104 protein-coding genes and 1 pseudogene (1 of these 105 cut by a window edge) are annotated in these 115343 nt (G+C 49.4%); 49 read left to right on the top strand and 56 right to left on the bottom strand.

Going from position 1 to position 115343, the window contains the following annotated elements:
• Positions 1–165: 165 nt before the first annotated feature.
• Positions 166–456, top strand: a complete 291-nt coding sequence (locus ACXAGR_RS05690) for a hypothetical protein (RefSeq protein ID WP_474842154.1) — start codon at positions 166–168, stop codon at positions 454–456.
• Between the two features lie 167 nt (positions 457–623).
• A complete protein-coding gene (locus ACXAGR_RS05685; protein WP_474848622.1) occupies positions 624–1706 on the top strand; it encodes an alkene reductase in 1083 nt (360 codons plus the stop codon).
• Between the two features lie 63 nt (positions 1707–1769).
• Here ACXAGR_RS05685 and fkpA read toward each other — a convergent pair whose 3' ends face one another.
• Complete coding sequence (gene fkpA, locus ACXAGR_RS05680; RefSeq protein WP_303572435.1) at positions 1770–2552, bottom strand: FKBP-type peptidyl-prolyl cis-trans isomerase; 783 nt, start codon at positions 2550–2552, stop codon at positions 1770–1772.
• Between the two features lie 221 nt (positions 2553–2773).
• On the opposite strand from fkpA, the gene ACXAGR_RS05675 reads away from it, so the two are divergent.
• The 3 genes from ACXAGR_RS05675 to ACXAGR_RS05665 all read left to right on the top strand — a co-directional run bounded on the left by ACXAGR_RS05675 (position 2774) and on the right by ACXAGR_RS05665 (position 4783).
• Positions 2774–3739 (top strand): WD40 repeat domain-containing protein, encoded by a 966-nt coding sequence (locus tag ACXAGR_RS05675; RefSeq protein WP_474842400.1) that lies wholly within the window; start codon positions 2774–2776, stop codon positions 3737–3739.
• Positions 3736–3966, top strand: a complete 231-nt coding sequence (locus ACXAGR_RS05670; RefSeq protein WP_303572434.1) for a SlyX family protein — start codon at positions 3736–3738, stop codon at positions 3964–3966. The genes ACXAGR_RS05675 and ACXAGR_RS05670 overlap by 4 nt, the downstream gene beginning before the upstream one ends.
• 121 nt (positions 3967–4087) lie before the next feature.
• Entirely contained in the window at positions 4088–4783 is a 696-nt protein-coding gene (locus tag ACXAGR_RS05665; protein WP_474842149.1) for a transposase, read from the top strand.
• Between the two features lie 41 nt (positions 4784–4824).
• Here ACXAGR_RS05665 and ACXAGR_RS05660 read toward each other — a convergent pair whose 3' ends face one another.
• Together ACXAGR_RS05660 and ACXAGR_RS05655 are read right to left on the bottom strand one after the other, a co-directional pair.
• A complete protein-coding gene (locus tag ACXAGR_RS05660) occupies positions 4825–5967 on the bottom strand; it encodes a DUF748 domain-containing protein (protein ID WP_474848620.1) in 1143 nt (380 codons plus the stop codon).
• A 214-nt stretch (positions 5968–6181) separates the two neighbouring features.
• Entirely contained in the window at positions 6182–6388 is a 207-nt protein-coding gene (locus tag ACXAGR_RS05655) for a YheV family putative zinc ribbon protein (RefSeq protein ID WP_119503119.1), read from the bottom strand.
• A gap of 125 nt (positions 6389–6513) precedes the next feature.
• Between ACXAGR_RS05655 and ACXAGR_RS05650 the strand changes: the two genes are divergently transcribed.
• Genes ACXAGR_RS05650 through ACXAGR_RS05635 form a run of 4 tightly spaced genes read left to right on the top strand, consistent with a single transcriptional unit; the run spans position 6514 to position 10157 of the window.
• Complete coding sequence (locus tag ACXAGR_RS05650; RefSeq protein WP_474842144.1) at positions 6514–8421, top strand: ATP-binding cassette domain-containing protein; 1908 nt, start codon at positions 6514–6516, stop codon at positions 8419–8421.
• Positions 8405–8893: a TIGR02444 family protein gene (locus ACXAGR_RS05645; protein ID WP_474848618.1), complete on the top strand. Its 489-nt coding sequence runs from the start codon at positions 8405–8407 to the stop codon at positions 8891–8893. The genes ACXAGR_RS05650 and ACXAGR_RS05645 overlap by 17 nt, the downstream gene beginning before the upstream one ends.
• A 3-nt stretch (positions 8894–8896) precedes the next feature.
• Positions 8897–9916: a hydrolase gene (locus ACXAGR_RS05640; RefSeq protein ID WP_474848616.1), complete on the top strand. Its 1020-nt coding sequence runs from the start codon at positions 8897–8899 to the stop codon at positions 9914–9916.
• 7 nt (positions 9917–9923) lie between these two features.
• A complete protein-coding gene (locus ACXAGR_RS05635; protein ID WP_303572428.1) occupies positions 9924–10157 on the top strand; it encodes a YheU family protein in 234 nt (77 codons plus the stop codon).
• Positions 10158–10335: 178 nt separating this feature from the next.
• Here the strand turns inward: ACXAGR_RS05635 and ACXAGR_RS05630 are convergent, their stop codons facing one another.
• Complete coding sequence (locus tag ACXAGR_RS05630; protein ID WP_474848614.1) at positions 10336–10878, bottom strand: porin; 543 nt, start codon at positions 10876–10878, stop codon at positions 10336–10338.
• A gap of 436 nt (positions 10879–11314) precedes the next feature.
• On the opposite strand from ACXAGR_RS05630, the gene ACXAGR_RS05625 reads away from it, so the two are divergent.
• The 3 genes from ACXAGR_RS05625 (at position 11315) to ACXAGR_RS05615 (ending at position 16338) form a co-directional block, all read left to right on the top strand.
• On the top strand, positions 11315–12961 hold the full coding sequence (locus tag ACXAGR_RS05625) for an OpgD/OpgG family glucan biosynthesis protein (RefSeq protein ID WP_474848612.1): 1647 nt from the start codon (positions 11315–11317) through the stop codon (positions 12959–12961).
• The gene (gene mdoH / locus ACXAGR_RS05620) at positions 12948–14954 is read left to right on the top strand and encodes a glucans biosynthesis glucosyltransferase MdoH (RefSeq protein WP_474842137.1); all 2007 of its coding nucleotides are present in this window, start codon (positions 12948–12950) and stop codon (positions 14952–14954) included. The genes ACXAGR_RS05625 and mdoH overlap by 14 nt, the downstream gene beginning before the upstream one ends.
• A 160-nt stretch (positions 14955–15114) precedes the next feature.
• Positions 15115–16338 carry an NHL repeat-containing protein gene (locus ACXAGR_RS05615; RefSeq protein ID WP_474848610.1) on the top strand — a complete coding sequence of 408 codons (1224 nt, stop codon included), beginning with the start codon at positions 15115–15117 and terminating at the stop codon, positions 16336–16338.
• A gap of 62 nt (positions 16339–16400) precedes the next feature.
• Here the strand turns inward: ACXAGR_RS05615 and ACXAGR_RS05610 are convergent, their stop codons facing one another.
• The 3 genes from ACXAGR_RS05610 to nudE are packed head-to-tail and all read right to left on the bottom strand — an operon-like array spanning position 16401 to position 18371.
• Positions 16401–16970: a YceI family protein gene (locus tag ACXAGR_RS05610; RefSeq protein WP_474848608.1), complete on the bottom strand. Its 570-nt coding sequence runs from the start codon at positions 16968–16970 to the stop codon at positions 16401–16403.
• The gene (gene cysQ / locus ACXAGR_RS05605; RefSeq protein ID WP_303572421.1) at positions 16967–17803 is read right to left on the bottom strand and encodes a 3'(2'),5'-bisphosphate nucleotidase CysQ; all 837 of its coding nucleotides are present in this window, start codon (positions 17801–17803) and stop codon (positions 16967–16969) included. Before cysQ ends, ACXAGR_RS05610 begins: the two co-directional genes overlap by 4 nt.
• A 4-nt stretch (positions 17804–17807) precedes the next feature.
• The gene (gene nudE / locus ACXAGR_RS05600) at positions 17808–18371 is read right to left on the bottom strand and encodes an ADP compounds hydrolase NudE (RefSeq protein ID WP_119503108.1); all 564 of its coding nucleotides are present in this window, start codon (positions 18369–18371) and stop codon (positions 17808–17810) included.
• Positions 18372–18441: 70 nt separating this feature from the next.
• On the opposite strand from nudE, the gene yrfG reads away from it, so the two are divergent.
• Together yrfG and yjjX are read left to right on the top strand one after the other, a co-directional pair.
• Positions 18442–19125, top strand: a complete 684-nt coding sequence (gene yrfG / locus ACXAGR_RS05595) for a GMP/IMP nucleotidase (RefSeq protein WP_474848606.1) — start codon at positions 18442–18444, stop codon at positions 19123–19125.
• Between the two features lies 1 nt (position 19126).
• Positions 19127–19666: an inosine/xanthosine triphosphatase gene (gene yjjX / locus ACXAGR_RS05590; protein WP_474848604.1), complete on the top strand. Its 540-nt coding sequence runs from the start codon at positions 19127–19129 to the stop codon at positions 19664–19666.
• Here yjjX and ACXAGR_RS05585 read toward each other — a convergent pair.
• The 5 genes from ACXAGR_RS05585 to ACXAGR_RS05565 all read right to left on the bottom strand — a co-directional run bounded on the left by ACXAGR_RS05585 (position 19644) and on the right by ACXAGR_RS05565 (position 27750).
• Positions 19644–20621 carry a FecR family protein gene (locus ACXAGR_RS05585; protein WP_474848602.1) on the bottom strand — a complete coding sequence of 326 codons (978 nt, stop codon included), beginning with the start codon at positions 20619–20621 and terminating at the stop codon, positions 19644–19646. The genes yjjX and ACXAGR_RS05585 overlap by 23 nt on opposite strands.
• Positions 20605–21150: an RNA polymerase sigma factor gene (locus ACXAGR_RS05580; RefSeq protein WP_474848600.1), complete on the bottom strand. Its 546-nt coding sequence runs from the start codon at positions 21148–21150 to the stop codon at positions 20605–20607. The genes ACXAGR_RS05585 and ACXAGR_RS05580 overlap by 17 nt, the downstream gene beginning before the upstream one ends.
• Positions 21143–22462: an aminotransferase class V-fold PLP-dependent enzyme gene (locus ACXAGR_RS05575; protein ID WP_474848598.1), complete on the bottom strand. Its 1320-nt coding sequence runs from the start codon at positions 22460–22462 to the stop codon at positions 21143–21145. The genes ACXAGR_RS05580 and ACXAGR_RS05575 overlap by 8 nt, the downstream gene beginning before the upstream one ends.
• Before the next feature lie 92 nt (positions 22463–22554).
• On the bottom strand, positions 22555–24963 hold the full coding sequence (locus ACXAGR_RS05570) for a TonB-dependent receptor plug domain-containing protein (protein ID WP_474848596.1): 2409 nt from the start codon (positions 24961–24963) through the stop codon (positions 22555–22557).
• A gap of 171 nt (positions 24964–25134) precedes the next feature.
• Positions 25135–27750, bottom strand: a complete 2616-nt coding sequence (locus tag ACXAGR_RS05565; RefSeq protein WP_474848594.1) for a TonB-dependent receptor plug domain-containing protein — start codon at positions 27748–27750, stop codon at positions 25135–25137.
• 279 nt (positions 27751–28029) lie between these two features.
• Here ACXAGR_RS05565 and ACXAGR_RS05560 point away from each other — a divergent pair, with 279 nt between their 5' ends.
• On the top strand, positions 28030–29406 hold the full coding sequence (locus ACXAGR_RS05560; protein ID WP_474842121.1) for an NAD-dependent succinate-semialdehyde dehydrogenase: 1377 nt from the start codon (positions 28030–28032) through the stop codon (positions 29404–29406).
• 84 nt (positions 29407–29490) lie between these two features.
• Here the strand turns inward: ACXAGR_RS05560 and ACXAGR_RS05555 are convergent, their stop codons facing one another.
• From ACXAGR_RS05555 to gspC, 12 genes and pseudogenes are all read right to left on the bottom strand, one after another.
• Positions 29491–30246, bottom strand: a complete 756-nt coding sequence (locus ACXAGR_RS05555; RefSeq protein ID WP_474842119.1) for a type II secretion system protein N — start codon at positions 30244–30246, stop codon at positions 29491–29493.
• Positions 30246–30719 carry a type II secretion system protein GspM gene (gene gspM / locus ACXAGR_RS05550; RefSeq protein WP_474848832.1) on the bottom strand — a complete coding sequence of 158 codons (474 nt, stop codon included), beginning with the start codon at positions 30717–30719 and terminating at the stop codon, positions 30246–30248. Before gspM ends, ACXAGR_RS05555 begins: the two co-directional genes overlap by 1 nt.
• A complete protein-coding gene (gspL, locus tag ACXAGR_RS05545) occupies positions 30719–31912 on the bottom strand; it encodes a type II secretion system protein GspL (protein WP_119503104.1) in 1194 nt (397 codons plus the stop codon). The genes gspM and gspL overlap by 1 nt, the downstream gene beginning before the upstream one ends.
• Positions 31912–32904, bottom strand: coding sequence for a type II secretion system minor pseudopilin GspK (gene gspK, locus ACXAGR_RS05540; RefSeq protein WP_474842117.1), 993 nt, complete (start codon positions 32902–32904; stop codon positions 31912–31914). The genes gspL and gspK overlap by 1 nt, the downstream gene beginning before the upstream one ends.
• Positions 32901–33530, bottom strand: a complete 630-nt coding sequence (gene gspJ, locus ACXAGR_RS05535) for a type II secretion system minor pseudopilin GspJ (RefSeq protein ID WP_474848830.1) — start codon at positions 33528–33530, stop codon at positions 32901–32903. The genes gspK and gspJ overlap by 4 nt, the downstream gene beginning before the upstream one ends.
• Positions 33531–33625: 95 nt before the next feature.
• A pseudogene (gene gspI, locus ACXAGR_RS05530) lies at positions 33626–33997 on the bottom strand (type II secretion system minor pseudopilin GspI); the annotation flags it as partial.
• Complete coding sequence (gspH, locus tag ACXAGR_RS05525) at positions 33994–34632, bottom strand: type II secretion system minor pseudopilin GspH (RefSeq protein WP_474848591.1); 639 nt, start codon at positions 34630–34632, stop codon at positions 33994–33996. The gene gspH and the pseudogene gspI, both read right to left, overlap by 4 nt.
• An 11-nt stretch (positions 34633–34643) precedes the next feature.
• Positions 34644–35069 (bottom strand): type II secretion system major pseudopilin GspG, encoded by a 426-nt coding sequence (gene gspG / locus ACXAGR_RS05520; protein WP_442858472.1) that lies wholly within the window; start codon positions 35067–35069, stop codon positions 34644–34646.
• Between the two features lie 8 nt (positions 35070–35077).
• Positions 35078–36298: a type II secretion system inner membrane protein GspF gene (gspF, locus tag ACXAGR_RS05515; RefSeq protein ID WP_474842111.1), complete on the bottom strand. Its 1221-nt coding sequence runs from the start codon at positions 36296–36298 to the stop codon at positions 35078–35080.
• Between the two features lie 3 nt (positions 36299–36301).
• Complete coding sequence (gene gspE, locus ACXAGR_RS05510) at positions 36302–37864, bottom strand: type II secretion system ATPase GspE (protein WP_474842109.1); 1563 nt, start codon at positions 37862–37864, stop codon at positions 36302–36304.
• A gap of 2 nt (positions 37865–37866) precedes the next feature.
• Positions 37867–39903, bottom strand: a complete 2037-nt coding sequence (gene gspD / locus ACXAGR_RS05505) for a type II secretion system secretin GspD (RefSeq protein WP_474842107.1) — start codon at positions 39901–39903, stop codon at positions 37867–37869.
• Positions 39904–39924: 21 nt separating this feature from the next.
• Positions 39925–40872: a type II secretion system protein GspC gene (gspC, locus tag ACXAGR_RS05500; RefSeq protein WP_474842105.1), complete on the bottom strand. Its 948-nt coding sequence runs from the start codon at positions 40870–40872 to the stop codon at positions 39925–39927.
• Between the two features lie 113 nt (positions 40873–40985).
• Between gspC and hslR the strand changes: the two genes are divergently transcribed.
• From hslR to ACXAGR_RS05485, 3 genes are all read left to right on the top strand, one after another.
• The gene (gene hslR / locus ACXAGR_RS05495; RefSeq protein ID WP_474842103.1) at positions 40986–41390 is read left to right on the top strand and encodes a ribosome-associated heat shock protein Hsp15; all 405 of its coding nucleotides are present in this window, start codon (positions 40986–40988) and stop codon (positions 41388–41390) included.
• Between the two features lie 23 nt (positions 41391–41413).
• Positions 41414–42313 (top strand): Hsp33 family molecular chaperone HslO, encoded by a 900-nt coding sequence (gene hslO, locus ACXAGR_RS05490; RefSeq protein ID WP_303572402.1) that lies wholly within the window; start codon positions 41414–41416, stop codon positions 42311–42313.
• Between the two features lie 416 nt (positions 42314–42729).
• Positions 42730–44292: a phosphoenolpyruvate carboxykinase gene (locus ACXAGR_RS05485; RefSeq protein ID WP_474848589.1), complete on the top strand. Its 1563-nt coding sequence runs from the start codon at positions 42730–42732 to the stop codon at positions 44290–44292.
• A gap of 82 nt (positions 44293–44374) precedes the next feature.
• On the opposite strand, the gene ACXAGR_RS05480 is transcribed toward ACXAGR_RS05485, so the two are convergent.
• Positions 44375–44812 (bottom strand): hypothetical protein, encoded by a 438-nt coding sequence (locus tag ACXAGR_RS05480; protein ID WP_474842099.1) that lies wholly within the window; start codon positions 44810–44812, stop codon positions 44375–44377.
• Positions 44813–45017: 205 nt separating this feature from the next.
• Here ACXAGR_RS05480 and ACXAGR_RS05475 point away from each other — a divergent pair, with 205 nt between their 5' ends.
• Together ACXAGR_RS05475 and ACXAGR_RS05470 are read left to right on the top strand one after the other, a co-directional pair.
• On the top strand, positions 45018–46355 hold the full coding sequence (locus tag ACXAGR_RS05475; protein WP_474848829.1) for a Na+/H+ antiporter NhaC family protein: 1338 nt from the start codon (positions 45018–45020) through the stop codon (positions 46353–46355).
• A gap of 15 nt (positions 46356–46370) precedes the next feature.
• Complete coding sequence (locus tag ACXAGR_RS05470; protein ID WP_303572398.1) at positions 46371–47537, top strand: MFS transporter; 1167 nt, start codon at positions 46371–46373, stop codon at positions 47535–47537.
• A gap of 20 nt (positions 47538–47557) precedes the next feature.
• Here ACXAGR_RS05470 and envZ read toward each other — a convergent pair whose 3' ends face one another.
• The 11 genes from envZ to prmA all read right to left on the bottom strand — a co-directional run bounded on the left by envZ (position 47558) and on the right by prmA (position 59239).
• A complete protein-coding gene (envZ, locus tag ACXAGR_RS05465) occupies positions 47558–48874 on the bottom strand; it encodes a two-component system sensor histidine kinase EnvZ (RefSeq protein WP_474842096.1) in 1317 nt (438 codons plus the stop codon).
• A 15-nt stretch (positions 48875–48889) separates the two neighbouring features.
• Positions 48890–49612 carry an osmolarity response regulator transcription factor OmpR gene (ompR, locus tag ACXAGR_RS05460; RefSeq protein WP_119503088.1) on the bottom strand — a complete coding sequence of 241 codons (723 nt, stop codon included), beginning with the start codon at positions 49610–49612 and terminating at the stop codon, positions 48890–48892.
• Positions 49613–49795: 183 nt separating this feature from the next.
• Entirely contained in the window at positions 49796–51043 is a 1248-nt protein-coding gene (locus tag ACXAGR_RS05455) for an ArsB/NhaD family transporter (protein ID WP_474842094.1), read from the bottom strand.
• Positions 51044–51204: 161 nt separating this feature from the next.
• Entirely contained in the window at positions 51205–52107 is a 903-nt protein-coding gene (locus ACXAGR_RS05450; RefSeq protein ID WP_119503087.1) for a phosphoribulokinase, read from the bottom strand.
• 148 nt (positions 52108–52255) lie between these two features.
• A complete protein-coding gene (locus ACXAGR_RS05445; protein WP_119503086.1) occupies positions 52256–52648 on the bottom strand; it encodes a phosphate-starvation-inducible PsiE family protein in 393 nt (130 codons plus the stop codon).
• A gap of 194 nt (positions 52649–52842) precedes the next feature.
• A complete protein-coding gene (gene purD / locus ACXAGR_RS05440) occupies positions 52843–54138 on the bottom strand; it encodes a phosphoribosylamine--glycine ligase (protein ID WP_474842091.1) in 1296 nt (431 codons plus the stop codon).
• 19 nt (positions 54139–54157) lie between these two features.
• The gene (locus ACXAGR_RS05435; protein ID WP_474848827.1) at positions 54158–54970 is read right to left on the bottom strand and encodes a class I SAM-dependent methyltransferase; all 813 of its coding nucleotides are present in this window, start codon (positions 54968–54970) and stop codon (positions 54158–54160) included.
• Between the two features lie 154 nt (positions 54971–55124).
• A complete protein-coding gene (gene purH / locus ACXAGR_RS05430; protein WP_474848587.1) occupies positions 55125–56720 on the bottom strand; it encodes a bifunctional phosphoribosylaminoimidazolecarboxamide formyltransferase/IMP cyclohydrolase in 1596 nt (531 codons plus the stop codon).
• 89 nt (positions 56721–56809) lie between these two features.
• Positions 56810–57103: a DNA-binding transcriptional regulator Fis gene (gene fis / locus ACXAGR_RS05425; RefSeq protein WP_018982332.1), complete on the bottom strand. Its 294-nt coding sequence runs from the start codon at positions 57101–57103 to the stop codon at positions 56810–56812.
• A 31-nt stretch (positions 57104–57134) separates the two neighbouring features.
• Entirely contained in the window at positions 57135–58133 is a 999-nt protein-coding gene (gene dusB, locus ACXAGR_RS05420; protein WP_474842087.1) for a tRNA dihydrouridine synthase DusB, read from the bottom strand.
• A 224-nt stretch (positions 58134–58357) separates the two neighbouring features.
• A complete protein-coding gene (gene prmA, locus ACXAGR_RS05415; RefSeq protein WP_474842086.1) occupies positions 58358–59239 on the bottom strand; it encodes a 50S ribosomal protein L11 methyltransferase in 882 nt (293 codons plus the stop codon).
• Between the two features lie 183 nt (positions 59240–59422).
• Between prmA and ACXAGR_RS05410 the strand changes: the two genes are divergently transcribed.
• From ACXAGR_RS05410 to ACXAGR_RS05360, 11 genes are all read left to right on the top strand, one after another.
• Complete coding sequence (locus ACXAGR_RS05410) at positions 59423–60217, top strand: substrate-binding periplasmic protein (protein ID WP_474842084.1); 795 nt, start codon at positions 59423–59425, stop codon at positions 60215–60217.
• Between the two features lie 194 nt (positions 60218–60411).
• Positions 60412–62628, top strand: a complete 2217-nt coding sequence (locus tag ACXAGR_RS05405) for a FepA family TonB-dependent siderophore receptor (protein WP_474842082.1) — start codon at positions 60412–60414, stop codon at positions 62626–62628.
• A gap of 60 nt (positions 62629–62688) precedes the next feature.
• Positions 62689–63501, top strand: coding sequence for a DUF3450 family protein (locus ACXAGR_RS05400; RefSeq protein WP_474842080.1), 813 nt, complete (start codon positions 62689–62691; stop codon positions 63499–63501).
• 1 nt (position 63502) lies between these two features.
• The gene (locus tag ACXAGR_RS05395; RefSeq protein ID WP_474842078.1) at positions 63503–64831 is read left to right on the top strand and encodes a MotA/TolQ/ExbB proton channel family protein; all 1329 of its coding nucleotides are present in this window, start codon (positions 63503–63505) and stop codon (positions 64829–64831) included.
• Entirely contained in the window at positions 64831–65214 is a 384-nt protein-coding gene (locus tag ACXAGR_RS05390; RefSeq protein WP_474842076.1) for a MotA/TolQ/ExbB proton channel family protein, read from the top strand. The genes ACXAGR_RS05395 and ACXAGR_RS05390 overlap by 1 nt, the downstream gene beginning before the upstream one ends.
• Positions 65207–65614 carry an ExbD/TolR family protein gene (locus tag ACXAGR_RS05385; RefSeq protein ID WP_119503075.1) on the top strand — a complete coding sequence of 136 codons (408 nt, stop codon included), beginning with the start codon at positions 65207–65209 and terminating at the stop codon, positions 65612–65614. The genes ACXAGR_RS05390 and ACXAGR_RS05385 overlap by 8 nt, the downstream gene beginning before the upstream one ends.
• A 9-nt stretch (positions 65615–65623) precedes the next feature.
• Positions 65624–66247, top strand: coding sequence for an energy transducer TonB (locus ACXAGR_RS05380; protein WP_474848585.1), 624 nt, complete (start codon positions 65624–65626; stop codon positions 66245–66247).
• Positions 66247–67617, top strand: coding sequence for a tetratricopeptide repeat protein (locus ACXAGR_RS05375; RefSeq protein WP_474848583.1), 1371 nt, complete (start codon positions 66247–66249; stop codon positions 67615–67617). Before ACXAGR_RS05380 ends, ACXAGR_RS05375 begins: the two co-directional genes overlap by 1 nt.
• The gene (locus ACXAGR_RS05370; RefSeq protein WP_474848581.1) at positions 67617–67913 is read left to right on the top strand and encodes a hypothetical protein; all 297 of its coding nucleotides are present in this window, start codon (positions 67617–67619) and stop codon (positions 67911–67913) included. Before ACXAGR_RS05375 ends, ACXAGR_RS05370 begins: the two co-directional genes overlap by 1 nt.
• Before the next feature lie 13 nt (positions 67914–67926).
• Positions 67927–69549 carry a PepSY-associated TM helix domain-containing protein gene (locus ACXAGR_RS05365; protein ID WP_474848579.1) on the top strand — a complete coding sequence of 541 codons (1623 nt, stop codon included), beginning with the start codon at positions 67927–67929 and terminating at the stop codon, positions 69547–69549.
• The gene (locus tag ACXAGR_RS05360; protein ID WP_474848577.1) at positions 69546–69884 is read left to right on the top strand and encodes a DUF3325 domain-containing protein; all 339 of its coding nucleotides are present in this window, start codon (positions 69546–69548) and stop codon (positions 69882–69884) included. The genes ACXAGR_RS05365 and ACXAGR_RS05360 overlap by 4 nt, the downstream gene beginning before the upstream one ends.
• A gap of 21 nt (positions 69885–69905) precedes the next feature.
• On the opposite strand, the gene ACXAGR_RS05355 is transcribed toward ACXAGR_RS05360, so the two are convergent.
• From ACXAGR_RS05355 to ACXAGR_RS05345, 3 genes are all read right to left on the bottom strand, one after another.
• Complete coding sequence (locus ACXAGR_RS05355) at positions 69906–70199, bottom strand: high-potential iron-sulfur protein (RefSeq protein ID WP_119503070.1); 294 nt, start codon at positions 70197–70199, stop codon at positions 69906–69908.
• A gap of 183 nt (positions 70200–70382) precedes the next feature.
• Complete coding sequence (locus ACXAGR_RS05350; RefSeq protein WP_474842065.1) at positions 70383–71039, bottom strand: flavin reductase family protein; 657 nt, start codon at positions 71037–71039, stop codon at positions 70383–70385.
• 1 nt (position 71040) lies between these two features.
• On the bottom strand, positions 71041–71232 hold the full coding sequence (locus ACXAGR_RS05345; RefSeq protein ID WP_119503069.1) for a zinc ribbon domain-containing protein: 192 nt from the start codon (positions 71230–71232) through the stop codon (positions 71041–71043).
• 154 nt (positions 71233–71386) lie between these two features.
• Here ACXAGR_RS05345 and ACXAGR_RS05340 point away from each other — a divergent pair, with 154 nt between their 5' ends.
• A complete protein-coding gene (locus tag ACXAGR_RS05340; protein WP_474848825.1) occupies positions 71387–73507 on the top strand; it encodes an exonuclease domain-containing protein in 2121 nt (706 codons plus the stop codon).
• 116 nt (positions 73508–73623) lie between these two features.
• On the opposite strand, the gene ACXAGR_RS05335 is transcribed toward ACXAGR_RS05340, so the two are convergent.
• The 5 genes from ACXAGR_RS05335 to ACXAGR_RS05315 form a co-directional block, all read right to left on the bottom strand.
• Positions 73624–74544 (bottom strand): hypothetical protein, encoded by a 921-nt coding sequence (locus tag ACXAGR_RS05335; RefSeq protein ID WP_474848575.1) that lies wholly within the window; start codon positions 74542–74544, stop codon positions 73624–73626.
• 330 nt (positions 74545–74874) lie between these two features.
• Positions 74875–75429, bottom strand: a complete 555-nt coding sequence (locus ACXAGR_RS05330; RefSeq protein WP_474848573.1) for an outer membrane beta-barrel protein — start codon at positions 75427–75429, stop codon at positions 74875–74877.
• 129 nt (positions 75430–75558) lie between these two features.
• Positions 75559–76056, bottom strand: a complete 498-nt coding sequence (locus ACXAGR_RS05325) for a DUF3750 domain-containing protein (protein ID WP_474848823.1) — start codon at positions 76054–76056, stop codon at positions 75559–75561.
• A 186-nt stretch (positions 76057–76242) separates the two neighbouring features.
• Positions 76243–76806, bottom strand: a complete 564-nt coding sequence (locus tag ACXAGR_RS05320) for a porin family protein (RefSeq protein ID WP_474848571.1) — start codon at positions 76804–76806, stop codon at positions 76243–76245.
• A 128-nt stretch (positions 76807–76934) separates the two neighbouring features.
• A complete protein-coding gene (locus ACXAGR_RS05315; RefSeq protein WP_474848569.1) occupies positions 76935–77666 on the bottom strand; it encodes a hypothetical protein in 732 nt (243 codons plus the stop codon).
• A gap of 286 nt (positions 77667–77952) precedes the next feature.
• Between ACXAGR_RS05315 and ACXAGR_RS05310 the strand changes: the two genes are divergently transcribed.
• Positions 77953–79848, top strand: a complete 1896-nt coding sequence (locus ACXAGR_RS05310) for a winged helix-turn-helix domain-containing protein (protein WP_474848567.1) — start codon at positions 77953–77955, stop codon at positions 79846–79848.
• A gap of 67 nt (positions 79849–79915) precedes the next feature.
• On the opposite strand, the gene accC is transcribed toward ACXAGR_RS05310, so the two are convergent.
• From accC to aroQ, 3 genes are read right to left on the bottom strand one after another with little or no spacing between them, the layout of a single operon-like run.
• Entirely contained in the window at positions 79916–81259 is a 1344-nt protein-coding gene (gene accC, locus ACXAGR_RS05305) for an acetyl-CoA carboxylase biotin carboxylase subunit (protein WP_474842057.1), read from the bottom strand.
• 13 nt (positions 81260–81272) lie between these two features.
• Positions 81273–81746 (bottom strand): acetyl-CoA carboxylase biotin carboxyl carrier protein, encoded by a 474-nt coding sequence (gene accB / locus ACXAGR_RS05300; protein ID WP_474848565.1) that lies wholly within the window; start codon positions 81744–81746, stop codon positions 81273–81275.
• Positions 81747–81766: 20 nt separating this feature from the next.
• The gene (gene aroQ, locus ACXAGR_RS05295; RefSeq protein WP_303572374.1) at positions 81767–82198 is read right to left on the bottom strand and encodes a type II 3-dehydroquinate dehydratase; all 432 of its coding nucleotides are present in this window, start codon (positions 82196–82198) and stop codon (positions 81767–81769) included.
• A gap of 261 nt (positions 82199–82459) precedes the next feature.
• Between aroQ and ACXAGR_RS05290 the strand changes: the two genes are divergently transcribed.
• Positions 82460–83092 (top strand): hypothetical protein, encoded by a 633-nt coding sequence (locus tag ACXAGR_RS05290; protein WP_474848563.1) that lies wholly within the window; start codon positions 82460–82462, stop codon positions 83090–83092.
• Positions 83093–83169: 77 nt separating this feature from the next.
• Here the strand turns inward: ACXAGR_RS05290 and ACXAGR_RS05285 are convergent, their stop codons facing one another.
• Positions 83170–84987, bottom strand: coding sequence for a protein-disulfide reductase DsbD (locus tag ACXAGR_RS05285; protein ID WP_474842052.1), 1818 nt, complete (start codon positions 84985–84987; stop codon positions 83170–83172).
• 296 nt (positions 84988–85283) lie between these two features.
• On the opposite strand from ACXAGR_RS05285, the gene ACXAGR_RS05280 reads away from it, so the two are divergent.
• The 4 genes from ACXAGR_RS05280 (at position 85284) to ACXAGR_RS05265 (ending at position 91318) form a co-directional block, all read left to right on the top strand.
• Positions 85284–85799, top strand: a complete 516-nt coding sequence (locus ACXAGR_RS05280; RefSeq protein ID WP_474842050.1) for an FxsA family protein — start codon at positions 85284–85286, stop codon at positions 85797–85799.
• 262 nt (positions 85800–86061) lie between these two features.
• Positions 86062–86352 (top strand): co-chaperone GroES, encoded by a 291-nt coding sequence (locus ACXAGR_RS05275; protein ID WP_349590566.1) that lies wholly within the window; start codon positions 86062–86064, stop codon positions 86350–86352.
• Between the two features lie 41 nt (positions 86353–86393).
• Positions 86394–88040, top strand: a complete 1647-nt coding sequence (groL, locus tag ACXAGR_RS05270) for a chaperonin GroEL (protein WP_474842047.1) — start codon at positions 86394–86396, stop codon at positions 88038–88040.
• A gap of 545 nt (positions 88041–88585) precedes the next feature.
• Positions 88586–91318, top strand: coding sequence for a TonB-dependent receptor domain-containing protein (locus tag ACXAGR_RS05265; protein WP_474848561.1), 2733 nt, complete (start codon positions 88586–88588; stop codon positions 91316–91318).
• A 21-nt stretch (positions 91319–91339) separates the two neighbouring features.
• On the opposite strand, the gene ACXAGR_RS05260 is transcribed toward ACXAGR_RS05265, so the two are convergent.
• Positions 91340–92650 (bottom strand): DUF5690 family protein, encoded by a 1311-nt coding sequence (locus ACXAGR_RS05260; protein WP_474848559.1) that lies wholly within the window; start codon positions 92648–92650, stop codon positions 91340–91342.
• 72 nt (positions 92651–92722) lie between these two features.
• The gene (locus ACXAGR_RS05255) at positions 92723–93478 is read right to left on the bottom strand and encodes a DeoR/GlpR family DNA-binding transcription regulator (protein ID WP_474842035.1); all 756 of its coding nucleotides are present in this window, start codon (positions 93476–93478) and stop codon (positions 92723–92725) included.
• A 200-nt stretch (positions 93479–93678) separates the two neighbouring features.
• Between ACXAGR_RS05255 and ACXAGR_RS05250 the strand changes: the two genes are divergently transcribed.
• From ACXAGR_RS05250 to ACXAGR_RS05235, 4 genes are all read left to right on the top strand, one after another.
• Complete coding sequence (locus tag ACXAGR_RS05250) at positions 93679–96015, top strand: TonB-dependent receptor (protein ID WP_474848557.1); 2337 nt, start codon at positions 93679–93681, stop codon at positions 96013–96015.
• Between the two features lie 92 nt (positions 96016–96107).
• Positions 96108–98135: a phosphocholine-specific phospholipase C gene (locus ACXAGR_RS05245; RefSeq protein WP_474842031.1), complete on the top strand. Its 2028-nt coding sequence runs from the start codon at positions 96108–96110 to the stop codon at positions 98133–98135.
• Positions 98136–98150: 15 nt separating this feature from the next.
• Positions 98151–98831, top strand: coding sequence for an HAD family hydrolase (locus ACXAGR_RS05240; protein ID WP_474848555.1), 681 nt, complete (start codon positions 98151–98153; stop codon positions 98829–98831).
• Positions 98832–98995: 164 nt separating this feature from the next.
• Positions 98996–102568: an FG-GAP-like repeat-containing protein gene (locus ACXAGR_RS05235; protein WP_474848553.1), complete on the top strand. Its 3573-nt coding sequence runs from the start codon at positions 98996–98998 to the stop codon at positions 102566–102568.
• A 114-nt stretch (positions 102569–102682) separates the two neighbouring features.
• Here the strand turns inward: ACXAGR_RS05235 and ACXAGR_RS05230 are convergent, their stop codons facing one another.
• Together ACXAGR_RS05230 and ACXAGR_RS05225 are read right to left on the bottom strand one after the other, a co-directional pair.
• On the bottom strand, positions 102683–104329 hold the full coding sequence (locus ACXAGR_RS05230) for a sensor histidine kinase (RefSeq protein WP_474848551.1): 1647 nt from the start codon (positions 104327–104329) through the stop codon (positions 102683–102685).
• A 5-nt stretch (positions 104330–104334) separates the two neighbouring features.
• On the bottom strand, positions 104335–105159 hold the full coding sequence (locus ACXAGR_RS05225; protein ID WP_474848549.1) for a phosphate/phosphite/phosphonate ABC transporter substrate-binding protein: 825 nt from the start codon (positions 105157–105159) through the stop codon (positions 104335–104337).
• Between the two features lie 164 nt (positions 105160–105323).
• Between ACXAGR_RS05225 and ppiC the strand changes: the two genes are divergently transcribed.
• The 6 genes from ppiC to ACXAGR_RS05195 all read left to right on the top strand — a co-directional run bounded on the left by ppiC (position 105324) and on the right by ACXAGR_RS05195 (position 111520).
• Positions 105324–105602, top strand: a complete 279-nt coding sequence (gene ppiC, locus ACXAGR_RS05220) for a peptidylprolyl isomerase PpiC (protein WP_070123477.1) — start codon at positions 105324–105326, stop codon at positions 105600–105602.
• Between the two features lie 578 nt (positions 105603–106180).
• Positions 106181–107332, top strand: a complete 1152-nt coding sequence (locus ACXAGR_RS05215; protein ID WP_474848547.1) for an NAD(P) transhydrogenase subunit alpha — start codon at positions 106181–106183, stop codon at positions 107330–107332.
• A 2-nt stretch (positions 107333–107334) separates the two neighbouring features.
• On the top strand, positions 107335–107619 hold the full coding sequence (locus ACXAGR_RS05210; protein ID WP_119503053.1) for an NAD(P) transhydrogenase subunit alpha part 2: 285 nt from the start codon (positions 107335–107337) through the stop codon (positions 107617–107619).
• Positions 107620–107631: 12 nt separating this feature from the next.
• Entirely contained in the window at positions 107632–109020 is a 1389-nt protein-coding gene (locus ACXAGR_RS05205) for an NAD(P)(+) transhydrogenase (Re/Si-specific) subunit beta (RefSeq protein ID WP_119503052.1), read from the top strand.
• Positions 109021–109416: 396 nt separating this feature from the next.
• Positions 109417–110103 carry a hypothetical protein gene (locus ACXAGR_RS05200; RefSeq protein ID WP_474848545.1) on the top strand — a complete coding sequence of 229 codons (687 nt, stop codon included), beginning with the start codon at positions 109417–109419 and terminating at the stop codon, positions 110101–110103.
• Positions 110104–110335: 232 nt separating this feature from the next.
• On the top strand, positions 110336–111520 hold the full coding sequence (locus ACXAGR_RS05195; RefSeq protein ID WP_474848543.1) for an FAD-dependent oxidoreductase: 1185 nt from the start codon (positions 110336–110338) through the stop codon (positions 111518–111520).
• 74 nt (positions 111521–111594) lie between these two features.
• Here ACXAGR_RS05195 and ACXAGR_RS05190 read toward each other — a convergent pair whose 3' ends face one another.
• Genes ACXAGR_RS05190 through ACXAGR_RS05180 form a run of 3 tightly spaced genes read right to left on the bottom strand, consistent with a single transcriptional unit; the run spans position 111595 to position 113931 of the window.
• The gene (locus tag ACXAGR_RS05190) at positions 111595–112203 is read right to left on the bottom strand and encodes a Crp/Fnr family transcriptional regulator (RefSeq protein ID WP_474842014.1); all 609 of its coding nucleotides are present in this window, start codon (positions 112201–112203) and stop codon (positions 111595–111597) included.
• The gene (locus ACXAGR_RS05185; RefSeq protein ID WP_474848541.1) at positions 112172–113095 is read right to left on the bottom strand and encodes a DMT family transporter; all 924 of its coding nucleotides are present in this window, start codon (positions 113093–113095) and stop codon (positions 112172–112174) included. The genes ACXAGR_RS05190 and ACXAGR_RS05185 overlap by 32 nt, the downstream gene beginning before the upstream one ends.
• A complete protein-coding gene (locus ACXAGR_RS05180) occupies positions 113095–113931 on the bottom strand; it encodes an arylamine N-acetyltransferase family protein (RefSeq protein ID WP_474848539.1) in 837 nt (278 codons plus the stop codon). Before ACXAGR_RS05180 ends, ACXAGR_RS05185 begins: the two co-directional genes overlap by 1 nt.
• A 196-nt stretch (positions 113932–114127) precedes the next feature.
• Between ACXAGR_RS05180 and ACXAGR_RS05175 the strand changes: the two genes are divergently transcribed.
• Positions 114128–114760 (top strand): nitroreductase family protein, encoded by a 633-nt coding sequence (locus ACXAGR_RS05175; RefSeq protein WP_474848537.1) that lies wholly within the window; start codon positions 114128–114130, stop codon positions 114758–114760.
• 61 nt (positions 114761–114821) lie between these two features.
• Here ACXAGR_RS05175 and ACXAGR_RS05170 read toward each other — a convergent pair whose 3' ends face one another.
• On the bottom strand, positions 114822–115343 hold the 3' end of the coding sequence (locus tag ACXAGR_RS05170; RefSeq protein WP_474848535.1) for a TonB-dependent receptor domain-containing protein. The gene runs 1878 nt beyond the window's last position; 522 of the gene's 2400 nt are visible here — the last part of the coding sequence; its start codon lies beyond the right edge, outside the window; its stop codon occupies positions 114822–114824.

Here is a 115343-nt window from a genome sequence, read left to right as displayed (position 1 = left end):
TTGTTTTTTCAGCTAATCAAAACTAAAATTACGTCGATAACTAGTTTGCAATGTGGTAATTGTGCATAACTTTTACAAGCTTATGCAGATTGTTTGCATGAATATTGAACAAATTTGTAAATAAAATGTCGTAGTAATATCCATTATTAACATGGAATAAATCGAGTGAATAACATTATGCAGCATGAGCAAACTCAGACAGAAGTAAAACGTGGTGGTCAGTCCTTCACGTCAAACGGTATTACTATTGCCGGCTTTCTGCTGTTTCTCACCGGCGTTATTCTGTTCTCCATCGGGATGATAGATATTTTAGTTCACATTAACAGTGTGAAAACCGCAGCGTTGCTGGTGGGTGGTATCGCCGCTTATAAAGTTGGTCATATGATGATCCGCCACTGCGCTACGTTAAGGAAGAGACCGGAGCGTCGCAGACACTTATTGTCAGGTAACAGCTGATACAGGGCTGACAGATATAACTTTTGATACAACAACCCCCTCCTTCGTGAGGGGGTTGTTTCGTTCTGGCCACCGGCAGATTTAATGTTTGTAACTAAACTTCCCGATGATCAGGTGCGTAGGGAAATTACCTGCTATCCATCACAGTTAATTTCAGGGAAGCTAATATGAAATCACTATTTGAATCTGCCCGTATGGGCAATGTGGATGTGAATAACCGCATCTTTATGGCGCCGCTCACCCGTAGTCGCGCTGACGATACCACCGATGTGCCTGCAGACATGGCCCTGACTTATTATCAGCAGCGTGCAACGGCAGGACTCATCATTTGCGAAGCCACCCAAATCAATCCGCAGGGTAAGGGATATATCCGGACTCCCGGCATTTACAGCGCTGACCAGGTATCGAAATGGCGGGAAATCACAGAAGCTGTGCATGCTGAGGGAGGAAAAGTGTTTCTTCAGCTGTGGCATGTAGGCCGTATCAGTCACAGCCACTTTCAGCCTGATAATCAGAAGCCGCTGGCTCCGTCAGCGGTGAAACCAGATGTTGATGTGTTTTTTGATGGCGAAAAGCGTCCGGCGTCTGAACCGGAGGCGATGACTGTCAGCGACATTCAGTTAACCATTGCTGATTATCAGAAAGCTGCTGAGAATGCCCGTGAGGCCGGTTTCGACGGTGTGGAAATACATGCTGCCAACGGCTATCTGATTGACCAGTTCATCCGTGATAAAACGAATTTGCGGGACGACGAATATGGTGGCAGTATCGAAAACAGACTGCGCTTTCTAAAAGAAGTCACCCGTGCGGTACTCAAAGTCTGGGATGCGTCGCAGGTGGGTATCCGGCTGTCGCCGGTTGGTAATCAGAATGATATCGCTGACAGCGATCCGCTGGCGACGTTCAGAGAGGTGATAAACTTCTTAAATCCGTTGAATCTGGCTTACCTGCATATGGTTGAGCGCTTCCCGGGTATGCCCGCCAGTAACGAAGATCTTGCGACGCTTGTCACATTGCGGGAACACTGGCAGGGATTTTATATCGCTAACGGGGACTATGATTACCTGTCAGCCAAACAGGCTGTGGAATCTGGTTACGCTGATGCCGTCGCTTTTGGCCGGCCTTACATTGCTAACCCCGATTTGGCATTGCGTCTTGAAAAAGGCGTTGCGTTGAACGAGCCGGATCCGGATACATTCTACGCAGGTGAAGAGAAGGGATATATCGATTACCCGTTTTACAGTGAATAACAAAACGGCCCGTTAAGGGCCGTTTTCAATTCTGTTTCCGGCGCGGCCGGAGAGAGAAACAAATTACTCTGTTTCGCCTTCTTCAGTGTCCACTACTTCAATCAACTCAACATCGAAGATAAGCGTTGAGTTAGGTGTGATCAGACCGGTAGAACGTTCGCCGTAAGCCAGCTCCGCTGGAATAACGAAACGGAATTTTGAACCTTCTTTCATTAACTGAACACCTTCGGTCCAGCCGGGGATAACGCGGTTAAGCGGGAAAGTAACCGGCTCATTACGCTCGTATGAAGAATCGAACACAGTACCGTCAATCAACGTACCGTGGTAGTGAACTTTAACTGTGTCAGTGGCTTCAGGGCTCTTACCGGTGCCTTCTTCAATCACTTCGTACTGAAGACCTGAATCAGTCACAGTCACGCCTTCTTTCTTAGCGTTTTCTGCCAGGTAATCAGCGCCCAGCTGAATATTCTCTTCCGCTGCTTTTGCTGCCATTTCCTGCTGCTTTGCACGCATGGCTTCTTCACCGGCCTGAGCAAATTGCTGAATTTCAGCACGGCTGAACTTCATGTTTTCGCCCAGAGCGTCAGTGAAACCCTGTTTCAGCGTTTCAATATCCAGCGGTAAACCAACCTGTTCCTGCTGCTTTGCGCGGGTCGTGATGAATACGCCCATGCTTGCACCCATTGCGTAGGCGTGCTTCTGTTCGTCTGTCATGTCCGCAGCGGCTGTACCTTGTGCAGGTGCTTCTTTTGCCGCAGCTTCTTTAGACTGCTCATTTGTATTTGGCTGACAGGCAAAAAGACCTAAAGCAGCAACGGTTGATAAGGCGACAAGCGACTTACGCATAAACTTCTCCATTCTAATATTATGTTCGTCGCACCGCACGGGGACGACTGGCTTGTGTTATAAGGTATAAACTAATCAATTTAGCAAACCGATCAAAGTAAAATCATTTTGCTAAATTGATATTAAGGTCATCCGACCCTAACTGTTCCATGCTATGGTAAACACGGCTGCATATAAAGCGAAACCTGTAAGACATGATTCATCGACGATTGTTCCAAACAATGCCATTACTGGCGTTTTTACTTTTTTCAGTAACCGGATGTACTGTGCCTGATACCACCCCGGTTAACCAGTGGTGGCATGCAGAAGACGGCGCCTACGCCGCTGACATATCGCCGAACGGTGAGTACAGCGTGGTATCCGGTGTCGATAACGGTATCAACGTTTGGCACAATTTAGATGACAATGTGCTGTTTCACTGGCAGCACCAGAGCGAGGGCAACAATCTGGTCCTGGCTATTCATATTTCCGCTGACAATAAATTTGTGGTGACATCAGACCGCGAAGCTTTTGCGTTATGGAGCATTGAAAGTGGTGAGCCGGTAGGGTTCTGGCGCATTGATGAATCGACAATCCGCGATGTGGCGGTAACCAATAATGGAAAAGGGATCCTCGTTGGCCGCTCCAGCGGTAAAGTCATGTACTTTGAGCCGGAAACCGGACGGCGACTTGAGTTTCTGGGTCACCAGGAACGCATCAACTCTGTGGATATTTCACCCAACGGTGAATATGCCCTTACCGGTGGTAACGACTATGTGGCGTATCTATGGAGTACGCAGACAGGACAAATTATCCATACCTTTACTCACAGCAGCCGTATTTCTAAAGTGGCGCTGGATGATGCCGGACGCTACGTATTTACTGCAGACAGTAAACAGGGCTCTAAGGTGTGGGATGCACAAACAGGTGCGCAGATCAGCAACCTGAAGTATATTGCGCGCCAGAAAATATTTACTGATGCCGTCTTCTCTGAAGATGGTAAGCATTTACTTACCGGTTCACCCTCACGCAGTATCTACATGTGGGATGTTAAAACCGGTGAGCAGACCGGCGAATGGAAAGTGGCGGCGAAAGAAGGCACGAGGCCGGCAACTGCCGTGGTGTATGCCGTCGGGTTTATGGGTAACAACACACTGCTCTCTGAAAGCAGCAGTGGTTTAGCTGAATTATGGGCAATTGAAGAATGAGCGACACACTTACGCTGGAACACGCCATGCAGGAAATTGAAGAACTGCAGACCAAGGTAGCGTTCCAGGAACACACAATTGATACGTTGAATGAAGCACTGACGTCTCAACAATATCAAATCGAAAAAATGCAGGTACAGTTGCGTTTTATGATGGAGAAAGTCAAAGGCTTTGAACCGTCTAATATTGCTAAGCTGTCAGACGAAACTCCGCCTCCTCACTATTAATCTGTCTGCAACACCTGTCAGTGCAGGCAGTGAAATAATCTGTTGATTGTTTTAGATAATTGCATGAATCTTGTCTAAGCTAAGAAAACGACCCGTTAAATGACATAACGAAGCACTTTTCATGGCCAGAAAGTTAAGAACGTCTCCGGCAGGTATTCCGCAACTCGTCCAGCGAACAGGACGAAAAGGTGTGTCCCCGTTTCGGGATGACACTGACAGGCTGACCTATCTCGATTATCTCGGCCGTTATGCACAGCGTTATAATGTGGCAATGCATGCCTGGTCGGCAGGTAAAGACAGCATTCTTTTTCTGTGCACTCCCGCGGCCGGTGACGGTATCTCGTTAATGTTGCAGGCAACCGGACGACTTTATGCGCAGTACTTTCACCAGCGGTATGGCACCAGCGGAGCAATCTGGCGTGATCGTTATAAATCAGCACTGGTTTTAGATGATGAGCTGCTTTTGGAAGTGTACCGCTTCATAGAGCAGAAGCCGGTAAATGAAGCGTTGTGCAGTACGCCTGAACAATACGCCTGGTCAAGTGTCAGTGCCAATGCACTGGGGTTACCCAACACCATGGTGACGCCTCACAGTGCCTACGAACGGACAGCAAAACAACCGGAACAACGAAGAGCACTGCATTTGCAGCACTTGCAGCACCAGAATAACGATCTGGATGCAGATATTGCCAAGTCACTGAAAATGGGACTGGCTATGGGAGATCCCGGTTTCATCAAGCGCATTGAACAGGTTACCGGTCGTCGTTTGACGGAAGGTAAGCGCGGTCGTCCGCGCAAGAAGGCTGTGACGTCCTGAGCAGCTGAGCGGGTGATGGTAAACTGATTCACCCCTGCCGGTTACTGTGGATCAGGGCGCGGGTTTTCTTCACCGGCGGCTTCCTGTTCTTTCTCTTCTTTTGCCTCTTCGGCGTCGCTCCATTGCACACTATCTTCAAGATTACCGTTGATAGCCTGAATAAATGCATTTTTTAGAATGCCACCTATGGTCGCGAGAACCGGTGTGTCTACATTATTCAGTGAGCCGGAAATGGGAATGCGTGTGGCTATCTGATCTTCACTCTGGTTTTCGAACAATTCCGCAATAAAAGCTGACAGTGCTTCGGCAAGTCCGCGAAAGAAGCCATCATCATCCTCTTCGATGTCTCCTTTCCATGAAAAAACCTCAACCTGATGCAGAATAGGCTTGGCGTAGCCTGAAATTTCTCCGTCGTCGCTGGCCAGTTCCAGCGCCAGTTCTAATGTACCGGCTTCTAAATCGAAGGGTGCGTAGGTATCGAGGAAGTTTTTAAAATTCACCAGCGCCACATCATTGGCCTGCAGATTGACATCGAAGGTCGGATTCTTAGTAGCCGGATTCAGTGAGCCCGACAGCGCAATGGTCCCTTGTTGCTCTGTATTTCCGCTGGCTTCAATGGTGGCAATGAGATCTTTTGACAAAGAGCGGCTGTTAACCAAATTTCTTGCTACGGCATGAATATCGTGCAGTTCAATGTTAACGGCGGGCTCTGAATCCGGGTTGATGAACCGGACAATACCCCGGCGGATTTCAAAGCGGTCAACCTTAAGTGGCACTAGCTGGTCCGCCAGATAAAGCCAGTTCTCATTTTCACCTGACTGACTTTCAGCATCACTTTTACCGTCTACGAAGTTTAGCTCCGGTGCGGTAAGGTCGACCTGCGCTACCAGGGCTTTATCCAGCAGGGCATTCCACAACAGGCTGAACTCTACCTGCTTTGCTTCAAAGAACGGTTGTTCTACCTCACCGGTCCGTTTCAGAATAACCACATCATCCAGACTGTAGGCGCCGCGCCACAGCATAATGTCCACATCGCCAACACTACCGGTAAATTCTTCCCCTTCATCCAGTACGTCGTTGATGTACCACTGAGCTGCAAAAGGCAAACTGATGCGGACAATTATCAGCAGCCCGGCGAGGATCGCGAGTGCTTTTAATGTGGTTCTGGTTTTATGTCTGGCCATGGTCAGTCCGCGCTTAAATGAAAAATAAATAATCCGGAGGTATTTATTAACAATTCAAGTGGCGTGCCAGTGAATGTAAAGAGGAAAATGCTGCAGGGCTATAGGGTTAACGGTTTGTTTTAGCAGGAAAAACTAATGTGAGGCAGGCACCCGGGCAGGTCCGTGCGGCATAAACGCACACCCTTTTCCTGCTCCGGCGGGTAACTTTAACAAATCAGTGTGGCTTAAATACACCAATCACATTTTCATCCGATCGGGTTTTTGCTTCTACTTTGTCGTCGGTTTGCGATTGCGAATATCCGCACTTAACGCATTCCAGTTTTTCCACATTGTTCTCAAAAAACAACATGATGGAATCTAATGCCTGACACTTGGGACAGGTTGCGCCGGCGATAAAACGTTTTCTTTTGCGTTCAGCCATGATTACTCCGCAGATTACAACAATTTCTTCATGCTGGATTATGGCGACTAATGAGTGAAATACAAGCCATTGCCGGGTGAGTTTGCTATCATACGCAGCTTAAATAACAGGACAACTGTGCAGGCATGATCACCTTATCTGACGTTACATTGATGCGTGGTAGCAAAGTGCTACTTGAAAACGCCAGTACACAAATATTCCCCGGACACAAAACCGCTCTGATCGGCAGCAATGGCTGTGGTAAGTCGAGTTTGTTCGCTTTACTTCGCGGAGAATTACAGGTTGATGCCGGCGATTGTCAGGTACCTGCACACTGGCGTATCGTCAGCGTGGCACAGGAAACACCGGCCACCGATCGCTGTGCGATTGATTACGTGATTGACGGTGACAAATTACTGCGCGGATTACAGGCTAAACTGGCTGAAGCCGAAGCGAAGCAGGATGGCGAAGCTATGGGACAGCTGCATGGTCAGCTGGAACATGCAGGCGCTTACGACGTAGAGGCGCGGGCGGCTACCATTCTGGCTGGTCTGGGCTTCTCAACCGCTCAGCTGTCAGCACCGGTGACTGATTTTTCAGGTGGGTGGCGCATGCGGCTCAACCTGGCGCAGGCACTGCTTTGTCCTTCTGATCTGCTGTTGCTGGACGAACCGACCAACCACCTCGATTTAGATGCAGTCATCTGGTTGGAAAAATGGCTGCAACGCTATTCAGGAACGCTGATTCTTATCTCTCACGATAAGGCATTTATTGATAACACTGTGGCGCAAATCGTCAGTGTTGAACAGCAACAACTTATTGCCTACACAGGCAATTACTCTTCCTACGAAAAGCAGCGTGCAGAACGACTCCGCTTACAGAATATCGAATTTCAGAAACAGCAGGATAAAATCGCTCATCTTGAGTCTTTCATTACACGCTTCAAAGCCAAAGCCAGTAAAGCTAAACAGGCGCAAAGCCGGATTAAGCAACTCGAGCGGATGGAGCAGATTTTGCCGGCCCATGCTGCCAGTGCCTTTAATTTCGAATTCGCTGAGCCAACCGGTCTGCCTAACCCGCTTATTCAGATGCGGGATATTCAACTGGGCTATGGTGACAAGGTTATTCTTAATAACGTTAAACTTAACCTGGTGCCGGGCAGCCGCATCGGGTTACTGGGACGCAATGGTCAGGGTAAGTCGACACTGATCAAACTGCTCGCTTGTGTGCACGATCCTATGCAGGGCACGTTTACTACTGCCAAAGGGCTTAACGTGGGCTACTTTGCCCAGCATCAGTTGGAAACCCTGGATCCCAAAGCTTCTGCCATTTTGCATCTTCAGCGGTTAGATAAGCAGGCTACCGAACAACAGTTACGGGATTATCTGGGAGGCTTCGGTTTTCATGGTGATCAGGCCCTGGAACCTGTTGCACCTATGTCCGGCGGCGAGAAAGCACGTCTGGTACTGGCGTTGATCGTTTATCAGAAGCCCAATTTATTGTTACTCGATGAGCCGACCAACCACCTCGATCTGGAAATGCGTCATGCACTGAACATGGCCTTGCAGGGGTTCGAAGGCGCGATGGTACTGGTATCACACGACCGCTTCCTGCTGACCTCTGTTTGTGAAGACTTTTATCTGGTCGACAGCGGTCAGGTTGAGCCTTTTAACGGTGATTTGGAAGATTACCGCAGTTGGATTTTATCCCAACAAAATGAAGAGAAAGCGGCGAAGCAGCAAACCGATAAACCGAAGGTAGATCGCAAAGCGGAAAAACGTCGTGAAGCTGAGTTTCGTCAGTCAGTCGCACCGCTGAAAAAGGCGATTGAAAAGCATGAAAAAGCCATGGAAGCCACGTCAGCCAAACTCTCTGAAGTGGAAACGTCGTTAAGCGATACCACGTTATACGAAGAGCAAAACAAGGCCAGGCTGATGGCACTGCTTGATGAACAGACAACGTTGAAACAGGCGATGGAAGAGCATGAAATGGCATGGCTCGACGCCCAGGAAGCAATGGAGGCGGCAAAAGCTACTTATGAATCTGAATACTGACACCTTCTGGCAATACAGTTTAGATGTTTACGGACGTGATAATGTCGCTGCCACAGCGATTGCGTTGCAGGATGACTTCGGCATAAACGTGAATATGTTGCTGCTGTTATGCTGGTGTATGGATAACGGCGGTATTGTTACATTAAACCAGTGGCAGGTGCTGCATGCGGCTATTGCTGAAACTGAGAGTTTACTTGTGGCTCACCGTGAAAAACGCCGTGCAGCAAGGCAGACCAGTCCGTTTAATGAAAAAGCCTATGACGCCCTGAAGCGGGAAGAACTGGATCTTGAAATGCAGCAGCAGGAAGCACTTACTACCATGTACAACCGGCTGTCTATAGAATATGTGCCGGTTCAGGGAGTGAACGGCAGCATTGCCAGTTTCGTGAATTTATTTAAGTTGCGCCAGCAACCTCAGGCGGTTAAATACCTTACGTCAGTGATTCAGTCTCTGCACAGCACCGCGAAGTAATTCATGCATACACCTGAACATGGTCATGGCGTTGTTCGCCGCAGTCATTTCGAACCGTCATGGTGGGCCCGTAACCGTCATATTCAAACTATCTGGCCGCGATTTTTTCAGAAACGCAGACCGGTTTCTTACACCTGGCAGCGTATAAACACGCCCGACGACGACTTTCTTGATCTCGCCTGGGGACCAGAACCACAAGATATGCAGGGCATGGTTGTGATGTTTCATGGACTTGAAGGCAGTATCCGTTCTCACTATGCCAACGACATGATGGCCGCGCTCAGCGAGCAGGGCTGGCAGGTGGTTATGATGCACTTCAGAAGTTGTAGTGGTGAAATTAACCGCCAGCCCCGCGCTTATCACTCCGGCGAAACAGAAGACCCGGCGTTCTTTTTAGACTGGCTGGACAAACGTTTCCCGGACGTGCCGAAAGTCGCCATCGGCTTTTCGCTGGGCGGCAACATGTTACTTAAATTGCTGGGTGAAAACCCCGGTCAGAAATGGCTGCAGGCCGCCATGGCTGTGTCGGCGCCGGTAAAGCTGGATGCGTGCAGTGACAGCATTGGCGAGGGTTTTTCGAAGGTTTATCAGAACTACCTGTTAAAGAGTATGAAGGCCACGCTGACAAGTAAAATGCGTAAGCTGGACTACAAAGATTTGTTATCGCTGACGGTTGAGCAGGCAGGCAAGCTGTCGTCGTTCCGGGAGTTCGATGAAAAAGTGACGGCACCCTTACACGGCTTTAAGGATGCGCAGGATTACTACGAGAAATGCAGTGCGTATCCTTTCCTGAGTGCCATTCATTGTCCCACGTTAATTGTCCACAGTCTGGACGATCCTTTTATGAGTCCGTCGATTGTGCCGGATGCAACTGCACTGTCCCGCAATGTTACCCTTGAACTCAGTGAGTTTGGTGGTCATGTAGGCTTTATGCAAGGCGGCTTTCTGCGACCGGTGGTCTGGCTGCAGCAGCGTGCCGTAGACTATTTTTCTGAGTTTCTGCCAGTCCGGCCAGCAAAGTGAGGCAAGCATGATTATCCCCATTGACGCATTAGAGAAAGACACGCTGCGTAACATTGTCGAATCCTTTGTACTTCGTGAAGGTACTGATTACGGCGAAGTTGAAGCGAGCTTTGAAGACAAAGTGGAACAGGTACTGGCAGCACTGAAGCAGGGTGACGTTGTGCTGGTTTATTCAGAGCTCCACGACTCGGTAAATATCCGCGAAAAAGGTGATTACCGGGAAAGTGAAGAAGACGCCTGAAGCTGTCCGTCCTCACGCATCTTTCAGACTCGCAAACAGGGTTGTAAATCTCGCCGGTGAGTTGCGCTGATGCTGCCAAATCCAGTCATTCGCGTACCTGAACGATCTGGACATTTCCTACAGCACATAATAAAAAAGGACGTGAATACACGTCCTTCCGGTCAAACTGCGTTCATACTCAGAACGTATAACGGGCGTTCAGTTGCGTAATGTCCAAATCATCAATTTTTTCATAGCTTGCACCCACAGCCCAGCGGGGTGAGAAGTAGTAATTGGCACCGACTTTTACCGTGACATCACCGTCATCGATATCGTAGTAACCCAGTTCACCCTGCAGCTCTACCTGTTCAGTTACCAAGGATCTCACGCCGGCATTCAGGGAATAACCGCTGTCTTCGTTGTTTTCCACCTCTGCACGTTCATAGTTCAGACCGAAATAGGCATCGGTGAAACTGTTCAGAGGCAGCCGGTAACCAGCACCCAATGTCAGTAAGTCCAGATCGGTACCACTTTCATCCAGCATGCTGTAATCGCCGGTAACATAAATATTGTTTTCCAGTAAATATGTGGCACCCAGGTCAAGTCCGTCAAAATCTGCCCGGCCAATTTCGGCATTTGTATACCCGCCCTCAGCGAAGCGCCAGTTCGGTGATGCAGCCATTGCCGCAGAAGATAGTGTGGTTGCAGCAACAAAAGCAGTAAAAGTTTTAGTGAAGCGCATAGAAAACTCCTTAAATATGCAAAAAGAAAATCCACTGTCAGTGGCTTGTTCAGCAATCTTTTTGCCAATCCGGTCATTGTTGGCGCTATTTTCTACTTGTATAATTCCGTAAGGCTATGTTTTATATGTCAATATTAATTGCCGGGAGGCTGGTGTTTTAACGTGAGGTTAGGAGGGATCGTCTAAGTCTGAAGCATGGTGTTCAATGTTCATACTACCTTAGTGTCTGTCTGAGCAGACAGATTCCCCTGTTTTACCCGGTGGTCTGTAATACTTGCTGTGCACTCTCTACATACTTTTACGGACGGATTCGGTAAGGTCATGAAAAATATCGTAAATATGTGATCCAAACGACTTGGATCACCTTTTGCACTCATCCGGTCAATAAGAAACGGAATATTCCCGTTAGGAAAATTTGAACCGGAGTCAGTCAACCATGCTGCCGCAATTACAGTTAGCGAATAACACGGAAATTACGACACCATCTTTTACTTCATTCGTCGCATCCTTTTGCGCTTTTTTCTCAATCAGCCCGGCGGTAATGCGCGCCTTTGTATATTGCATTTGCGTGGGCTTCAGCACATTGAGTCTGGCGGATGAAACGGCTACCGGAAACCTGCCGGAAGGCAAACCTATCTTGAATCGCGTTATTGAATCGGCGCAAAAAAATGCTACACGTGATTATGTGGTTAATGATCACAATCTGGCAGACGAATTGAAAAACATCGGTTACGAAACCTATCGTCAAATTCGCTTTAACCCTGAGAAATCCTTGTGGCACGGTGAGCATGATTATGAAATGCAATTTTTTCACCCGGGCTTTCTCTATCAGCAACCTGTCACAGTGGTCACCATTGCTCCGGACAACAGTGAACATACCGTACCCTTTGACAGCAATAATTTCATCTATGAAAAGAATGCAGAGCCGCTGGCCGGTCTGACCGATGCAAAATCCGGCTATGCCGGATTTCGTTTGCATTACCCTATTAAAAACAAAGAATACAAAGACGAATTCGCCGTTTTTCTCGGCGCTTCGTATTTTCGTTTAGTAGGCAAAAATCAGGTTTATGGCATTTCAGCCCGCGGCCTTGCCATCGATACGGCGATGCCGGATGGTGAGGAATTTCCCCACTTTACCAAGTTCTGGGTGGTTGAGCCCCGTGAAGGCCAGCCCATTAAAATTTATGCCCGTTTAGAAAGCCCGTCTGTTGCGGGTGCTTACAGTTTTGAAATCATGCCGGGTAAAGATACCACCATGCAGGTAAAAAGCTGGATATTTGCCCGGGAGAATGTGGGTAAGCTTGGCGTCGCACCATTCACCAGCATGTTCCTTTACGGCGAAAACTCGCAAATCCGCCGCGATGACTATCGCCCTGAAGTGCATGACAGTGACGGGGTGATGATGCTCAACAATAGCGGGGAAATTATCTGGCGTCCTCTGACTAACCCGACCAAATTACAAATCACTTCGCTAAGCGATGTGGCTCCCAAAGGCTTTGGTGTGCTGCAGCGGGATACAGACTTTGCTAATTATCTCGATGCCGAGGCGAACTATCATCTGCGCCCGAGCTTGTGGGTAACCCCGAAAAAAGGGTTCGGCAAAGGTAAGCTGGAAATCGTGGAAATTCCTACTGACTCAGAAGTGAACGACAATATCGTGGCTTACTGGGTGCCTGAGAAGCCGTTCAATGCCGGTGAAAACCGCTACTTTGAATATGAATTGAAGACTGTTGAAAAGCAGCCTATGCCTTATGGTCTGGCGACAGTGGAAAGAACCCGTCAGGGGATCAGTCAACTGCCCGGCTTTGAAACAACGGAAGAGCGAAATGTGCGCCGGTTTGTTGTTGATTTCACTTTACCGGAAGGCATGAAGCTGAATCCTGATGAGGTAGATCTGATTTTAGACGCCACTAACGGCAAGGTCGAGCAGGCCAGAGTGTATAAGGTAGATGGTGATAAAAGCGTTCGCGTGACATTTCTGGTCATTCCTGACGGCGAAGCGGTTGTCGATATGCGCATGTTTTTAAATCAGAACGAAACGCAAATGAGCGAAATTTGGAGCTATGTGTATGAGCCACAATGATCCCGGGGAAAGCACCGTGGCACCGGACAACATAGCCACGAAAGATAAAATTTTAAAAGTAAACGGCCGCCGGTGGCGGCTGGTGCTGATGGGGCTGTTGACCATAGTGTCTACGGCCCTTGCCGGTTACAGCCTGTTTGAAATTTTCAGGCCCAACCGGTTTACGCCGCTGGAAATGATACAGCTGGCACTGAGCATGGTGCTGTTCATCTGGCTGACCTGGTCATTCTGGACCTCTGTTATCGGCTTTCTGCTGAAGCTTTTTCATATCGACCCGTTATCACTTCGCCGGGAATTGAAGGCCTCTGATGAGCAGGCGCCCGTCACCCAACGCCACGCTATCGTCATGCCGGTGTACAACGAGGATACTGACCGCATTATCGTCGGGTTCGAAGCCTGCGTTAAAGCCATTCTTGATACCCCGTACGCTGACAAATACGATTTTTATATGTTGAGCGATACCCAGGATAAGGCGAAAGCCGAAGCAGAGCTTAAAGCCTGGCAGCGTCTTATTTCCCGTCTTGGCGAACAAAGCCAGCAGATTTTTTATCGACGCCGCGAGGATAACTGGGGCCGCAAGGTAGGTAACATCACCGATTTTTGCGAGCGCTGGGGCAATCAGTACGAATCAATGTTGGTGCTGGATGCGGACAGTGTCATGTCTGCACATCGCGTGCTGGATATGACCCGCCGCATTGAAGCTAATCCTGAAGCGGCAATGATTCAGACTATTCCCATGCCTGTCCGTCAGGACACTTTTTTCGGGCGTTTTGTGCAGTTTGCGGCGCACCTTTACAGCCCGATGCTGGCCACCGGCTTGTCGTTCTGGCAGACAGACAGCGCAAATTATTGGGGTCATAATGCCATCATCCGTGTGCAACCTTTTATGCAGCACTGTGGCTTACCCACCCTAAAAGGCCGGGCACCGTTTGGCGGCGATGTACTGAGTCACGATTTTGTGGAAGCGGCACTATTGCGCCGGGCCGGCTGGGAGTGTTATCTCATCACCGACACTGACGGCTCATACGAAGAAGTTCCGGGTAACATGGTAGATTACGCTATCCGCGACCGTCGCTGGGTGCAGGGGAATATTCAGCACTTAGGATTGTTAAGCACAAAGGGGCTTAAAGCTACAAACCGGTTGCACTTTGCTTTCGGTGCCTTTGCTTACATGTCGTCGCTGCTGTTGTTTATGATGCTCATGGCGGGGACTGCCGATGCGCTGGTTAAAGCGCTTATCGACCCGGTTTATTTTACATCTGCCCACCAGTTATTCCCCGAATGGCAAATTGTCCACGAGGGGTTAATGATAGCCACGCTTTACGGCACCATTGCCTTGCTGTTCATGCCGAAAATGCTGGGCGTTATTCTGGCGCTTATACAGCGCAGAAAAGATTTTGGTGGTGCTTTCAGGCTCATGTCCGGTGCGCTTATCGAGCTGTTTATGGCCGTACTTATCGCACCTATGATGATGTTCTTCCACAGTTACTTCGTGATCAGTGTATTCATTGGTCACCAGGTAAAGTGGGAAGCGCAAACCCGTGAAGGACGTATGGTGCCATGGAAAGTCGCTATTTCTAAAGCCGCAACAATGACCACTTTGGGGTTAATCTGGGCCGGTGTGACTTTCTACTTCACGCCTTCGCTGTTCCTGTGGTTGCTGCCGGTATTAACCGGTATGGTGTTCGCAGCGCCCATTATCCGTTTAACCAGCAGCTTGTCGTTTGGCAAAACCTGCCGGAGGTTGGGGATCTTTGTGATTCAGGAAGAGATAAACGAAGCTCCGGTACTGGTGGAAGTGCGTGAGCACATGGCGACTATTTCAGCAGAAGAAATTGCAGGTTTTCCTGCATTGCAACCGGTTTTACCCGACGAAACCCATCAGACCATGTTCGTGCAGGATCTCAAAGCCCCTCCTTTACCAAAACGCTTAACAGACGGCCAGATTGCGGAATTTGCTCAAAGCCGGCCGAAGGCGAAACACGCAGCCTGATATCCTTTCTGACGGGGGTTACTGCCTGGTAACCCTTCCGTCATCAAATACAGTAAACTCATAAAATAGCAGAAGAAACCGGCTACTCGTCGAATTCTTGTACACAATAGCAGACTGAACCCTTAGGCTAAAAATTCGTCAACCTCGGGGGAGTGTGCTTATGAGAGCTGTTTCAATTTCATCACCTGCAAAGCTGCGTCCTGCAGCTATGCTATGGGCCATCAGTGGCGCGTGGCTGAGTGTTCAGGCTCAGCCGTTACAAAGCGAAAGTACGACGACAATTCCCGTTGTCAGTCACTCAAATAATGTTTCTCCCGGTTATGCCATTCCTCAATTTGCAGTGGATCCCGCATGGCCTGCATTACCGGAAACCTGGTTAACGGGCCAGGTGCCGGGGCTGGCTGTGGATAAACATGATAATACCGTTTGGGTATTGCACCGCCCGGCATCTATTCCAAATCTGTCACTGGGTCTGACAAATGGTTCTGCCAGTTGTTGTGAGCCGGCACCTTTCGTCATGCAGTTTTCTGTTGAAGGTAAGTTACTTAATTCATGGGGAGGGCCGGAAGGCGACCGTCCATGGCCTGAGAATGTGCATGGTTTATATGTCGATGCTGAGGGCAAAGTGTGGATAGGCGGCAATGGGAAAAGCGATCATCAAATTTTCAGCTATACCCGCGACGGTGAATTTGTAAAGGCGTTCGGGGAAGCAGGAAAAACGGATGGTAATACGTCTGAACACTATCTTGGCAACCCGGCAGACATTGTGGTTGATGACACGGATGTGATGATTGCTGATGGTTATATTAACAAGCGTGTAGTCAGGCTAGGTAAACAGGATCTGGACTTTGTACAGGCCTGGGGGGCATGGGGTAACGCGCCCGGCGGCGGTACCCGTGAAGGAAGTTTTGATACTTCTCAGGCAGCATCCGGAAACGGAGATTTGTCCACGGGGGCTAAGCATTTTGGTGATATTGTCCACTGTGTTGATAAATCTCAGGATGGCAGAATTTATGTGTGCGACCGGCGAAACAACCGCCTTCAGATCTTCAGAAAAAATGAAGAAGGACAGGTTCTGTTCGAAAAAAATCTGGAAATTGCCGCTGAAACGGGCGGTCTGGGCACCGCCACAGATGTCGCTTTCTCTCCCGACAATAAGTATCTCTACGTGGCAGATATGATGAACGGGCGTATCTGGATCCTCTGGCACGACACTTACGAGGTATTGGGAAGTATTGGCAGAAACGGTCGTTATGCCGGTGAGTTTACCTGGTTACACAGCATTGAGACGGATAAGGACGGCAATCTGTACACGTCTGAAGTGTCTACCGGACAGCGGGTTCAGAAGTTCGTTCTGACAGGGCTCAGTAAGCCGGATGCGTAAATAATGGTAACGGACAAAGCGTGTTGCCGGCTTTGTCCGTTATAAATGGCAAAAAGAGAATGTTACTCTTCAAACGTGACCGAGAATGTCACCGGGACAGCCAGTGTGATGCTGCTTAACTTGGCGACATCCTGAAGTGCCTGAATGCCGCCTTCCAGTTTAAAAGAAGAAGCGTTAATCACAGTCGGGGCTGTTGTGGATACCGTTAACTTGTCATTCGCCAGCTTGCTGACAATCACCTGAAAGGTAGCGGGCGCTTTTACGCCGTGTAAATCCAGTTCACCGGTTACAGAGCCAGTCTTGCTGCTACCTTTTTTCAGCTTCATCAGTTCAGCAGGAACATCTGCAGTGAAGGTGGCATTAGCAAAGTTCGGGGTATCAAACAGCATTTCCTGCATGCGGGTATCACGCAATTCAATGCTGGTGTTCACACTGGTTAGCGGAACGGTAACAGATAACTTACCACCATCGCTGAGCGTGCCGGATAATTCATCGAAGCTGTGAACTTCCGTTATCTGGGCATTCTTGGTAGACAAAAAATGCAGGCTGGACGTATCGCTGTCTAAAGTCCATGCCGCTGAGGCCGGTATAGCAATACACGCCGATAATGCCAGTAACGTTCGTTTCATCATTCCTTCGCTCCTTTTTCATATTGGACAATGTCCTGCCAGGGGACCCGTTGATCACCAAGCACCACAAAGTCCGGGTTTTCCAGCGTATGACGCTGGTTATAAGTCAGTGGCTCAAAATTCGCTGCCAGGATGCTACCACCGGCTTCCGACACGATGCATTGCGATGCACCTGTATCCCATTCGCCGGTAATGCCTATACGCATGAATACATCAGCTTTACCTTCGGCAATAAAGCATGATTTCAACGAGCAGCTACCCAGAGGTAACGTTTGATAAACCCGTTTTGCACACATGCGGGAAAATACTTTGTCCCGTGACTGACGGCGGCTGATGGCAATCATCACCACACTCTCATGGGGATCATCCAGCTTCCTGACGTGGATCTGTTTGTGCTCATCCGGACTTTCCTTGAATGCGCCGGCATCTTTACTGGCGTAATAAAGCGACTGTCCGGGAGGCCAGAATATGACACCTATAGTAGGTTCATTGTTCTCGATAAGGGCAATATTCACGGCGAAGTCACCGCTTCGGGCGATAAACTCCTGCGTGCCGTCAATGGGATCGATAAGCCAATAACGCTCCCATGTTTCGCGCTCAGCGAGGCTGGCGTGTTTGTTTTCTTCAGACAGGATCGGAATGTCAGGGGTAGCTTCAATCAGGCGCTTGTTGATGATGTCGTTGGCGAGGTAGTCGGCACTGGTTACCGGTGACTCATCATCTTTGGTGTAGGCGTCGAAATCGCCTTTGTCGTAAACTTTAAGTACCGCTTCGCCGGCTTCAACAGCAATACGTTTGGCTATCTCCAGTAAGGAGGCGCGGGTGTCGTCTGGCATAATGTTATTGCTCCTTTAACCACTTCTGAGCCAAGAACAAGGCGGCGACGCAGCGGGCTTCTTTGAAATCTTCCCGGCCGAGAAGTTCATCTGCCTGGCTGAGAGGCCAGTTGACCACCTCCAGCGGCTCCGGTTCATCACCTTCAAGTGTTTGCGGATATAAATCCCTGGCGAGAACAATGGTCATTTCTGCATTGAAAAATGTGGGGGCCATGCTGACGGTATGAATTACGTTCAGGTCGCGGGCGGCGTAACCTGCTTCTTCCTGGAGCTCACGGTTTGCTGCCTCAACGGGCGTTTCACCCGGATCAATCAAACCCTTCGGAAAACCAAGCTCGTAGGTATGCGTGCCCGCCGCATATTCGCGGATAAGCACCATAGTATTGTCATCTAACATCGGCACAATCATTACAGCGCCACGGCCGCTACCAGCCATGCGCTCGAACTGACGTTCGGCACCGTTTGAGAAAGTAAGATCCAGCCTTTCGACTTTAAATAAACGACTGCGGGCAACAATTTCCCGGTGTTTGATTTGCGGCAATGTTTTGGCGGGATCGATTTTACTCATGTTTATCCGTTACAACTTTCGTTATGATGACAACCAATGCTTAAGCTTAATGTATTTGAAGGAAAATCGCTTGCCATTTCTACCCTGGAGTGAAATCGACACAGTTCTGCTCGACATGGACGGAACCTTACTGGATTTACACTTCGATAATCACTTTTGGATCGAACATTTACCAAAGAAAATCGCTGAACGGAGCGGAAAGCCCGTTGAAGAGTGCAAAGCCACAATGATGGCGCATTACCAGCGGGTGATGGGGCAGATCCAATGGTATTGTCTGGATTACTGGGCTGAGCAGTTAAATATGGACATTATGGCGGCTAAGCGGGAAGTTGAGCACTTAATTTCCATGCGCGATGATACGCTGCCTTTCCTTGATGCTCTTCATGAAACCGGCCGGAATGTGGTGCTGGTAACCAATGCTCATCCGGACAGCCTTTCACTAAAGGTGGAACATACGCGGCTGGATGCTCACATTGATACGTTGATCAGTACCCATGAGTTTGGTGTGACGAAAGAGTCTCAGAACTTATGGAAGCAGCTTCAGGCGAAACTGCAATTTGATCCCGCCCGCACATTATTTGTCGATGACAGCATCACTATTTTACAGGCGGCGAAAAAGTTCGGGATCGGCCACCTTCTGGCCGTAAGTAACCCGGACAGTCAGCAACCAATCCGGGACATTGATGCATTCCCTTCCGTAACCGATTACCGCACCTTGCTGGACGAAATTCGCCAGTTTCCGGTGGAGAAATAACATGACGGTTTGCATTGTGGGTTCGAAAAATCCGGTAAAGCTGAATGCAGCCCGTAATGCGTTAAGTTTATCCCTGCAATTGCCTGCCCTTGAAGCCATTGGCGTGAATGTGCCAAGTGGTGTGCCGGACCAGCCCATGAATACCGCGCAAACCCGCGACGGAGCTGTAAACAGGGTCAAAGCCTGTCTTGCTGAAGCGGACGAGCGCTCTAAATCACAGGACTGGTTCATCGCCATTGAAGGCGGTGTCGATATGTTTGATGACGGTCCGGCCACGTTTGCGTTTGTTGCCATTTATCATCAGGGCATCTGGTCTGTGGGACGCAGTGCAAACCTGCCTTTGCCTCCATCAGTCTTCACCGCACTAGAGGCCGGTGAAGAATTGGGCCCGTTGATGGATAAGCTGTTCGATACGGACAACATTAAACAGAAAGGCGGGGCAATCGGCCTGCTGACCAACCACCTCGCCACACGCCAGAGTGTTTACGAACTCGCCATCACACTGGCCATGGCGAAGTTTAATTATCCGGATTTTTACTGACTTCACCAATCTCAAAGCCTTCATCACTATCACGGATATTTGCGCCGGTTAATTGAGCAACGCTGGCTAAAAATGCCTTACTATCACTTAAATCGAACGTGCCGGACAGCGATAGCGAAGCCAGTTCTGGATCGTTAATGGTTATTGGTCTGGTCAGGTAGCGGTTGAATTCGGCGATGGCGTTCCGTAGTGATGTGTCGTTGAAGACGATCCGGTGTTGCTGCCAGTCCGGTTTTGCTTCAACCAGTGGTTCAGGAAGCTGATAGCGGTGAATGCGGCGTTCTTCGTAACGCAGTCCCCAGCCTGCTTTTACCGGCGCATGGGTAATTAAAGTACTGGCGATACCAACGGTGCCTTCATAAACTTCCAGCGTCCAGTCCCTTCCTTCTTTTTCAACTGAATAGGCGGTGCCGAGTGCCGTAAAGGCAAAGGTGTCATCAATGGCTACAGAGAACTGTCTTGTCTTATCGTGAGCAACATCGACAAATATACGGCCCTTTTTAAGATGCACATCGCGTGTTTTCGCGGTTATCACCGTATCAACCCGCGAATTGGTATCAAGCACCAGTGTCGAGTCGTCCGGCAGTGTAAACGGAGATATTTCACCTGTCACGGTAGCAAACTCATGTCGTTCAGGTTGCTTGTCTGGAGGGGACTGAGTGAACAACAATACGCAACACAGTGCGATAGATGCCGCCAGCGCAAAATAAACTGCGGATAAAGAACCGGAGACAGCGCGCCCGCGCTTGTTCCGGATCGTTTCAGGTAGTTTAGCGGCAAGGCCGTATATGACAGCGACCTCATTAAATGCAGTAAGATTGCTCTCGTGCCGGCTCAACCAGCGGGCAAATTCTGCGTTCTGTGCGATATCAGGGTTCTCAGACATAATGAGTACCCAATCGGTAGCTTGCGCAATGTGCTCTTCAGATATTGGTGGGTTATGCTTCGCTGTCACGCTCAACTCGCTTTGTTGTTAAAATTATCAGGGCATCGCGTAAATGTTTTCGTACCGCTGCCACGGTGATGTTGTTGTTTTTAGCAATTAGATCGTAGGAAAGGTGGTCAATTCTGTGTGAAAGAAACACGTTGCGGGCAACGGAAGTCAGGGATTGAAGATCTTGCATAAGCAATTTTACTTCATTGTCTTCCTGATATTTCGACTCCGGTTCGTGGGCCTCTGAAGTTTGTACCGGCTCAATGCTTTCGATATCAACAAGTTGCGGCGTTCGCTGTGCTTTTCTGAAACGATCGGTAATTAAATTAGATAGCATGGTGCGCAGAAAGGCTTCTTCGTTTTCTAACGCCGACAAGTAATCATAGCGCTGCAATTTAATAAAAAGCTCCTGCACGATTTCTTCTGCATCATCAATGTTTGCGCCCTTTAAAATGGCAACCCGCCTGAGCGTAACGGCATATTTTCGATACCATGAAGCAAGGCACGGCCCAACGCTCTGTGTGCCTTGCTCTGGCTTAATGTTAACCACGGAAAGCAACGACGGTATCCTTTAGCGCAGCAGACACGGTTTGCATGTCCTGCAAGCTGTTGTAATAACCGGGTGTAATGCGTACGCAACTGCCTGCGGCGATCCCTTCTCTGTGAACAGTAAAAATGCCATGCTTTTTGAATAAATAGTCTGCTATGGCTTTGTTTTCCTGCGTGCTTACTTTGCCTGCCAGGCGAAAGGACGTTATCCCCGCATGACTTTCATCTTCATTGGGCGTGAGGACATTGATTTCTTCTATATCTGATACGGCATCAACCCAGATCTTGCGTAAATATTTGAGCCTTGCAGTCTTTGCGTCCGCGCCAATGAGATCGTGGAAACGAAAAGCATCAGGCAGGGTTAAAAACGCTGCAAAATTGCTGGTGCCACTGTGCACACGTCCCCAGATTGAATCTTGTTGTTCAGGCTCTGATGACATGTTTAAGCCAATATCCTGCAGGCGGGCATGACGAATAAACATGGCACCGGCGCCGATAGGCGCACCCATCCATTTATGCATATTGAAGCCAATGAAATCTGCTTTCAGCTCATCAGCAGTAAAGTTGAGTTGTCCCCAGGAGTGGGCCGCATCAACAATGACATCGACGCCTCTGGATTTTGCGATATCTGTGATTTCTGCAACCGGAATAACCAGCCCGGTACGGTGACTGATATGGGTCAGCAGTAATAACTTGCAGTGCGGATGCTTTTCCAGTGCAGTCCGGTAAAACTGAATCAGCGATGCTTTATCAGCAGGTTCCGGGATCGATAATTCAACAATGTCAGCGCCTGTTGTGCCGGCTTTATGCCGCATCGCAGCCTGCATGGCATCATAATCGAGATCAGCGAACATTACGCCGTCACCGGCTTTTAAAAGCTGATAGTTGCCAATCAGATTCTGCAGTGCTTCGGTTGCGCCTCTTGTCAGACAAACTTCTTCCGGCAGAACGTTCAGCCGTTTCGCAACATCGTGCCAGACGGGTTTCATCACCGGCCAGTATTCTTTGCGTGAGAAGTAGGAGTTGTCACGGTTAACCCGTTGTGTGTGCGCAAAGTAAGCCTGCATCACGGGGCGGGACATGATTCCCCAGTTACCGTTCTCCACATTGATGATACCCGGCTTAACATCGTAGTAGCTGGCAACCTGACTCCAGAACGCTTCATCTGAAGCGATATCGCTGTGGCCGGGTTGTCTTGTAAAGTGCTCCGGGAAAGGAAGGCCCTTGTCGTCAGCGAAAGCCTCTGAGGCGGATATCATGGCGGTGGAAGCCAGCGCGCCGGTCACAAAATGGCGTCTTGTTATATGTGGCATAGCATACCTGCGAAAAACAAAAAGAGAGAAAGACATTGGCATGTGAAAACCAAACTACATGCACAATGTCTCAAAATAATGACGAGCCGCTGTTAGAAGCTTGCGTCAATGCGCAGCGAGTAGCTCCCCCCGTCAGTGTCATAAGGGGCGTTTCTGGAGTAAATCAGGCCCCGGCTTGCCTGATAAGTGGCTTCATCAGGATAAGCGTCGAACAGGTTTTCTATATTGGCGCTCAGCTTAATTGTGTCGGATACCTGCCATGTAACGCCGACATCAACAAACGCCTCAGCACCGAACTCCTGAAAAATGTCACCATCGCTGTTGCCGGAACTGTCTGTCCAGGTGCCGTAGTAACGGACACGGCCATTGTAGCTCCAGTCGTCGGTGCTGTAAGTTGCGCTGATATTGGCACTGTTGGTGGGAAGACGATCTTCAAAGAGTGTGCGCAGGGTTTCGTTTTGCGCAACATTTCCACCCACTACTTCTGTTTTGTTGTAGTTATAGGCAAGCACAACATTCAGTGAGCCGCTATCCAGTTTCCACAACTGACTGACAATCGCGTCCAGACCCGTGGTGCGGGTATCAAAATCATTCTGGTAGAAGTTCACGCCGGTAATACTTTCTGCGCCGGTGACATCTAAATCAATCAGAGACTGACGCTCTTCATCTGTCAGCGTAAAGGTGGATGACGTACCGAAGCGGTCTTCAATTTCCACGCGATAAAAATCCAGTGACGCAGACAGACCGTTATTACCCTGATAGGTAATACCAAGGCTGATGTTGTCGGATTTTTCAGGCTCAAGAGAAGCAATATCTACATCATCACGTAAATTGATAATATCCGCGATGGCACCTTCAGGGCTGTAGCGGCCGCGGGTAAACACTTCCAGCGTGTTCGTATCTAAGCCCTGGGACACGCGCTCACTGAACAGCTGACCGGGTGTAGGGGCACGAAAGCCGGTTGAATATGTGGAACGCAGCGCCAGATTTTCTGACAAAGCATAACGTGCAGATATTTTACCGTTGGTGCTGTCACCAAATACTGAATAGTCTTCGTAACGGCCAGCCACACCTAACGTGAGTGCGTCAGTGATCTCGCTTTCAACATCCAGATATACAGCGTAACTGTCCTGGCTGAATTCACCGGACTGAGAAGGACTGAATCCGAAGAACCCGTTTGAACCGGATGCCAGACCTTCACTGGCAGCCGGACCCACTGCATACGATGCTTCGTCACCGGGAGATACAGTATAGGTTTCTTCCCTGTATTCGGTGCCAAATGCTACGTTGATATCGCCATAAACACTGTCTGATTCGATAATGTAAACACCGTCGGCATTGATTGTGACTTCATCCTGTTCTAACGAACCCGCGTAAAAGTCAGTAGGGCTGTCTGAGCCCAGAGACGCGTTGATGGTGTTCGACATAAAGTAATCGATAGCATTGCCGCCCACGCTGGCAGATACATCCCAGCTCAGGTTGCCATGGTCACCTTTTAGACCACCATACACAGCGTAATCTGAGTCTTCCTGACCAAAGTGCGGGGCAAAGCCTCCGGGATAAATATCGTTCAGATCAAAGTCAGGATAAACAGTGCTTTGGTTATATACCGCGGAAGTCGGGTTTCGCCAGTTAAAGTCAGATAGCCCTTCGCCTTCATTGTATGTGCCGAACAGATACACAGCAGCGTTCTCTGAAATATCGTACTGGCTGTTAAACGCAAAGCGCATTGCTTCTCTGTCTGGCTGTCCCCAATCCTGTACCGGATTTCTCAATGTAACTTCAGGGTTTGCTTCCTGGTAGGCAATGGCATCTGCGCGCTGGCGTGAGCGGCTGGTTCTGTCGGAATCGTAATATTCAGCAGTGAAAGACAGGTAGCCTTTGTCATTAAGCGACCAGCCTGCCTTGCCGCCTGCACGCCATGCGGCACCGTCGCCTTCATAGTACTGAGAGAACTGGCTGTAAGCTTTATAGCCTTCTTTGTCGTCCAGAATGATATTGATCACCCCGGCAATGGCATCTGAACCGTATTGTGCAGATGCACCATCGCGCAGGACTTCAATACGCTTAATTGCATAAGTCGGGATGGTGGCAAGATCTGCAGACTGAGCGCCATTGGAACCGAGCAACGCAGAGCGGTGTAACCGTTTGCCATTTACCAGAACCAGCGTGTGGTCTGAAGAGAGGCCCCGTAAGCTCGCCGGGCGAACAAATACCTGGCCGTCGGCCATGGGCAAACGCTGTACTTTAAAAGACGGCACAAGTTGCGCCACGCTGTCTGACAGATCTTCCGATGTTGTGCTGTTAATGGCGTCGCCGGAAATAAGGTCGATGGGGGCCATTGAATCAAACACGGTACGGTTGGATTGGCGTGTGCCGGTGACAATGACGTTTTCAACGTCCTTTTCCGCTGAGGCGTCTTGAGTTTGTGCCATAGCGTGTGGCTGCATAACGGTAGCGAGTGCAATGGCACAGGCTGAGAGAGTAAATTTAGCGTTCATTTGGTTTCCAGGTTGAGTTGTCCTTAAAATTACTCCCAAACCGTGCATGCATTTTTCCGGATCCGGTCGGGACTAATTAACAAGACGAACCTGAATTGAAGATCTGCGCGTTTCGTTGCTTAATTCACGAAAGCTTCATAAAACACGCCGGATCTCCGGCGCTACGAAACATTAAAAGTGGTATTCAGTCCGGAGGTAGTATGAACCGCCGTCAGTATCGTAAGGGGCATTTCTTGAATACATTAATCCGCGGTTTGCCTGAAGTGCCGCGCGGTCGGGGTAGGTATTGAAGAGATTTTCTATGGACAACCTTAATGACCAGGCTGACGATATGAACCACGTGGAGGAAACATCAAACATTGTCATAGGTGAAAAGCGTTGAAACACTTCTTCTCCGGTTTCCCGTTGATCTGTCCAGCTGCCGGTATACCGCAGGGTGAACTGGTGTTGCCAGTCTCCTTTTTGCCAGTTAAATGACACCCTGCCTTGCCATTCCGGCGTGCCTTTTTCCTGCAGTATCTTTTGTGCAATGTTTGTTGCATCGCCCAGTCGGGTGACGTCTGTTTTGTTGTAATTGGCTGCCGCGGTGATATTAAGTTGTCCGTCAGCCAGTATGGTTTGTCTGGTCAGTACGATGTCAAAACCTGTAGTGGTTGTATCAAACAGGTTTTGAAAAAACGTTGCGGTATCGATGGGATAGTTAAGGCCGGAGTGTATGGCTGCTACGGCGCTTTGCTCCCGTACCGTTAATTCAAAAGCAGGGGTTGTGCCGAACCTGTCGGTTAACTCAATACGATAAAAATCAACGTTCAACCCGAAGTTGTCTGAGGTACGGTAGCCTATTCCGGCGCTTATCGTTTCAGAGCGCTCGGGACGCAGCGGCGCAATTGTCACGTCGCTGCGAAGAGATAAAATTGCAGCTACAGGACTAAGCGGGGAAAAGCGCCCGCTGGTGTTAACGCTGTTATATTCGGTATTTAAGCCTTGTGACGTACGCTCGCTAAAAAGCTGTCCGGCGCTTGGTGTCCGAAAGCCGTTAGTCAGTGTTGTTCTGGCCATCCAGCCATTTTTCCATGCGTACCGTGCTGACACTTTGCCGCGAATGATTCCCGCATAGTTAGCGGTATCCTCATAGCGAAGGGCGAGATCGACATCAAAATCCTGAGCCAGCGATACATTGAGATCTGAATAGGCTGCAAAGCCTTGCTGGTGAAATGTTCCGGCCTGCTCCGGCGAATATCCCGGGAATCCGCTTGAGCCTGCGGGCAAACCGTAAATGGTGGCAGGCCCTGCTTCCCATGATGCCGGGTCGCCGGCCTGAATGCGGTATTGCTCGCCTTTCAGAACCAGCCCTGTAGCTAAAGACGCTGATTGCCAGAGGCTGTTTTCACTTAAAGGATGCTGGTAATCGATATCCAGCACCCATTCCCGCTGTGTCAGTGCGCCGGGTTTGAAGTCTGTGGGGCTTAACGGGCCCAATGACGCATTAATTGTGTTTCTGATGAAATAATCGATCGTGTTCTGTCCCGCCGTCAGACTTGCTTCAAGTTCAGCGCCGGCTTCAAGCGACACCGTTGTGCCAAGCGTCGCTGCAATATCTGTTTCATGTTGCCCGAAGTGAGGTGTAAAGCCGGCAGGGTAAACAGTACGCAAATCGAAATCGCTAAACGCAGCCGTTGGTGTATAAATGGCATTGGTATCAGGGTTTCGCCAGTTGAAGTCAGATGTCCCTTCTGTTTGTGACAGTGTGACAAAGCTGAACCATTCATAATGAGGGCTTAATGTGCCCCCGGCGTTGATTACCGCCTGAATACCTTCGCGCTCAGGCTGACCCCATCGTTGTACCGGGTCAGGTAAAGCAATATCAGGATGTTCGCGTCGAAATGCCACCGCATCAGCGGGTTGTACAGATCTTGAAGTCGGGTCATCCGAGAGCGCGGCCAGTGTCAGCGTTGCCCGGCTCTCCGTAGTCCTGTACCCGCTTTTAAACTGAACCAGTTTTGAAAGTCCGTCACCTTCGAAATATTGTCCCGACTGCACAGACAAGGATGTTTCCGGAGAATCATCCAGAATGACATTAATCACACCGGCAATAGCGTCAGAACCATACATAACAGAAGCACCATCACGCAGTACTTCAATACGTTTGATTGCATACAGTGGGATGTGAGATAAGTCCGTTGGCTGCCCATCGGCGGTTTCGATAAAGGCTGAGTGATGACGCCGTTTACCGTTAACCAGTATCAACACATGGTCTGAATTAAGTCCTCTCAATCCGGACCGCCGGTTAAAAATTTGCCCGTCACTGAGAGGCAATCTGAAAGCTGTGTAGCCCGGAAGCTGTATAGCGAGACTATCCGCTAAATCAACAGAGTTAACATCTACCGGCTCGTTAACAACGTCCACTGGCGAGAGTGCCGTGTGAATCGTTCTGTCGGGCAGTCGCGTGCCGGTAACAATCACTTCATCCATGTAGGATTTTTCTGTTATTGCTTCTTTTTTTTCTGTGGCCCTGCGCCGGATAATAAAGGTGCGTTCATCTACCTGATGTGCAGTAAACGGTGTGTCAGCGAGTAATGATGCAATCAGTTCAGGTACCGGCAGTGTATTGTCCACAGGGCCATGAATGAACGGGGTGATGGCACTTGATTCATAAAGCACATTGACATTGCGCTGCTGCGCTATGGTGTTGAGCGTCTTGAATAGCGTTGGCGGTTCTGATGGTTGAGAGAGGTTGGATGCAACAGACTGTGGGCAGATAAACAATGCCAGAGTAATTAAGGTCACACACCAGAGAAACACAACGTAATACTATCACTGCGGAAAAGACAGTAGTCTACGTCAAACAGCCCAATGGATTGGCTAAATTTTTATGACAGATGAACCTGATGACATCAATTCGTTGCATAAGATTTTGCAAATTCAACAGGGTACCCTGTAGATGTCACTACTGTTGTTTGAGTCTTTTTATTCGATATTTCCTCAACGTACTGTTATTCCAGTGTTTTCTATGTTGGCCTCACCTTTGCAGCGCCTTCTGTCCATGTTGAAAACAGGAGACAGAGCATGTCTGATAAAGTACAAACGATTAATCCTGCAACAGAAGAAACCGTTGCCGAATATACGCTGATGTCCGAAGCGGACGCGAATCAAGCCGTTGATAATGCCCATGAAGCCTTTCTGTCATGGAAGAAGACCAGTTTCGACGAGCGGGCTAAATTGATGAATAACCTCGCTGATCAGATTGAGAATAACGCGGACACCATTCTTGATTTGATGACCAAAGAAATGGGTAAGGTGACTGAACACGGTAAGCAGGAAATTGCGCTCTGTGCTTCTATTTGTCGCTACACCGCTGAAAACGGCGAAAAAGTGCTGGAAGATGAAAACCGGGTATATGACGGTGGCAGCGCCATTATTACTTTCCAGCCGATTGGCGTTATTCTGGGTATCCAGCCCTGGAACTTCCCGCTTTATCAGGTCATCCGTTACAGCGCAGCCAATGTCATGGCGGGTAATACAACGGTGATGAAGCATGCCGCCAATGTGTTTGGTATGGCAGAGTTTATTGAAAAACTGTATCTGGACGCCGGTTTCCCGAAAAACGTGTATCAGTCGTTACTGATTGACGGCAAAACTGCCAGCAAGCTCATTGAGCACGATAAGGTGCGCGGCGTGACTTTCACAGGCAGTGATAACGTTGGTAAAACGGTGGCCGAAACCGCAGCCGGTCTGTCTAAGAAAACCGTGCTGGAACTGGGTAGTAACGATGCCTTTGTGGTGTTATCTGATGCTGATATCGATACCGCGGTGGAAGCCTGTGTTCAGGGGCGAATCGTCAATAACGGCGAGACGTGTGTAGCGGCTAAGCGTTTTATCATTGTTGACAGTGTTTATGATGCCTTCCGTGAGAAATTCGTCGCTGCATTTAAAGCGTTGAAAGTGGGCGACCCCACCGATCCTGAAACCGATCTTGGCCCTATGGCCCGTGAAGATTTGCGTGACAAGTTGCACGAGCAGGTTGAGGAGTCAGTGAAAAACGGTGCCACAGTCACATTAGGCGGCGAGATCCCTGACACCACAGGTTGGTTCTATCCGGTCACGATCCTGGAAAACATTAAACCGGGCATGCCAGCGTATGATGATGAACTGTTTGGCCCTGTGGCATCATTTATCCGTGCAAAAAACGATGCGGATGCCATGCGCATTGCCAATGACTCCCGTTACGGTCTGGGCGGCGGTATCTTCACCACGGATAAAGAGAAAGCTATCCGTTTGGCCCGTGAAGAGTTCGATACCGGTATGGTGAATATTAATGGTTATTCACTTGCACAGCCTAACCTGCCATTTGGCGGTGTGAAAGACAGCGGTTATGGCCGTGAACACGGCGGTTTCGGTATGCGTGAATTCGTGAATGAGAAAACGATTTTTATCGCTGAGTAGGCCAGTCTGACGGCCAAAAATATGGCCTGAATAAGAATTAGCCCCGGAGTCAGGTGACGTCCGGGGCTTTGCTTTTTAAACAGCTTAAAGCTGAATTTCAGTATACCCGTCTGGACCGGGAGCGCCGAAAATGGCAGCGGCCTGATGCACTTCTTCAGGTAATGACGGGTCGGGCTTAAATTTGCCTTTAATTGAGAAGTTTGAGAAACCCTGTTCCAGGATCGCATCCAGTGAGAGACCCAGCATGTTGGGCTCTTTAACGGTAATACCGATACCTTTCCCTTCGCAGCGTAGCTGTGCTGAATAGTTACCAAAGTCGATGGGGCCACGGGTGCCGGCTACGGTGGCATTCAGCCAGTCGCCGAAGCCTGTGAGTTCGTTACAGTCGGGACCGAAAGATAATGCTTCGACTCTGGCTCTGAACCGGCCGCCGGCGTTAACCGGCAGTGGCAGTTGCACTTCCGCTAACACACGGTCTACCGGCAGAAACAGCAAAAAGTCGTCCGACTCCACGGTTTCAGGATTCAGCAGGCTGGTGCGCAGTTCGCCTTTAAACGACACTTCGTCGGAATCACGTAAATTGCCGCCTTTAATGTCGGCGTGCACGCTGCCAATCAGCATGGGTAAGCCCGCAATATCCCATTCCACGTTGGTTACCGGAATGCCTTCTACAACTACCGCCTGCGCTTTACCGTGCCAGACAGTACCGCTGACACCATAAATTTTTACGCCTTTCGGGAGTGTCTGACTCTGTATAAGGTGAACGGCGGGCATGTAAGCCACCACAAAGAAAAGAAACACAAAAACAGCAGCGAGGGTCCAGAGTATTTTCGATTTCATTATTTACCCAATTGCAGTCGACGGATGCGGATCATGCCGGGGGCGTTCCCTTCGGTAAGGTCGGCCTGAAGAATGAGGATCCCCATTTCTTCCATGGTTTGCAGCCATGCCAGCACATCATTGAACGGCGCTTCATCCACCGTCACCTGAATCTGTTCGTCCTGGGGCTGCATACGGGCTATGGCGATTTTAAAACGGGCCGAGGTAGTATTGACCGCCTGTGGCAGTGAGCCATTAAAGGTTTTAATCCCGCCGCTGCGACGAAGTTGTTGTGCGCGGTTTGCATTTTCCTGCACCCACAGCAGCAACTCCTGCTGGTTATCAAGACGGGCTTTCTCCTGCGCTAATCCGTCAGATAAGGGGTGCCAGATCAGCCAGTAGAACATTGCGATAATCATGACTACACCGGTAATGATCACCAGGCGCTGCTCACGCTCACTCAATGCACGGTATTTATCCATTAACTTCATGATTAACCCCGTATCGCGACTGTGCCGATGACCATGTCATCGCGGTTATTAATTGCACCCTGCTCTATTTCGAATCCGGCGGTCTCAGCCTGCCTGCGGAACTGCTCCAGCGACTCAAAATTTCTGCCCTGTGCCTGCATACGGATTTCCGTTCTTGAGGCATCGAAACGCAACGTTTGCGGTTTGATTTGTGATGAGGAGAACGCATTAGTGAGCTGATCCATCATCACCAGCATGGAAGCGCCACCGCCTCCCTGTTCCATTGATGCCATCTCACTGCGGATCTTCAGCCTGAGATCCCGGTAAGGACCCAGCCCGGGAAATCCGGCCTTAACAACCTGATCGATTTGTGCACTCAGGCGGGCATTTTCCTGCTTAAGCTGATAAATACTCACGCCTTTGTCAATGAGGCTGGTGGTCAGAGCGACAACCGCCAGTACTGCGGCGACCCGCCACTGATGCCACTGACCGGCCTTTTTACGTTTAATGCGGTAATCGCCCTGAAACAGATTAAAGTCTGTCTTAACGGCTTCCGTTGCCAGTATGTGCATGGGCAATTCCAGCTCTGTTTGCTGGATATCTGCATTTGGTACTGAGACTAAATCGATGTCGGAATAGTTTTTCACCGGCACCAGGGTATCAGAACGACGTAACTGGCTTGCGAACGCCGGAAGCAACCAGCTCAGTTCCCCCTGCATCCCCTGCCATTCGTCTTCCCGGACAAGTAAAGCATCACCGATAGTCAGTACGCTCCAGGCACCCGGCGTATGGGGTACAGCCAGAACATCAGGAATGAGTTTGTCGCAAAATAACCCTGCGTCACTCAGCCATTGTTGCCATTCATCCATTTTCTCACGGCTGACAACAGCAACTGCCTGCTGGTCACCTTTTTTCGGACCCATGGCAAAAAACTGTTTGTGGATATCCTGTGCCAGCTCATCTTCCAGCATGAAAGGGATTGCAGTGAGTACTTTACGGCTGGCGCGGGGAGGAAGTGTCACCCAACGCAATAACACGTCACTGGCAGGTGCCAGAGCAATAACGGCACGTTGGCCTGCGCGTTCCTTCAGGGTGGTAAGTTGCGAGGCATCAGGTAATTCGCCGGACGCAATGATCTCCTGTTCACCGCCCGACCATACCAGCCACTGCACCGGATCTTCATGCCGGGAGCCCAGCCTGACCAGTAATTGTTCCATTACTTTACTCCTCCAAATTCACGTCGGATAACGCTTACGTTCTCTCCACCCTGAGCTTTAAACAGCGTACTGAGCGAAAAAGTGGCTTTATTGTAGCTGGTCTTCGTATGCAAAATAAAATATCCGGTGGTCACGGTGAACCAGCTTCGCTGTTCATCACTTAAATCCAGTGCCGCCAGCACGGGCTCACCCAGAAAACTGTCAACGTCTGCCCAGCCATCCTGTGGCCGGCTGCTGATAAGGCTGGTGGCCTGAGACATATCCAGTCCGGTTAGTCCCGCCAGAATGGCCGCCCGCTCTTCTGTGAGCGTATTCACATTGATAGCCAGAGCGGTATCTTCCGGCAGCACGCACACAAGAGGCAGAATAGCATTTAACCACACAGGGCTGACACCGTTTATAAGCCTCAGCTCCGATTGATTGGTCATTAAGCTGTTGGCAGCCAGATAAGGATGCTCACGACTTTCATATTCACTGTCTTCAGCACCGTAGGTACGCATGCGCGTATCGCTGTCGAGCCAGTCAGCCAGACTGTCGCGGACAGTTTCTGCGGTGTAATTGTCGATGTTATCGCCGGTGGCCTCGAGCATACGGCCGAAAGCTTCCATGGCTTCAGTTGTTTGTGTCGCACTGCTCTGATTGTTGTTATCGTCACTTTCACCCAGCGCATTCAGGTTGAAGCAGCTTTGGGCGTCTTCCAGCTGCGCCTCAATACCGCCGTTATCCAGCGGATAAGCAAATTTTTGCGACCAGGGCTGGGTAATTACAATTTTATCGCCGGTTTCATCAAAAATGGTTTTAATCGACTTGCGGGCGAAGGCTTCTGCTCCCATGGCATACCAGTAAGCCTGATTATTATCTTTTAAGTTAGCAGCCCGCTGAATTTGTATTTGCAGGCGGGAGCCCATGTCTGTAGCTATAACCACGACAATAGCCACAATCATAAATACGATGATAAGTGCTACGCCACGCTGCTTTTGAAGCCCCTTCATAAGCTGGCTCCGCTGAGGGTAAATTCACGGCGGATGCGGCCAAAATCATCGCTGACAAATTCAAACGCGATGGCTTTGGGCAGGGTGGCTCCGACAAAACTCTCACGCCAGTTCAGTTCGTCGTTGTCTGACAGGGAGTTTTCTTCTTCATCAATATCGGCAATAAATTCAATTTTAAAATCGCTGATATCTTCCAGCAGCACGCGCACTTTCGGCTCTGTGCCCACTACATTATCCACGTAATTGGTGTACAGCCGTTCCAGTTTGCCGTCTCTTACACGGTAGGCCACGGCCTGCAGAGTACTTCGCGGCAACATCATTTGCGGGTTTTGCCAGCCGCTGCGCACAAAAGCGAGGCCGTCATTATCGCTTTCATCTGACTCACCGCCACGCATAACAATGGTGTTTGTCTGACCGTCGGTGCGAACTGCCCGTGGCACAGCCTGCTGCATATCCCGCTCGATGGTGGTGACAGCCCGTTGCAGGCGCTGAAACTTTTCGAACCGGGCAGAAGACAGTTCATCGCTGTCGATAACCGTAGTCAGCACTGCCGTAGACGCCACGCCGATAAAGGCAAAAATAGCGATGGCAATGAGTATTTCAACCAGCGTGAATCCCCGTTGCATCATGGTGTCCCGTCATCATCGTCTGAGGCGCTGCTGGTTCCGCTGGTTCCGTTGGCGCGGGAGTTTGATGATCCGGCTGTTGCTGCAATTTCAGCAGGTTTTGCCACAAAGGTGGTCACCGAGGTTTCAAAAAATTCGTATTGATCGTCCAGCCCGACACTGACTTCAACGGCACGTAAATCGTTATCAGTGGTTTTGGTAACTTTCTGCTGCCAGTACCAGGTACGATCCGCCATATCCATGGTGCCTTTAGCGTTATTCGCAGGCGGCCACTTGCCGGTGAGTTTCATCTCATTTAAGCGGTTATTGGCCACCCAGGTAGCAAAGGTGGTTTCTTCCACTCTGCTCACGCTGCTCAGATGTTCCGCTGCAGATTTCATTACCGCAGTACCGGCCAGTGCAAAAATCACCAGCGCCGCCATAACTTCCAGCAGGGTCATGCCCCGTTGTTTTACCGGTGTGATCATTCTGGTGGCTGCTCCAGCGGACCATTAAGCGTAAGCGGCGGCACATCCTGATTTAATAACTGAAAATACGCCGGTGCGTCGGTGCTGAAGGAGGGTTCATAGCTGAATACAAGGGTAAACGGCGTGATTTCACCACTGGACATAATGAGAACCTGCGGAGGCGGCAACTTTTTATCTTCCTCATTTCCGATTTCCACACCGGCGTCATCCAGCGAGAAATTTTCATCGAATACTTCACGGTCGAATAACTGATCTTCTGTATCCCAGGGAAGATCGTCCAGGTTCAGTGCAAAGGTGAAAGGTTCCGCGAGGGTATGAGGCGCATACAGCTTCTCATCATCGATTTTTTGCCATTCGTCTTCGTCGTTCAGAAACACAAAATAGTATTCATGATCAGCCTGCTCGATGCGTAATCCCAACTGGCGCTGGTTCAGTACGGCATAGTCGCTGGCCATATCAACCAGCACTTGCAGGCGCTGAGCTTCTTTTTTTAATTGATCAGACTGACTGACAGTAAAAACATTGAATACCACATAAGTGGCAGCGAGCCCCATTAATGCCATTACCAGCATCAGTTCGAGTAACGTAAACCCGCACTGCAAATGCCGCTGTAATGTATGCCGGGGCTGTTTCATGCACGTAGTCGTTACAGGTATTCGTTTACGTTCCATGTACCGATGTCATCATCTGTACCCGGTTCGCCGTCAGGACCGTTAGAGTAAATGTCGTAGTCGCCCATTTCGCCCGGGCTCATGAACTGGTAAGGATTGCCCCACGGATCTTCCGGCAGGCGCTGAATGATGCCGCCTTTGGGATAGTTTTTCGGAATGGGTTCGATAGTCGGAGCCTGAACCAGTGCTTCAAGGCCCTGTTCCGTGGTCGGGAACCGGTTTGCCTGCATTTTATACATGGCAATAGCACCTTCAAGCTGCTGAATGTCTACCGCTGCTTTTTTCTTCTGAGCGATTTCCTGGTTGCCGATAACGTTGGGTAATACCATTGAAGCGATGATGCCGATGATCACCAGTACGATCATGACTTCAATCAGGGTAAAACCGGCATGTCTTCTCATTTTTCTCATTAGATATTCACCATTTTGTTCATAGCTAAAATCGGTTGCAGGATGGCCATTACAATGAACAGCACCACAAGGGCCATCACCACAATCAACATAGGTTCAAAAATTTTCAGGGAAATACTGACCTGTGTCTCAAACTCCCGTTCCTGGTTATCCGCAGCGCGGCCCAGCATTTGTTGTAATTCACCGGATTTCTCGCCGGATGCAATCATGTGCATCATCATCGGAGGAAACATCCTGGTGTTATCCAGCGCTGCCCGTAAGCTGCTGCCTTCTTTTACATTGACCGCCGCTTCGTTTATTTGATTCTTGATATGCTGATTTTGCAGCACATCCGCTGAAATGCGCATGGCTTCAAGCAGCGGAACCGCACTGGATGTCAAAATACTCAATGTGCGGGCAAACCTCGCGGTATTCAGGCTTTTACTGACTTTTCCGACCACGGGTAAGCGTAATATTAACTGATGATATTTCAACTTCATGGCAGGCTGTTGCACAAGCCGGTTACCCACAGCAACCAGAATGAAAATCAGCAGTAAAACAACCAGACCGTAACTCTGCATCCATTCACTCAAATCGATAAGAAACTGAGTGATGGCCGGCAGCTCCTGCCCCATGTTGGTAAAATTACCCACGATTTTAGGCACGACTATGGTCAGCAGCAGTGAAATAACACCAATGGCAAACACCAGCATAATGGACGGGTACACCAGCGCCTGGGTTATCTGACTGCGGGTTTGCTGTCTTCGTTCCGTGTAATCGGCAAGACGGTTTAATACTACGTCAAGGTGACCGGATTTTTCACCGGCTGCCACCATAGCGCGGTAGAGTTCGTCGAATACCCCGGGGAACTGGTTCATGGCATCCGCAAGGCCGTGACCTTCCACAACTTTACTACGAACTGCCATCATCATATTTTTATGACGGGGTTTTTCACTTTGTTCCGCCACCGCCAGTAACGCTTCTTCGATAGGCAGGGCAGATTCAATGAGGGTAGAGAGCTGACGGGTGATCAGAGACAGGTCTGCGGCTGAAATACGCGGGCGGAACAGAGAAAAGCCCTGTGATTTACCGCCGGATTTTTCCGCTACCAGTTCAACTTCTAAGGGGATAAGCCCTTTTTCACGCAATTGCTGACGTACCTGTCTGGCATTATCGCCTTCAAGTACGCCCTGTTTATTGCGACCACTGGCGTTTACCGCTTTGTATGAAAACGCTGCCATGGATTAATCCTCGCGGGTCACGCGCAACACTTCTTCCAGCGACGTTTTACCGGCCAGCACTTTATGGCAGCCGTCTTCGCGAATACTGGGGGTGGTCTGGCGAATGTATTTTTCGATAGCCTGCTCACCTTTACCATCGTGCATCATGCCGCGGATAGGTTCATCAACCAGCAGCAGTTCGTGAATACCTGTCCGGCCGCGATAACCAGTTTGATTACAGGCGGCACAGCCTTTGGGCTGATAAATGGTCGGCAGTGGCTCACCGGCGGGCAGATTCAGTAATTCCGCCTGCTGTTCGTTTGGTTTCACCGGAATACGGCATTCAGGACACAATGTTCTGACCAGGCGCTGGGAAAGCACGGCAAGCAAACTGGAAGACATCAGAAATGGTTCGATGCCCATGTCTTCAAGACGGGTAATGGCACCGGCAGCGGTATTGGTGTGCAGTGTTGAAAGCACTAAGTGACCGGTTAAACTGGCCTGAACCGCAATTTGCGCGGTTTCAATATCACGGATTTCACCAACCATTACCACGTCCGGATCCTGACGAAGAATCGCACGCAGACCGCGGGCGAAAGTCATATCTACACGGGGATTTACCTGGGTCTGGCCGATGCCGGGTAAATCAAATTCGATAGGATCTTCAACGGTGAGGATATTGCGGTCTTTCGAGTTAATTTCCGTTAAGCCCGCATACAAGGTGGTACTTTTACCGGAACCGGTTGGACCGGTAACCAGGATAATGCCGTGAGGCTTACGGATTAACGATGAAAAGATATCCCGGTTGCGTTTGGTCATGCCCAAATCTTCAAGATTCAGACGGGCATTGTTCTTATCTAATAAACGCAGTACGACCCGTTCACCGTGATTGGATGGCATGGTCGATACACGCACGTCAACCGCACGGCCGGCTATACGCAGGGTAATACGGCCATCCTGAGGGACGCGCTTTTCGGCGATATCCAGTTTGGCCATAACTTTAATACGGGAAACCAGCATGGAAGACAGCTTGCGGTTAGGGCGTAAAATTTCCCGCAATACCCCGTCAACGCGAAAACGCACTATGAGCTGGTTCTCGAAGGTTTCGATGTGAATATCTGAGGCGCCTTCTTTAATGGCTTCACCGAGCATAGCGTTGATCAGTTTAATGATTGGCGCATCGTCTTCACTGTCGAGAAGATCTTCGGTATCCGGTAATTCTTCGGCTAATGAGAACAAATCGCTCTCATTACCTAAATCTTCCATCAATTGTTTGGCAGCCGAAGAGTCACGCTGGAATGCCTGTGTCAGCAAGCCTTCGAATTTATCCTGCTGAATTTCCGTTAAGGTAAACGGCTCACCGAAAAAGCGGCGCACTTCAGCAAATACCGCAAATGGCGTGGCTTCGGTGAAATACAGGGTGGCCGGATCCGTATTCGTTTCCAGCAACACATGATGCCGTTTGGCAAAGCTGAAACTCAGCTGGCGCGGGCCTGCTGCTTCTGCCAGTTCATCATCCGGCAGGCTATCCATAGCTTCTTCCTGTGCTGCGATAGCCTGCTCTAGCGGGTCTTCATTCGCAGCCATGATCAATCGTTATCCTTGTTCTTCTCTTTTTCCAGAATGTAATCTTCAAAAGAGGGAGGCAGCGCCAGCGCATCATCCCATTCCGGCATGGAAGGCTGTTCCTGTGATGGCATCAGCGACACACCTTCAGAGTGGCGCTTAAGTTGCTGGGCACGGATATAGTTGTACTTACGGTGACTGATTTCATTCATACGCACACCGTCGCGCACGATGGTAGGCTTTAAGAACACCATCAGATTACGTTTACGCTTGCTGGTAGAGGTAGACTTAAACAGGTGACCTAAAATAGGGATATCACCCAGCAGCGGTACTTTAGACACACTTTCCTGAACATCTTCATCAATCAGGCCGCCCAGTACAATGGTGCCGCCGTCATCAACAATAACCGTGGTTTTGATTTGGCGTTTGTTGATAGAAATGTCTACAGATGTCGCGCCACTTACGCTGGATACTTCCTGCTCGATGGTCAGCTGAACGGCATCACCTTCGTTAATTTGCGGGGTGACTTTCAGCTTGATACCCACTTCCTGACGATCAACGGTCTGGAAAGGGTTTGAATTATTATCGCCGGTGGTGGTGCCGGTAATGATAGGTACTTCCTGGCCCACGATAAAGAAGGCTTCTTCGTTATCCATGGTAGTCAGGTGAGGCGTTGCCAGTACGTTTGAGTTGGTATCGTTACTGACTGCCTGAACGACGGCTCCCCAGCCGTCTTTAATGATACCGGCAAGCAGGCCATTAGCGCCGCTCAGCAGGCTTGCGAGGGCGGTGTAATCACCCTCTTCGGTGGAATCGATTTGTACCACGTTGCCTTCATCGGTGATGTAGGCTTCTGTGGTGGTGGTGTCTTCTGCCTGTTTCAGCGCCACAGCCAGTGAACCAACCGGTACAACACCATTGTTAAACTGGGTGCCACCACCTTCTTCAGTGACCCATTGCACACCCAGGGTTGCGCCGTCGCCTTCAAATACTTCAACAATGATGGCTTCAACCTGTACCTGCGCACGGCGAACATCTAACTGGCGGATAACTTCTTCTAAAGAACGCATCATGTCCGGCTCAGCTGTGATAACCACGGCATTGGAGTCTTCATGGGCATCAATGCTGATATCGCGTTTGGCACTGCCACGGCTTTGTGTGTTGCCGCCCTGTGCTTCAGCCTGAATGCTGGCAGATACACCCTGCAGTACTTTTACCAGATCTTCTGCTTTGGCATAGTTCAGGAAGACAACGCGGGTATTGCCGCTAGATTCCAGCTCCTGGTCCATACGCTGGATCAGGTTAACAATGCGGGCACGGGCTTTAGCATCACCGCTGACAATCACTGAGTTTGTACGGTCATCTGCCACAGCGCGGGGCTCTGACTTGCCGGTGTTAGCGGCTTTGCCCTGAGACTTATTGATGCTGTCGACAATACGCACCATTTCTGATGCCGATGCGTAACGCAGCTTAACAATTTCCACTTCTTCATCACCGGCACGGTCAACGCGTTCGATAATTTCCACCAGGCGGTTTACCACAGCCGCACGGCCTGTGAGCATCATTACGTTGGACGGATCGTGAGCAACCACGTTGCCGCCACCGGCCTGATCATTAAGTTGGCGAAGGATTGGGGCTAATTCACGCACAGGGACGTTGTAAACGGGTACAACGCGGGTGATCATTTCGTCACCGTCCACTGCCGAACCTTCAACAACCGGAATATTGGAGGTCTTCGCCTCCTTTGAGCGCACGACTTTCAGCACACCGCTGGGCATTTCTACCACAGCGAAATCGTAGACTTGCAGTACGTTTAAAAAGAACTGGTAGTATTGTTCTTCAGTGAGCATGTCGTATGAACGCACACTGATTTTGCCCCTGACATTGGGCTCGACAATAATGGTTTTCTTGAGGTTTTTACCAACAATGGAAATGAATTCATTGATGTCGGTATCTTTGAAATTCGGCATGTACTCTGCGGCTGTGGCAGAGACGCACAGCGCGGCAGCACAGATAGCTGCAGTAATCCGGGAGAATAAAGTCCGGCTCTCTTGCCTCATGAGTCTGTCTTCCTGTTTTTATTAGTCATTACCCGCCTCCGGGATTTCCAGGTACAAGGTAATGTACTCACCATCACGTGTCAGCGTCAGCTCTATGGTATCGGCCTGACGAAGTTCACTCATGGCTTCCTTTGATTGCTGGGTATCGGTCAAATCCAATCCGTTGATTTGGATGACAACATCGCCCGCCTGCAGGCCGGCTGATTGAAACAGATCTGGTTTTTTACCCGGTTTGATTTCGTAGCCGACCAACTGGCCATCACCGATTTTGGGCGTAATAGCGATGAAATCCATGAAATCTGCCGGGCTTTCCCGTAATGATGAGGCGACGTCTTCATCCAGCTCCACCTGATTTTGCGGAGGAGGCGGAATGCGGCGTTTAGGCGCGGGGGCTGCGGCACGGGGGTTGTCATCAGCGCGCGCTGTGCGCTGGCGGTTTGCTTCGTCGTAATCCACACCGTCAAGCATCAGAGTTTCACGGCGAATACCGTTTTTAATAATAACGCGGTCGTTCATGACCTGATCGAGTGTCGCGTTAGTTCCTTCTATTTTTTCGCCCAGACCGTATACGTTTTGGGTACCCCGGTTTTCAATGATCGCCGTGGCTTCTTCTTTAAGCGAACTGACTACCACGCCTGTCAGCGTTAAATTTAGTTTTGTTTCCGGCGCGTCTGTCACCGGCTGTTCGTCTGCGGCCTGTTCAGACCGGTTGACGGTTCCGAACAGGTTCAACTGTTGTAATCCGGCAACATCGACCCCACCTTGCGCAGATGTAATGCGTTCAGGCTGTGAAGTGAGTCCGGCTGGTGTGGCAGGCCCGGCTGGTTCGGGTATAATTCGCCAGATGAGTTTTGCAGCAAACGCTAACAGGTACAGGCTCAGCAAAACAACAATTGCGAGATGCACTTGTTTCTGATGCCGGCTGAAGAAAAGTGCCAGTGACTGAGAATTCAATTTGTCGAGTGTCATGCGTTGTCGAAGGTACTGCTTTTTTAATAATAGATTTAGAGCTAGCCGACCCATCATAGCCCGGTCGAGGCGGGGGTCACAACAGTAAAACGAAAGAGTGACAAAAATATTACATGAGCAATCGTAATCAAAGCGATACTGACGTAAATGTCCGCCTGGACAAGTGGCTCTGGGCTGTTCGTCTGTTCAAAACCCGCGGTCTGGCGCGGGAGATGGTGCAGGCCGGTAAAGTGCATTACAACGGCCAGCGTGCGAAGCCGGGCAGAAACGTAGAGCCCGGTGCCATGATAAAAGTTCCGGCCGGATGGGACATTAAAGAAATAAAAGTGCTGGGACTGAGTGATAAACGCCTGAGCGCACCGCTCGCTGAAGCGCTTTATGAGGAAACACCGGAAAGTATTGCCCAGCGGGAATCCAATCAGCAGGCCCGTAAATTAAGTGCGTTTCACAGTCCGCGTCCTGACAACAGACCGGACAAAAAACAACGCAGACAGATTATTAAATTTAAGCAGCAGTAAGCTGCTAAGACAGGATAAATTTCATGAGCAACTATGATGAATTACATCGCTATTTGTTGAATGCAGCAAACGTACGCGGCGAGCTGGTCAGGCTGGAAGAAAGTCTGCAATCCATTGTGCACAGCACGGAATACCCGGTGCAAATCCAGCACCTGTTGAGTGAAATGGCAGCGGCAACCTGTTTGCTGACGGCAATTTTAAAATTCAAAGGCGAAATCGGTTTGCAAATTCAGAGTAAAGGGCCGGTGAGCTACGCGGTAATCAACGCCACCCACGAATACAAACTTCGTGGCGTAGCCCGCTGGGATGAAACGCTGACGGTTTTGCCTGAGAGCTTTGGTGAACTGGTAAAAGATGCTGTACTGGTGATTACCATCACGCCGGAAGAAGGTGAACGGTATCAGGGAGTTGTAGGGCTGGACAAGCCTACACTTGCTGAATGTCTGGAAGCCTATTTCACGCAGTCTGAACAACTGGCGACGAAAATTATTCTGATGACTGATTTGCAGGAACCTACCCGCGCCCGTGCTGCGGGTATGCTATTGCAGGTTCTGCCCAGTCAGGCTGCCGCAACAAATGTGGCGCAGGATACTGACTTTGAGCATGTTTGCAAGCTGACAGAAACCCTGAAAGAAGATGAAATGTTTGGTCTGCCGGTGAATGATATTCTGTATCGTCTTTACCACCAGGAAGAAGTTGAAGTGTATCCGGCTCACCCGGTTTCATTCTCATGTTCCTGCTCCAAACAGCGCAGTGCTGACGCACTGAGAAACGTGGACAAACAAGAATTGCTGCAGATCATTGAAGAGGATGGTGCCATTAAAATGCACTGCCAGTATTGTCATTCTGAATATCTGTTCGACAGCGTCGATGTGGAAGCCATTCACAACGGCCAGTTTGTGGAAACCCGTAAAGATCAGTAAAAGCCCTGCGAAGTGCCTCCGTAAGCGCTTCGCAAAAAGCGGAAATACAACAGCGCCTGCCGGTTAAGCCCCGGCAGGTCCTGCTTTCATGCTGCAGCTGCAAAGCCCTGCTTCCGGAAAGGGCGACCAACGTTTAATTGTGTGTAAACCAAATTCTGTTCCCTGTATTTTAATTTTACAATCAAGTTACAATCCTCTCGTTTATTCATAATTTATTGAAAATTAATTATTATTTTTTCATTCCAACTTTCCATGATTTACTCATTCTGAAAGTTTATTTCTTTAAATAGTCATTCAGATCAAAAAATAATCGCTATTTGTATTTATGATGTTGTCTCTGCCCTTGTTTTATATACAATCGAATTGAAAAGGATTTTTGAAAGTTAAAATGTAAACTTACCAAAGGGCTTACCAAAATGACCGCGGCACCACTTTTAAATTCAGATACAGCAGTAAACGTGCTCACTGATCTCACGTCAGCTGAGTTAATAGAAATTGCACTTAAACGTGGCGAAGGCTGCCTTGCAGACAATGGTGCGCTGGTAGTAGAAACCGGACACCGGACAGGTCGTTCTCCTGCGGATCGCTTTATTGTCAAAGAGCCCTCTACGGAATCAGACATTGACTGGGGTAAGGTGAACAAGCCCTTTGATGCAGATAAATTTGATGCATTGTGGGACCGCGTAGACGCTTTTTTAAATACACAGGAACATTTCCTTTCTCATTTACAGGTTGGCTCTGACCCTACACATGCTTTGCCAATAAAAGTACGAACACAAACGGCATGGCAGCATATCTTTGCCCGCAACCTGTTTATTCAGCCCGCAACGTGGAATCCGGATAACAAAGAGGCATGGCAGATCCTCAATGTGCCCGGTTTTACCTGTGATCCTGAGCGTGACGGCACCAACAGTGACGGTGTGGTTATTCTGAATTTTGCTGAGAAAAAGGTGCTTATCGCCGGTATGCGTTATGCCGGTGAAATGAAAAAAGCCATGTTCAGCGTACAGAATTTCCTGTTACCGGCAGAAGAAGTGTTACCTATGCACTGCTCAGCCAACGTGGGAGAGCAAGGTGATGTCACCTTATTCTTCGGATTGTCCGGCACCGGCAAAACCACGCTGTCTGCCGATCCCAAGCGCTTTCTGATTGGTGATGATGAGCATGGCTGGGCGCCCGGAAGCGTGTTCAACCTGGAAGGTGGTTGTTATGCAAAGTGCATCGATTTATCGCAGAAAAATGAACCTGTCATCTGGGATGCCATCCGTTTCGGTACGATTTTGGAAAATGTGGTACTGGATGAAAAACGCACCCCGGATTATGCCGACGTCAGCCTGACACAGAACTCCCGTGCCGCCTATCCGCTGGATCATATTGAAAAGCGTGTGGCTGAGAATAAGGGCGGTGAGCCCCGCTCCGTTGTGTTCCTCACCTGTGATGTGAGTGGCGTATTGCCGCCGGTTTCTGTGCTCAGTGAAGAAGCCGCGGCCTATCACTTCTTAAGTGGTTACACAGCAAAAGTCGGCTCGACAGAAATAGGGTCCACTGCTGATATTGAATCGACTTTTTCAACCTGCTTTGGCGCACCGTTTTTCCCACGTCCTGCCGGCGTGTATGCGGAACTACTGATTAAGCGGGTAAAGAGTTTCGGCGCTAAAGTGTTCCTGGTGAATACCGGCTGGACAGGTGGTCCCTACGGCACCGGCAAGCGCTTCGATATACCTGTTACCCGAGCAGTCATCGACGCCATCGTTTCCGGAGAACTTGCCAATGTGGAAACCCGGCATATTGATGGTCTGAATCTGGACGTGCCGGTAGCGGTACCGGGTGTCGACAGTAAATTGCTGGTGCCGGCAGAAACCTGGGCCGACCAGCAGGCTTATCAAACCTATGTTGAAAATCTGGTGCAGGAATTCAAAGCCAATTTCGAAAAATACGATGTCAGTGATGCCATCGTGAAAGCCGGCCCCGGCTTCTGACAGCTTTCTATCCGACGTTAGTCGACTTATTGCCCGCAGTGTGTCTGCGGGCTTTTTTTGCAATGTAGTTGCTGGCTGGCGGTTACTGCCCGCCGGCCAGTGCGCTTTGAATGGCTTGCGGATCCATGAAGTGGGAATAATTACCGATAGCGTCAGTAACCACCGGATCCTGCATTAACTCGCCCATTGCGACCTGACCAACCAGTTCGAAGGCACGCTGGAGTGCCATGGGATCAGATTCAGAGGCAACTTTAAACTGCGCCGGGCAGTCGCTTGCGAGCAGGCGGGTAACCAGGTCGCCGATGTCCTTATCAGACTCAAGGCGGTCTTTTTCCGATACTTCGGCATAGTTTTTTATTTCAGGATGAGCGGCCATGGAAAAGAAAATCCATTTTGCCAGCGATTTTCTTTCTTTGCCGTTTAAGGAATCGATCAGACAACTGCCTAATTCGTTCGACATCGCGGGTGCGGCACTCAGGGCCGACGCGCTGATAATTAAAGCACCGATTAACTTCTTCATATTACACCTTTCTTCTGTTCCTTGTGTGCAGTGCCAGCCGGGTATCTCCATGCCGGTTACCGCTCGCCTGTATGACGGATGAAAATCGTCATGCAGAAGGATTACATAAGATAGCGTGAAATAATATAGGCTAAAGTATCTGTTTTACCGCTGTTTTACGTTCACCCGGACAGCGTGTTTACGATAAAATCCTTACCGGATTCATCTGCACAATCAACGAGGTCCCGTGCAAAAGTCAGCACCTGCCCAATTTCTGGGGCTAACGCCTATATTGTTTTTTGTTGTCACTATGCTGATTGCCGGCATTATCAGCGACAACATTACCGCTATGCCAGTTCTGGTAGCCCTTTTCCTGGCCGCCGGATATGCCCTGCTGCTGAACCCGAAGGATCAGAAGCTCACTCTGAATGAGAAGATTGCGCAATTCTGCGAGGGAGCGGGTAACAAGAACATTATTCTGCTGGTGCTGATATTTCTACTCGCCGGCGCATTCTATTCGCTGACCATCGATATCGGCGCGCGGGATGCCACCGTCAACCTGGCGTTAAGCGTAATACCAACGCCCATGATATTGCCGGGTCTGTTTATCATCTGTTGTTTTATTTCTTTTTCCATGGGGACTTCTACCGGCACTATCACGGCGCTGGCTCCTATCGGGCTTGGACTGGCTGATGGGCTGGGTGTGTCACCGGCATTGCTGGCCGGTGTGGTCGTTGGCGGAGCCATGTTTGGTGACAACTTATCCTTTGTGTCAGACACCACCATCGCGGCGACCCGCAGTCAGGGCGTCAGGCTGACTGACAAATTTAAGGCTAACCTGCTTATCACCCTGCCGGCATCTGTGATCACCATTATCATTCTGGCATTTGTCAGCGTGGCGGATACCAGTTCGTTACAGCAGGGTGATTACGAACTCATCCGCATTCTGCCCTACATGCTTATTATTGCCTGTGCACTGGCAGGTTTGAATGTGGTACTGGTGCTCGCTATCGGTATCGGGTCCGCAGGGGGTATCGGCCTTATCACCGGTAGTTTCGCACCTATGGGGATGTGGCAAAGTATACAAACCGGCCTGGGATGGATGCAGAATCTGTCGGTTATCGCTCTGACAATCGGTGGTATTGTCAGTCTGATGCATGCTTACGGCGGTATTACCTGGCTGATTCAGGTGCTAACCCGGCGTGTGCAAAGTCGCCAGGGTGCAGAGTACAGTATTGCGGCTCTGGTCAGTTTGCTGGATTTATCCACGGCGAATAACACGATTTCTATCGTGGCAGCCGGTCCGATAGCCAGCGATCTGAATAAACAATATGGCGTTGACCCCCGTCGTACAGCCAGCATTCTGGACGTGTTCTCGTGCAGTTTTCAGGGGCTGGTGCCTTACGGTGCGCAAATCCTCACAATCGCCGCTGTGGGCGGGCTATCTCCGCTGTCCGTTTCCATGTATTGTTGGTACCCCATGTTATTGTTTGTGTTTGGTGTACTGGCCATTGCGTTTAATATTCCTAAGTTCGTTACAGAAAACGGTAGTCCTGACGTCTGACAGTAAGGCGTGCTTGTGAGCCGCCGGCCGGTTACCGCGATCATATTTGGCGGATTTTTTCTGTTCGGGATGCTTTTTATTCTCTGGGGTGTTTTGCTGCCGGAGATTGCTGCCGATCTTGAAATGAGTGAAACCGTCAGCGGAGCATTGTTCCTGCTGTTCTCGCTGGGCATGATGCTGGGGGCTCTGTTTGGCGGCAAATACGTCAGTAAATTCGACTTTCTTTATCTGCTGGCCTGGTTGTGTGCTGTGGATGCGGTGCTGGTGTTCGGGGTCTCCCTGATGACCGCCTGGCAGGGGATGCTGCTGATGGTGTTTCTCACCGGTGTGGTGAGCTCTGCGGTGATCACCATCGGACATACACTCATAGCCCAATTGTACGCAGAGAAGCGGTTTGCCATGATGGGGGTGATGGACTTTATGTTCAGCCTCGGTACTTTCGCTGCGTCTTTCTACGTGACCCTGATCTACACCTTTTCTCACGAGTGGCAGAAGCCGCTGCAATTTCTGACTTTCCTTCTGCTTTGCGTGTCTGCCTACACATTTTTGATTGCCGGACAGCACAGAAAACTGAGCAAAGGTAAACCGGCAGAAAAGAAATCATCACTCAAATACATGGATATGCTCAGGCAGCCTGTGTTTCTGCTGCTGTGTCTGGTGAGTTTCGGCTACGGGGCGGTGGAGTTCGGTAATGCGAACTGGTTTGTCAGTTACGCAAAAAACGATGGTTACGATGGTGAACAGGCCCGCAATCTGCTGGCGTGTTTCACCGCCGGAATGACATTAAGCCGGCTGATTTTTTCCTGGTTCCTGCGCTATTACAGTGTTTACCGGTTAATGATAATTCTGGCCACCATGACCCTTGCCGGTGCTTTCGGTATTAAGCTTGCCGCAGGCAGTGTGGCTATTGGCAGCTTCAATTTCCTGCTCGGGTTGGGATTAGGGGGTCTCTTTCCTCTGGTACTTTCGGCGGCAATGAATGTGGATCCGTCAAAAGGTCCGGTTTTGTCCGGGATTTCGTTGATTGGGAATGCTATCGGGGTGCAGGTAGCCTCTTTTGCTACCGGATTCTGGGCCAGTTTTCAGGGGCTTCATATCGCCTTCTGGATCATCCCGCTTGCCAGCATATGGCTGTGGAGCACCACCTGGTATTACAGTCGCCAGATTAAGCAGCAGGTATAGCAGTAATGACTGAATGGCGGCTAGTGAGCGCCGGGTAGCCAGAATTCCGCGACCAGGCCACCTTCGGGGTGATTCCTGAGTGTGATGTTGCCGAAGTGCATATTGATAATTTTACGGGTGATAGCCAGACCCAGCCCTGAGCCCAGACTGCCCCTTGCTTTATCTCCCTGTTTGAACGGCATAAAAGCGTTATCCAGCTCGTTGTCAGGGATGCCGGGGCCGAAGTCGCGGATGCGGCAATAAACCCGTTGTTTCGCGCGGTCAAAGAAGGTACTTATCGAAATTTTGTCACCGCCGTAGCGGAAGGCATTTTCAATCAGGTTATCCAGTACCCGCTTGATGGCTACCGTGCGTACCGGCGTATCCGGCAAAGAAGTCAGTTTCAGGGTGATATGATGGCTTTCGTAACGCTCATGCACCCTTACCATATCACCGATAAGCGTATTCAGATTGGCATTTTCCCATTCGCCGGTACGGTCAAAGCGGGCGTATTCAATAAACTGATCGATGATTGCATTCATATCTTCGATGTCTTCATTGATGCCGTCACGCACCCACTCACTTTCTTCCGGCAGCATTTCCGAAGCCAGCCTGATTCGGGTAAGCGGGGTACGTAAATCATGAGAGATACCGGCGGTCATTAATGTCCGCTCATCCTCCAGTTGCTTTATACCCTGATTCATCCGGTTGAATGCGCGGGTCACTTCCCGCATTTCGCTGCTGCCCTGTTCTTTCAGCGGGGGCGGAAACTGTCCTCTGCCAACCTGCAATGCGGCCTGCTGCAGCGCCTGCAGCGGCCGGTTAAGATGGCGTACAAACCACCAGCCGCCGGTCACACTCAAAATACCGATTACCATCAGATACATGGTGGGGGGCGGTGAAATATGGGCGTCGTTGCCGCCTATCAGCGGAATACTGACCCAGATATTCGGTCGCGTGCTGAGAGATATCCACACCCGGTAAGGCTCGCTGCCAACTGCGGTTTCAGCCGTACTGATCCGCACATCTGCTTTGACACCAATTTGGGAAGATACCTGCGAAGACATGAAATTATAGTGTGTGGCATCACGCAGACCCTGCTGCAGCGCCTGCTCCGTAGTCATGATTTCGACTTTGGTTTGTTTTGCGTAGGCCAGCCGTTGCTCAAGAGGCGCGCCCATCAACCCCTGCGATTGCACACTCTGTACCTGCGTTGCCAGCAAACTGCTGATCTGCTGGGTAGTAGGACGCACAAAATAGTAAGTGACTGACAAATAAGACACCACCTGATTGATGAGCAGCAGTACACCGATCAGCAGTACAGTTTGTCCGAATGCACTTTTAGGAAGCAGCCTCACGCAAGAAACAACATCTTATGCTGCGCCACCGTCCGGGACAAATACGTAGCCAAGGCCCCATACCGTCTGAATATAGCGCGGGCTTGCCGGGTCTTTCTCCAGCATGCGGCGCAGACGGGAAACCTGCACGTCGATACTCCGTTCCAGCGCGCTGTAATCACGGCCACGGGCCAGATTCATCAGTTTGTCCCTTGAAAGCGGTTCTCTGGGGTGGGTGACCAGTGATTTAAGCACAGCAAATTCGCCGCTGGTTAACGACAGCGGCTTACCTGCGGCTGTCATTTCGCGGGTAGCGAGGTTCAGGCTGTAATCACCGAACTCAACAATTTGCTCGTCTCTGGACGGTGCGCCGGGCGCTTCTGTGGTTTTGCGTCGTAATACGGCTTTGGCACGGGCCAGCAGTTCGCGGGGATTAAACGGCTTGGGCAGGTAATCATCGGCACCCATTTCCAGGCCGATAATGCGGTCGACTTCGTCACCCTTAGCTGTGAGCATGATGATGGGCATGTCGTTTTCTGCCTGTCGCATGCGCCGGCAGATAGATAAACCATCTTCTCCCGGCAGCATCAGGTCCAGAACCATCAGATGGAAGTTCTCACGCTCAAGCAGGCGGTCCATTTGCTCTGCATTGGCTGCGCTGCGCACCTGAAAGCCCTGTTCAACAAGATAACGCTCCAGCAGGCTGCGAAGGCGCATATCATCATCGACAACAAGTATTTTGGACGTTTCCTGACCCATGGTTGTTATTCCTGAACAGTGGCTGTGTAACCAGTAATAAAAAGCAGTACGCCGCGCAAAACGGCGGGTACTGTCTTAAGTTACCTTAACTATAACCACTTCAGGTCACGGACAAAAGCACAGAGATGTTGCGAATGTCCGTGGAATGTTACAAATGATGTCAGCCGGGCATCAGGTCTGCCGTCAGCCGAGTACCAGGTCCGCCATCAGCAGAACCATGGCAAAACCGAAAGAGTAAGCCACCAGTAGCAGCAAGGCGAATTTGCCGTACTTAGCGAAGGTCAGCCCTTTCACTTTACTCATGGTAACAATCCCCGCCGAAGAGCCGATGATTAGCAGTGAACCCCCTACGCCAACGGCATAGGTAAACGCCATCCACTCCGCGGTAGACATGGATATATCAGCTTTCAGCAGTGCGGCTGTCAGTGGCACGTTATCAATCATTGAAGACAGCACGCCCATGATGAAGTTTGCGCCGGTTGACGGGAAGATGTTGTACACCTCAAGCAATGCACCCAGTGCGTGAATATGGTCCAGCATACCAACCAGCAACAGTACACCGAGGAAAAACAGCAGGGTGTCGAACTCAATGAGGCGGATGTAGTCCAGGATCGGGTCTTGATACTTCTCTTCGCCCATGAAGGTCGCGACCAGGAACATGACAGCCATACCAGCCAGGAAACACAGCATCGGTGGGATGGCAAACAGAACGTTGGCAACCAGAGTCAGTATGATGGTGGATAAGAATATACCGGCAATGACATAGTCAACGGTACGCATATCATGACGGGTTTTCTTTATCTTCACGGTGCCGTTCATACCTATACTCAGCATCATTGCCAGGAATAGTACGGCGGAAAGGGACGGAATGATGAGCAGCAGCAACTGCGTGATAGTAACCTTGCCGTCGAGGAAAATCATCAGAGTGGTTACATCGCCGGTGATGAGTGACACGCCGCCGGAGTTCACCGCAAATACCACCAGTACCGCAAACCGCATGGTCTGGTTAAACGGTAATCCCAGTGACAGTACCATGGCTATGGACACCAGAGTGGCGGTGATGTTGTCTGCCAGAGAAGAGAAACAGAAACTGAAGATGGCGGTGAAGAAGATAAGCTTTCGCAGCGTAATTTTGGCCGGCATGATGATATTGAGCATATTCTCAATCATGCCTTTACGGTTAAGGTAAGCAACAAATGTCATGGCGGCGACGAGGAACAGCCACAGGGTGGAAATTTCGCTGATGTTTTCAGTAAGGTGTTCGTTGAGCTCTTCTAAACCGGGCCCGCGGTTAGCGTTTATAAAGAGAAGGATCCAGGCAAGTGTTCCGAGAAAAAGCGTCGTTTTGGCTTTGTTTACGTGAATGACTTCTTCGAAAACGACGCCAAGTAACGCCAGTACAGCTATGCCGACGAGTACATAATCCAGCATGGTTTTTACCCCCAAATTGTAAGGGGTAAATTATACGTTTTCAGGGCCCGCGGCTGAACGCCCGGTGCGTTGTAAACCGCGGAAAATCAGTTATATCCGTTATGCATTTGAATGATGAAAACACAATGAAAACGGGCTGTTAACGGCTATGTACGATTTGCTTACTGCTCGCTCACCCAGTCCATCTGACTGCCTGCCCGGCGCTTCTGATCAAGAATATCTTCAATCAGCGGTGTGAGGATTAATTCCATCGCCAGACCCATTTTTCCACCCGGTACCACCAGGGTGTTAATGCGGGACATAAAGGCGCCGTCGATCATTTGCAGCAGGTACGGATAATCAACATTTTTCATTTCACGGCGGAATCGCACGACGACAAAACTTTCGTCCTGGGTAGGGATCTCCCGGGCACTGAACGGGTTAGATGTATCGACAGTGGGAACACGCTGGAAATTAACGTGAGTGCGGGAAAACTGCGGTGTGATGTACTGAAAATAATCGTCCAGTCCGCGCACGATACTGCTCATCACCGCTTCACGGGAGTGTCCCCGGTCAGTGGTATCGCGGACAATTTTCTGGATCCACTCCAGGTTTACAATCGGTACCATGCCTACCAGCAAATCTACATGGCTCGCCACGTCATTTTCTTCTGTGGCAACGCCACCGTGCAGACCTTCATAGAACAGTAAGTCAGTGTTTTCCGGCAGCGCCTGCCAGGGCGTGAATGTGCCCGGCATCTGGTTAAACGGGACGGCTTCATCAAAGGTATGCAGATACTGCCGGAATTGTCCGGTGCCGGTTTGTCCGTATTCTTTAAACAGGGTTTCGAGTAATTCAAAATCGTTGGCGCGGGGGCCGAAGTAACTGATATGGCGGCCCTGTTCCTGCGCTTTGCGGATTTCCACCTCCATTTCCGGACGGGTAAAACGGTGGAAGCTGTCACCGCCAACCACTGCCGCATTGACATTCAGGTTACGGAAGATGTGCGTGATCGCATTTGTCGTTGTTGTGGTGCCTGCGCCGGAAGAACCGGTGATGGCAATAATCGGATGTTTGGCTGACATAATCACAGAATAGGAATACCGGACTTCTGTTATAAGCTGGCAGCACGGAAGAATCAAGGGGAACTATGTTGCAGAATAAGTCCGCAACGGGTTCGAAATTCACCTGATTAATAGTGCCCGGCCATTGCCGGGCGTGCTTTGTACGCCGTTAACCGGGAGGATTCAGATGCCGGTTTTTCAGTTTCTCCAAACTGATTTTATCTTTCAGACTCATGATCACTGCGGCAATACTGAGCAACAAGATACTGCTGGACTCATAAAGAAGCACAATTTTATCCAGCTCTTTGCTTTGCAAAATAATCATGCGGCTGAGCGCCGTCATGGCGATGATCAGCGGCAACGTAACCGGAATCCGGCTGCTGTTATAGTACGCGGCCAGCATGCCGATGACTTCGGCGTAAATGAACAATAGCAGCAGATCTGAAAGTTCAACCTTACGCTGATGAAACATATGCATGATTTCATCGCCCACAGCAACCAGCGTCGCCAGCATAATGAGGATTAGCAACAGTTTTTCAATTTGCTCGATAAATTTTGCCATATCTGACTATCTTGAAGCATTTTTGTACAGACCTGTAAGACTAATTGGAAAGTGCCGGCGGGCACACCGTGCTTTGGTCGTATATAGCGGGGAATTTTCCGGGACTGTCGGGTTACGACCAGAGAATAAGGTCTTTCTTTGGGGGAACGGGAAGAAAAGGCAAAAAGAAAGGGCGCCGCAGCGCCCTTACCGGATTATGCCTGACCGCTTGCTTCGCGGGCGATAGCGCGGTATGCGATATCTGTTCTGAAATACACATCTTTCCAGCTGATGGTATTCAGTAATTCATAGGCTTTCTGCTGAGCTTCGGTAACATTGTTGCCCAATGCAGTAGCGCATAGTACACGACCGCCTGCAGTCACTACCTTACCGTCTTTCATGGCAGTGCCGGCATGGAAAACTTTGCCTTCGTGAGCAGCAGCTTTATCCAGCCCTTCAATGACATCACCTTTGTCGTAACTGCCCGGGTAACCCCCTGCAGCCAGTACAACACCAACCGCAGCGCGCTCATCAAAATCAATGGTTTTGCCGGCCAGTTCACCTTTACAGGCCAGTTGGCACATTGCCACTAAATCAGACTGCAAACGCATCATGATAGGCTGGGTTTCAGGATCCCCGAAACGGCAGTTGTATTCGATAACCTTTGGCGTACCGTCTGCCATGATCATCAGGCCTGCATACAGGAAGCCTGTATAAGGATTCCCTTCACTTGCCATACCTTCAACGGTAGGCATGATGACTTCCTTCATTACGCGGTCATGGATTTCCTGCGTCACAACCGGAGCCGGTGAGTATGCACCCATACCGCCGGTGTTCAGACCAGAGTCACCGTTACCTGCGCGCTTGTGATCCTGGCTGGTGGCGAAAGGCACAACATTTTTACCGTCTACCATCACGATGAAAGAGGCTTCTTCACCATCAAGAAACTCTTCGATTACCACGCGGCTGCCGGCGTCACCAAATGCGTTACCTGCAAGCATGTCACGGATGGCATCTTCAGCTTCCTGTAACGTCATCGCAACGATAACACCTTTACCGGCGGCCAGACCGTCAGCCTTCACGACAATCGGTGCACCTTTTTCACGCACATAGGCGATAGCGGGGTCGATTTCAGTGAAGTTCTGGTATTCCGCTGTAGGAATGGCATGGCGGGCTAAGAAATCTTTAGTAAACGCTTTGGAACCTTCCAGTTGGGCCGCAGCTTGTGTCGGTCCGAAAATCATCTGACCGGCAGCCTGAAACGCGTCAACAACACCTTCAACCAGCGGCGCTTCAGGGCCGACAATGGTTAAGTCAATCGCGGTGTCTTTGGCAAACGCCAGCAAACCTTCGATGTCTGTTACACCAATGTTCACGTTTTTCAGCTTAGGTTCAGTGGCTGTGCCTGCATTACCCGGCGCAACATAAACAGTGGAGACAGAGTCAGATTGTGCGGCTTTCCACGCTAATGCGTGTTCACGGCCACCGCTGCCAATAACTAGTACGTTCATCAAAGCGTTCCGTTATCTCTTATTCAGGTTTAATAAATTTAAGTGTCATCCGGTTGCTTTCACCAATAGACAGATACTTTGCCTGATCTTCTTTGCCTAAGCGCAGTGAAGGTGGCAAGGTCCACACGCCTTTAGCGTGATCGGCATTGTCTGCAGGGTTAGCATTTACGTCACTTTCTGCAACCAGTTTGAAACCGGCAGCTTCAGCAGCATCGATGACAAAAGACTTTTTCATATAACCGCTGCTTTTCATTGCTTCGTCAGCAGCGGATTCCGGTAATTCATGATCAACTACGCCCAGGATGCCGCCGGGCTTCAGGGCTTTGTAGAACGACTTAAACGAGCTGGTCACGCCTTCTTTATCGCCGCCCATGTACCAGTTATGGACATTACGGAAGGTCAGCACTGCGTCTGCACTGCCGTCAGGGGCAATGTCAGGGCTCTTTGAAGGATGGAAAGCCGTAATCGTGGCACCCTCATAAGGGCCGCCCGCTTTGGCTTTTTCTTTGAAGCCGTTGAGTGAACCGGCGTAATAACCCGGTGCACCGTCGAACATAAAGAAGTGCGCTGCAATATAGTTGCCGTCGTCTTTTAATAAAGGTGCGAGAATATCGGCATACCAGCCACCGCCGGGCCAGATCTCAACAACGGTCATGTCCGGTTCAATACCGAAAAAGCGCAGAGTTTGTTGAGGATGACGGTACTCGTCACGGGCTTTGGCATCCGCTGAGCGGTTATCGTTTTTTACCGCATCGGTAATAGCGTCTGCGCTGGCCAGTGTTGATGTGAGTGAAGCAGATACAGCAAGCAAAGAAGCGGCAATTACACGCATCGTGGTCTTCATAATTGATCCTTAATTGTTTTAACGGTGCATAGCATTTTTAAAGTAATACCTTGTACTGCAGCAGCTAGGTTAACGCAGGACAGTAAAAACGCAAAAGGGTTGTGGCGAAAGCCACAACCTTTACCGTAAACAACTTTTTCAATTAATGGCGGAAGTGACGCATGCCGGTGAATACCATAGCAATGCCATGTTCATCAGCTGCTGCGATAACTTCATCGTCACGCATTGAACCGCCCGGCTGGATTACCGCTTTGATACCGGCAGCCGCGGCTGCATCAATACCGTCGCGGAAGGGGAAGAACGCATCAGATGCCATTACTGAACCCGCTACCTCCAGGTTCTCATCGGCCGCTTTAATACCGGCGATTTTCGCAGAATACACACGGCTCATCTGGCCTGCACCCACACCGATGGTCATGCTGTCTTTAGCATAAACGATAGCGTTAGATTTCACGTATTTTGCTACTTTCCAGCAGAACATCAGGTCGCGTAATTGCTCTTCTGAAGGTTGTACTTTAGATACGACTTTCAGATCTTCCATATCCACCATGCCAAAATCACGTTCCTGAATTAACAGGCCGCCGTTAACACGTTTGAAGTCGAAACCGTCGGTAAGCTGACCCTGCCAGTCACCACACGCCAGCAGACGTACGTTTTTCTTTTCAGCAACGATGGCTTTCGCTTCTTCGCTGACAGTAGGGGCAATGATGACTTCAACGAATTGACGGTCAACAATGGCTTTCGCTGTGTCGGCATCCAGTTCACGGTTAAACGCGATGATACCGCCGAAAGCAGACGTCGGGTCAGTTTTGAAAGCGCGGTCATAGGCTTCAAGGATGTTGTCACCCAGCGCCACACCACAAGGGTTTGCGTGCTTAACAATGACACAAGCCGGTACGTCGAATTCTTTCACGCATTCCAGCGCTGCGTCGGTATCTGCAATGTTATTGAAAGACAGTTCTTTACCCTGAAGTTGCTCAGCAGTAGCGACAGACGCTTCCTGAATGTTGTTCTCAACATAGAAAGCCGCAGACTGGTGGCTGTTCTCGCCGTAACGCAGATCCTGCTTTTTGCTCATCTGTACGTTGAACGTACGGGGGAATTCTTCAGCTTCACAGCAACCTGTTTCACACGCAACAGTATCAATGCGCGTACCGAAATAGTTGGCAATCATGCCGTCATATTCTGCGGTATGTTCGAAGGCTTTGATGGCCAGGTCGAAACGTGTCTGGTACATCAGTGAACCTGCATTTTCTTCCATTTCAGCAAGCACGTGGCTGTAATCCGCTGCTTTAACCACAATCGTCACATCTTTGTGGTTTTTCGCTGCAGCGCGAACCATCGTAGGGCCACCGATATCGATGTTCTCAATCGCGTCTTCCAGCGTGCAATCGTCTTTTGCGACAGTGGCAGCGAACGGGTAAAGGTTCACTACAACCAGATCGATTGGCGCGATATTGTTCTCAGCCATTACACCTTCGTCCTGACCGCGACGACCCAGAATGCCGCCGTGGATTTTCGGGTGCAGAGTTTTCACACGACCGTCCATGATTTCAGGGTGACCAGTGTGTTCTGAAACCTCTTTAACCGGCAAACCGGCTTCCGCCAGTAATTTTGCCGTACCGCCGGTAGATAGCAGTTCAACGCCTTTGTTGTGTAATGACGTGGCAAATTCAACGATGCCGGTTTTGTCAGAAACACTTAACAGGGCGCGCTTGATAGGTTTAGGTGTTTGCATAGTGGTGTTGAGCTCTTTGCGTAAGTTAACGAGTGGAACAAAAAAGAGCACCGTTTGGTGCTCTTAAAGTCGGGCTAAGCCCTTTAATCTTAGTTCATGCCGTACTGCTTCAGCTTTTTGCGCAGTGTGCCACGGTTGATGCCCATCATGATGGCGGCGCGTGTCTGGTTGCCGCGGGTGTAAGTCATTACTTCTTCCAGTAACGGCGCTTCAACTTCAGCCAGAACAAGTTCGTACAGATTATCGATGTTAGCGTTGTCCAGTTGCTTCAGGTATTTGTTTACCGCTTGCTTTACTGAGTCACGCAAAGGCTTCTGTGCCTGAGTTTGTGAAGGAGTCGTTACTGTTGTAGTAAAAGGTGAAGTCACATTTTGATCGAACATAATACTTTCTTGCTCTATTAGTTAGTCATTACTATGCCGCAGGAGAGATCTGTCGCTTATCTCTCGTTTGCAGCGATTGAAAATACGCATCAAGGGCGTTGAGTTGAGCGTAAGCTTCCTCAAGACCATTGAATGTCCGGCGAAACTGATTTTCCGTGTCGTGCTCCGCGAGATACCACCCTACGTGCTTCCGGGCTATTCTCACACCCATAATGCCGCCGTAGAAGTCGTGTACATTTACAACGTGCTCATGCAATACCGCTTGCTGTTCTGACAACGAAGGAGGCGGCAAGTTTTCACCTGTATGCAGGTAATGTTGGATTTGTTTAAAAATCCACGGATTACCTTGCGCACCGCGCCCAATCATTACGCCGTCAGCACCGGTATACTCAAGTACGAAACGTGCTTTTTCCGGAGAAGTAATATCGCCATTTGCGATTACAGGAATAGACACCGCCTGTTTAATGGCACGAATGGTGTCGTATTCTGCATTTCCCCGGTACATACAAGCCCGCGTTCTGCCGTGAACTGCCAGCGATTGTATGCCGTTCTGCTCCGCAATCCGGGCAATGTCTGCCCCGTTGCGGTTATCTGTGTCCCACCCTGTACGGATTTTCAGAGTGACTGGTACGTCAACAGCGTCTACCACTGCCCGGACAATGCTTTCTACAAGCTCCGGGTACTGCAAGAGCGCTGAACCAGCTAATTTCTTATTCACCTTTTTGGCCGGACAACCCATGTTGATATCGATGATTTGCGCACCGTTCTCAACGTTAAATTGTGCCGCCTGCGCCATCAGGTCAGGATCTGCGCCGGCAATCTGTACCGAGCGGATCCCGTCTTCACCGGTATGATCCATACGATGCATGGATTTTGCGGTTTTCCAGACCTTGGGGTTGCTGGACAACATTTCAGATACAACTAACCCTGCCCCCATTCTCCTGCACATCTGCCGGAAGGGCCTGTCTGTCACGCCAGCCATAGGCGCGAGCATCAAATTGTTCTGGAGTGTGTGAGGTCCGATTCGCATACTTTACAGCCAACTGTTGCGCAGAATTTATACACCAGGCCAAAACGGGGCGCTAAGTTTACGTGTTTTCGCAAGCCTTGAAAAGGCTAAAAATCACACAAAATTTCAAGCCGGGCTATTGACAGTGCTGGCGAGTTTTGCGTGTGAAATAACCCGTCAGCCTTTCGCCGAAAAAGGCCACAGCCCCTGTATTTGACAGATTTCTGACAGTTTTATGAATAGATTCAGTGGGTTCTTATGCCGCTGACTCTTGCCCAATCGCCTTCTACAGCACTGGGTTCCAGGGAAAAACTGGTCTGGTAAGCTGCTTCAATTTTTTCCACCTGCTCTTCCAGAATGCCTGATAAAACGAGCTTTCCACTGGTTTTGCAGTAGGCAGTGATAACGGATTGCAGTTCTATGAGTGGCCCGCTGAGAATATTGGCCATGACCACATCGGCTTCCAGTTCGGGCTGATCTTCAGGCAGATACACACTTAAGCGGTCTTCCACACCGTTGCGGCGGGCATTTTCCATGGATGCCTGCAGGGCCTGAGGGTCGATATCAATACCGATCACTTCTTTTGCTCCCAGTTTCAGTGCCGCCAGCGCGAGAATACCTGAACCGCAACCGAAATCGACCACGGTTTTGCCTTCCAGGTCCAGGCTGTCGAGCCAGCGCAGACAGAGTGCTGTGGTAGGGTGCGTACCGGTACCGAAAGCCAGACCCGGATCGAGCATAACGTTTACCGCATCAGGGTCCGGCACATCACGCCAGCTGGGACAAATCCACAAACGCTTACCGAACTGCATGGGATGAAAGTTATCCATCCACTCCCGTTCCCAGTCTTTATCTTCTAACTGATCAAGTTTATGTTTAAAGCCTTTTCCCAGCACCTTCGATTGTTCAAGTCTTTGAATCACCGCTTTCATGTCGTCGGCTGCACTGAATAACCCGACTACCTGCGTATCCGGCCACAGCATGGTCTCACCGGGCTTGGGTTCGTACATAGGCGTGTCTTTGGCATCAACAAATGTAACAGCTTGCGCGCCATTGGCACTTAACATATTGCCAATTTGCTCTGCGTGTTCAGAGTCAGAATCGATTCGTAACTGGATCCAGGACATGGGTACTCTTTCAAGGGAAAACGTTAATCAGCAGATATTTTATCAGCTACTGCCTGCAAAACGCACCCCACAGCGCCATTTAACCCGAATTTTGAATCCCCCCGGAAGAAGTATCCTTATGTCTGATTTCGTTTCTCACTGGCAGGTGCTACTTTTATAAGAGGTATTGAGACAGGAAAACCAATGAGACTGCTGGCCAAACTGGTAATGATAGCTTTTCTGGCTGCTCCGGCATACGGCGCCGTGGTGCGCAGTGTGGATGTGGTTTCCGGCTGGGACAAGCCACCCTATGTGATCGCTCAGGGTGATACTGGATTTGAGATCGAGCTGGTTAAATCTGTCCTTCAAAATGCCGGTTACGAACCTAACATGATGTATGTACCTATGGGCCGCTCAGTCAGACTTGTCAGAGAGCGTGATGTGGATGTGGCCCTTTCAGTGAGCCGTCGAAACGACATTCCCGAAGCCTGGTTCAGTGACGTGTATGTTGTATACCAGAATGTTGTGGTGACACTGAAGAACCGTAATTTGTCTATCGAGCGGGTGGAAGATCTGAAAAACCACACCGTTGTGGCATTTCAGACTGCGTCAGAAGCTCTCGGTCCCCAATTTTCACAAGCAGTAGCAAAGCACAAGGGCTATCTTGAAATGGCTGATCAGCACCGTCAGGTCAGCATGCTGCTGCTTGGTAGTGTGGATGCTATTGTACTGGACCGGAATATTTTTGAAGCAATACGCAGTAAACATCCTAAAGGGCAGGATGTGGAAGTGACCGTGCACGAACTCTTTGACGTCAGCCCTTATCATGCCGTCATTCCGAATAAACAGCTCCGGGACAAATTCAATCTTGAGTTAACGAAATTCCGTGAAAGCGGTGACTACCAGGCCCTCGCCAACGAGTTCTCGCTGATCAATTTGCTCGACAGCTATGTCCAATACCCCTTCCTGACACATCTCGAACACCCCTCCGACTATTAAAATTGTTTAAAAATTATCTTTACTTATTTTAATGACCAATGATAATGATTCTCATTGGTATATATGTTTTAATACGCTTTGAACGGAAGTATAGTTAAAAGATTAGAAGAGCGTTTTCACCCGCCGGTATTCCCGTGTTCTCGTAAGTTATTTTTCATCCACATAAAAACACTCTGAGTTTCAAGGAAAAAGTAATGCCTAAATTAGGTAAGATAGTACTGCTCACGTCATTATTTCCCGGCTTATCAGCCGCTGTTTTCGCGCAAGAAAATGAAGAATTAGAAACCCTCGACACCACTGTTGTTCAAGCCGCTTCAGAAGAGCTTAAACAAGCCCAGGGTGTGTCGGTTATTACAGCAGAAGATTTCAAACGTCGTCCGGTTACCAATGACATCTCCGAGCTGGTTAAAACTATGCCGGGTATCAACCTGACCGGTAACTCCAGCACCGGACAGTATGGTAATAACCGTCAAATTGATATCCGCGGCATGGGCCCGGAAAATACCCTGATTCTTATCGACGGTAAGCCTGTGCTTTCCCGCAACGCTGTCAAAATGGGTCGCTCGGGCGAACGTAATACCCGTGGTGACAGTAACTGGGTACCACCTGAAGCCATTGAAAGCATCGAAGTTATCCGTGGTCCTGCGGCGGCCCGTTACGGCTCAGGTGCTTCCGGTGGTGTCATTAACATCATTACTAAAAAACCGGATGTAGCAGCAGGCAGCATTACAGTACAAACCGAAATTCCTGAAAATTCGCTGGAAGGTGGCAATAAACGCGCAGATGTTGTGGTCAGCGGCCCGTTATCTGAGCGCTTCTCTCACCGTACCGTGCTGAACTACAACAAACAGGAAGGTGATTCTCCTGACATCAACCGCGATGCCACCGTTGAAGACAGTAACGTTGCTGCCGGCTCTGAAGGTGTTGAGAATATTGACTTCCGTACGCTGGTTCGCTTTGACCAGGACGAAACCAGTACCTGGGAAGTAGAAGCGGCTTACAGCCGTCAGGGTAATGAATACGCCGGCGACAACGCATTCCAGGGCGTAGATAACGCGCAAAGTCAGTTATACATTGGCCAGGAAACCAACGTTGTAAGACGTAAAACACTTTCCGGTACCCATCGTGGAACGTTCGATTTTGGCGACTCTTTCTCTTACATCCAGTTTGAAGAAACAGATAACACCCGTTTGAGCGAGGGGCTGGCCGGTGGTACGGAAGGTCGCTTCAACACCGAGACCGGTGAAACCGTGACAATCATGCTGCGCAATCTGACTGCAAAATCTGAGTGGAACATTCCGCTGGATCTGTTCGGAAAAGCCCAGACTATGACAGTGGGTGCCGAATTCCGTGGTGAACGTCAGGATGATGCGTCGTCTAATCAGGCCGGTATTAATGTAGCTGACGGCGTTGTTATTGATGGTACTGACATTGACGCAGCCGACCGCGACCCTCACATGAGCTCAGAATTGTTCGGCCTGTACGTCGAGGACAACATCGTTCTGACCGATGACATTATGCTGACGCCGGGCGTACGTTTAGATCACCACAGCGTAGCGGGCAACAACGCGTCTCCCAGCCTGAACATGAGCTGGCAGTCAACGTCTGAAATTTCTTTCCAGGCTGGTATCAGCCGTGCGTTCAAAGCACCAAACCTGTATCAGACTAACCCGAATTATGTTTATACCACCCGGGGTAACGGTTGTCCGGTGGATTACCCCAGCCAGGGAAGCGGCTGTTCAATTCTGGGTAACCCGGATCTGGAACATGAAACGTCGGTAAACAAAGAAATCGGTATTAACTACGCTGGTAATGATGATGGCATCAATGCCGGGTTAACGTATTTCCACAACGATTATAAAAACAAAATCGTGACCGGAAATACCGCACCGATTTATGTGCTGGAAGGTAGCCGTGGCGGTACTGTTCAGGTTTTCCAGTGGTACAACACGCCGGAAGCCGTTATTGAAGGTCTGGAAGGTAACCTGCTTGTGCCGTTTACTGACGACATCGAATGGTCTGTGAATGCCACAGTGATGATTGAATCGGAAGACAAAGAAACCGGTCAGCCGCTGTCTATCGTGCCTGATTACACGATTAATACGCAGGTAGCATGGACTGTCACAGAAAACTGGGAACTGGTTGCCAGCGCCCAGCATTACGGCGAAACAGAAAGCCCGACAACCAGCACGACCAGTGGTGCAGATATTGAAAATCCTGAACCGCGTGACCCTTACACCATCGTTAACCTGAACAGTGTGTATACCTACAAAAACATCGATTTTACCATCTCAGTGAAGAACCTGTTTGATAAAACGATTTTACGTGAAGGTACGCAAACTAACGCAGGGGCGAATACCTATAACGAGCCGGGCCGTAACTGGCTGCTGTCGGCAACTTACCACTTTTGATGATACCAGCCGGTAACACAGTGTTTGTGTTACCGGTTTTTAGTAATGAAGGGAACGGGAATGAAGACAATGCAAATGGGGCATCTGAGAATACCGGCTACATGCAGTGCCGGTATTTTGCTTACTGCATCACTATTGACCGGTAACGCCATGGCTGCCGTGACAGATGATATGGACGGACTGACCCGCCAGTGGCTGCACATTGAGGCGCAGGAGCGCAAGCTGGTCATGGACTGGCAGGAACAGGAACCGGTGGTCCGTCAGCGGATCGACCTGCTGAAAGCTGAAAAATCGCAGTTGCAGAAGATTCTTGCGACAAGTAATGATTCACAGGATGACGTGGATGCCCGCCGGAATGCTCTGCTGGCCGAACAAAACACCCTTGAAAGTCAGCAGGCTGATGTAACAGGTGCATTATCTTCTCTGGTTACCCGCATCAATAGTTTATATGAAAGTCTGCCACCTCCCCTGAAGTTCAACTGGGACAAGGAAGATGCTGCGCTGGCCGGTGACGGTGGCGACAACCCTTCGCAAATTTTGCAGGTCGCACTGGCTAAATTATCCCGGCTGGAACAATTCGACAGCAAGCTCACAGTAAACGAAGACGTGCTCACGGCGCCTGACGGTAAAGAAGTGGTGGTGAAACAGTTATATCTGGGGTCACAGCTGGCCTGGTTTGCAAACAACGACGGTAGTGTGGCCGGTTCCGGCTACCCGGAGAACGGACAATGGACATGGCACTTCGATGACAGTGTTGATGGTGAAGCCATCAGCCGCGCACTGGCGGTTTTCGAGCGACGTCAGCAACCTGAATTTATTGCACTGCCTTTGCCTTTTACTGCGCAAAATCCGGTAAGTGGCGGAGGTCGTTAAGATGAAAAGAACTTTACTACTTATTATGCTGGCGTGGGCCTCTGCTGGTGCCGGTGCACAGCAGCAGGACATGCTGAACAAAATTGAAAGCGCGAAGCGCAGTCTGAACAGCGCGGAATCACGCATCGTAAAAGAGCGGGTTTCGTTGTCCTCCACCCTCAGTCAGTTAGAAAAAGACGTGATGTCTTTACGGGACAAGACTGCGGTCGCCCGCCGTCTCGCAGATGAAAAAACACTGAGTCTGAGCAAGCTGGAAGAACGCTTATCTGAATGGAAAGAGCAGCAAACCTACCAACAGAACCTGCTCAACCGTTTCCTGCAACAGCAGGGCTTACCGTTTAATGAAGTCAACGCCATGGATACCGCCGCGAAAATGGCGGCTGTGTCTGACGCTGCAGTGAAAACCGCCTCTCTTCCCGGCTGGCAGCCCCGTACGCTGGTGCTGGAAAACGGTGAACTGGCCAGTGTACCGTCCCTCTCGGTAGGACCGGTTACCTGGTTTAAACACAATGATGCGGTAGGACTGGCTGAAACCGTATCCGGCAGACTGCAAACCAAAGGGATGTTGCCTTCAGGACTGGCGGCAACCATGCAGGAGCAGGCGGGCACCGTTGTCCTGGACCCGACCCTTGGCCGTGCACTTACCCGTGAGTCTGCAAACGAAGGTGTGATTGAACATGTGGTGAAAGGCGGTATCTGGGTAGTCCCTATTTTACTGTTCGCGTTGATTGCCACTGTTATTGGTCTGCTTAAAGTGGTGCAACTGCTCCGTCTGCCTAAAGTGATTCCGGTGCGGTCCCAGGCGATGCTGGATAAGATTCTGCAGTCAGGTGGCGCGGCGCGTGCCCAATTTAAAGGCATGCAGGAAGATTTACTTAAAATTGCTGAGCAGGCGGTAACGTTCCGTGACCGTGACGATCAGCTGTTCGTACAACTGCAACAAGACCGTCAGACCCTGGATAAGTGGATCAATGCTGTGGCTGTTACTGCCGCTGTGGCTCCGCTGCTGGGACTACTGGGAACGGTAAGCGGAATGATCGAAACCTTCCGCATGATGACATCATTCGGCTCAAGCGACCCTGAAGTGATTTCCGGCGGTATCGCCAAAGCACTGGTGACAACGGAGCTGGGTTTGATCGTCGCTATTCCTGCACTGATCCTGAATGCTCTCCTTAGCCGCAAAGCGCGCCAGTACTACACAGAACTGGAGAACTTTGCACTTATTTTAAGTGGCGACGAGGGCAACAGTCATCAGGAAGAGCTTGATGCGCAGGCGCGGGATACTGACACTGAATTGTCAGGGGCCGGACATCCATCCGGAGCAGGCTGATGATTGAATTATTCACCGGCAACCCCTTGTGCTGGGTCATGGTACTGACCGGCTGGTTTGCCTTTCAGCAAATCTGGATGCTGTACCTGAACCGGTTCGACAAGGACGTTCGCAATAAAGACAGCGACCCGTTAATGACGCCGTCCGTGCTGGTAGGGGCGTTGCCGCTGATGGGGCTGCTTGGCACCATCATGGGATTACAGGGCAGCTTTACCGGCATGATGACCGACGGGGCTGACAGTCAAATCGTGTCTGCAGGTATTGCCGATGCGTTATTTACAACTCAGCTGGGGCTGGTGATGGCTATCCCGGGCTGGTTATGTTTGTCATATGTGAAAGGACATCTGCACGATACGCAGGAAGGTGAGGTGAAACATGGCTAGTCGATTACAACGCCGGCTGGAAGCACAACCCATTCAGTCTATTGATATGTCACCACTGCTGGATGTGGTGTTTATCCTGTTGATTTTCTTCATCGTTTCCACGGTGTTCGTTAAAGAAACCGGGGTCGAAGTAGATAAGCCCCAGGCCATCTCGGCACAAAAGCTTGACCAGATGTCCATTCTTATTGCCATCACTGCTAATGGTGAGGTGATGTACGACAGCACCAACATCGGTGTTGCCGGGGTACGGGGAACGGTAGAGCAACTGATGGTGCAGGAAGTGCGTCCGGTGGTACTGCAGGTAGATAAAACCGTGTCGACAGATCTGCTGGTGGAAGTGATTGATGCCGCCAAAATGGCCGGTGCTGTTGACGTCAACATTGCCACAGCAAAATTGTGAGGATGCAGAATGAAAAAGCAACTTTCAGCATTTTTACTCAGCGGCGGTGTCATGGTGGTGTCGCTGGGAATACTGACTCTGGGTTATTACCTCAACAGTGAAGACGGCCCTGAGCTTGAAGTCAGACAGCTTGATATCGCCATTGCACAGCCGCCCCCGCCGCCGCCCCCGCAAAGTCAGCAGGTGACTGAGCAGGCAGATGTGAATATGCAGGTGGAAGGTGCTGGTGCGCCTGTATCGATGGCGGATATTCAGGTGGATCCGGAAATTGAAATTGATAAACCGGAGCGGCCGGACGTGGCAATGGCGCAACCTGACTGGGCTGTACCGGAAATAGACTGGGAGGCTTACGCTCTCAGTGAACTGGACGGCAAGCCTACCTTGCTGACTCCGGTAAAAATCCGGTTCCCGAAAAAACTGAAACATCGCGGTATTGAACGGGTTGTGGTGAAGCTGGATGTAATGATTGATGAGAAGGGTGACGTCACCCTGATTGATATCGTCGACAACCCGCATCATGAACTTAATAAGGAAATTCAGCGCTTTGTGAAAGGCAGTAAATTCACTGCTCCGCACAAAGCCGATCACGCTGTCAGAGCAAGATTTATCTGGCCTGTGGAGATTGAAGCATAATGAAAAAATTCACGTTTAAACGATTAGGATGTTGTGCGTTACTACTTGCTTTCACAGCAGGCGCGCAGGCAGAGGTTAAAGTATCGCTGGACGAACCGGTCTGGGAATTCAGTTACCGCGCCGGTAAAAGCGATGCCCACAGGAACAGAGTAAACCGTGACGAAGGTGAGTTCTTTCACAACGTACAGCCGTTGCTGCAAAAGCAGGATTTCAAAGGCGTAGAGCAAGCCTGGAACACCTACCGTCAGGAACACGAAAAAGTCAGTGCCATGCTGCATGAAATGATGGGCCAGGTGTTTTTAAGCTTAAAGAAAAACAGTGAAGCGAAAAAACACTTCGAACTGGCGTTAAAGGAAGATCCTTCATCGTCAACTTCACACCGTGGCCTGAGCATGATTTATATGCTTGATGAGTCTTACGAAAAGGCCCGTGAACATGTGGTGGCTTCGCTGGCACTCGGGGTGTCTGACAGTCAGGTGTATGGCCAGCTCGGATACCTTAACCTGCAACTGGAAAAACCCCGCAGTGCTACCGCAGCCTACCAGAATGCCATGATGCTGGAACCCGGTAATGCCCAGTGGGCGCAGGGGCTGCTGTTTGCGCTGATTGCCAGTGACGCACTTCCCCAGGCGTCTTCACTGGTGGGAGAAATGCTCAGTGAAAAGCCAGACAGCGCAAGGTTATGGCTGCAACGCAGTCAGATTGCGATGAAAAGTCAGGATGATCTCACTGCTATCAGCAGCCTGGAAACGGCGCTGTCTCTGGGGGAAAAGCGTGCGGAAAATCTCACGACTCTGGCAAAACTTCATGTGAAGTCCGGCAGTCCGCATCGTGCGGTTGCGCTGCTTAACGATAACGTCAGTACTTTGCTGGCCGGCAACAGTGATGGCGCAGAGACCATGTTAAGTATTGCCAACTGGCTGGCGGCCAGTCAGGACTGGCAAAACCTGGGTGCTCTGGTCAGTACATTGGATAAAAACGCTAAACGCCTTGATAGCAGTAACACAGCAATGCTGAACGTTATGAAGGCGAACCTCGCCATTGCGAAGGATCAGAACAGTAAAGCGCAGGACTACCTGCTGACTGCTATTAAAGCCGCGCCGGCGAACGGTGATGCGCTGATGACGCTGGCAGCACTTCTGCGTAAAGAGAAGAAAGACGAACGTGCAAAAATGTATTACCTGCGTGCCGAAGCACTCCCCGAATATAAAGAACGGGCCATGCTGGGACGGGCACAGGTCGCCATTAATCAGAACGCTTACGCTGATGCACTGACGTTGCTTCGTCAGGTGTACAAATCGAATCCGGGACGCAGTGATTTGCTGAGCAATATTCAGTCTCTGGAAAATATTGTGAAGAACGCATCATAATGACAACACAACATCTCCCTTTCTATTCAGCACCTGCCTTTACGGTAACTGTCAGAGTCATTCTGGCGGTGGCGGGTGGTTATGCGGCGGCTACCGCAATCAGTTTGTTGCTGGCGGCCGGGTCAGAGGTGTCCGGCCGCCAGGAAATTGCCTTTATCCGTATGGTGTTTTTCCTTGCATGGACGGTTTATATCATCTGGATATTCGCCATCAATAACCATGTAAAAGCCTTCATCACCGCGCTGGCAATTAACGTCATGGCGTGGGGGCTGGTGTGGTCCGGTGTAGCGTCATGAAGGGAAGACGGCAATGAAAGGTTCACTCAGACAGTCGATGACCTGGCTGCATACATGGAGCAGCATCACCGCGGGCTGGATCCTGTTCGCGATATTTTTTACCGGTACGCTGGCATTTTTCAGAAGTGAAATTACTCACTGGATGCAGCCTGAATTACATGTGTCTGTGCCGGCTGAGAACAGCGCTGAAGTGGCTTACCGCTATTTGCAGGGCAAGGCCACGGGGGCTCAGGAATGGCAAATTTCTTTACCGGGACCCAGAGAAGAAACAGTCAGTGCAAGCTGGCGTAATGGCGGGGAAAATCGCCAGCAAATGCGTTCGCAACGTGCCGTCCTGGATGCGTCTACCGGTGAGGAGCTGACACCGAGAGAAACCGCCGGTGGCAATTTTCTGTACCGCTTCCACTTTGAACTATACGGCGTACCGCGTGCTGCAGGTGAGACCTTCGTCGGCATTGTCAGCATGATGATGCTCATTGGTATTGTCAGCGGCGTGATCATGCACCGTAAAATCTTTGCAGATTTTTTCATGTTCAGGCCAAAGAAGAAGCTGCTTTCCTGGATAGACGGGCACGTTCTGGCATCCGTGCTGGCGCTGCCATTTCATCTGATGATCACATTCTCCGGCTTGTTACTGTTAGGAGGCACTTTGCTTCCGTGGAACGGCAGTGGTGGCGGACATGGTGGTCCTCCCGGTGGCGGAGGTCCGCAGGGACAGGGCGGGCCGCAACGGGGCGCACCGCAAGCGCGGGCAGTACAACATAAGCCTGCAGCGCCAGTTGTGGACAATAGCGCCCTGCTGGCACAGGTTATGGCCAGTGCTTCTGCTGAATGGGGCGTACCTGCTGACCGCATCACCATTAAAAATCCGGGCACAGATAAAGCGACACTTTCTGTATCCGGTCCCAACCGTGTTGAGTTATCCGCCGGTCGTGGCGGGAACAGCGGGCTGGTTTTTAACTCTGAAGGTGAAATTCTGAAAGTAGAAGAGGCGTCTTCTGCACCGAATACCAGCCAGGCAATTTATAACTATATGGACATGCTGCATCAGGCCCGTTTTGCCGACAGTGTTACCCGCTGGCTGCTCTTTTTTGCCGGTATTCTGGGCACGTTAATGGTGGGGACCGGTTCTATCCTTTGGGTAGAGAAGCGCGCCAAAAAACAAATGGGACGCAGAGGCTTCGAACTGGTGAGAGGCACGAACATTGGTGCTATTGCCGGGCTGATGGTGGCTACCGGTGCTTATTTCTGGGCGAACCGCCTGTTGCCTGCAGAATTGGCGACACGCAGTGACTGGGAAATACGCAGCTTTTTCATTGTGTGGGGGCTTTGTGTGGTAGCCGGATTGTTCAGACGCGACCGTAAAGGCTGGCTCTGGCAAACGCTGGCAGCTGCAGTACTATTTACTTTCATTCCGTTGCTGGATGTCGCTACATCACCTGTTCTGGTGCCTGATACGTTAAGGATCATATTCGATGCAGCCTGTCTTATCCTGGCCGCGCTGGCCTGGTATGCGGTGAGTAAACTCAAAGCTGAACCTAAATCTAAACGCGCGCCGTCAGGCCGCAAAGACAGCCCTGCCCGCCGGAGACGGCCTGCACCGGAAGCGGGCAGCACCGGGGAGCAGACAGCATGATGACATTTCTGTGTTTACTGCTGTGCATTGCCGGTTTCCTGCACTTTTCTATGGCTAATCCGAAACATTTCCGTGCGGTCACCGGTGATGAGATTGAAAATGTGCCCTGGGGCAGGCTGATATTTCAGACGCTGGCAGTGTGTTTTCTGACTGTAGCGACGTTTCCGGCGATAGCCGGCTGGCAAACTGAAATCGGACTGGTTGTGTGGTGCGGATTGCTGCATGTGGCAGCGGTACTGGTGTCTTTGCTGTTTACTTATCAGCAGGATGCGCTGGCATTTGTATGGCGCTGGTGTGTGCCGGGAGGCTGGCTTCAGCGGGTATTACCCCGCTGATCCAACTGTCCGGGTTCAAACTTAGCCCGGACGTTTTACCCAGGCACTGCACCAGCCGTTGGTGTTAACCAGTTTACCCGGGAAAATGGCGCAGGGACGGTGAGCTTGTCCGTCCTCACCCTGAATGTACATGCAATTACCGCACTGAGACCCTTCCACCGTTGATTTCGGGGTATATTTCAATGCCTGTGCTGTGGGGTCGTCGGTCTGCAGTTGCTCCTGTGCCTGTGCGCGAAGTGCAGTGCCACCTAACGTCAAACCGATCAGTGTGGTGCCTGACAGTTTTAGGAAATCACGACGGTTCACATTACTCATAATTTGCTCCCATAAAGCTTAAACGAGAATGATTTGTTTTTATTTGGTCTTATAACGTAAAAAACCTGCCGCGATGACAGGTTTACCATGACAATAGTTATACGACACATTTACGGGACTGCCAAATCGTTCCGTCACATATTTGATGTAGATTAACTTTTCTTCACCGCAGGACCTGTGCATTTACGCGTTTTTACCTGCCAGCGTGACGGGTTTGTCCGGTTTCGCATAGGCATAACGGGCGATGGGTTCCGCACGGTGGTAAGTATCCAGCCCGCTGATACAGGCAAGATTCATTTTCTCCAAATCCAGTTGTCCGTCCTCACCGGTGGCCCCCTCCATCACGTAAATATCAAGCACCCTGCCAATGACCAGTACTGTCTTATTACATTGCAGCGTGGTTATTTCTTCTGCCGCCATGGCCATACGCAAAGGACTTTGAGCGACGAAAGGCGCGGCGAATCCGTCTTCTTTCAGCGGTGTTAAGCCCGTGGCATCAAACTCACTGGTGTGTTCATCATAGCGGGCAGAAGTCTGGTGAGCTTTATCTGTCCAGCCGGCGCTGACTGCATTAATGGTGTACACACCGGTTTCACGAATATTTTCCAGCGTTTGCCGTGGCACAGTGTGCGGACGTAACAACATGCCCTGAAGAGGAGGATGCGCCCCCACGTGAAATACAGAGCTGATAATGGCCAGGTTATCCCGTTTACCGTCAGTGGTGCCTACAAGGTTGGCCCCTTTGTAGCCTGACAAGCAGTTGATCAGGTTCGTTCGGGTCTGTTTTTCCAGCTCATTAATAGCAGCAGAGGAAAAATGCCGCATGGACGGGTCAGTCATATCAGGCATTCTCCTGCTCAACCTGCACAGTTAAGTTGTCGCCGTCACTGTACACTGTCATTTCAATAGGCTGACAGCAGACCTGGCAATCCAGTACCTGCATAACATTGATATCGTTCTGCTCATCAATTTCTACTTCATTCGGCTCCATGCAATAGGGGCAGTGAAATAACTTAGGGGTCGTCAGACTCATAACCACTCCGGATAACTGATTAAAATGATGTTGCTAACCTTTGATATACGAAGAAAACAGATAACCGGATTGTAAGGAAACTGCATCCGGCGGGTTGATTAAAGTGGCTGTATAAATATACACTTGGTCAGGTGTACAGTATCCGGTGCAGATGATGCGTAAAACGTTGCCTGAAAAATATTATCTTGATCACTTCCGAGAGTTTTTGTCCTTTTTCGACGGTGCCAGTGGCGCATTGCTGGACGACAGTGCGCGGCGTTTTATTGAGGATTTCAATGCACTGCCGGAACCGCAGCAATGCATCATCGCCCGTGCAGCAAACCGCAAATACGCCATCATCAACCGTGAGCATTTCTACTACGAAGAAATACCGCATCCGCAGCAGCAAATAGATGCGCTTTCCGCCTCCGGCTGGTTCGGGTGTGTAACAGAAGCGCCGCTGCAGGAACTGGCCGGTATGCTGACCAAGGCTGATATTCTTCAATATCTGCATGATCTCGGGATCAGCGGTCAGCCTGCTTCAGCTAAAAAAAGTGTACTGATGGCAGGCTTATTCGATGGCATAAAACGTCATGGCTGGCCGGCGTCATTGTCGGTGGAGCATTTACTGTTTTGCCGCTTCGATGCCACTATGCGTTATTTGCTGTTTCTGTTCTTCGGCAACATCAAAGGGCGGCTGAATCAGTTTTCCATGCGTGATCTCGGTATTATGCGTACGCGGGGCCAGGCTGTGTCTGATCAGGCACGCTTCGAATTGCCGGAGGATGCCGGCGCTGCTTTTTACTATGCTTCACGCACCGGCGAACTGGATTTTCTTGATGATGAGGCCTGTCTGGCAGCAGCAAAAGCCCCCGTGCCGGAAACCTTCTCCACCATTTCAGCAGTGCTGGCGGAAAAATACCACGCAAAACTGGGGTCAAAGCTGCTTTCTGTCGACCGGCAGGCTGCACTGACTTTTCTTGAGCAGTCTCCCGGCGACACAGCAAAAGAAAAATGGATTCGGGAAGCTTACAAAGAAGGGTCGAAAGACGAGGTGAAGCAAAGCCTGGAAAGCATTATCGACTCCCCGCCCTCTGATACATTGCTGGCTTTCGCAGAAGATTTTTATCAGCGTAAATATCATAAGAAGCGCACCAGTATAGTGACGGATATGTTGCGCAACGCATCCCGTACACTGCAACTTGACGAGAGTCAGAATCAGTCTGTTGAACGGGGCGTCATTGCCTGGTATCAGCGTCACGGCGCTGAAGCCTGGCGAACCGAGAATCGCTTGTGGCGGAGTCTGTTTGCCCTCACGTTCTGGACATTATTGTTTGAAGAGGATGCGCCGGTAACTGCCTTCGACCGGCGTCCCCAAAGCCTGAAGAATAATGCTTTCTACGAGTCATTTGCGGTAAAAATTGATGAACTGCTGGCAAGTTTTACTACTGCAGACGCACTGATGAAGCACGTAACGGCCATGGCCGCTGCCCATTATGGTGAATCGAACAGCCTGTTCCTGTGGGGAACAAAATTGCTGGACCCGGTCAAAGGGTTGCTGAAGCATGCGCCGGTTACACAGGTGACAGCCATGCTGAAAATGATGGCGCAGGACTTTGCCAGTCTGCGTGACGGTTTTCCCGATATTATGGTGGTGGAAAACGGGGCGCTGCGGTTTGAAGAAATTAAGGCGCCCGGCGATCAGCTTCGCCGCAACCAGCTTGTCAGTATTCAGAAGCTGCAGCAGGCCGGATTTGATGTGCAAATAACGCAGGTAAGCTGGTACCGTGACCCGGAGCAGCCCTATGCTGTCGTTGATATCGAAACCACGGGCGGCAACAGCCAGTATCACCGGATCACCGAAGTCGGCATTGTGAAAATTATCAACGGGGTAGTGGTGGATGAGTGGCAGTCTCTAATCAATCCGCAGCGACACATTCCTTCGTCTATTACCCGGCTGACCGGGATCAGTAATGACATGGTCGCCGGTGCACCGGTGTTTGCCGACGTAGCTGAATCCATCGAAGCGTTTACCCGCGACTGTGTGTTTGTCGCCCATAACGTTAATTTCGACTATGGATTTATCAAGCAGGAATTTGCCCGTCTTGAGCAGCCTTTCCGGCGGCCCAAGTTGTGTACTGTCAGAGAGTCCAGAAAAGCCTTTCCCGGACTTGCCTCATATTCACTGGCGGCGCTGACAAAACACTTCGGCATTGATATGGAACAGCATCACCGGGCATTATCTGATGCAAGGGCGTCAGGCGAACTGCTGGTGATGACGCAGCAACAGGATTAAAAATGCTTAATGCATCGTTGCTGAACCCGCGGGTTTTCTCCTGCGTATTTTATTATGCACTGTTGAAGTGTGTACGCGTTCTTGCTGTTTGGCCTTCTCTCCGGGAAGGCCTTTTTTTATAACTTCATTTTTAAACCGGTGAGAATACGCTCAACGTTGTCCACCACGTCCAGCCGGATAAACCATTCTGCATCTTCTGCGAACAGCGCACTGCCGCCTATTTCGCCGGAAAAGCCATGACCGTATCCGAGAAAGTCCTCGGTGAGTTCCGCACGGGAACCCAGCCCTTCATCAACCCGGGAAGCGTAGACAAAGTAGGACAGCGGATAGTTTTTAATGGCACCTTCCCCGGCAACGCCAATTATGGCTTTATTGCGTGACTGGTCAAGACGCTGGATCCACTCAATAAATACTTCGTGCTGCGGGTGCCAGGCATAGCGGTATTCACTGCGGACAAAATTACCGCCTGTCATGCGCTCCAGACTGATCTCAAAGCCGGCTTTATCTGAAAAACGGCCCGAATATTCCAGCTCTGCATAATCCAGTTTCGCCGGTAGTTGCAGAGCATCTGAGGGATCCTGATTATCCAGTTGCCCGGCAACCAGTTCTACGGCGTGATGACTGTTCAGATTAACCACATGGCGAATACCTTCAATCCAGCCGTCCTTCGACAAGCCGGTGGAAGATACCCGCCCTTTGTAGGTGGGAATAATACCAATCTCCGTCTTGCCTGCAGATGACGTATGTCTGACATATAAACGACGGACATGAAGCTGCTGGCTGCTACCGTCAAACAAGGTGTTGTGGCTTGAAGAGAAGTCATTACCGGTGACAATAAAACTGTTCAGGCTCCAGCTTTCCCCCATAGCGAGTTGAGGATAATAGCGGATCCGGTATTGCGTGCGGTGATCTCTGTCTGAGCGGGCATCTGAACGAACCTGTAAATCCAGCTTGTCGTTAAAAGACCATTCACTCTGACCCGAAGCACTGGTGCTGATAAAAAGAGCAACACACAAACCTGAAAAATACCGCCACATAACACTGCTTTCCATATACCGGACACAAATAAACCAAACACAATACGATGAATTTATTACATTAGCTCAGGCGACAAATGTTCGGGCAAAAAAAAGCCAGCACGGGGCTGGCATAGAAGTGGAACGCAATGAGATTGGGAACTCAAACACATCGGGAGAGATGTTCAGGAAGAGGTCTTCCCGTTTGAAGTTGAGATTATAATAGCGCTGACCAGCTGGTCCGGATATCGGGAAAAAGCGATGAGTGAAATCGTATTTTACGAATGATCTTGCGAATGATTTTACGAGGAATATGAGAGAGGCGGAAGCACCGCCTCCCAGCACGCAAAATCAGAAGCGGTAACCAACACCTGCCATCAATGCCGCAGAAACGTCATCGCCAGAGTCTGAAACTGCTGTTGATTCGAGCTTGGCATAAAAGCCCTGTGCTTTACCTGAAAAGGTGAATCTCGCGCCTATTCCGGCAGTAAACTCATTTCTGCGATAGGTACTAGAGTAGGAGCCGGGAATGCATTCAAATTCATTACAGATAACGGAGTCTATCACTGCGTTGTCTTCATCTATCCGCGATACTCCCAGCTTCCCATAGAAACGAAACCAGTCTGTATTGAAATCGTGACCCAAATTTAAACCGGCGTAAGCAATGGTAATCATCCCTTTTTCACGGCCATATTTGAATTCTACAGAGGTAATTTCGTTGAAATCGTATCCGGCTTCCACATATTGACCGGAGTAGCCGCAACTACTGCAATCTTCAGACGTAGTTGTGAAAAAACCGGCTCCGGCGTAAAGACCACTGTCTTCATAAGCTAAAGCAGAGGGAGCAAACAAACCGGCGGCAACTGCAGAAGCTAACAGCGGGGCAGCTTTGAAAAAAGACGACATAAAACAACTCCTTAATGAATCGTCAGACACACCTGTAAAGAGCAGGAATCTGATGCACCAGTCCGTCCGGTGCACTCATAAGGTAGATGCTGACGCGCTGTTAAGCCACCCGCGAAGTGTAACCAAACATTACCTGGCGTAACCTGAACCAATTGCGGTAAAAGGCATATCCAGTTCCAGCTCAGGAACCTGAAGGCCTACCCAGGCCGGAAAGGTATTGCTGTTCGGTCCCGGAAAAAGGGTATATTCATTTGCCCAGGGATAGCGGGCAACGGCTTCCTGCACCTTAGGTAGCAAAGCTCTGGCTTTTTCACCGGTAACCGAAAGGACTTTCTCCGGCCTTGCTCCATACCAGTAGCGATCCGGCGTCGGCGTAGTGTACTCCCTCAGCGCAGGCAGGCCACTTTTTACCCGCCAGCCAGTGACTTCATACACTGTGTACTCCGGTGCATCCTGCGGCTTTACCGCAATCCAGGTATGCACGGCAAACCAGCCACGCCAGCTGTATGCATCTGCCGCATAGACTTCGATAACCGCGTCTGAAAAGTTATCCGGCGCATAAGCAATGCCCGCAGGCTCTCTGGACGCACTGCGCCAGTCCTGACTTGAACATCCACCGGTGATCATGATGAGCGTGAGTAACAGAAATTTTCGCACAGTTTTCTCCTTTTCTTAGTTTCATACTGAGACACATGGCGAATGGTTGCAAAACAAAATTACGTCACCGGAAACACGGAGCTCACATCATAAATAAAACCCGGCAAAAGCCGGGCATAAAATAAATCAGATTATAATCAGTACGGCTGGCAGATATTAAAAACGGTAACCAAGGCCCGCAATGAGTGCTGCTGATACACTGTCATCGCTGAACGAAATCGCGACGGATTCTACTTTGGCATAAAGTCCGGAAGCTCTTCCTGAAAAGGTGAACCGGGCGCCGATACCGGCTGTAATGCCTTTAGAAGTAAATTCATAAGAGTAGCTGGAATCATAACAGCCATAGTAGGAGCACCAGTAATCTTCCACTGAAACCGTTTCCTCAATATTGGCGTATCCGACTTTCCCATACAGACGGAACCAGTCAGTATTAAAATCGTGGCCGATATTGAGACCGATATAGCCAATAGAAAGCTCAAAGTCATTGTCGCCGTCACCTTTGGCAAGCTTTGCTTCAATCCCTACGACCTGGTTAAAGTCGTATCCAATCTCGGCGTAGGACCCGGTATAATCGCATGAGTTGCAATCAGAGTTTGATGCTGCAAACAGACCACCACCGATAAAAAATCCGGCAGGGTCACTGGTTTCAATATCTTGAGCTGCAATCGCGGTTGAAAGAGGTGCAAGTAGGAAAGGGATAAATTTTAAAGTTGACGACATAGGTACTTCTCCATAAACAAATGTCAGCAGGCTGTGGGTGCAAAGAAATGGTTGCTTGCATTGTGAAAAACAAAACCAGTCAGCAAGCTGACTGGTTTTTAATGTTTAAATACGATTTGGTATTCAGATTAATTAGGTGCAGCGGTAACCGGGGCAAGATAACCGGCTTCATTGAATACTTCACCAGAATCCTGCCATGGAGTGGAGTTCAGACGGGGGTAACCTTCTACAAATTTCACTTCACTGCCAGTGTTTTCTTTTATTTTCCTTACGACATCCAACACTGTCTTCTCAGCCCACTCTTCCGGTGAACCTGAAATCGCGTAGGCTGCTTTTCTGGCTAGTCCATCCACGCCTAAAAAGCCACCACCTTCTTTCTTGGTGTAATTGGCGTAAACGTCCAGAGCATAGCCGCCCTGATAATGCCAAAGGCAAAGGTTGAAGGACATATCAAAAGCATTGCTCACATTTTTCTGTGCAGTAGCTGTCCAAACAGCGCCTTCACATGATGCAGTTTTCAGTTGGTTGCCAAGAGCAGGATTCATTTTCATAGCAAATGACATCATTCCACCACCTACTCCTCCCATATCCTGAACAGGGTTGGCTGGCTTGAATCGTCCCGGCTTTTCGGGTGTTTCACCCATAACGATTGGGCTGTGCTCGTCAGCTGAAGATACGTTTGCGCCAAGACCGTCACTGGCAGACTCTGAAACAACGTAGCGATCTGCGTTCGTTTTAATATCAAAAACGCGGTAAAGCTCGACACTTTTCTTTTTTTCGACTGCAGCATTATTAACTGATGCACATCCGCTTAATGTTGAAAGTGCGATAGCGGCTGTAATTAATCCAACTTTTCTCATTGTGTGTAATTCCGTTATGTAATCAAAAAATATCTTTCACAGCTGCTCTTATTTTTTCAGGCTGGACAAAATTTAAACGTCGCCTTTTATTACAGCACTATAAATATCTTTTAAAAGGTGTTATTAACGATAGTGAAACGGTGTGACTGATTGTGAATTAGTGTGAATTTTATTAATTAACAATGAGTTATAACTTAAGTCTTAAAGTGCTTGATTTGATCCTTTTCGCCAATTAATCTCGCGTTTTTTGTGGCATTTAGCTTTCTGGCTACGCAAAAGGATTATTGTGCGAATTGTAATTAATGGATTTATTCTTGCTGATGATTATTCATCCGCAAGAAAAGGTAGTGAGTTTATTAAACTGACTACTCAGGAAATGGATACTATAAGGATTTTTGTCGAATCTCCGGATGGCTTTGCTGAATCAGGTATTTTAGAAGCAGCTGTTTGGGGAGACCGGATTGTCACTCATAACTCACTGCGTAAACTCATCAGTGGTTTGCGCATTAAGTTTCAAGACAAAGATGCTTTCAGAAATGTCAGAGGTAAAGGGTATAAACTGGAATTTCAGAACTTAAAACCTTTTCCGGTTAAACCTCTGAAAAAATTCAGTCCCTTACGTATAGCAACTTTTCTGCTTTCAATGCTGGTCCTTGTTTTCGCAGGGGTATCTGCTTCACTTTTCTACGAAAGTTCCCCACCTCAGCCTACAGTTTCACCCCATAAAGTTTTCGAGTCTGATGAATATATTCTGGACTACGATATTTATGATACGAACCTCTACGTAACAACGAGAGGAACAAGTGACTCTTCACTTTACCGGGTAAAGAATAGAAATAAAGTCAAGCTCGCGGAAGCGGATTTCCCAGGTGCCTTCCGTGGGATTGAAATAAATGAGACTGGCAGAACCGTTTTACATGTTATTGAAAATGCAGAATGTAAAATCAAGATTTATGAAAAACCAGTATCTGGTTTGATATCTGAGTTACCTTGTAACCGTCAAAATGCGTCCCCCTCATTCGACTGGCTGGATAATGACCGTTTTTTAGTCACGTTTAACCTGAGTCGTGACTCGGCTATCAGCCCATATATCTATGATTTGAAATCCGAAACATTAGAGAAAACCGCGTTCTCAGATGCATCTTCTGACAGAGACTCATTTTTTATAGACGTATTCATTAAGGCAAAAAATGATGGAATTTTCACTCTTCGGGAAAATCATCTGGATCAAATGTCGTTAGTTTATCTTGAAGGTGACCAACAGCAGAAAATCTACGATTACAGAGCGAAGCCCTATTCTTTCGGTTTGGCAGATGATGCTCTATATCTGATGAGTAATGATAATTCACTATTGAAATTAGATCTGAAAGGCGAAATTTTAGACGGTGAGGTTTCTTCTTCAGTAGTTCTGCCACCTCAGGCAAACAAGATAGACGATCCGTTAATATTAAACGGCGATCTTTATTTTTCTCTCGGCAATACTTCCCGTGAAGTGATTAAAAGTTTGTCAGGAAAATTTAACTATAGCCTCGAAAATGGCATAAGAGATTTTGTCTATACAGGAAATGTGCTGTCAATTTTGGCTCTTACAAACAATGGTTATGTTATCGAGCAATTGAAAGATGAGGTCATTTTTAACTCAATTTATATTAATTCAGATTTGAATTTTAGACATATTGCATTTCATCAGGGCGAAATCTATCTCGCTGGTGGATCCGGCATATTTAAAATTATAAATAATGTCCCCGTTTTACTGCAGAAGTTTGGGGTAAAAGAGCTGGCTTCTAACGATGATTGTATGTTGGCTGAAGCTACAGAAGGTATTTACCGGTTTGATAATTTAAAAGGCGAGTTTTCTAAGCTCGCATCGCAGGGAGAAAGAGTTTTCCCCGGCAAAAGTAGTTGCTTTTTTGTCGATAATTTAACTAACTTCATTGTCGATGAAGATAGAGAAAAGCGGGTAAAGCCAAGGTTAAACAAGCTGATATTTGAGCACCAGGGTGAATTACTGCAATGGCATCATGTTCACGAACAAACTCATTTTGTGAATATTGAGACCGGAGAGACAGTAGCAAGTACGGAAGAGCGGGTTTTATATAAGCGGGTCGTTTCCTACAAGGATGACATATTGTTTCTTGGTCATGCAGATGTAAATACCTCTATTCTCAAGATAGATTTATAGAAATAAAAATGGCGGTCACTTTGCAGTGCCGCCATTTATTACAGATTACCTGCCTTTAAACTGGCTGTTACGCCATACCGAGTTTCTTCTCGAGATAGTGGATGTTAGTACCACCGGCAAAGAAGTTTTCATCGGCCATGATACGGCGCTGTAACGGGATGTTGGTTTTAATGCCGTCTACTACCAGTTCGTCCAGCGCGTGGCGCATACGGGCAATGGCTTCATCACGGCTTTCACCGTAAGTGATGAGTTTACCAATCATGGAATCATAATACGGCGGTACGCTGTAGCCGCTGTAAATATGCGATTCCCAGCGTACACCCAGACCACCCGGTGAGTGGAAAGTGTTGATTGTGCCAGGGCTTGGAATGAACGTGTCCGGGTCTTCCGCATTGATACGGCATTCAATGGCGTGACCACGAATTTGTACCTGTGACTGGTCAACAGACAGTGGCTGACCGCCAGCAATGCGAAGCTGTTCTTTAATCAGATCAACGCCGGTGATCATTTCAGAAACAGGGTGTTCTACCTGAATACGGGTGTTCATTTCGATGAAATAGAATTCGCCGTTTTCGTACAGGAATTCGAAAGTACCTGCACCGCGGTAACCAATTTCTACACAAGCTTTACAGCAGCGCTCGCCAATTTTGTTGCGCATTTGCTCTGAGATACCAGGCGCCGGCGCTTCTTCCACAACTTTCTGGTGACGACGTTGCATTGAACAGTCACGTTCACCTAAGTGAATCGCATTGCCCTGACCGTCTGACAGTACCTGAATCTCAACGTGACGGGGATTCTCAAGGAACTTTTCCATGTACACAACCGGGTTACCGAACGCGGCACCGGCTTCTGCCTGTGTGGTTGCGATAGATTGGATCAGTTCGCTTTCGCTGCGTACAACACGCATACCACGACCACCACCACCACCGGCAGCTTTAACGATGATTGGGTAACCAATGCGTTTAGCAATGGCTTTGTTGCGTTCTTCATCGTCGGTCAGCGGGCCATCGGAACCCGGTACACAAGGTACACCGGCTTTTTTCATGGCGTTAATCGCTGACACTTTGTCGCCCATCAGGTTAATGGTGTCCGCTTTCGGACCAACGAAGATAAAACCGCTTTTCTCGACCGCTTCAGCAAACGCTGCGTTTTCCGCCAGGAAGCCGTAGCCGGGGTGAATGGCAATTGAATTGGTTACCTCCGCCGCAGCAATAATGCGCGGAATGTTCAGGTAACTTTCAGTTGCAGAAGCACCACCGATACAGATGGATTCATCTGCCAGCAGTACGTGTTTTAAGTTTCTGTCCGCGGTAGAGTGCACGGCTACGGTTTTGATGCCCAGTTCTTTACAGGCACGCAAAATACGTAACGCGATTTCTCCGCGGTTAGCTATGAGTACTTTATCTAACATATCGGCCGCCTGATTATTCGATGATGAACAGAGGCTGATCGAACTCTACCGGTTCCTGGTTTTCAACCAGAATAGCTTTAACAACACCCGCTTTGTCAGCTTCAATCTGGTTCATCATCTTCATTGCTTCGATGATACAAAGGGTATCGCCAACGTTTACAGACTGACCGACTTCAACGAATGACTTGGCAGTAGGAGAAGAAGCGCGGTAGAACGTACCAACCATCGGAGATTTAACCTGATGGCCAGTAGGCCCTTGCTCGGCAGCCGGTGCTTCAGCAACAGGCGCAGCGGCAGCAACAGGTGCTGCAACAGGTGCTGCTACAGGAGCAGACGCTGGTGCAGCATAGTTGTAAGCCATTGGTGCAGCAGCACCAGTAGGACCACGGTGGATGCGTACAGATTCCTCACCTTCAGTGATTTCCAGTTCGGCAATACCGGATTCTTCAACCAGTTCGATGAGTTTTTTAATTTTTCTGATATCCATTGTCATTTCTCGTTTTTAATTCAGTTTTTCAGGTTCAGGGCTGCCGTCAATGCGAGTTCATAACCAATGGCACCTAAGCCAAGGATGACACCTGCAGCAACGTCAGATAGATATGAATGATGGCGGAAAGGTTCCCTTGCATGCACATTAGACAAATGCACTTCAATGAAAGGGATGTTTACACTTAACAGTGCATCACGAAGGGCGACACTGGTATGTGTAAATGCCGCAGGATTGATGATGATAGCATCGACCTTTCCCATGGCATCATGAATGCGGTTGATCAATTCGTGTTCTGCGTTAGACTGGAAATGGCTCAGCGATGCACCTGCCGCGCTGGCTTTTTCTACCAGATTATCGACAATGTCCTGAAGCGTCTGGTAACCGTAGGTTTCCGGTTCACGCTTACCCAACATATTTAGGTTGGGGCCATTAAGTAACAAAATTTCCATAAACTTGCTGCTATCTTTCTTAAAATGATTGCTTACAACGCATTTCAACAGAAAATAACTCTGCTTGCACGAATTTTGAACCACGAATTGTGGATTTCCACCAGGTTAACGGCAGATTATAGAGGATGAGATAGTTTTCGCAGCAAAATACTGGTCTAATCAGGGGAAATGGACGCAAGATTAGATGATAATCTATGGTTGTTTTGCTCTTTCATACTAACTAATAGCCTTTCCACTCTCCCATCTTCCACGCTCGCATATTTGCAACTAATGTGGTCACCGGCACTTTATTCCCGGCAGCCACGTGTACCTACCTGGTTATTTGTTTCTGCGCATCTTGCCGGTACGGTTAATTTTGTTAGGGAAGATGCGATTAAGTCCCCGATGTTAGATCATATCTGCATAGTAGATCAAAGCCGTCGTCACGTGTTCAAGATGTATGGTTCATATGACGTCACTGAAGACTTCACTGTGGGCTTTAACTCTACGCTTTCAAGCGGTCGTCCGCTGTCTGCGTTTGGTCAGGGCTACCCGGATACAGATCCGAATGTATACGGCAGCTACGGCGATACGTTCTACATCTATCAGGGCTGTGCTGTAGAGGGTGATACCTGTGCACAGGAAGACAAGCTGTACCGCTATGCACCACGTGGCAGTGCAGGTCGTACACCGTGGACCTTCAAGGTTGACTTGTCAGCAGCTTACGCATTCTCTTACGAGGGTGTCGATATGCGTACGTTCATTAACATCTTCAATGTGTTAAATACACAGGAAGCGCTGGCACTGAATGAGCATTACGAGAGTAGTGAAGGTACAGTTAACCAGTGGTATGGCGCAGCTTACAGCTGGCAGGCTCCGCGCTCAGTAAGATTAACGTTCGAGGCGCGTTACTAAAATAACGTCTCACCCGGACCAGAAGCCCCTTCTCCCAAGGGGCTTTTTTTATGCCTGCGGTTTAGCGGGCCGGTCCGCTATTGATTGCCCAGTGCCCGGTTCACGTGGTCAGCAAATGCGTCTGCTCTCATAAACCCCGTTACCCTGGACTGATTGATTTCTTCACCGGCAGTATTGAAAAACAAAATAGTAGGTAATCCCAGTACATCAAACTCGTCCTGGAAAGCCAGGTTCACCGGCGTGTTCTCTGTGAGATCGATTTGCATCCATACCGTGTTTGAAAGCGCAGAGATGACCGCCTCATCGGGAAAGGTGTACTTCTCAAATTCTTTACAGGCCACACACCAGTCGGCGTACAGGTCGACCATCACCGTTTTGCCTTCGGCATTTGCAGCAGCCAGCTTCTGCTCAAAGTCATCCAGGTTTTTAACGACCATAAATTCCGGATGACCCGCATCATTCCCGTGCTGACCACTTTGTTGCGCAACCGGCGATGACGTGCCGCCAAACAGCGTGACATAACCGGTCATGGCGCTGGCGAATAAGCCCAGTGAAACAAGCAAGGTGCGTACACCCTTCATGAAAGACGGCTGTGTGGGCTGATTGACTACGCTATAGTAAGAGAAGGTAGCAAGACCCGTTAATGCCCATAGCAGATTAGTCCAGGACGAAGACCACAGGCGCTCGATAAACAGAATCGCTACGGCCAGCATCATAAAGCCGAAGCTCACCTTCACCACGTTCATCCAGTTACCGGCCTTCGGAAGCAGTTTTCCGCCAGTCATACCAAACAGAATAAGAGGAATACCCATTCCCAGGCTAAGTACGTACAGTGAAATGAAGCCCAATGTCATGTCGCCGGTTTGTGCGATAAACAATAAAATACCGGTAAGCGGTGCGGTGGTGCAGGGAGAAGCCACCAGACCGGACAGCACACCCATCACAAACACGCCGGCAAAATTGCCGCGTTTCTGATTATTGCTTACATCGTTAAGTTTACTCTGCCAGGACGACGGCAACTGAATTTCATACACGCCGAACATGGCCATAGCCAGCGCAATAAACAGCACAATAAACACGCCCAGAATGGCCGGGTGCTGAAGGGCTGCCTGGAACTGTACGCCCGCCGAAGCAACCACAAGACCTAAAATGGAGTAGGTGATCGCCATGCCCTGCACGTACACAAAGCTTAAGGTGAAGGCGCGGCTTAAGCTCATGCCTTTACCCTGACCCAGCACGATGCCGGATAAAATGGGGTACATGGGGAATACGCATGGAGTGAAGGCAAGGCCAATGCCCAGTGCCAGAAACAGTAATAGAGTCACAGGCAGATTGTCTTTGTCAGCCAGCCTTTCAGCCAGCCCGAACTGCTCAGATTTTACCGCTTCGCCGCTGGCTTCTGAAGACGAGCTGTCCTGCTCAGCGGGTTCTGCATTACCCACAGCAGACAGATAAATCACTTTTACGGTCGGGGGATAACACAGGCCGGCGTCAGCACACCCCTGGAAACGGACCTTCACCACGCCATCCTCTTTGGCCTGGTTTACCGGTACGGTAAAGGAAACATTGTGGTAGTACACTTCGGTGAGACCAAAAAACTCATCTTCTTTTTCTTTGCCCTCAGGAAATACCGGCTCACCTAATTCGACGTCTTTCCCCACCAGTTTGAACTGGTGCTTATAAAGGTAGTAATCATCTGCAATAGTAAAGTTAAGGGTGAGTTCATCGTCGTTTTGCTGAAAATCAAACACGAAAGCGTCATCAACAGGCAGAAAATCAGGCTCTTCCTGTTGCGGGAAGGCGTCTCCCTGATTGAAATCCGGAATTTGTGCTGAGGTCTGTGCGGGCAGCAATAAACACAGGCAAATAAACAGCAGGGACGAAAAATACTTCATAACAAGCTTATCCTTCAGAAAAAGCGCAATATCGCGGATGGTGGCTCAGCCGTCCCGATCCGGATACTGCATTATCAGGGTGCAACGGACATTTCCCATAACTGACCGTGGCAGTAGCGGTATTCTTTCAGATTTTTCTGTTCAGAACGAATCCCTTACCGTGAAAACTGTCGTACTCATAACAAATAACTTGTGTTTAAAGTGAGCAACCCCACTTTACTCTTTCAGTTTGCTGGTAACAGTCTACGTAAATTTGTGCTGCAGCCGGCATTAAACTTAAGCAACGAGGTTTAGTTTTGCGACTTTTATTTTTGCTGTTCGCCATTATGCCCATCATCGAAATTGCCTTACTGGTAAAAGTTGGCGGCATCATCGGCGGATGGAACACCATTGGAATTGTGTTATTAACCGCCTTCATCGGCGCTTACTTTGTGAAGCGGGAAGGCATTCACACCTTACAGATAGCGCAGGAAAAAATGCAGCGCGGTGAAATGCCGGGCAAAGAAATGGTGGAGGGCCTGATGCTGGCCGTGGCCGGTGTGTTAATGGTAACGCCGGGCTTTATCACGGATATTTTCGGTATTTTGCTGGTGTTGCCCGGTACCCGTCACCTTATCGCCGGATTTGTCAGCAAGCATATGAAGATGCGTGTGGTCACGGCCGGTTCGTTTCAGCAACAGGGGCCTTTTGCCGGTGGCGCCGATCCATTCGGTCAGCATCCTCAGGGTGGCCAGTACAATGCTGACGGCGATGTATTTGAAGGTCAGTACACCGACAAATCAGCCGGTGAAGATAAGCCCCGCCTTAAATAAGCTTCTGCGGCCGCACGCTCCGTCGTGTGGCCTGATTACTTTATTCTTTAATTATTTATCCCGCTCCCCTGAGAAAAGTAAAAAAATTTGCATTTTTTTCACCAAATCCCCTTGAAGTTGTAGGGTGACTCCCCCATCTATCCACGCAGAACACGATTTGAAGGCAGGAGACTGCTTTCTTTATACAGTAAATGGCGTACACAAGACCGTACGTCCTTGTTAACTAACATTTAGATAGTTGGAATTTTCAGGAGACTTGAAAATGGCAATTCGTCCTTTACACGACCGCGTAATCCTTAAGCGCGCTGAGCAAGAAACCAAATCTGCCGGCGGCATCGTGCTTACCGGTTCTGCTGCAGAAAAATCTACCCGTGCGAAAGTTATCGCTGTGGGTAACGGCCGTATCCTTGAGAACGGTGAAGTTAAAGCTCTTGACGTAAAAGTTGGCGACACCGTTATTTTCAACGACGGTTACGGTGTAAAAACCGAGAAGCTGGAAGGTGAAGAAGTGCTTATCGTTAGCGAAAGCGACATTCTGGCAATCGTTGAGTAATAGACGTTTAACGTTTTAACCGTATTTAGAGGAATTTAAACATGGCAGCTAAAGAAGTACGTTTTGGTGATGACGCCCGCACGAAGATGCTGAAAGGCGTTAACATCCTTGCAAACGCAGTAAAAGTAACATTGGGTCCTAAAGGCCGTAACGTAGTACTGGATAAGTCATTCGGTGCCCCTACCATCACTAAAGATGGTGTATCTGTAGCCAAAGAAATCGAGCTGGAAGACAAGTTCGAGAACATGGGCGCGCAGATGGTTAAAGAAGTAGCGTCTAAAGCAAACGACGAAGCCGGTGACGGTACTACTACTGCAACTGTTCTGGCACAGGCTATCGTAACTGAAGGTCTGAAATCTGTTGCTGCGGGCATGAACCCGATGGATCTGAAGCGCGGTATCGATAAAGCCGTTGCTGCAGCTGTTGAAGAATTAAAAGCACTGTCTACTGATTGTGCGGACAGCAAGTCTATCGCTCAGGTAGGTACTATCTCTGCTAACTCTGACTCAGAAGTGGGTCAAATCATTGCTGAAGCAATGGAAAAAGTAGGCAAAGAAGGCGTTATCACTGTTGAAGAAGGTCAGGCTCTGCAAAACGAGCTGGACGTAGTAGAAGGTATGCAGTTTGACCGTGGTTACCTGTCTCCTTACTTCATCAACAACCAGGAAAACGGCACTGTTGAATTAGACAACCCGTTCATCCTGCTGGTTGACAAGAAAGTATCAAACATTCGCGAACTGTTGCCTACACTGGAAGGCGTTGCTAAAGCCGGTAAGCCTCTGCTGATCATCGCTGAAGATCTGGAAGGCGAAGCGCTGGCAACTCTGGTTGTTAACAACATGCGCGGTATCGTGAAAGTCGCTGCTGTTAAAGCACCTGGTTTCGGTGACCGTCGTAAAGCTATGCTGCAGGACATCGCAATCCTGACTGGCGGTACTGTTATCTCTGAAGAGATTGGTCTGGAGCTTGAAAAAGTTCAGCTGGAAGACTTAGGTACTGCGAAGCGTGTAGTTATAAATAAAGACAACACTACGGTTGTTGACGGTGCAGGTGACGAAGCCGCTATCGAAGGTCGTTGCGCTCAAATCCGTGGTCAAATCGAAGATTCTACTTCTGACTACGACAAAGAGAAGCTGCAGGAACGTCTGGCTAAACTGTCTGGCGGTGTTGCGGTGATCAAAGTAGGTGCTGCTACTGAAGTTGAAATGAAAGAGAAGAAAGACCGCGTTGAAGATGCACTGCACGCTACCCGCGCTGCGGTTCAGGAAGGCGTAGTCCCTGGTGGTGGTGTTGCTCTGGTTCGTGCAGCCGCTAAACTGGTAGACCTGACTGGCGAAAACGAAGACCAGACTCACGGTATCAAGCTGGCTCTGCGCGCGATGGAAGCGCCTCTGCGTCAGATCTCTATCAACTCTGGTGCAGAAGCATCGGTTGTTGTTAACGAAATCAAGAACGGCGAAGGTAACTACGGCTACAACGCAGGTAACGACACTTACGGCGATATGCTGGAAATGGGTATCCTTGACCCGACTAAAGTGACCCGTTCTGCGCTGCAATTCGCCTCTTCTATCGCCTCTCTGATGATCACCACAGAAGCGATGGTAGCTGAGCTGCCTAAAGAAGAAGCTGCTGGTGCACCTGATATGGGTGGCATGGGCGGAATGGGCGGCATGGGTGGAATGATGTAATCATTCTCCGCTTCAGCCACTCGTTGTAATTCAATGAGTTAGAAGCCTATTGAAACTAACTGTGGTACGATTTGTATCACGGTTAGTTTCACACTTTTCCCTTAATCTTTTCCCACGATATTCCATCAGCTTCCCAATAGCTGTCTTTTATTTCCTCTACCCTAAAAATTAAGCCCTGTGTTGCTCTTTGAGATTGCGGAACTTAATCGCAGGTTACTGCTTTATCACAAATTCATTTTTCACATCATTGCTGGAGCACCTTTTCATCCCGCACTAAATGAGTTTACAGAGCCGTAAACCGGACACTTTTATAGAAAATTGCTACCTGTTTGATTCGATGTTTTATCAAACGTTGGAAAGCTGAGAAATTGGACTTAATAATAAAATATTCTTGAATTTGTAATTCATATGAGATAAAAAATTGTTATGTGGTGGTAATGCCTCAGAACAAACTTCCGCATCTCAACTTTCTGCTCTCTGCGCTGATACCCGGCTGTAGCGTCGACGGGCCAAACTGATTTTCGAACACACAACCCGGAGTTTTTATGACTATGAACACGGATGTAAGGCCGAATCGCCGCTTGACTAAGCTGGCGCTCACAATCAATCTTTCGTTATTCGCGAGTCTGGGCTCTGCTGGTGTATATGCGCAGGAAGCTGCCAGTGATGATGCAGCAGATGTTGAAGTGGTCAGCGTCACAGGTACGCGAATCCCCAGAGCAGAGGTAGTGGCTACGAGCCCTGTGACTTCCATTGATGAATTCCAGCTTCAGCTCGACCGTGCAGTAAACGTTGAAGACATTATTTTCAAACTGCCCCAGGCGCCGGGTGACGGTGCCAGTGGCAGTTCAGCCACCACCATCGACTTACGTGCATTGGGCCAGAACCGGACGCTTGTTCTGCTGGATGGTACCCGGGCAGTGCCTTTCGGCTTCCGTAATGCTGTAGACGTGAATGCTATTCCGGCCGGACTTATTAAGCGGGTAGACGTGCTGACCGGCGGCGCGGCAGCCGTATACGGCGCAGATGCCGTGTCTGGTGTGGTTAACTTTATTCTCGATGATAACTTCTCCGGGATGGAGTTCTCTACCAGCTACGAATTTCCCGATGGCGGCGCGGAGCAGTTCAATGCTGAAGCGGTATTTGGTGGCGATATACTCGATGGTAAAGGTCACCTGACTGGCTTTGTCAGCTACTCCGACCGGGATGCCCTGCTGGCCGGCGAGCGTGATTTTGCCATGCTCAACAGCACCAGTGTGGTTAACACCGGCGGTTATTACACCGATGTGGCCAGCGGCAACAGTTTCGGCATTGCCGATGACGGCAGCATCACCGGTGAGATGAACACCAACGATGTGACCGCAGCGTCGTACCTGGTATCGCCCATGACCCGTAAATCAACCGGCTTATTCTGGGACGTTGATCTGCATGACAATGTGACTTTCTACGGCCGCGCTATGTACTCCCGGGTTGAGGTAATGTCGGCAGGCAGTGTAGGTCAGACGCCGGTTTCCGTGAATGAGACGGTTACCCTGACCACGGACAACCCTTACATTACTGACGATATCGCCAGCCGCCTGACCTTTGATGACAATGGTGAGGCTCAGGTGACGGTGAACCGTAATTTGGGTCTTGGCCTTCAGCGCACCCGGACTATGCGTGACACGGTGCAGTTCCAGGCGGGCTTTAAGGGTGATATCACCGATTATCTGCGTTACGACGTTTATGCCCAGCATGGCAAAACTGAAGAAACCGATAAGGTTTACGGTAGCGGTTATGACACCAGTGCCTCGGGCAGCAGTACTTTTGCCGCCATCGCCAACACTGTAGATTTATTCGATCCGTCAGTAGCGCTCAGCAGTCTAGAGACCACTTTGATCTACCATGATCGCGAGCGCACGCAGAACGTTGCTGCTATCACCTTCTCCGGTGAATCAACGCCGCTGTTTGAATTGCCGGCAGGGCCGGTAAGCTACGCTATCGGCTATGAATATCGCCGCGAAGCCGGCGTGCAGATGCCGGGCGACGCGTTCCGCCTAGGCACCACTTTTTCATCCAGCAGTTCAGCAGAAATAGACGCCAGCTTCTACAGCAGAGAAACCTTTGCTGAGGTGCTGGTACCCCTGCTTGCCGACATGCCCTTCGTACAGCAGCTTGATTTTGAAGGCGCATACCGCATCTCCAGCTATTCCAACACCGATGCTGACAACACTCACAAGCTGGGTCTGAACTGGACGGTGAATGATGACTGGCGTCTGCGCTGGACTCGTCAGTCCGCCTTCCGTGCGCCTAACCTTGGCGAATTCGCAGGGCCGGTTTCCGGATTGTCTCTGGCATTGTTTGACCCGTATAGCGACCAGTTTATCAGCCGTTTAGCGGGGCGTTTTGAGGGTGACCCCTGCTTGTTAGGTACCGGCGATGCCGACCAGTGTGCCCGCTACGGCGCACCGGCAGTGGGCACTGAGTGGGATTCCTCTACCGCGCTGTATACCTACGGTGGTAACCCGGATATCAAACCGGAGAAAGCGGATTCCACTACCATCGGTGTGGTTTATACACCGGAATACGTTGACGGCCTGGACGTGACCATTGACTGGTACAGCATTGAGATTAATGATGCTATCTGGGTTATTCAGCCAGCAGCGGCGCTGCAGAACTGTTATATCGATAACCCTGTTGCGGGCAACCCGTTGTGTGGCGCAGTGCTGCGTGATGAGGAAACTGGTTTTATCACTACGGCTCTGGTCAATGACTTCAACGTCAGTACCTTTATTCAGGAAGGTCTGGATATCTCTGCTCAGTATCAGTTTGCAGCGCCGGAAGCGATGGGTGGTGATTTTACCCTAAACTACTCAGCTAACCTGGTTACTGAAGCTAAGAAAAAGCTTGATCCGACCCTGCCATTTGAAGACTGTAAAGGCACCTACGGTACGGCCTGTACCGGTGACTACGCCAGCTCACTGCAGGCGGACTATAAGCATCGTCTGTCACTCGGCTGGGGGCTGGATGCCTGGAACGTGCAGGTCAGCTGGCGCCGGATTGGTGATGTGGACTATGCCAGCGACCGCAGTATCGGGATTTCCGCACAGAATTACATCGATGTGGCGGCCTCCTGGCAGGCAACCGGTGAACTGGAGCTGAGCGCCGGTGTGGACAACCTGTTCGACAAAGAGCCACCAGTTCCGTCTGCAGGCGCAACCCGCTTCAATACTGTCAGCGGTTATGATGTGGTGGGTCGTTCCATTGGGGTATCGTTGCGATATCGTCCGTCGCTGTAAGTCAATAGGTTGTCTCAACCGTTAAAAGGCGCGCCCAGGTGCGTCTTTTAACGTGTTGTGCGTTCCTCCCGCAAGCCTTCGCCTGAAAAAGGTCGCAGCCGATAGCATCAGCACCATGCCGATAATTGATACAAAATAGGCGCTGTCTATTAGAAAATGTACCCAGCTCACATCGCCTTCGAACCCACTTTTAAATAGTAATATCGCCACGCCTCCTGCATAGCCTGCTGCATCGGCAATGTAAATGAGGAATCCAGCATTGGCTCTCACATTGACCAAACAAACCAGTCGCTCAAAAACAATGCAGTTGAAAGGCACATAGGCCAAATAAATACTGACGGTCAGGCTTATCATCCAGCTAAGCCCTGAAAGTATACCTTGCTGGAAAAGCAACGAACTGACCCCCATGCCAACAAAGCCTGCAACAACCATGATGTGGTTCACCATTAACGCTCGAAAGTGATTGTTTATCCACATTACACAACCAAGGAGTATAAGCACAACCAAAGAGGCGTAGATTGAGGAAACTGCGAATATGCCCGGTGCATCTCCGTATCCCAATTCTTGCCATAACTCAGTGGCAAAATTGTCACTGAAGTCGCGAATAGCAGAAAGTAACATGTAGGCCAGAGTTAAGCAGGCAAGGCCGGTGAAGTAGTAACTGATTAATGTTAAGCGATCATGGTGGGACATGGGCTGGCGTTTGCGTCGTTCACCAATATCTCGTATTGACGGCGCTGGGGTGCTGGCCAGCCATCGAACGGACAAAAAAAGTGGCACAGTAAATAACAGACCGGTTGCTGCGGGCATCCAGTATTCGTTTACGCCAAGGTGGAGCATAATAAACAGTCCAGCCGATTTAACTACTCCCGTCGACACGATGAAGCTTACCGATAAAATGGCCGCAAGGATCTCTGTGGTGCGTCGACCTTCCAGGTAACTAAAAACGAGTCCCCAAATCATTCCTAGTGGTAGTCCGTTGAAGAACAGCGCCACCCATTTAACGTCATCCGGGAGAAGGGCGAATGTAATGAGCGCGACTTGCGATGCCATGACTAGCAAGAGAATAGCTTTGCCCCGGTGGGCTGTGCTCATTTCTGCAATAACGCGAATACCAATAAATTTTGATACTGCATACCCCACCACCTGAGCAATAATAAGCACGCTTTTAAAGTCTAGACCGAATAATTCTTCTGCTTGTGCGTAATTCGCCACCGTAAAGGGTTTACGAAAGGCATACATACAAAAATAGGTACTGAAGGCGGCAACAGCAGTACTTAAAATAAAGACGATCTGTTCCTTTTTCCAACGAGGAAAAATGCGCTCACACATAAAAAGCGACCCCTTCTTACATTTCTGACGACAGGGTAACGGTAAAGTGTGAACAATTTATTGAGCCAGTAATTATCCTGTGCAAATTACCTCTACTTGTGAAGACGCTAGTGCTTTAATTAATATGTTTGATGGCTGTTGTTCACAAATGAGCGTGTCGACTTGTTCAAGCTGCGCAAATTGAACGGTGCCCGCAGCGTCAAACTTTGAGGAATCTGTCAGTACGATCTTTTTTCTGGCAAGCGTGAGTAAGGCACGCTTAAATTCAGCTTCTTCCGTACTGAAGTCCAGCCATCCACCTTCTGCACTCACTCCGCCCGTTGATAAAAAAAGAATGTCTGGAAAGTGGCGTTGAGCCTGACAAATTGCATCGATACCAAATGCGGCTCGATAATCCATATTCACCACACCGCCAATAATTACCAGGTTGAAGTCGGGCTTACCGGCAATTTCTCCAGCGACTTCTAAAGAATTGGTAATAACAGTGAGGTTCTTTTGTTTTGCGAGTGATTTTGCCAGCCAAAAGCTGGTGGTGCCGCTGTCTATAAATATTGTCATTCCGTCAGTGATGCACATTGCCGCCCTCTCGCCAATTCGCTTTTTACTCTCGGCATTGCGATTTACACGTTGGTAATAGGGCGGTTCCAACTGAGACGCAGGTAATCTTACTCCGCCATGAATTTTCTCAACCCTGCCAGCCGATTCTAATTGGCGTATGTCGCGGCGAATGGTTTCTTCTGATACATCAAACTGACGTGATAGCGCAGTAACGGTAAGAGAACGGTGAAGTTCTACTAATTCTAGAATTGCTGTTTGCCGGTCTGTCATGGTGTTGTCTCGAGTTTTTATCGAAGATAAGTATATGCACTTCCTTGACGTACTCAAGTGAAAACCACATTAATCCACAAAATGTCACATCAATTCACACAAATTGTCACATTATTTCCTTACTCTCAGCCTCATCGACCTATCGGGCTTGTCTTGCCCGACGTTCGCTTTTCACATAAAACCACACACAAGGAAACGAAATGAAAAAGCTTAACTGCTTTGCCCTTTCACCATTAATGCTCGCAATGGCAGGTCCTTCAGTACTTGCAGAAGAAGCACCAGAAAAAGAAAAACAGCAAACCGAAGAGATCGTTGTCATTGGTCAGAAGCAAACCTTTGCATCTAATACCGTCTCGATGGACATGATTTCCCGCCGTCCAGCCAACGCTTCAGTGAATACTGTTGTGCAGGAGTTACCGGGCGTGATCGTTCAGGAAGCGGACACATTTGGGTCATCTGACTGGATGACCAACATTCGCATGCGTGGCTTTAATACCAGCAATGGACAAATTGGTACCACTTTAGATGGTTTACCAAATGGCGGCTCCGGCTACGGTGGTGGTAGCAAAGCGAATAAATTCATCGACGTATTCGATTTAGAAACCGTTGAGGTAAGTCAGGGAACTGCTGATATCAGTTCGCGCTCAAATGAGGCGCTAGGCGGTACGCTAAACTTCATCACAACTGATCCACTAATGGATGAAAATGTTAGTGTTTACTACATGGCCGGGGATCAGGATGCGCGCAAATATCGCTTCCGTTACGATTCAGGAGAGGTGTTTGAGAATACCTATTTCTTTATCAGTGGTTCATCTGCAGAAAACAAAGATGTGTGGGACAATGAAGCGGTTACTGAAAAAGATTATTTAACAGGAAAGCTTATTAGCGATATCAACGGCTATAACCTTACTGCCTTTGCCACTTTTAACGACTCTAACGAAAACGAATATGAGTATGTATCGCTGGAAGATTACTATGAAAACCCGCGTCATGATGCACTTCATGCTAACTGGACGGGCATTCCTGGACTAGATGAAAACAACAGAAATGGCTGGCGAGCACTACGAGAAAATAAATTTTACAGCCTGAAGTTAGACAAAGACTTTGGCGATTTCGCTTTTACTACATCTGCTTATTTCCATCGCATGGATGGTCGTGGTGATTGGATCCCGCCTTACGTCACTGATGTGGATGGCGATGGTACATTAGACGCCGAATTATCAGGAAATACCATTTACGGTGATTACGAAGGCGATGATATCTATTATGTCAATGCTGGTACCACTACACCAGGCACTTTGATTGATAGTTGTGAAGGACGTTATGGATTAAGTGCAGCACAAGATCCCAACTGTTATGAAGGCAATGTAGAGCCGGTGAGTTCGTATCGTACTTCAAACTATAGTAACCGTCGCTTCGGTTTAAATGGGGATATATCTTACGATTTCGTAACGGGTTCGGTGGCGCATACCGTGCGTGCGGGTATTTGGTATGAATATTACGATGCCGACGTTACACGACAATGGCACCTTATTAATAATCCTGAAACCAGTGTTGAATTTAGTCAGACTCCTTACTGGGTGCAATACAAAACAGAATCTAACACCAAAGAGCTCATGTATTACATTCAGGAAAACCTGGAAGTCGGGCCTTTGGCTGCCAGTGTCGGTGTGAAGCAATATCAGGTTGATACTCAAGTCGACCATTTCTACAACGATGATCGCACCGCGAATTTGGATAACACGTCAGACCCTCTGCTGTACGTTGGCGCGACATACACTACGCCCCTTGATGGTCTGGAAGTTTTTGCCGGTTACTCAGAAAACTACAAATCAATCACGCCGGGGATCATTGACTCGGGATTATCGAACAATGAATTGGGGACTATCGACCCTGAAACCTCCGACAATATTGAAGTGGGTTTTCGCTATAACAACCGCGACTTTAATGCTGCTGTGACCTTATACGACATCAAGTTTGATAACCGCATCGTACAACTGGATACCAGTGTGCTTGATGGCATAGACTACAAGGAAGAAGTGGATGGCTCGTACATAAATGCAGGTGGTCAGAAAAGCAGAGGTATGGAACTATTGGCTTCTTATCAGCTAACCGGAGCACTGCGGTTGTCTGGATCTTACACGTATGACGATTCCGAATACCTGGGGACAGGGGATGCAGGTCTGGATGCTGACTCGGGCATTGTGGCGGGCAATCAGGTGTACGGTGGCCCTGAAACCTTCTACTCGTTAGCACTTGATTATATGGGCGATGCGATGAGTTCGGGTTTGTCATTAAGGCATATCGGTGACCGGTTTATTAATTTTGAAAATAGTGCGTCCGCGCCAGCTTACGATGTTGTAGATGCATACATTGGCGCAGATTTTGTGAATGTAACGCCACAACTTAAAGAAGTGCATGTTCGCTTGAACGTTAATAACTTACTCGATCGCGAGTACATCATAGGCGTAGGCACGAACAGCGTTTATCCTGGATCTCCGCGCACAGTGTCCTTGACAGTTGGTGCAGACTTCTAATTTTTAGCATCAATGCTGTCATAAAGCATGACCACTATGCCCCTGTTTACCCCGCGGGGGCATATTTCTTCACTAATTATCAAGGTAATTTCATGGCCGACTTTACTCGCCGTCAGTTTATTGCCGCCGCTGGCGCCACCAGCTTGTTCGCTGCTTTTCCATCAATCGCACGGGCGTTGTCTATTCCTGCCAAGGTAAAAACCGGTACCATTATGGACGTAGAGCACGTTGTCATACTGATGCAGGAAAACCGGTCATTCGATCATTACTTTGGCACATTATCTGGTGTTCGAGGTTTTTCTGATCCGTATCCTGCCCCAGCCAAAAACTGGGAAAAACAGCAGAACAGGAATGTTTTTCTACAACGGAACACAACAAAAGAAGGGCCTGAATGGGTTACACCTTTTCCTCTAAATACCCGCCAGCATTTTGCTCACATGCGGGTACAAGGTACGCCGCACTCCTGGCCTGATGCACAAGATGCCTGGGACCATGGGCGCATGAGTCATTGGCCCGATGCCAAGTACTTACATGCTATGGGCTATTATGAGCGCGACGACATGCCGTTTCAATTTGCGCTGGCTGAGGCATTCACATTATGTGATGCGTACCACTGTTCATCGCAGACGGGTACTAACACAAACCGGCTATTTCTGTGGTCGGGAACGAACAATGGTGATGGTGATCAGGGTGGGCCCGCTATTGGTAATTCCCACGATAATTTGCCCGAAAATGGTGGGTATCCAGAAGCCTATACCTGGACAACTTACGTCGAACGACTGCAAGAAACTGGTATTAGCTGGACCATTTATCAAGACATGGCGGATAACTTTACTGATAATCCGTTGGTAGGATTTCACGCGTTTCAGGCCTCATATTCGGGCGCTGACGACAGTGAACCGGCGCTAGCACAGCGCGCACTCACCACAAGAGCGTTGGACCAACTACGCAAAGATGCCTCTAACGATAGTTTGCCTGAGGTCTCGTATATTATCGCTACAGCACAAGGGTCTGAGCATCCGGGTCCGTCAAGTCCGGCGCAGGGCGCTGCCTATATTGCAGATGTGTTGGATGCATTAACCGCAAACCCAGAGGTCTGGGCAAAAACTGCGTTATTTATCATGTTTGATGAAAACGATGGTTTTTTCGATCATATGCCTCCGCCGGCACCCCCTTCAAAAGAGCGCGATGGTACTTATGCCGGCCATTCTCAGGTTTCCACTGAAGGTGAGTACCATTTGCACTTTTCTCAAGCTGACAAAGATCTTGAGCGTGAGGATTTAATGGGTAACCCATACGGATTAGGCCCTCGTGTACCTGCATATGTTATATCGCCCTGGAGTCGGGGTGGCTTTGTATGTTCTGAGGTCATGGATCACACTTCTGTCATTCGTTTTCTTGAACAACGATTTGGTGTTAGAGAACCAAATATTTCGACGTGGCGACGAGCAGTTTGCGGTGATTTCACCAGTGCTTTCGATTTTGAAACGCCCAATAAATCGACACTTCCGACAATGCCAGATCCCAGAAGCGAAGCCCGCTTGGCTGCCGCACTTCCCGAGCGTACGGTGCCCATCATGCCGAAAGAATTTACAATACCAGTACAAGAAAAAGGCTTCCGTCCACAGCGGCCTAATCAGTACCGGCCTGCAGTATCACTCGGTGAGCAGGACAGTAATCTCCGCCTAACTTTTATGAATGAGGGAAGCAAAGCGATTGTTTTTCATCTTTACGATCGCTACAACCTAGATGCCGTGCCCAAGCGGTATACCATTGATCAGCATCAGCAGTTTACTGACACCATAGCGGCATCGGATGAACGTATTGATGTTCAGGTAATGGGACCAGAAGGCTTTCATCGTAGAATTAAGATGAAGAAGCAGCATTGGGCGCTATTTAGTCAACTCGTATTTGATGTGACGGCTGAAGATTGTGCAGTTACAGCGAAGGTTGACGGTATGACATTAACGCTGAATCATACTCAACCGTCAGCCCAGTCGCTTCCCCGGGACATGAAAGTGACTGTGCCGGTTGATAGCAACGGGCGGTACGATGTCACTGTATTTTTAGGTGGCAATAAAACTAGTTATATACAAATGGCGGGACGGCTTCCCGCCTGATAGTTCGGATCCAATATGCCCCAGTCTGAAATAGTCGTATTTGATTTAGATGGCACGCTCATCGACGCTGATTGTGCGCAGGAATGGTTGATATTTTTGCGGGAAAAGACATTTCCTGGAGCAGTTGAAGCCGAATTAAGTTGCGCTGCAATTATGAAAAACTACGACTCAGGTCGCATGGACATGCATGAATACATGCGTCATTGGGTAATGCCCATCAAAGGGATGTTGGTGTCAGACATTAATGACCTCGCCATAGAATTTGCTGAAACCTCCATTCGACAGCGACTCTTTCCTGAAGGCGTCGCGCGGGTTTCACATCACCGGAAGGCGGGGGATACGGTTTTACTTATTTCTGCAAGTCCTTCACTTATTGTTCACCCCATTGCTGCAATGCTTGGCATAGAACATGTCATCGGTTTAAACGTACACATTCAACACCAACAAATTCAAAGTATGTTGATTGAACCGCTTAGTTACAGAGCGGGTAAACTCACATGCTTACAAAAATGGCTCTCTCAACATGGCCTGACGGGCTCGTCGCTGACTTATGCCTACAGCGATTCTATTAACGACAGATCGCTACTTGAATTTGCGCATACGCCGATTGTAGTAAATGGTGATAGGCATATCGCTGGCCTCGCTGAGCAGAATGCATGGCGCCAAGTTCATTGGCAGGTCCCAGCATTGGATTAGCAACATTTATAGAGAAATACGAGCTACTTAGCGAGAGATAGCGGCTTATTAGTCGAAAGATTAAGTCTTGACACATCCTTTACATTTTTCTCGACCGTCCAAATAAAAGACGCTAAATTAGCCGAACTTTGTAGTTGTAGTATCTAAAGTTCAAGGATGAAAACATGAATAACGTTGTACGTGTCTTTTCTCTTTCTGCGTTGGCGCTGGCTGTGTCTGCATGCGGAGGCGGCGGTGGCTCTGACAGTACTTCCGGCGGTGGCACACAAACGCCTTCAAAAACCCCTGTACAGATCATTTCTGACGCACAATCTCATTCCAAATCACAGTTAACCACAGCTGCAAAAACGCAGGCTGATACCCGTTATAGTGGTGAGTCCGCCAAGGCAGAAATAGATATTGCCCTGGCTCAGCATGTGTACAGTGTATTGTTTGACGACAATATTCTCACCGTGCCCGATATCGGTGAACATGATATTGAAAATGAACTCAGCAGTGACGGTTCAATTAACAGTACTCTTCAGTGTGATGAAAGCGGCACTGTGAAATATACCGGTAAGTTTGATGATAACGGTACCGGTAAGTTGTCCATGGATTTCAGTGACTGTCAGTCTTACTACAACAGCTTTGCGTTGTCCGGAGTGGCGGCGGTTTCTATTGATGTCGTCACCGACAGCAAAATGGAATACACCCTGTATTTCTCCAATCTTAACTGGGAAGACGACGTCCCGGTGTCTATGTCAGGCCTGATCACCTTCAGTGATTCATTTTCAATGCAAACCGGTGTGACGACGTCGGTCAGTGAGCAATACGTGAGTGCTACGGTTGGCGATGAAAGCTATCTGATTGATGCCAGCATGACCACCAAAGATGACTGGGAGTCGCCAGAACTCAGGATTGAAGGCCGTGTCAGTGTGGGGTCTGAAGGTTATGTAGATGTGTCGCTGGATACTGACGAGCTGGATATGCCGTACTTTTACGGCAGTACCGTTGTGTTCAACGACGGTGAAGCACAGCTGAAGTTCTTGCAGGGTATGGTGATGTACACGCAGGATCTCGATAATGACGGCGAGGCGGATGCCGGTAAGTACTTTGAAAGTGTATACGGCTTCGTTACAACACCGGTAAGTGATACTGATTTATATAATCTCACTGAAATCTCTTTAACACCCTATGTAGAGTCGCCTTATCTGCAAAATTCTGAAGGGCTGTCTGTGGCACAGGAAATTGTTGTGCTGCCCGGTAACTATTATGACCTCGATACCCCGGATGAAGATCTGACGGTCAGTTACAACTGGTATCTGAACGGCAGGTTGCTTGAAGGCGTTCACGGTAACACCCTGCCCGCATACTCAGTGACGGTTGATCAGTGGCTTGAAGTGTCCATGGTGGTGTCTGACTCAATCAACACGGTGGAATCCTATCCCATCAGCATCTATGTGGAAGATACTCCTGCGGTTGTTACGGTTAGTAATGTGCCGGAAAACATCCGTGCTGGCGATACCATTACTTTCTCATTATCACTGACCGATGCAGATGTACCTGGTAATGAAAACCTGGCGGCACTGGCGAGCGCACCGGAGGGAGCAACGTTAGCTTCGGATGGTACTGTGACCTGGGTTGTACCGGACAATCAGCTTTTCAGTCAGATGGTGTATTCCTTCGGTGTGAGCAACAGTCAGAACCCGAATGACACCATTGAGGAATACTTTGATGTGACGGTGAACGCTGATGAAGCGCAGCCGTTGTTCCGTTCCGGCGTAGAAGTGCCTCACCGGAATAATTCCCAGTGGGTGGCCGATTTTGATGGCGACGGTAGCAATGAATTGTTGGGAACAGACAATGGCTCACGGGTATTTTTACTGACGCTGGTTGATGGTAAATATCAACAGAAATGGGCATATCCCTACGCGCTGTCTGATGAACAGAATATTCAGCAGGTATTGCCCGCAGATATGGACCAGGACGGTACACCTGAAATTTTAGTTATCACTGAAAAAACCTTCTGGCTGATTGATGATTTAACCAAAGATGCACGGGTTTTACTGGAAACCGACGATTATTTCAGTGAAGCGTTACTGGCTGATACCGACAACGACGGTGTGAATGAACTGATTTATTCTGTTAAGAATGCGGATTACGACGCCAGTGAAACAACCATTTTTGTGAGTGAGTTGGGAAGTGAGTTGGTTACAACACTCAGCTTCAGCACTAACAGCTTCCAGACAATCGCTGCCGGTAACGTGGATGCCGACAGTAATGTAGAGCTGATTATGAACACCGGTCTGGTGTACGACCTGACCACTGGTGCGAATGAATGGTTTTTCGGCTCCGGATTTGGTAGTTCATTTGTTACAGTTGGCGACCTCAACGGGAATGGTATCGATGAGATCATTGGTGCCGGTGCCTGGGATGCGCTTTACGTGTATTCCGCTGTTGATAAATCTCAGCTGGCGTCATTGTCGCTTGACGATACCTGCGATATGCATGCATACAATCTCTACGATGATGCGACAGATGAGATCGTGGTGAGTGATTGTCAGTGGGGCAATGTAACTGCGTACACTCTTAACGGCAGTAATCAGCTGGATACTGTATGGCAAGTCGGGCTGCAGGACCATGGTTCCTCATCGCTTACCATGGGTGATATCGACAACGACGGCAGTGCGGAAATCTTATGGGGTTCGGGCACCAGTAGTTCCGGTGCAGACCGCCTGATCACTGCGGACTACACTGCCGGTGGCGCAACGGTAAAAGAAAATACCACCGGTGTTCAGCTTGACCATTTCTATGCTGCGGGCTGGTCTGAAATCACTTCCGGTGATGAGCGCGCCGTGTTCTTTGTGCCCAGTACTGAAAGCGGTTATGACGGCTCCGTTATCGTTACGCTCACCGGCGATGGCACCATAACTGTGGGTGAAGAGCTGTCTACTAACTGGGACCACAGTACTCAGGCGGTGACAACTGATTTCAATAACGATGGCGCGGGGGATATTTTCCTGCCTCTGACTTCCCTGTATGACGGCGCATTCGGTGCGGTGCAGTTAAGCGATATGTCAGTTCAGTATTCCATTGACGGTGACTACGACAGCACTATCGGCAAGATAATGGCCATAGACGTCAACGGCGACGGCTATGAGGATGCGGTCTATCAGGACGGGTCGGCGATTAAGGTTGTTGACATTCAGAATCAGCTGCTGGTGGCATCGTATACCAGCCCTCAGGGAGTCAGTGATTTTGATGCGGTATTTATTGATGATGTACTGAATCTGGTCGTGACCAGCGGTTACCAACAGGTACAGTTGCTGACGCTGGGAAGTAATGCATTTATCACCGGCAGCTCGTATGACATTGAATGTCCGCAGGTACTGTTTACCGGCGGTGAAAACAGCCGTCAGTTTGTTTGTTCCGGTGGTAACGACGAGGAAATGAACATGCTGGCATTTTCAGACAGTGGTGTGGAACTGGTGGGGGAATACAACTTCCCGTTTGAGATCACCGGTATGATTGTGGACCCTGTTACCCCGTCTAACATTCTGGTGGTAACCGGCGATGACAGCAGTTGGTACAGCTCTCATTCTGTTCTGCGCAGCATCGCAACTAATGGCAATATTGTCTGGTCCGGTCCGAAATTGAACGGCAGAGCAGGCAAAGGTGCGCTGCGTGCCCGACGCTCTGAATCCGGCGATTTAGAAGTTATGCTTGGTACGTCAGCAGGGATGTACTTGATCCACTGATTGATGAGGGCGTTCAGGTGAATTCAGATACCTGTTTTCACCTGAGTTCAGATCATCCCGGCTGTGAGGAAGTTGCCACGGTTATTCCGTGAACCCTGCCGGAGCGCTCCTGCTTTATGCTGCGCCGTAAACAGGTAAGGTCAGCGTAAATTCAGTACCGGTATAGAGCTCGCTTTCAACGCTGAGCATTCCTTCGTGCTCTCTCGCAATTTCATACGAAATGGAAAGGCCCAGGCCAGTACCCGTATCTTCGTCTTTGGTGGTGAAGAAAGGATTGAATATCTTCTGCAAGTTTTCGTCTGAAATCCCGCAGCCATTGTCACGGACGATAAGTTCTACGGTGCCGTTGCTGTTTGCTCTGGTGCGCACTTCCAGCTTACCTCGCCGCCCGGTTTCTTCAATTGCCTGCGCGGCGTTAATCAGCAGGTTGGTAATAACCTGAGAAATTTTGCCAACGTTCATCATAACGCGGGGCAATTGGTCGTAATTAATGTCTACATCGCAGGCATATTTGAGCTTATTGTTCACCAGCGCTAATGTGGTTTTCACACAGTTATTCAAATCAAAAAGTTGCTTCTGATCCGTGTCGATTCTGGAAAATTGTTTAAGGCTGCTGACAATTTCTTCCACTCTCTGTAAACCGTGTTCAGATTCTTTGATGAGATGGGAAACGTCATTGCTTATGAAATCCAGTGACTGGTAAGCCTGAGAATTCTTCAATGCAGCTAACTTTTCCAGTGCAACTTCATTGGCAGGTGCTTGTGTGACTTCCATCAGATCTCTGTAGAGTATTTCAAAACTGGCTAAATACTCTTTCAGCGTGTCGAGATTACTGCTGACAAATCCCACAGGATTATTGATTTCGTGAGCTACACCGGCAGCAAGCTGACCCACTGACGACATCTTTTCTGCCTGAAGTAACTGCTGCTGGGTTTCTTTCAGCGATTTGTTTGACTGTGACAGCTCTTCATTTTTTCTGTTTAATTCATTGGTGCGTTCGCGGACTCTGTATTCCAGAGACTGATTCAGGTTATGTATAGCATTTTCCGCTTCGGCTCTGCGGATGTGCTCTTCTTCAAGATGCGAGATTAAATGATTGAATACTGTTGCCAATTCTTCGAGCTCATCGTTGGTACGCACATTTACTTTAATATCTTCATATTTGTTTTCTTTTGAAGCCTGAATGAGTCTGCGGGCACCCTGTTGAAGAATGTTGATCTGCTTAGTCAGATAACTTCCGAGAAAATAGGAAAACAGCGCAACAAGAACCATTTCAATGACTGCGATGGTATAAGCCCACTGCTGAATGTCGCTCAGCGACGCTTTCACCGCCGCAATATCGATTCCAAGATCAATATAACCGTACAAGGTATCATCAACCATGATCGGGCGGCGGATATCGTAAATCCCGTCACTGGCCAGGCTGACAGACGTATCGGCCTGAAAGTCTGCGTTCAGTGATTGTTCGTTGCCACCTGATGCGAAGACTCTGCCGGAGGTATCAGCTATTTTGACGTAATGAATGTCGGAATCAGTAAGCAGTTCGTTGACATCAGCCTCAATGCCGGCCAGATCGAATGACAAAAATGCGTTTTTAGTTGTTGAATAAAACAGGTTAGCCGTTGTACTCGCGCGCTTTACCACCGCATCGTTAACCAGGTTGGTCAGCAGGTTAAAGGTTGTCGTCAGCAACAGTGCGAGCAATGTTGCCTCTATTAAGGCCACACCCAGTATTGTTTTTAATTTTAATGATATTCGCATAGGAACTACGGGTTCTCTTGCTGCAGTAAGTCTATGTTCAGCGCCCGGACGTCATCCCAGTCTGCAGAAAATGCTTCCGAGAATCCTTTCATTTTGAGACTGTTTAATGCGTCATTGCCTTTTCCGCCTGGCGTCATGGTTGTGAGAACATTCAGTAGTTGTCCGCGAACTTCCTCTGACAGCCGGGGATGCGTCGCTATGGCATGTGGCGTATAGGCCGGGCTTGACCAGAGCACTTTCAGGTTCTCTTTAACGTCGCCGTCTGTGGCTTGCAGAGACCGGAAAATCCCGCCTCCGGCCTTAAAGAATCCCCTCTTTACATTCAGATAGACGGAATCATGGGAATGCACATAAACGGGTGTAAAGTTGATACCTTCTTTTTGCATGGTCGCACGGGGAATAATACTGGCGGCAAAAGCGGCAGGGGCCGGAAAGGCGATTTTGGTGCCATTAAGATCAGACAATTGTGTAAAAGGACTGTCACGCGGCACAACGATGATGCCCTGAATGGTTTGATCTTTCTGGCGGACCAGCGCGCGGTAACCGGGGTTTTTCTGAAAAACGACAAAGTGATAAGGGTTCATGTAAGCAATGTCGTATTTGCCTTCTGACAGTGCTTTTTCAAATGTCGGAATATCTTTCGCGGTTTCAAAGTGAAAAGTGTGTCCGGTCTCAGATCCGATATAGCTGAGCAAAGGTTGCCACGCCTCAGCGAGCTTTTTCGGCGAGTGCTGCGGAACAATGCCCACAGAAAAGGACTCAGCAGCAGCGGAATGTGATATGAGCATTAATAGTATTGCAACGACCCGCCTGACCAACAATTCAGACATATTTTTTCTTCTCCCACCCCGTAACGTCCACTCGTGCCGTCATCACCATCGTCTTTCTGTAATTCTATAACAAAATATGATGATAGGGCATTGTGTGCAGAAATGCCTTTTTCGCCCCGCTTTCGTTATAATTCTCTGCATCACTTTTTATAAGAACATCTGTTATGGCTACCGCATCTGCTCTTCATATTCTGGTTAAGACCGAAAAAGAAGCCCTTTCCATTCTTGAACAACTGAAGAAAGGCAAAGATTTCGCCACACTGGCAAAGAAACACTCAACGTGTCCGTCGGGAAAGCGGGGCGGAGATTTGGGTGAATTTCGCCGCGGACAGATGGTGAAACAATTTGATGACGTAGTGTTTAAAAAAGAAGTGCTTAAAGTGCACGGACCGGTAAAAACAAAGTTCGGGTATCACCTGATCAAAACCTTGTACCGCAGCTGATTTCAATTCAAGGTCTTCCCGAACCGGAAGACTATCCATTCCCTCAGTCGCTATCACATAATAATTGCAGACGCACCATTCATGAGCAAAATGCTGAACCACAGGTGTGCATTTTGTTTGACAGTTGGTTGTTTTTTATTCTCCTCTGATCTGTTTCGTGTCATTTTCCCTGTTTAAAAGTTCCACAATTGAATGCTTTTATTGATTCTGTGAATGAGCATTATCTCGTCAATCATTTCACTTATTGGCAGGATCATAAATAGTCTGTTCACATCATAGACTTAGATATAGTCAAATTTTTATATAGCATAACTTATTGTATTTAATAATTTTCCGTTCTTTAAGCTCAAATTTTTCATTCGATAGTGTGTTTAAAATTTCTAAATATACAGGGAAGTTTGGCTAAACATTCAGCGCTAACTGACCCCTTGTATATTCCTTTTTGATATAAATGTGCATATTGCCACCGGTGGCAATAGATATTAGATTTGGTTAACAATAAAAATTATAAATTAACAATGCGAGCACGCATGTGTTCGGATCATGAGTCTCAGTATCCCGTGCCTGAGGAGAACACATTGAAAGTACTGATATTAAATGAAGGACTCGAACAACAAGGTTACACAGAGAAGCGATGTGCGGTTTCGCCATCCAGTGTGAAGCGAATGGTGAAGCGAGGTATGACCGTGGTCATGCAACAGGGCGCTGGTGTTCTGTCAGGTTATGCGGACACAGAGTTTACTGAAGCTGGTGCTATGGTGGTTGAAGATGCCGGCGCTGCGCTTGAGGAAACGGATGCGTTATTGTGCGTGAATCGTCCTGTCGAAGCGGTATACGCCCGACTGAAACCGTCTGCCCTGGTGATTGGACACATTGACCCCTTTTTCCAGCAGGAACTAGTGGAATCACTGGCGGCGAAAAAACTGACCACTTTGTCGGTAGAAATGATCCCGCGTTCTTCCCGCGCCCAGAAAATGGATGCGCTGAGTTCGCAGGCGAGTCTGGCTGGCTATGTCATGGTGATGCAGGCTGCTACGCATCTGCCGGGCATTCTGCCAATGATGATGACGCCTTCGGGCACCATCAAGCCGGCGAAAGTTTACATTATCGGTGCCGGCGTTGCCGGTCTGCAGGCCATTGCAACTGCAAAGCGCTTAGGTGCCAACGTACTGGCATACGATACGCGCCCGGTGGTAGCCGAGCAGGTTGAGTCGCTGGGCGGTAAGTTCCTGAAAATTGATTTGGGTGAAACCGGCCAGACGAAAGACGGCTATGCCAAAGAGCTCACTGAAGAACAAAAGCAGAAGCAGCAGGATGCCCAGCGCGATGCCATTGCTGATTCTGACATTGTGATTACCACAGCGCAGTTGTTCGGACGCCGTCCGCCGCAGTTGATCAGCAAAGATACCCTTGCGCTGATGCGTCCGGGTAGCGTGGTTGTCGATATGGCTGCCACATCCGGTGGCAACGTGGAAGGCTCTGAAGCCGGTAAAGTGGTGACCGTGAACGGTGTCACTGTTATTGGTACCGGCAACTGGAGTCAGGCTGTGGCGAAAGATGCCACCGACATGTATGCCAACAATGTGTACAACCTGCTGGATGAATTTTTTGATGATGAATCGAAGCAATTCAACCTTAATCTTGAGGATGAGATCCTGGCAGGCTGCGTGATCACCCACGACGGGCAAATCACCAACGACATGCTTAAAAACGCTTATCAGGGGGCCTGATCATGGAAAATATCTATTTGATTTTTATTGTGCTGCTGGCGGCATTTTTAGGCTTCGAGCTTATCCGTAAAGTACCGGCTACGTTGCATACGCCGCTGATGTCGGGCTCTAACGCAATTTCAGGTATTACCCTGGTTGGCGCGCTGGTGGCTTCCGGTGCAGATAACGACGTGCTTACCACTGTGCTGGGTACCGCTGCGGTGGCACTGGCAAGCATTAACGTGGTGGGGGGTTACCTGGTAACCGACCGCATGCTTGGCATGTTTAAAAAGAAAGACAAGAAGTAAGGGGTCAGGAAGATGGAATCTGTAGCATTGATTATCAATCTGGCTTACGTACTGGCTGCCGGACTGTTTATTACCGGACTTAAATTACTGAGTCATCCTTCTACTGCCAGAAAAGGTAACCTGGTGTCTGCGGTGGGTATGCTGGTGGCGGTGGTGGTGACACTGCTTGATCACCAAATCATTTCGTACCACTGGATATTACTGGGCTTTGTGATTGGCGGCGCTTATGGTGCCTGGAAAGCAAAGTCGGTAGAAATGACGCAAATGCCGGAAATGGTGTCGTTATTTAACGGCTTCGGTGGTCTGGCATCGCTGTTGCTGGGCTGGGCGACCATCAGCCAGCTGGCCACGTTTGGCTTCATGGGGGCCACGCACTTTGTGCTGATTACGGTGATCCTCACGATTCTGATCGGTGGTGTTACGTTCTCCGGCTCGGTGATTGCCTGGGGCAAGCTGTCTGGCCGTATGGGCGCCAAAGCGGTTATTTTCACCGGTTTGCGTGAACTCAGTATTGCTCATCTGATTGGCTTTGTGGTGGTAGGTTATTTGTTCGTTACCGATCCGACAAATCTGATGTGGTTGTACGTGACTATCGCACTGGCGCTAAGCTTTGGTGTACTGGCGACCATTTCAATTGGTGGTGCCGACATGCCGGTGGTGATTGCATTGTTAAACAGCTACTCGGGTGTGGCAGCATCTGCGGCTGGTCTGGCCGTGGGCAACACGATTCTGATTGTTACCGGTCTGCTGGTTGGTGCATCGGGTCTGATCCTCACTAACATCATGTGTAAGGCGATGAACCGCTCGCTAATGAATGTACTGCTGTCAGGCTTCTCTAAGCCTGTGGAAGCGGCAGAGAAAATCGAAGGCGAAGTGAAAATCATGGCGGCGCAGGATGCATTCTATGTATTAGAAGCGGCTCAGGCTGTGCTGGTGATTCCGGGTTATGGTATGGCGGTTGCTCAGGCGCAACACGCGGTACGTGAACTGCAAACCTTGCTGGAAGAAAACGGCTGTACGGTGGAATACGCTATTCACCCTGTGGCGGGCCGGATGCCTGGTCACATGAACGTACTGCTGGCAGAAGCGGATGTGCCTTACGATCAGCTGTATGAAATGGATGATGTGAATCCGCGTATGGAAAACTACGACGTCGCGATTGTTATTGGTGCTAATGACGTAGTAAACCCTGCTGCGAAAGAGATGAAAGGCAGCCCGATTTACGGCATGCCGGTAATCGAAGCTTATCGCGCAAAAACTGTGTTTGTACTGAAACGTTCAGCCAACGCTGGCTTTGCCGGCGTCGACAACCCGCTGTTCTTCAAAGACAACACAAGAATGGTACTGGGTGACGCCAAAGACACCATCAACACCATCATCCGCGAATTCGGCGACGACTAAACGCTTTCGTGCGAAGGGCTGCTTTCCTTCGGAACACGCCGTAAACACATCCATGTGGGCTCGGCTGCCGCATCCCTGCGGCAGACGGTTCCGAATGAAAGCAGCCCTTCGCCCTGCGCGTTTAGGTTGTTAACAAACACGCTTTAAACTTATCCATGGGAGCTCGGCAGCCGCGTCCCTCCGGCAGACGGTTTGGAAACGGAAGAGACCTAACCGCTGTCGGCGCACACTTTCGTCTTGCAGCCACCAAACACGCTGTAAACCCATCCCCGGCTCACTTCTCCTCATCAACTTCCCGTGAATATTGTAAGAAACGCGTAAGTCCTGAGATTCCTGCGCTGAATAGCGGTCAATGAAATAACACCGTGACATTGTTCAGAACTGGCAGGGGGCGAGATGATTATTTCTCACAAGTACCGCTTTATCTTTATCAAAACCCGTAAGACGGCGGGGAGAAGTATTGAAACTTATTTATCCTCTTTGTGTGATTGCCGTGATGTGTTTACGCCGGTTTTCCCGCCTGAACCGGGCCACCGGCCGCGTAATTATAAACGTCGCTGGGATATCCGGTCTGAGCTGGGTGCTGCCGGGTACGCCGGTAAAGTGCAGGCTGTGCTGGACTGGCTTGGGAAGCGTCCTTTCCGGAATCACTCTACGGCAGCGGAGATTAAAGCCAGGGTTAATCCGGAAATCTGGCGGGAATACACGACGTTCTGTGTAGACAGAAACCCCTGGGAGAAAACGGTATCGCACTACAATACCTGCAGGCATTACCGGAATCCGCCGGGCGACTTTGAAGATTACTTGTCACGGGCAGAATACTGTTTTAACTACCCCAGCTATTGTGACCGTTCCGGGAATGTGCTGGTCGACAGGGTGTTGCATTATGAAAACCTGGAAGATGAACTGGCGGATCTGTTTGCCGCTCTGGGTGTGCCTTTCAGAAGGGGCGTGATTACTAACGCCGGCAGGATAGTCCGGCAGAGCAAACCGGATTACCGGGAGGTATATACGGACAAACAGAAGGCCTTGATTGAGCGTGTATTTTCGCGGGAAATCGTATTGAACGGTTACCGGTTTTGATTTCCACTGCCGGCAATAAGCTTAAGGTTCGCAGTCATTGCGTCTGGTGGAGACGCGGTTTAATGCTCTGATTATCGTCATTTACCGGACATTCAGGGCAAAAGTATTGCATGTTATTTAATCAAAGAGATATGCTGGCATTTAAGCTGGCAAAGAACAGCATGCTCTGAAATTCAGATATATTTCAATTCATTATCAATCTATCCCCGGGACACGTTAATTTGGAGCAGCTATGCAAAGAAGACGTTTTCTACAGGGATCTGCGGGTTTAGCATCAAGTGTTGCGCTTGGCGCATGTGTTTCGTCCTCCCAATCTTCATCAGGTAAATTACACACCGGCTTACCGGTACAAATGCCACCACTTAAGCGCATTGAAGCTCGTCCTGACCGCATTATCACTATGAATGTGTGCACCCGGCCATTCCGCGCTCAGGGACCGAGAATTGAACTTGAAAAGGCGGGTGCAAAGTCCATTGTTCATAACTACGGGCACGGCGGCAGTGGCTGGTCACTGTCCTGGGGGACTGCTGTACTGGCGGAATCCCTGGTCGCTGAGGCAATGAACAAAGAAATTGCGGTTATCGGCTGTGGTGCGATTGGCTTAACCACCGCGATCCAATGTCAGCGTGCGGGCTACAAGGTTAAAATCTACGCTAAAGAGCGTCCCCCTTATGTGCGCTCGTCATTTGCAACGGGGATCTGGTCGCCGGACTCCCGCATTGTTGATTTAGCTCATTCGGATTCGTTTGCACAAAAATGGGAAATGATGGCAAGAATTTCCTTTCGCCGGTACCAGACCTTATTAGGGCTCACAGGTACGCCGGTGGAATGGACGACTATATTCCGTGCATCAGATACGCCATTTTCAGAAACGGGGCACTACGAGGCGAAAGGTGAGCCTGCGTATCCGACTTTTGAACGGGATCTCATTGGTGATATTACGCCCCGCTCATGGGATATCCCGGCGCATATGAATCCGTTCCCGGTACCTTACGTACGCCGTTACCCGTTACTGATGTTTAATATCAGCGAGTATTCACGGGTACTGATGGGCGAGTTTATTCAAAATGGGGGTGAAATTGTGACGCGGGAACTGACCAGCCCGTCTGACTTTGCCAACTTCGATGAGAATACGCTGGTAAATTGCACAGGTTTCGGTGCCAGGGCCCTGTTGGGTGATGACAGTATCACGCCGGTCCGGGGACAAACCTGTAAGCTGATCCCGCAGCCGGAAGTGAAGTACGGCATTCAGTATTTCAATAAGCATGTATCTGTTTATCCGCGGCGCGACGGCTTACTGGTGCAGGCGGGTGGTGATCACGACTTTGGTAATCCGGCAGCCAATATCGATCCTGAAGAGTCGCTGAGCGCAGTGGCGCGCCTTGCAGATTTCATCGCCGCCATGAAGACGGTGTAATCTTCTCCCGTTGTCCGGAGAGAGTTCAAAGAGAGCGTAACGGCGAAGGGCAGCAGGTGGCAACTTCACCGTTGTCAGAAGGTTTTCTCAGGGGATTCACTGTCATTCAATCTGGCGCGGATGCGGCTTAATGCTACCGCCGTTATTCCCAGATAAGACGCAATTTGTTGTTTGGTGAGTACGGTGTTCAGCTCGGGAAAATCGCTGCAAAAAGTCACGTAGCGGTGTGTTGCTGAGTGCTTCACCATCATGCTTTCTTTTTCTTCCTTACTGATAAAAATATCGGTAAGGAACAGCGCATAAGCCTGCATAAACGCCAGGTTATTCTTCATACTTTCAAAGAAAGATGGCCAGTGAAACGAAATGGCCACAGAGTCCTGCAGTGCTTCTATGGAAAATTGAGCCGGTAAACCCATTGTCATTGCGCGGGTCGAACCAACGATTCTGGGAGCTTTAGCCAGCGTCTGGGTATACTCCTTTCCCTCCTCTGACACACTGTAATAACGCACCAGGCCGGTGTTAAGAAAATAAACTCTGGTTGAACAGTCACCTTGTCTGAATAAGGTTTCACCTTTGGGAAGTACATGTACTTCCGGCGTTAAGTTTAAGCCCGACCAGTCTATGCCGGACTGATAACGTCCAAAGAAATCCTCAAGCTGTTTTTTCAGGCATGCTTTGTCCATTTACGGCTCCCTTATGATTAAAACCGTTGTCGATCAGCACTAACGCAATGACAACCAGGCTACTGCCAGCAACAAATCCCGGTGATAAAAATAACGCTGCCGGTGCGTTGATATTTTCATAGCAGGCCACCCAGACCGGAATGGTATAACTGATCCCGAGCAGACACCGCGCACCGCCCTGCGCCACAATACGCTGTTGCAGTACAAACGTTAAGAGCGTGGTAGCGATAGTAAGGTAACTAATCATCTGCCAGAAGGTGACGGCTTGCCATTGCACCTGAGACAAGCCTCCGGCAAGCAGTGTGAAGGGTAACAACCATAAGGTGCCGGCGAACATGATACGGTATGCGCCGCCAAATGCGGTGTACTGACCAAACCAACGCTGTACAGAGACAACATGTATTGCGAGCAGAATACATCCTGCCAGATAAATCATATCCCCTGAATGCCATACCAGTCCGCCGTTGCGTGTAGACAGCAATACGATAATAGCGCCGGCTGCGCCGCAAAGGTAGCCGAACCACTGACGGGAGGTGGTACGGATGGAAAAAAAGAGTCCGGTAAGTGCGCCGAGAAACGGAACGAAGGTGTACATCACCGATGTGTTCAAGGATGTTGTGGTCTTCAAAGCGGTAAACAGGCAAACAAAGAATCCGGTCAGACTCCCGCTGACCAGGGCTAGTTGCGCACCCGCTTTCATTGACGAAATTAACGGGGCGGGATGACTTCTGCGACCGGCAATATAAAACGGGGTCATTATGAGTAAGGCCAGCAGAAACCGCAGAAATGTCACCGGTAGTGGTGAGGCATAAGCGGTCACCTGTGCAGAGACAACAAAAGAGGATGCCATCAACCACGACCAGAGAATAGCCGGAAGCAACGGAGACTTCATCAGGATTGCTCCGGTGCAGCGGGTTGCCCGTCCTGATGTAAATGCGGTTGCACATAGCGCTCAAACAAAAAGTGGCATATTGCGGTATCCACCGGCAGTATGAAAACACGCTGCAGCATGTGGGTGAGTTGCTCTGCTGATGTCACCCGGGTTTCTTCTTGTCGCCCCTGATATGTGCTGGTGAGGGTATGATTAATCAGCGCATGAGTTTGATCAGGTTTGTTGATACTGACCACTAAATTATTGACAAAAACAGCCTGCGGATGGGCGATGGAATATAAGTGGCCAGCGGTGCAATCCGCTTCCGAATAGACGGCGAAGTCAATACGGTAGAGCACGAAGGGGCAGCCTTCTTTAATCAACACCACGTCGTATTCTCCGTTGGGGAGTGGTTTAATAGTGTATTGCCTGTTTCCGGCCTGCTGAATACCCTGTTCACTCAATTTAAGTGGCGCCTGAGGAACGGACGCTCCGAATCCGCAGTCAATCAGATAGTCTTCACCGTCGAGGGTTACCAGTGTTACCCGGTGAGTACGGGGTACATCGCGGACATGATTATTGAAGACGCGTCCCATCACCAGCCGGGTGTCGTAACCGAGCGAATCCAGACAATGCATAACCAGTTTATTGTGCTCAAAGCAGAAGCCGCCGGCTTTACGTGTCACCAGTTTGTGGAGAATGGCGCTGAGCTCCAGTGACAAAGTCTCGCGGAGCAACACACCAGTATTGTTAAACGAATAAGTGGCGACGTGACGTTCAACCAGTTTATTGAGGAAATCAACATCCGGCGTTTCCGGCGGGGTTAAACTGAGTTGTGAAAGATAGACATCGAACATTGTGAAGTACCTGTTTAAAGAGAGTAAGCGGTACTCTAAGGTATCGTTCAGATGATGAAATTAACCGGTGTTAAGTGTAACGAAATAAACACGGCAGCCATTCAGAACAAATTTCTGTGTTTTTAACTAATGTTAATTTCATCTTGTCGCTAACCGGTTAAAGTAGCCCCATCATCTACTTTACGGAGACACACCTGTGAGCTTAATTCCTGCACTTTCCCAACGCTTTTCGTTAAAACAATTCTCGTCACAAAAAGTCAGTGATGAAGACATCAACGGTATGACTGAAGCGGCCCGTCTGTCGGTGTCTGCTTTTGGCCTGCAACCTTACCGTCTTATCGTGATTGACGACAGAGACACGCTGAATGCACTGGCGGCGCACACCTTTGGTCAGACTCAGCTGCCAAGCTGTTCTCATTTGTTTATTTTTGCCAACGAAACTGAGATTACTGACAAAACGGTGGATGCATACTTTGACCGCATTTATTCTCAGACCAGCGCGGTAGCAGGTAGTCAGGCGGGCTACGCCGATTATATTAAGTCTTATTATGCGGGTCAGACACCTGAGCAAAAGGTACAGGTAGCACAGCAGCAAGCTTTCATCGCACTGGGTTCGCTGATTGCTGAAGGAGCGCTTCGTGGTGTGGACACATGCCCGATGACAGGATTTAGTCCTGCCGGAATTAACAAGGCACTGGGGCTCACTGAGCGCGGACTGAATGCCTGTGTCATATGCGCGGCCGGTTACCGCCTTGAAGATGCTGTGGTGCCTGAGAAGGTCCGGGTGCCGGCAGATGAATTTACGCTGCGCGGTTTAGAAGCCGTTTAAAAAAGAATAGCCGGTATCGAAGGATACCGGCCATGTTGTTTTACGTTAGTGATGTTTTACATCAGAACTTCACGTTAACGCCTACCCACAGGTTACGGGCGCGGTCTTTGATGTTGTAGTCGTCGAGGAATACGACTTCACTTACCACACCACGACCTGTGAGATACTCGTAACTGCCGTCACCATTCAAATCGTTGTATTCAGTGGTGTAAGACGTGAAATCTTCGTCCAGCAGGTTGTTGATACGGGCATTAACCGACACGTATTCAGTAATACGGTAACGGGCACCCAGCGTCATCAGCTGATAGTTTTTGTAGTACAGCGGCTTATCCAGTGTGCTGTCCCAGCCACGGTAGCGGTCTGAACGGATTTGCGACTGCAGATAAACACTGAAGTCTTCGGTCATATCCCAGTTTACGGTAATGTTCGCCATGTGCTCTGCAGTGTTGGTCAGTGGCTGACCGGCTTCAGGACCACTTTTCTGTTCGCTGTCAGTCCAGGTGTAGTTAGCGGTAACGAACCACTCCGGGCTGATCTGTACGCGGCCGGCCATTTCAATACCTTGCAAATCAACTTTATCAAT

The organism is Alteromonas sp. ABH4_457 (genome assembly GCF_056160625.1).
Note: the sequence above shows the minus strand (reverse complement) of the source record. Positions and strands in the feature narration are given on the sequence as shown.

What these genes read in the sequence shown, in the direction of transcription:
- ACXAGR_RS05685 (WP_474848622.1), top strand. Translation starts at nt 624, where the DNA reads ATGAAATCACTATTTGAATCTGCCCGTATGGGCAATGTGGATGTGAAT.
- fkpA (WP_303572435.1), bottom strand. Translation starts at nt 2,552, where the DNA reads ATGCGTAAGTCGCTTGTCGCCTTATCAACCGTTGCTGCTTTAGGTCTT.
- ACXAGR_RS05675 (WP_474842400.1), top strand. Translation starts at nt 2,774, where the DNA reads ATGCCATTACTGGCGTTTTTACTTTTTTCAGTAACCGGATGTACTGTG.
- ACXAGR_RS05670 (WP_303572434.1), top strand. Translation starts at nt 3,736, where the DNA reads ATGAGCGACACACTTACGCTGGAACACGCCATGCAGGAAATTGAAGAA.
- ACXAGR_RS05665 (WP_474842149.1), top strand. Translation starts at nt 4,088, where the DNA reads ATGGCCAGAAAGTTAAGAACGTCTCCGGCAGGTATTCCGCAACTCGTC.
- ACXAGR_RS05660 (WP_474848620.1), bottom strand. Translation starts at nt 5,967, where the DNA reads ATGGCCAGACATAAAACCAGAACCACATTAAAAGCACTCGCGATCCTC.
- ACXAGR_RS05655 (WP_119503119.1), bottom strand. Translation starts at nt 6,388, where the DNA reads ATGGCTGAACGCAAAAGAAAACGTTTTATCGCCGGCGCAACCTGTCCC.
- ACXAGR_RS05650 (WP_474842144.1), top strand. Translation starts at nt 6,514, where the DNA reads ATGATCACCTTATCTGACGTTACATTGATGCGTGGTAGCAAAGTGCTA.
- ACXAGR_RS05645 (WP_474848618.1), top strand. Translation starts at nt 8,405, where the DNA reads ATGAATCTGAATACTGACACCTTCTGGCAATACAGTTTAGATGTTTAC.
- ACXAGR_RS05640 (WP_474848616.1), top strand. Translation starts at nt 8,897, where the DNA reads ATGCATACACCTGAACATGGTCATGGCGTTGTTCGCCGCAGTCATTTC.
- ACXAGR_RS05635 (WP_303572428.1), top strand. Translation starts at nt 9,924, where the DNA reads ATGATTATCCCCATTGACGCATTAGAGAAAGACACGCTGCGTAACATT.
- ACXAGR_RS05630 (WP_474848614.1), bottom strand. Translation starts at nt 10,878, where the DNA reads ATGCGCTTCACTAAAACTTTTACTGCTTTTGTTGCTGCAACCACACTA.
- ACXAGR_RS05625 (WP_474848612.1), top strand. Translation starts at nt 11,315, where the DNA reads ATGCTGCCGCAATTACAGTTAGCGAATAACACGGAAATTACGACACCA.
- mdoH (WP_474842137.1), top strand. Translation starts at nt 12,948, where the DNA reads ATGAGCCACAATGATCCCGGGGAAAGCACCGTGGCACCGGACAACATA.
- ACXAGR_RS05615 (WP_474848610.1), top strand. Translation starts at nt 15,115, where the DNA reads ATGAGAGCTGTTTCAATTTCATCACCTGCAAAGCTGCGTCCTGCAGCT.
- ACXAGR_RS05610 (WP_474848608.1), bottom strand. Translation starts at nt 16,970, where the DNA reads ATGATGAAACGAACGTTACTGGCATTATCGGCGTGTATTGCTATACCG.
- cysQ (WP_303572421.1), bottom strand. Translation starts at nt 17,803, where the DNA reads ATGCCAGACGACACCCGCGCCTCCTTACTGGAGATAGCCAAACGTATT.
- nudE (WP_119503108.1), bottom strand. Translation starts at nt 18,371, where the DNA reads ATGAGTAAAATCGATCCCGCCAAAACATTGCCGCAAATCAAACACCGG.
- yjjX (WP_474848604.1), top strand. Translation starts at nt 19,127, where the DNA reads ATGACGGTTTGCATTGTGGGTTCGAAAAATCCGGTAAAGCTGAATGCA.
- ACXAGR_RS05575 (WP_474848598.1), bottom strand. Translation starts at nt 22,462, where the DNA reads ATGCCACATATAACAAGACGCCATTTTGTGACCGGCGCGCTGGCTTCC.
- ACXAGR_RS05570 (WP_474848596.1), bottom strand. Translation starts at nt 24,963, where the DNA reads ATGAACGCTAAATTTACTCTCTCAGCCTGTGCCATTGCACTCGCTACC.
- ACXAGR_RS05560 (WP_474842121.1), top strand. Translation starts at nt 28,030, where the DNA reads ATGTCTGATAAAGTACAAACGATTAATCCTGCAACAGAAGAAACCGTT.
- ACXAGR_RS05555 (WP_474842119.1), bottom strand. Translation starts at nt 30,246, where the DNA reads ATGAAATCGAAAATACTCTGGACCCTCGCTGCTGTTTTTGTGTTTCTT.
- gspL (WP_119503104.1), bottom strand. Translation starts at nt 31,912, where the DNA reads ATGGAACAATTACTGGTCAGGCTGGGCTCCCGGCATGAAGATCCGGTG.
- gspK (WP_474842117.1), bottom strand. Translation starts at nt 32,904, where the DNA reads ATGAAGGGGCTTCAAAAGCAGCGTGGCGTAGCACTTATCATCGTATTT.
- gspJ (WP_474848830.1), bottom strand. Translation starts at nt 33,530, where the DNA reads ATGCAACGGGGATTCACGCTGGTTGAAATACTCATTGCCATCGCTATT.
- gspH (WP_474848591.1), bottom strand. Translation starts at nt 34,632, where the DNA reads ATGAAACAGCCCCGGCATACATTACAGCGGCATTTGCAGTGCGGGTTT.
- gspG (WP_442858472.1), bottom strand. Translation starts at nt 35,069, where the DNA reads ATGAGAAGACATGCCGGTTTTACCCTGATTGAAGTCATGATCGTACTG.
- gspF (WP_474842111.1), bottom strand. Translation starts at nt 36,298, where the DNA reads ATGGCAGCGTTTTCATACAAAGCGGTAAACGCCAGTGGTCGCAATAAA.
- gspE (WP_474842109.1), bottom strand. Translation starts at nt 37,864, where the DNA reads ATGGCTGCGAATGAAGACCCGCTAGAGCAGGCTATCGCAGCACAGGAA.
- gspD (WP_474842107.1), bottom strand. Translation starts at nt 39,903, where the DNA reads ATGAGGCAAGAGAGCCGGACTTTATTCTCCCGGATTACTGCAGCTATC.
- gspC (WP_474842105.1), bottom strand. Translation starts at nt 40,872, where the DNA reads ATGACACTCGACAAATTGAATTCTCAGTCACTGGCACTTTTCTTCAGC.
- hslR (WP_474842103.1), top strand. Translation starts at nt 40,986, where the DNA reads ATGAGCAATCGTAATCAAAGCGATACTGACGTAAATGTCCGCCTGGAC.
- hslO (WP_303572402.1), top strand. Translation starts at nt 41,414, where the DNA reads ATGAGCAACTATGATGAATTACATCGCTATTTGTTGAATGCAGCAAAC.
- ACXAGR_RS05485 (WP_474848589.1), top strand. Translation starts at nt 42,730, where the DNA reads ATGACCGCGGCACCACTTTTAAATTCAGATACAGCAGTAAACGTGCTC.
- ACXAGR_RS05480 (WP_474842099.1), bottom strand. Translation starts at nt 44,812, where the DNA reads ATGAAGAAGTTAATCGGTGCTTTAATTATCAGCGCGTCGGCCCTGAGT.
- ompR (WP_119503088.1), bottom strand. Translation starts at nt 49,612, where the DNA reads ATGGGTCAGGAAACGTCCAAAATACTTGTTGTCGATGATGATATGCGC.
- ACXAGR_RS05455 (WP_474842094.1), bottom strand. Translation starts at nt 51,043, where the DNA reads ATGCTGGATTATGTACTCGTCGGCATAGCTGTACTGGCGTTACTTGGC.
- ACXAGR_RS05450 (WP_119503087.1), bottom strand. Translation starts at nt 52,107, where the DNA reads ATGTCAGCCAAACATCCGATTATTGCCATCACCGGTTCTTCCGGCGCA.
- ACXAGR_RS05445 (WP_119503086.1), bottom strand. Translation starts at nt 52,648, where the DNA reads ATGGCAAAATTTATCGAGCAAATTGAAAAACTGTTGCTAATCCTCATT.
- purD (WP_474842091.1), bottom strand. Translation starts at nt 54,138, where the DNA reads ATGAACGTACTAGTTATTGGCAGCGGTGGCCGTGAACACGCATTAGCG.
- ACXAGR_RS05435 (WP_474848827.1), bottom strand. Translation starts at nt 54,970, where the DNA reads ATGCGTGTAATTGCCGCTTCTTTGCTTGCTGTATCTGCTTCACTCACA.
- purH (WP_474848587.1), bottom strand. Translation starts at nt 56,720, where the DNA reads ATGCAAACACCTAAACCTATCAAGCGCGCCCTGTTAAGTGTTTCTGAC.
- fis (WP_018982332.1), bottom strand. Translation starts at nt 57,103, where the DNA reads ATGTTCGATCAAAATGTGACTTCACCTTTTACTACAACAGTAACGACT.
- dusB (WP_474842087.1), bottom strand. Translation starts at nt 58,133, where the DNA reads ATGCGAATCGGACCTCACACACTCCAGAACAATTTGATGCTCGCGCCT.
- prmA (WP_474842086.1), bottom strand. Translation starts at nt 59,239, where the DNA reads ATGTCCTGGATCCAGTTACGAATCGATTCTGACTCTGAACACGCAGAG.
- ACXAGR_RS05410 (WP_474842084.1), top strand. Translation starts at nt 59,423, where the DNA reads ATGAGACTGCTGGCCAAACTGGTAATGATAGCTTTTCTGGCTGCTCCG.
- ACXAGR_RS05405 (WP_474842082.1), top strand. Translation starts at nt 60,412, where the DNA reads ATGCCTAAATTAGGTAAGATAGTACTGCTCACGTCATTATTTCCCGGC.
- ACXAGR_RS05400 (WP_474842080.1), top strand. Translation starts at nt 62,689, where the DNA reads ATGAAGACAATGCAAATGGGGCATCTGAGAATACCGGCTACATGCAGT.
- ACXAGR_RS05395 (WP_474842078.1), top strand. Translation starts at nt 63,503, where the DNA reads ATGAAAAGAACTTTACTACTTATTATGCTGGCGTGGGCCTCTGCTGGT.
- ACXAGR_RS05390 (WP_474842076.1), top strand. Translation starts at nt 64,831, where the DNA reads ATGATTGAATTATTCACCGGCAACCCCTTGTGCTGGGTCATGGTACTG.
- ACXAGR_RS05385 (WP_119503075.1), top strand. Translation starts at nt 65,207, where the DNA reads ATGGCTAGTCGATTACAACGCCGGCTGGAAGCACAACCCATTCAGTCT.
- ACXAGR_RS05380 (WP_474848585.1), top strand. Translation starts at nt 65,624, where the DNA reads ATGAAAAAGCAACTTTCAGCATTTTTACTCAGCGGCGGTGTCATGGTG.
- ACXAGR_RS05375 (WP_474848583.1), top strand. Translation starts at nt 66,247, where the DNA reads ATGAAAAAATTCACGTTTAAACGATTAGGATGTTGTGCGTTACTACTT.
- ACXAGR_RS05370 (WP_474848581.1), top strand. Translation starts at nt 67,617, where the DNA reads ATGACAACACAACATCTCCCTTTCTATTCAGCACCTGCCTTTACGGTA.
- ACXAGR_RS05365 (WP_474848579.1), top strand. Translation starts at nt 67,927, where the DNA reads ATGAAAGGTTCACTCAGACAGTCGATGACCTGGCTGCATACATGGAGC.
- ACXAGR_RS05360 (WP_474848577.1), top strand. Translation starts at nt 69,546, where the DNA reads ATGATGACATTTCTGTGTTTACTGCTGTGCATTGCCGGTTTCCTGCAC.
- ACXAGR_RS05355 (WP_119503070.1), bottom strand. Translation starts at nt 70,199, where the DNA reads ATGAGTAATGTGAACCGTCGTGATTTCCTAAAACTGTCAGGCACCACA.
- ACXAGR_RS05350 (WP_474842065.1), bottom strand. Translation starts at nt 71,039, where the DNA reads ATGACTGACCCGTCCATGCGGCATTTTTCCTCTGCTGCTATTAATGAG.
- ACXAGR_RS05345 (WP_119503069.1), bottom strand. Translation starts at nt 71,232, where the DNA reads ATGAGTCTGACGACCCCTAAGTTATTTCACTGCCCCTATTGCATGGAG.
- ACXAGR_RS05340 (WP_474848825.1), top strand. Translation starts at nt 71,387, where the DNA reads ATGCGTAAAACGTTGCCTGAAAAATATTATCTTGATCACTTCCGAGAG.
- ACXAGR_RS05335 (WP_474848575.1), bottom strand. Translation starts at nt 74,544, where the DNA reads ATGTGGCGGTATTTTTCAGGTTTGTGTGTTGCTCTTTTTATCAGCACC.
- ACXAGR_RS05330 (WP_474848573.1), bottom strand. Translation starts at nt 75,429, where the DNA reads ATGTCGTCTTTTTTCAAAGCTGCCCCGCTGTTAGCTTCTGCAGTTGCC.
- ACXAGR_RS05325 (WP_474848823.1), bottom strand. Translation starts at nt 76,056, where the DNA reads ATGATCACCGGTGGATGTTCAAGTCAGGACTGGCGCAGTGCGTCCAGA.
- ACXAGR_RS05320 (WP_474848571.1), bottom strand. Translation starts at nt 76,806, where the DNA reads ATGTCGTCAACTTTAAAATTTATCCCTTTCCTACTTGCACCTCTTTCA.
- ACXAGR_RS05315 (WP_474848569.1), bottom strand. Translation starts at nt 77,666, where the DNA reads ATGAGAAAAGTTGGATTAATTACAGCCGCTATCGCACTTTCAACATTA.
- accC (WP_474842057.1), bottom strand. Translation starts at nt 81,259, where the DNA reads ATGTTAGATAAAGTACTCATAGCTAACCGCGGAGAAATCGCGTTACGT.
- accB (WP_474848565.1), bottom strand. Translation starts at nt 81,746, where the DNA reads ATGGATATCAGAAAAATTAAAAAACTCATCGAACTGGTTGAAGAATCC.
- aroQ (WP_303572374.1), bottom strand. Translation starts at nt 82,198, where the DNA reads ATGGAAATTTTGTTACTTAATGGCCCCAACCTAAATATGTTGGGTAAG.
- ACXAGR_RS05285 (WP_474842052.1), bottom strand. Translation starts at nt 84,987, where the DNA reads ATGAAGTATTTTTCGTCCCTGCTGTTTATTTGCCTGTGTTTATTGCTG.
- ACXAGR_RS05275 (WP_349590566.1), top strand. Translation starts at nt 86,062, where the DNA reads ATGGCAATTCGTCCTTTACACGACCGCGTAATCCTTAAGCGCGCTGAG.
- groL (WP_474842047.1), top strand. Translation starts at nt 86,394, where the DNA reads ATGGCAGCTAAAGAAGTACGTTTTGGTGATGACGCCCGCACGAAGATG.
- ACXAGR_RS05265 (WP_474848561.1), top strand. Translation starts at nt 88,586, where the DNA reads ATGACTATGAACACGGATGTAAGGCCGAATCGCCGCTTGACTAAGCTG.
- ACXAGR_RS05260 (WP_474848559.1), bottom strand. Translation starts at nt 92,650, where the DNA reads ATGTGTGAGCGCATTTTTCCTCGTTGGAAAAAGGAACAGATCGTCTTT.
- ACXAGR_RS05255 (WP_474842035.1), bottom strand. Translation starts at nt 93,478, where the DNA reads ATGACAGACCGGCAAACAGCAATTCTAGAATTAGTAGAACTTCACCGT.
- ACXAGR_RS05250 (WP_474848557.1), top strand. Translation starts at nt 93,679, where the DNA reads ATGAAAAAGCTTAACTGCTTTGCCCTTTCACCATTAATGCTCGCAATG.
- ACXAGR_RS05245 (WP_474842031.1), top strand. Translation starts at nt 96,108, where the DNA reads ATGGCCGACTTTACTCGCCGTCAGTTTATTGCCGCCGCTGGCGCCACC.
- ACXAGR_RS05240 (WP_474848555.1), top strand. Translation starts at nt 98,151, where the DNA reads ATGCCCCAGTCTGAAATAGTCGTATTTGATTTAGATGGCACGCTCATC.
- ACXAGR_RS05235 (WP_474848553.1), top strand. Translation starts at nt 98,996, where the DNA reads ATGAATAACGTTGTACGTGTCTTTTCTCTTTCTGCGTTGGCGCTGGCT.
- ACXAGR_RS05230 (WP_474848551.1), bottom strand. Translation starts at nt 104,329, where the DNA reads ATGCGAATATCATTAAAATTAAAAACAATACTGGGTGTGGCCTTAATA.
- ACXAGR_RS05225 (WP_474848549.1), bottom strand. Translation starts at nt 105,159, where the DNA reads ATGTCTGAATTGTTGGTCAGGCGGGTCGTTGCAATACTATTAATGCTC.
- ppiC (WP_070123477.1), top strand. Translation starts at nt 105,324, where the DNA reads ATGGCTACCGCATCTGCTCTTCATATTCTGGTTAAGACCGAAAAAGAA.
- ACXAGR_RS05210 (WP_119503053.1), top strand. Translation starts at nt 107,335, where the DNA reads ATGGAAAATATCTATTTGATTTTTATTGTGCTGCTGGCGGCATTTTTA.
- ACXAGR_RS05205 (WP_119503052.1), top strand. Translation starts at nt 107,632, where the DNA reads ATGGAATCTGTAGCATTGATTATCAATCTGGCTTACGTACTGGCTGCC.
- ACXAGR_RS05200 (WP_474848545.1), top strand. Translation starts at nt 109,417, where the DNA reads ATGATTATTTCTCACAAGTACCGCTTTATCTTTATCAAAACCCGTAAG.
- ACXAGR_RS05195 (WP_474848543.1), top strand. Translation starts at nt 110,336, where the DNA reads ATGCAAAGAAGACGTTTTCTACAGGGATCTGCGGGTTTAGCATCAAGT.
- ACXAGR_RS05190 (WP_474842014.1), bottom strand. Translation starts at nt 112,203, where the DNA reads ATGGACAAAGCATGCCTGAAAAAACAGCTTGAGGATTTCTTTGGACGT.
- ACXAGR_RS05185 (WP_474848541.1), bottom strand. Translation starts at nt 113,095, where the DNA reads ATGAAGTCTCCGTTGCTTCCGGCTATTCTCTGGTCGTGGTTGATGGCA.
- ACXAGR_RS05180 (WP_474848539.1), bottom strand. Translation starts at nt 113,931, where the DNA reads ATGTTCGATGTCTATCTTTCACAACTCAGTTTAACCCCGCCGGAAACG.